This window comes from Desulfopila sp. IMCC35006, from assembly GCF_005116645.1.
Classification (GTDB): domain Bacteria; phylum Desulfobacterota; class Desulfobulbia; order Desulfobulbales; family Desulfocapsaceae; genus Desulforhopalus_A.
Genome location: NZ_SWCM01000003.1, coordinates 57,672 through 173,014, shown reverse-complemented (window position 1 = coordinate 173,014; position 115,343 = coordinate 57,672). Strand labels below are relative to the sequence as shown.

98 protein-coding genes and 1 tRNA gene (1 of these 99 only partly in view) are annotated in these 115,343 nt (G+C 51.1%); 52 read left to right on the top strand and 47 right to left on the bottom strand.

The features are described 5' to 3' along the window. Together FCL47_RS06990 and FCL47_RS06985 are read left to right on the top strand one after the other, a co-directional pair. Positions 1-903, top strand: the 3' portion of a protein-coding gene (locus tag FCL47_RS06990) for an amino acid ABC transporter substrate-binding protein (RefSeq protein ID WP_136812770.1). The gene continues 111 nt to the left of window position 1, outside the view; the window shows 903 of its 1,014 coding nt (coding positions 112-1,014); the start codon falls outside the window, past its left edge; the stop codon is at positions 901-903. A 36-nt stretch (positions 904-939) separates the two neighbouring features. Then, positions 940-1,356 carry a hypothetical protein gene (locus tag FCL47_RS06985; protein ID WP_136812769.1) on the top strand — a complete coding sequence of 139 codons (417 nt, stop codon included), beginning with the start codon at positions 940-942 and terminating at the stop codon, positions 1,354-1,356. Positions 1,357-1,408: 52 nt separating this feature from the next. Here the strand turns inward: FCL47_RS06985 and FCL47_RS06980 are convergent, their stop codons facing one another. The 4 genes from FCL47_RS06980 to dtd all read right to left on the bottom strand — a co-directional run bounded on the left by FCL47_RS06980 (position 1,409) and on the right by dtd (position 6,932). Next, the gene (locus tag FCL47_RS06980) at positions 1,409-2,425 is read right to left on the bottom strand and encodes a GGGtGRT protein (protein ID WP_136812768.1); all 1,017 of its coding nucleotides are present in this window, start codon (positions 2,423-2,425) and stop codon (positions 1,409-1,411) included. Positions 2,426-2,435: 10 nt separating this feature from the next. After that, positions 2,436-3,128, bottom strand: coding sequence for an iron-sulfur cluster assembly scaffold protein (locus FCL47_RS06975; protein ID WP_136812767.1), 693 nt, complete (start codon positions 3,126-3,128; stop codon positions 2,436-2,438). A 225-nt stretch (positions 3,129-3,353) separates the two neighbouring features. After that, on the bottom strand, positions 3,354-6,272 hold the full coding sequence (locus FCL47_RS06970) for an insulinase family protein (RefSeq protein WP_136812766.1): 2,919 nt from the start codon (positions 6,270-6,272) through the stop codon (positions 3,354-3,356). Positions 6,273-6,482: 210 nt separating this feature from the next. Next, a complete protein-coding gene (gene dtd, locus FCL47_RS06965; RefSeq protein WP_136812765.1) occupies positions 6,483-6,932 on the bottom strand; it encodes a D-aminoacyl-tRNA deacylase in 450 nt (149 codons plus the stop codon). 483 nt (positions 6,933-7,415) lie between these two features. Here dtd and FCL47_RS06960 point away from each other — a divergent pair, with 483 nt between their 5' ends. Continuing rightward, the gene (locus tag FCL47_RS06960; protein ID WP_136812764.1) at positions 7,416-7,808 is read left to right on the top strand and encodes a hypothetical protein; all 393 of its coding nucleotides are present in this window, start codon (positions 7,416-7,418) and stop codon (positions 7,806-7,808) included. Positions 7,809-7,910: 102 nt separating this feature from the next. On the opposite strand, the gene FCL47_RS06955 is transcribed toward FCL47_RS06960, so the two are convergent. Then, positions 7,911-9,149 carry a response regulator gene (locus FCL47_RS06955; RefSeq protein ID WP_136812763.1) on the bottom strand — a complete coding sequence of 413 codons (1,239 nt, stop codon included), beginning with the start codon at positions 9,147-9,149 and terminating at the stop codon, positions 7,911-7,913. Positions 9,150-9,263: 114 nt separating this feature from the next. Next, positions 9,264-10,928, bottom strand: coding sequence for an ATP-binding protein (locus tag FCL47_RS06950; protein ID WP_136812762.1), 1,665 nt, complete (start codon positions 10,926-10,928; stop codon positions 9,264-9,266). A 47-nt stretch (positions 10,929-10,975) separates the two neighbouring features. Here FCL47_RS06950 and FCL47_RS24355 point away from each other — a divergent pair, with 47 nt between their 5' ends. The 5 genes from FCL47_RS24355 to FCL47_RS06930 all read left to right on the top strand — a co-directional run bounded on the left by FCL47_RS24355 (position 10,976) and on the right by FCL47_RS06930 (position 15,049). Then, on the top strand, positions 10,976-11,152 hold the full coding sequence (locus tag FCL47_RS24355) for a hypothetical protein (RefSeq protein WP_153306358.1): 177 nt from the start codon (positions 10,976-10,978) through the stop codon (positions 11,150-11,152). Between the two features lie 51 nt (positions 11,153-11,203). Then, positions 11,204-12,142 (top strand): helix-turn-helix transcriptional regulator, encoded by a 939-nt coding sequence (locus FCL47_RS06945; RefSeq protein WP_136812761.1) that lies wholly within the window; start codon positions 11,204-11,206, stop codon positions 12,140-12,142. A 3-nt stretch (positions 12,143-12,145) separates the two neighbouring features. Further along, positions 12,146-13,039: a substrate-binding domain-containing protein gene (locus FCL47_RS06940; RefSeq protein ID WP_136812760.1), complete on the top strand. Its 894-nt coding sequence runs from the start codon at positions 12,146-12,148 to the stop codon at positions 13,037-13,039. 278 nt (positions 13,040-13,317) lie between these two features. Further along, positions 13,318-14,022, top strand: a complete 705-nt coding sequence (locus FCL47_RS06935) for an ABC transporter permease (protein ID WP_136812759.1) — start codon at positions 13,318-13,320, stop codon at positions 14,020-14,022. Beyond that, the gene (locus FCL47_RS06930; RefSeq protein WP_136812758.1) at positions 14,012-15,049 is read left to right on the top strand and encodes an energy-coupling factor ABC transporter ATP-binding protein; all 1,038 of its coding nucleotides are present in this window, start codon (positions 14,012-14,014) and stop codon (positions 15,047-15,049) included. Before FCL47_RS06935 ends, FCL47_RS06930 begins: the two co-directional genes overlap by 11 nt. Positions 15,050-15,129: 80 nt before the next feature. On the opposite strand, the gene FCL47_RS06925 is transcribed toward FCL47_RS06930, so the two are convergent. Continuing rightward, complete coding sequence (locus tag FCL47_RS06925) at positions 15,130-15,498, bottom strand: hypothetical protein (protein WP_136812757.1); 369 nt, start codon at positions 15,496-15,498, stop codon at positions 15,130-15,132. 321 nt (positions 15,499-15,819) lie between these two features. On the opposite strand from FCL47_RS06925, the gene FCL47_RS06920 reads away from it, so the two are divergent. The 18 genes from FCL47_RS06920 to FCL47_RS06835 all read left to right on the top strand — a co-directional run bounded on the left by FCL47_RS06920 (position 15,820) and on the right by FCL47_RS06835 (position 40,052). After that, the gene (locus tag FCL47_RS06920) at positions 15,820-16,713 is read left to right on the top strand and encodes a methylenetetrahydrofolate reductase (RefSeq protein ID WP_136812756.1); all 894 of its coding nucleotides are present in this window, start codon (positions 15,820-15,822) and stop codon (positions 16,711-16,713) included. 6 nt (positions 16,714-16,719) lie between these two features. Continuing rightward, the gene (locus tag FCL47_RS06915) at positions 16,720-18,270 is read left to right on the top strand and encodes an ATP-binding protein (protein WP_136812755.1); all 1,551 of its coding nucleotides are present in this window, start codon (positions 16,720-16,722) and stop codon (positions 18,268-18,270) included. Next, on the top strand, positions 18,260-18,823 hold the full coding sequence (locus tag FCL47_RS06910; RefSeq protein ID WP_136812754.1) for a 4Fe-4S dicluster domain-containing protein: 564 nt from the start codon (positions 18,260-18,262) through the stop codon (positions 18,821-18,823). Before FCL47_RS06915 ends, FCL47_RS06910 begins: the two co-directional genes overlap by 11 nt. Next, complete coding sequence (locus FCL47_RS06905) at positions 18,820-19,701, top strand: CoB--CoM heterodisulfide reductase iron-sulfur subunit B family protein (RefSeq protein WP_136812753.1); 882 nt, start codon at positions 18,820-18,822, stop codon at positions 19,699-19,701. The genes FCL47_RS06910 and FCL47_RS06905 overlap by 4 nt, the downstream gene beginning before the upstream one ends. Beyond that, on the top strand, positions 19,698-23,330 hold the full coding sequence (locus FCL47_RS06900; protein ID WP_136812752.1) for an FAD-dependent oxidoreductase: 3,633 nt from the start codon (positions 19,698-19,700) through the stop codon (positions 23,328-23,330). Before FCL47_RS06905 ends, FCL47_RS06900 begins: the two co-directional genes overlap by 4 nt. Before the next feature lie 128 nt (positions 23,331-23,458). Beyond that, complete coding sequence (locus FCL47_RS06895) at positions 23,459-23,917, top strand: hydrogenase iron-sulfur subunit (protein WP_136812751.1); 459 nt, start codon at positions 23,459-23,461, stop codon at positions 23,915-23,917. After that, the gene (locus FCL47_RS06890; protein WP_136812750.1) at positions 23,914-24,579 is read left to right on the top strand and encodes a methylenetetrahydrofolate reductase C-terminal domain-containing protein; all 666 of its coding nucleotides are present in this window, start codon (positions 23,914-23,916) and stop codon (positions 24,577-24,579) included. Before FCL47_RS06895 ends, FCL47_RS06890 begins: the two co-directional genes overlap by 4 nt. Beyond that, positions 24,579-25,505 carry a methylenetetrahydrofolate reductase gene (locus tag FCL47_RS06885; RefSeq protein WP_136812749.1) on the top strand — a complete coding sequence of 309 codons (927 nt, stop codon included), beginning with the start codon at positions 24,579-24,581 and terminating at the stop codon, positions 25,503-25,505. The genes FCL47_RS06890 and FCL47_RS06885 overlap by 1 nt, the downstream gene beginning before the upstream one ends. 54 nt (positions 25,506-25,559) lie before the next feature. After that, positions 25,560-25,946 (top strand): PleD family two-component system response regulator, encoded by a 387-nt coding sequence (locus tag FCL47_RS06880; protein ID WP_136812748.1) that lies wholly within the window; start codon positions 25,560-25,562, stop codon positions 25,944-25,946. 85 nt (positions 25,947-26,031) lie between these two features. Beyond that, entirely contained in the window at positions 26,032-27,537 is a 1,506-nt protein-coding gene (locus FCL47_RS06875; protein WP_136812747.1) for a response regulator, read from the top strand. Between the two features lie 488 nt (positions 27,538-28,025). Continuing rightward, a complete protein-coding gene (locus tag FCL47_RS06870) occupies positions 28,026-28,910 on the top strand; it encodes an HDOD domain-containing protein (protein WP_167496405.1) in 885 nt (294 codons plus the stop codon). A gap of 34 nt (positions 28,911-28,944) precedes the next feature. Then, positions 28,945-31,251 carry a bifunctional diguanylate cyclase/phosphodiesterase gene (locus tag FCL47_RS06865; RefSeq protein WP_167496404.1) on the top strand — a complete coding sequence of 769 codons (2,307 nt, stop codon included), beginning with the start codon at positions 28,945-28,947 and terminating at the stop codon, positions 31,249-31,251. Between the two features lie 329 nt (positions 31,252-31,580). Continuing rightward, positions 31,581-32,243, top strand: a complete 663-nt coding sequence (locus tag FCL47_RS06860; RefSeq protein ID WP_136812744.1) for a YkgJ family cysteine cluster protein — start codon at positions 31,581-31,583, stop codon at positions 32,241-32,243. A gap of 181 nt (positions 32,244-32,424) precedes the next feature. Then, entirely contained in the window at positions 32,425-33,312 is an 888-nt protein-coding gene (locus FCL47_RS06855) for an HDOD domain-containing protein (protein ID WP_136812743.1), read from the top strand. An 80-nt stretch (positions 33,313-33,392) separates the two neighbouring features. Continuing rightward, positions 33,393-34,076 carry a monofunctional biosynthetic peptidoglycan transglycosylase gene (gene mtgA, locus FCL47_RS06850; protein WP_136812742.1) on the top strand — a complete coding sequence of 228 codons (684 nt, stop codon included), beginning with the start codon at positions 33,393-33,395 and terminating at the stop codon, positions 34,074-34,076. Between the two features lie 161 nt (positions 34,077-34,237). Then, complete coding sequence (locus FCL47_RS06845; protein WP_136812741.1) at positions 34,238-35,755, top strand: efflux transporter outer membrane subunit; 1,518 nt, start codon at positions 34,238-34,240, stop codon at positions 35,753-35,755. A gap of 5 nt (positions 35,756-35,760) precedes the next feature. Then, a complete protein-coding gene (locus FCL47_RS06840) occupies positions 35,761-36,975 on the top strand; it encodes an efflux RND transporter periplasmic adaptor subunit (protein ID WP_136812740.1) in 1,215 nt (404 codons plus the stop codon). Next, entirely contained in the window at positions 36,972-40,052 is a 3,081-nt protein-coding gene (locus FCL47_RS06835; protein WP_136812739.1) for an efflux RND transporter permease subunit, read from the top strand. The genes FCL47_RS06840 and FCL47_RS06835 overlap by 4 nt, the downstream gene beginning before the upstream one ends. A gap of 25 nt (positions 40,053-40,077) precedes the next feature. Here the strand turns inward: FCL47_RS06835 and FCL47_RS06830 are convergent, their stop codons facing one another. From FCL47_RS06830 to FCL47_RS06815, 4 genes are all read right to left on the bottom strand, one after another. Then, positions 40,078-40,521, bottom strand: a complete 444-nt coding sequence (locus tag FCL47_RS06830) for a universal stress protein (RefSeq protein ID WP_136812738.1) — start codon at positions 40,519-40,521, stop codon at positions 40,078-40,080. Positions 40,522-40,545: 24 nt separating this feature from the next. Further along, positions 40,546-40,968 (bottom strand): universal stress protein, encoded by a 423-nt coding sequence (locus tag FCL47_RS06825; RefSeq protein ID WP_136812737.1) that lies wholly within the window; start codon positions 40,966-40,968, stop codon positions 40,546-40,548. Positions 40,969-41,148: 180 nt separating this feature from the next. Then, on the bottom strand, positions 41,149-42,513 hold the full coding sequence (gene mgtE / locus FCL47_RS06820) for a magnesium transporter (RefSeq protein ID WP_136812736.1): 1,365 nt from the start codon (positions 42,511-42,513) through the stop codon (positions 41,149-41,151). Between the two features lie 272 nt (positions 42,514-42,785). Continuing rightward, positions 42,786-43,424 (bottom strand): cyclase family protein, encoded by a 639-nt coding sequence (locus FCL47_RS06815; RefSeq protein WP_136812735.1) that lies wholly within the window; start codon positions 43,422-43,424, stop codon positions 42,786-42,788. A 191-nt stretch (positions 43,425-43,615) separates the two neighbouring features. Here FCL47_RS06815 and FCL47_RS06810 point away from each other — a divergent pair, with 191 nt between their 5' ends. The 5 genes from FCL47_RS06810 (at position 43,616) to FCL47_RS06790 (ending at position 50,527) form a co-directional block, all read left to right on the top strand. Then, entirely contained in the window at positions 43,616-44,218 is a 603-nt protein-coding gene (locus tag FCL47_RS06810; protein WP_136812734.1) for a MarC family protein, read from the top strand. Between the two features lie 454 nt (positions 44,219-44,672). Then, the gene (locus FCL47_RS06805; protein ID WP_167496403.1) at positions 44,673-45,830 is read left to right on the top strand and encodes a hypothetical protein; all 1,158 of its coding nucleotides are present in this window, start codon (positions 44,673-44,675) and stop codon (positions 45,828-45,830) included. A gap of 11 nt (positions 45,831-45,841) precedes the next feature. Beyond that, positions 45,842-47,188 carry a glycosyltransferase gene (locus FCL47_RS06800; protein WP_240744169.1) on the top strand — a complete coding sequence of 449 codons (1,347 nt, stop codon included), beginning with the start codon at positions 45,842-45,844 and terminating at the stop codon, positions 47,186-47,188. A 119-nt stretch (positions 47,189-47,307) separates the two neighbouring features. Further along, entirely contained in the window at positions 47,308-49,413 is a 2,106-nt protein-coding gene (locus FCL47_RS06795; protein ID WP_136812732.1) for a TolC family protein, read from the top strand. Positions 49,414-49,429: 16 nt separating this feature from the next. After that, positions 49,430-50,527, top strand: a complete 1,098-nt coding sequence (locus FCL47_RS06790) for an HlyD family secretion protein (protein WP_136812731.1) — start codon at positions 49,430-49,432, stop codon at positions 50,525-50,527. 121 nt (positions 50,528-50,648) lie between these two features. Here the strand turns inward: FCL47_RS06790 and FCL47_RS06785 are convergent, their stop codons facing one another. Further along, positions 50,649-51,446 (bottom strand): AAA family ATPase, encoded by a 798-nt coding sequence (locus FCL47_RS06785; RefSeq protein ID WP_240744168.1) that lies wholly within the window; start codon positions 51,444-51,446, stop codon positions 50,649-50,651. A gap of 226 nt (positions 51,447-51,672) precedes the next feature. Between FCL47_RS06785 and FCL47_RS06780 the strand changes: the two genes are divergently transcribed. Continuing rightward, the gene (locus tag FCL47_RS06780) at positions 51,673-51,864 is read left to right on the top strand and encodes a hypothetical protein (RefSeq protein WP_136812730.1); all 192 of its coding nucleotides are present in this window, start codon (positions 51,673-51,675) and stop codon (positions 51,862-51,864) included. Positions 51,865-51,936: 72 nt separating this feature from the next. Here the strand turns inward: FCL47_RS06780 and FCL47_RS06775 are convergent, their stop codons facing one another. The 5 genes from FCL47_RS06775 to FCL47_RS06760 form a co-directional block, all read right to left on the bottom strand. Beyond that, positions 51,937-53,571 (bottom strand): ABC-F family ATP-binding cassette domain-containing protein, encoded by a 1,635-nt coding sequence (locus FCL47_RS06775; RefSeq protein ID WP_136812729.1) that lies wholly within the window; start codon positions 53,569-53,571, stop codon positions 51,937-51,939. A gap of 80 nt (positions 53,572-53,651) precedes the next feature. Beyond that, positions 53,652-53,795 carry a hypothetical protein gene (locus tag FCL47_RS24525; RefSeq protein WP_167496402.1) on the bottom strand — a complete coding sequence of 48 codons (144 nt, stop codon included), beginning with the start codon at positions 53,793-53,795 and terminating at the stop codon, positions 53,652-53,654. A gap of 95 nt (positions 53,796-53,890) precedes the next feature. Beyond that, entirely contained in the window at positions 53,891-54,091 is a 201-nt protein-coding gene (locus FCL47_RS06770) for a cold-shock protein (RefSeq protein WP_136812728.1), read from the bottom strand. A gap of 106 nt (positions 54,092-54,197) precedes the next feature. Beyond that, entirely contained in the window at positions 54,198-55,472 is a 1,275-nt protein-coding gene (locus tag FCL47_RS06765) for a DEAD/DEAH box helicase (RefSeq protein ID WP_136812727.1), read from the bottom strand. A 573-nt stretch (positions 55,473-56,045) separates the two neighbouring features. Then, a complete protein-coding gene (locus FCL47_RS06760) occupies positions 56,046-56,543 on the bottom strand; it encodes a DUF1456 family protein (RefSeq protein ID WP_136812726.1) in 498 nt (165 codons plus the stop codon). Positions 56,544-56,890: 347 nt separating this feature from the next. Between FCL47_RS06760 and FCL47_RS06755 the strand changes: the two genes are divergently transcribed. Further along, positions 56,891-57,103, top strand: a complete 213-nt coding sequence (locus FCL47_RS06755) for a dodecin family protein (RefSeq protein WP_136812725.1) — start codon at positions 56,891-56,893, stop codon at positions 57,101-57,103. 62 nt (positions 57,104-57,165) lie between these two features. On the opposite strand, the gene FCL47_RS06750 is transcribed toward FCL47_RS06755, so the two are convergent. From FCL47_RS06750 to FCL47_RS06725, 6 genes are all read right to left on the bottom strand, one after another. Then, positions 57,166-57,666, bottom strand: a complete 501-nt coding sequence (locus tag FCL47_RS06750) for a hypothetical protein (protein WP_136812724.1) — start codon at positions 57,664-57,666, stop codon at positions 57,166-57,168. Between the two features lie 61 nt (positions 57,667-57,727). After that, positions 57,728-60,043, bottom strand: a complete 2,316-nt coding sequence (mrcB, locus tag FCL47_RS06745) for a penicillin-binding protein 1B (protein ID WP_136812723.1) — start codon at positions 60,041-60,043, stop codon at positions 57,728-57,730. Between the two features lie 16 nt (positions 60,044-60,059). After that, positions 60,060-61,013, bottom strand: a complete 954-nt coding sequence (locus FCL47_RS06740; RefSeq protein ID WP_240744167.1) for a DMT family transporter — start codon at positions 61,011-61,013, stop codon at positions 60,060-60,062. After that, positions 60,991-61,668 carry a metal-dependent hydrolase gene (locus FCL47_RS06735; protein ID WP_136812722.1) on the bottom strand — a complete coding sequence of 226 codons (678 nt, stop codon included), beginning with the start codon at positions 61,666-61,668 and terminating at the stop codon, positions 60,991-60,993. The genes FCL47_RS06740 and FCL47_RS06735 overlap by 23 nt, the downstream gene beginning before the upstream one ends. Positions 61,669-61,812: 144 nt before the next feature. Next, complete coding sequence (locus FCL47_RS06730) at positions 61,813-63,033, bottom strand: diaminopimelate decarboxylase (RefSeq protein WP_136812721.1); 1,221 nt, start codon at positions 63,031-63,033, stop codon at positions 61,813-61,815. Between the two features lie 4 nt (positions 63,034-63,037). Further along, the gene (locus tag FCL47_RS06725; protein ID WP_205747242.1) at positions 63,038-63,529 is read right to left on the bottom strand and encodes an SET domain-containing protein-lysine N-methyltransferase; all 492 of its coding nucleotides are present in this window, start codon (positions 63,527-63,529) and stop codon (positions 63,038-63,040) included. 523 nt (positions 63,530-64,052) lie between these two features. Here FCL47_RS06725 and FCL47_RS06720 point away from each other — a divergent pair. Both FCL47_RS06720 and FCL47_RS06715 read left to right on the top strand, forming a co-directional pair. After that, positions 64,053-64,961, top strand: a complete 909-nt coding sequence (locus FCL47_RS06720; RefSeq protein WP_136812720.1) for a PfkB family carbohydrate kinase — start codon at positions 64,053-64,055, stop codon at positions 64,959-64,961. 25 nt (positions 64,962-64,986) lie between these two features. Next, positions 64,987-65,466, top strand: coding sequence for a PaaI family thioesterase (locus tag FCL47_RS06715; protein ID WP_136812719.1), 480 nt, complete (start codon positions 64,987-64,989; stop codon positions 65,464-65,466). A 35-nt stretch (positions 65,467-65,501) separates the two neighbouring features. Here FCL47_RS06715 and FCL47_RS06710 read toward each other — a convergent pair whose 3' ends face one another. From FCL47_RS06710 to FCL47_RS06635, 16 genes are all read right to left on the bottom strand, one after another. Further along, complete coding sequence (locus FCL47_RS06710) at positions 65,502-66,011, bottom strand: ferritin family protein (RefSeq protein ID WP_136812718.1); 510 nt, start codon at positions 66,009-66,011, stop codon at positions 65,502-65,504. Positions 66,012-66,135: 124 nt separating this feature from the next. Beyond that, positions 66,136-67,122 (bottom strand): serine/threonine protein kinase, encoded by a 987-nt coding sequence (locus tag FCL47_RS06705; RefSeq protein WP_136812717.1) that lies wholly within the window; start codon positions 67,120-67,122, stop codon positions 66,136-66,138. 3 nt (positions 67,123-67,125) lie between these two features. Further along, positions 67,126-67,581, bottom strand: a complete 456-nt coding sequence (locus FCL47_RS06700) for a universal stress protein (protein ID WP_136812716.1) — start codon at positions 67,579-67,581, stop codon at positions 67,126-67,128. Between the two features lie 51 nt (positions 67,582-67,632). Next, entirely contained in the window at positions 67,633-68,583 is a 951-nt protein-coding gene (locus FCL47_RS06695; RefSeq protein ID WP_136812715.1) for a ketopantoate reductase family protein, read from the bottom strand. Positions 68,584-68,727: 144 nt separating this feature from the next. Beyond that, a complete protein-coding gene (gene lpdA / locus FCL47_RS06690) occupies positions 68,728-70,152 on the bottom strand; it encodes a dihydrolipoyl dehydrogenase (RefSeq protein WP_136812714.1) in 1,425 nt (474 codons plus the stop codon). A gap of 13 nt (positions 70,153-70,165) precedes the next feature. Continuing rightward, entirely contained in the window at positions 70,166-71,479 is a 1,314-nt protein-coding gene (locus FCL47_RS06685) for a dihydrolipoamide acetyltransferase family protein (RefSeq protein ID WP_136812713.1), read from the bottom strand. A gap of 19 nt (positions 71,480-71,498) precedes the next feature. Then, positions 71,499-72,485 (bottom strand): alpha-ketoacid dehydrogenase subunit beta, encoded by a 987-nt coding sequence (locus tag FCL47_RS06680; RefSeq protein ID WP_136812712.1) that lies wholly within the window; start codon positions 72,483-72,485, stop codon positions 71,499-71,501. Further along, a complete protein-coding gene (gene pdhA, locus FCL47_RS06675) occupies positions 72,478-73,584 on the bottom strand; it encodes a pyruvate dehydrogenase (acetyl-transferring) E1 component subunit alpha (protein WP_136812711.1) in 1,107 nt (368 codons plus the stop codon). Before pdhA ends, FCL47_RS06680 begins: the two co-directional genes overlap by 8 nt. A gap of 350 nt (positions 73,585-73,934) precedes the next feature. Continuing rightward, the gene (locus FCL47_RS06670) at positions 73,935-74,585 is read right to left on the bottom strand and encodes a YceH family protein (protein WP_136812710.1); all 651 of its coding nucleotides are present in this window, start codon (positions 74,583-74,585) and stop codon (positions 73,935-73,937) included. A gap of 67 nt (positions 74,586-74,652) precedes the next feature. After that, the gene (locus FCL47_RS06665; protein WP_136812709.1) at positions 74,653-74,877 is read right to left on the bottom strand and encodes a hypothetical protein; all 225 of its coding nucleotides are present in this window, start codon (positions 74,875-74,877) and stop codon (positions 74,653-74,655) included. A gap of 121 nt (positions 74,878-74,998) precedes the next feature. Next, on the bottom strand, positions 74,999-77,080 hold the full coding sequence (locus FCL47_RS06660) for a Cache 3/Cache 2 fusion domain-containing protein (protein WP_240744166.1): 2,082 nt from the start codon (positions 77,078-77,080) through the stop codon (positions 74,999-75,001). A gap of 1,189 nt (positions 77,081-78,269) precedes the next feature. Beyond that, the gene (locus FCL47_RS06655) at positions 78,270-78,455 is read right to left on the bottom strand and encodes a hypothetical protein (protein ID WP_136812708.1); all 186 of its coding nucleotides are present in this window, start codon (positions 78,453-78,455) and stop codon (positions 78,270-78,272) included. 237 nt (positions 78,456-78,692) lie between these two features. Next, positions 78,693-80,336, bottom strand: coding sequence for a sensor domain-containing diguanylate cyclase (locus FCL47_RS06650; RefSeq protein ID WP_167496400.1), 1,644 nt, complete (start codon positions 80,334-80,336; stop codon positions 78,693-78,695). 492 nt (positions 80,337-80,828) lie between these two features. Beyond that, positions 80,829-80,905: transfer RNA gene (locus tag FCL47_RS06645), tRNA-Met, on the bottom strand. Between the two features lie 43 nt (positions 80,906-80,948). Next, the gene (locus FCL47_RS06640; protein WP_205747241.1) at positions 80,949-81,404 is read right to left on the bottom strand and encodes a thioesterase family protein; all 456 of its coding nucleotides are present in this window, start codon (positions 81,402-81,404) and stop codon (positions 80,949-80,951) included. Between the two features lie 8 nt (positions 81,405-81,412). Further along, entirely contained in the window at positions 81,413-82,717 is a 1,305-nt protein-coding gene (locus FCL47_RS06635) for a homoserine dehydrogenase (RefSeq protein ID WP_136812706.1), read from the bottom strand. A 405-nt stretch (positions 82,718-83,122) separates the two neighbouring features. On the opposite strand from FCL47_RS06635, the gene FCL47_RS06630 reads away from it, so the two are divergent. The 3 genes from FCL47_RS06630 to FCL47_RS06620 all read left to right on the top strand — a co-directional run bounded on the left by FCL47_RS06630 (position 83,123) and on the right by FCL47_RS06620 (position 85,952). After that, complete coding sequence (locus tag FCL47_RS06630) at positions 83,123-83,803, top strand: adenylate kinase (protein ID WP_136812705.1); 681 nt, start codon at positions 83,123-83,125, stop codon at positions 83,801-83,803. A 207-nt stretch (positions 83,804-84,010) separates the two neighbouring features. Further along, positions 84,011-85,555: a uroporphyrinogen-III C-methyltransferase gene (gene cobA, locus FCL47_RS06625; protein WP_167496399.1), complete on the top strand. Its 1,545-nt coding sequence runs from the start codon at positions 84,011-84,013 to the stop codon at positions 85,553-85,555. Beyond that, a complete protein-coding gene (locus FCL47_RS06620; protein ID WP_136812703.1) occupies positions 85,539-85,952 on the top strand; it encodes a cereblon family protein in 414 nt (137 codons plus the stop codon). Before cobA ends, FCL47_RS06620 begins: the two co-directional genes overlap by 17 nt. 8 nt (positions 85,953-85,960) lie before the next feature. On the opposite strand, the gene FCL47_RS06615 is transcribed toward FCL47_RS06620, so the two are convergent. Both FCL47_RS06615 and FCL47_RS06610 read right to left on the bottom strand, forming a co-directional pair. Further along, positions 85,961-90,130, bottom strand: coding sequence for a DEAD/DEAH box helicase (locus tag FCL47_RS06615; protein WP_136812702.1), 4,170 nt, complete (start codon positions 90,128-90,130; stop codon positions 85,961-85,963). Between the two features lie 341 nt (positions 90,131-90,471). Next, positions 90,472-92,364: a peptidylprolyl isomerase gene (locus FCL47_RS06610; RefSeq protein WP_136812701.1), complete on the bottom strand. Its 1,893-nt coding sequence runs from the start codon at positions 92,362-92,364 to the stop codon at positions 90,472-90,474. A 563-nt stretch (positions 92,365-92,927) separates the two neighbouring features. Here FCL47_RS06610 and FCL47_RS06605 point away from each other — a divergent pair. After that, positions 92,928-93,245, top strand: a complete 318-nt coding sequence (locus FCL47_RS06605) for a TusE/DsrC/DsvC family sulfur relay protein (protein ID WP_136812700.1) — start codon at positions 92,928-92,930, stop codon at positions 93,243-93,245. Between the two features lie 145 nt (positions 93,246-93,390). Here the strand turns inward: FCL47_RS06605 and FCL47_RS06600 are convergent, their stop codons facing one another. Genes FCL47_RS06600 through FCL47_RS06585 form a run of 4 tightly spaced genes read right to left on the bottom strand, consistent with a single transcriptional unit; the run spans position 93,391 to position 95,849 of the window. Further along, positions 93,391-94,167 carry a RimK family alpha-L-glutamate ligase gene (locus FCL47_RS06600; RefSeq protein WP_136812699.1) on the bottom strand — a complete coding sequence of 259 codons (777 nt, stop codon included), beginning with the start codon at positions 94,165-94,167 and terminating at the stop codon, positions 93,391-93,393. After that, positions 94,164-94,439, bottom strand: a complete 276-nt coding sequence (locus FCL47_RS06595) for a hypothetical protein (RefSeq protein WP_240744165.1) — start codon at positions 94,437-94,439, stop codon at positions 94,164-94,166. The genes FCL47_RS06600 and FCL47_RS06595 overlap by 4 nt, the downstream gene beginning before the upstream one ends. Positions 94,440-94,449: 10 nt before the next feature. Further along, entirely contained in the window at positions 94,450-94,887 is a 438-nt protein-coding gene (locus FCL47_RS06590; protein ID WP_240744164.1) for a polymer-forming cytoskeletal protein, read from the bottom strand. A 2-nt stretch (positions 94,888-94,889) separates the two neighbouring features. Next, entirely contained in the window at positions 94,890-95,849 is a 960-nt protein-coding gene (locus FCL47_RS06585; RefSeq protein ID WP_136812698.1) for a M23 family metallopeptidase, read from the bottom strand. Positions 95,850-96,113: 264 nt separating this feature from the next. Between FCL47_RS06585 and FCL47_RS06580 the strand changes: the two genes are divergently transcribed. The 3 genes from FCL47_RS06580 to FCL47_RS06570 are packed head-to-tail and all read left to right on the top strand — an operon-like array spanning position 96,114 to position 100,033. Next, on the top strand, positions 96,114-97,949 hold the full coding sequence (locus FCL47_RS06580) for an ABC-F family ATP-binding cassette domain-containing protein (RefSeq protein ID WP_136812697.1): 1,836 nt from the start codon (positions 96,114-96,116) through the stop codon (positions 97,947-97,949). A gap of 8 nt (positions 97,950-97,957) precedes the next feature. Beyond that, positions 97,958-98,683: a metallophosphoesterase gene (locus FCL47_RS06575; protein WP_167496398.1), complete on the top strand. Its 726-nt coding sequence runs from the start codon at positions 97,958-97,960 to the stop codon at positions 98,681-98,683. Positions 98,684-98,686: 3 nt separating this feature from the next. After that, positions 98,687-100,033: a protein kinase gene (locus FCL47_RS06570; RefSeq protein WP_136812695.1), complete on the top strand. Its 1,347-nt coding sequence runs from the start codon at positions 98,687-98,689 to the stop codon at positions 100,031-100,033. A gap of 11 nt (positions 100,034-100,044) precedes the next feature. Here the strand turns inward: FCL47_RS06570 and ltaE are convergent, their stop codons facing one another. Continuing rightward, positions 100,045-101,073 carry a low-specificity L-threonine aldolase gene (gene ltaE, locus FCL47_RS06565; protein WP_136812694.1) on the bottom strand — a complete coding sequence of 343 codons (1,029 nt, stop codon included), beginning with the start codon at positions 101,071-101,073 and terminating at the stop codon, positions 100,045-100,047. A gap of 518 nt (positions 101,074-101,591) precedes the next feature. Here ltaE and FCL47_RS06560 point away from each other — a divergent pair. After that, the gene (locus FCL47_RS06560; RefSeq protein ID WP_136812693.1) at positions 101,592-103,556 is read left to right on the top strand and encodes a BRCT domain-containing protein; all 1,965 of its coding nucleotides are present in this window, start codon (positions 101,592-101,594) and stop codon (positions 103,554-103,556) included. Here the strand turns inward: FCL47_RS06560 and FCL47_RS24350 are convergent. Continuing rightward, complete coding sequence (locus FCL47_RS24350; protein WP_153306357.1) at positions 103,549-103,695, bottom strand: hypothetical protein; 147 nt, start codon at positions 103,693-103,695, stop codon at positions 103,549-103,551. The two genes, FCL47_RS06560 and FCL47_RS24350, sit on opposite strands and share 8 nt — an antisense overlap. A 124-nt stretch (positions 103,696-103,819) precedes the next feature. On the opposite strand from FCL47_RS24350, the gene galE reads away from it, so the two are divergent. The 9 genes from galE (at position 103,820) to hypD (ending at position 114,880) form a co-directional block, all read left to right on the top strand. Then, the gene (gene galE, locus FCL47_RS06555; RefSeq protein WP_136812692.1) at positions 103,820-104,833 is read left to right on the top strand and encodes a UDP-glucose 4-epimerase GalE; all 1,014 of its coding nucleotides are present in this window, start codon (positions 103,820-103,822) and stop codon (positions 104,831-104,833) included. A gap of 291 nt (positions 104,834-105,124) precedes the next feature. Then, complete coding sequence (locus FCL47_RS06550) at positions 105,125-105,634, top strand: hydrogenase maturation protease (protein WP_136812691.1); 510 nt, start codon at positions 105,125-105,127, stop codon at positions 105,632-105,634. Further along, positions 105,634-107,085, top strand: a complete 1,452-nt coding sequence (locus tag FCL47_RS25295) for a 4Fe-4S dicluster domain-containing protein (RefSeq protein WP_304992070.1) — start codon at positions 105,634-105,636, stop codon at positions 107,083-107,085. The genes FCL47_RS06550 and FCL47_RS25295 overlap by 1 nt, the downstream gene beginning before the upstream one ends. 178 nt (positions 107,086-107,263) lie before the next feature. Next, positions 107,264-110,326, top strand: a complete 3,063-nt coding sequence (locus FCL47_RS06535; RefSeq protein ID WP_153306356.1) for an FAD-dependent oxidoreductase — start codon at positions 107,264-107,266, stop codon at positions 110,324-110,326. A 27-nt stretch (positions 110,327-110,353) separates the two neighbouring features. After that, on the top strand, positions 110,354-110,773 hold the full coding sequence (locus tag FCL47_RS06530) for a hydrogenase iron-sulfur subunit (protein ID WP_153306355.1): 420 nt from the start codon (positions 110,354-110,356) through the stop codon (positions 110,771-110,773). A gap of 12 nt (positions 110,774-110,785) precedes the next feature. Then, positions 110,786-111,727, top strand: a complete 942-nt coding sequence (locus FCL47_RS06525; protein WP_136812688.1) for a methyl viologen-reducing hydrogenase — start codon at positions 110,786-110,788, stop codon at positions 111,725-111,727. Between the two features lies 1 nt (position 111,728). After that, complete coding sequence (locus tag FCL47_RS06520; RefSeq protein WP_136812687.1) at positions 111,729-113,177, top strand: Ni/Fe hydrogenase subunit alpha; 1,449 nt, start codon at positions 111,729-111,731, stop codon at positions 113,175-113,177. A 249-nt stretch (positions 113,178-113,426) separates the two neighbouring features. Then, complete coding sequence (locus FCL47_RS06515; protein ID WP_136812686.1) at positions 113,427-113,669, top strand: hypothetical protein; 243 nt, start codon at positions 113,427-113,429, stop codon at positions 113,667-113,669. 98 nt (positions 113,670-113,767) lie between these two features. Then, complete coding sequence (gene hypD / locus FCL47_RS06510; RefSeq protein ID WP_167496396.1) at positions 113,768-114,880, top strand: hydrogenase formation protein HypD; 1,113 nt, start codon at positions 113,768-113,770, stop codon at positions 114,878-114,880. Positions 114,881-115,343 lie beyond the last annotated feature (463 nt).

Here is a 115,343-nt window from a genome sequence, read left to right as displayed (position 1 = left end):
GTTTCCACCGGATCGCCCGGTTTTTCGAGTGTCGATGCCCTTGGTAAATGGACCGGTCTTGATGTGGACATCTGCCGGGCGGTGGCGGCAGCGACCTTGGGTGATGCGAAAAAAGTTGAATGTATACCGCTTGCGGAAAACGAGTCTTTTACCGCGCTATTAACCGGGAAGATCGACATCCTTTCACGGCATTCAACCTGGACCTTTACCCGGGATTCGGCCCTTCCCATTCATTTCGCCGGTATCAGTTACTATGACGGCCAGGGCGTGTTGATTTCTAAAAAACTTAATATCCAGCATTTGGCTGATCTGCGCCAGGTGAAGCTCTGCAGCCCTGTCGACACCGATTTTGAACCTCATATAATCGATTATCTTACCAGAAATAACATTGAATACAGCATTGTTCCCTATGACACCGTCGACCTTGCCGTGAAAGGATTTGACCGGGAAGACTGCGATATGCTCACGATGCAGCAGTCGCAGCTGTACGGTATCCGGCTGGGTCTTGCCAACCCGGACGGTGCGCAGGTGCTCCCCGAAGTTATCGCTAAAGACCCTCTCGGCCCGGTTGTCCGGCAGGGCGACGATACCTGGCTGAATATTGTCAGGTGGTCACTGTATGCCATGGTGAACAGTGAAGAGCTGGGAATTACTTCCGGAAACCTCGACGAGATGAAATTGAGTGATATTCTCGCTGTAAAAAGATTGTTAGGGAGAGAGGGGGCTGGTGGAAGGGGGATTGGCCTGAAAAATGACTGGGCTCTGCAGATTATTCGCCAGGTCGGGAACTACGGAGAGGTCTTTGAGCGAAATGTCGGGTCGATGTCTGTCTTGAAGATAGAGCGGGGAATGAATAATCTCTGGACGCGAGGCGGGCTGCAATATGCACCCCCGCTCCAGTAACACACATGCAGCGCTAAAAAATTAGATGGAGATCTTATGGAGAGTCGCACACATATTCGTTTTAAAGTAATCGTTGTCCTTGCCTGTCTGCTCCTTGTTTCTGTTAAGGTCTGGAGCGGGGAGGAACCTGGAAAATGGGATGCCGCCGGCAAGGAGATCAGCGAGGCGGCCAAGGCAGTGGGGAATGCCTCGGAAGAAAGTTGGCAAAAGACCAAGGAAAAAACCGCTGAGGCTGTAGGCGGTGCCAAAGAAAAAGGGACGGAAGTCTGGGACAAGACCAAGCAAAAAAGCACTGCAGTGGCTGAGAAAACTGTAGAGGTTTCCAAGGATGTGGCAACAGAGACCGCGGTAAAGAGCAAGGGCTTCTGGCAGAAAACCAAAGAGACCTCAAAAAGATGGTACGAAAACGCTAAGGCCAGGATTCATCAAATGACTGCACCGGATCGCAAATAATCTGCTCGGCAGGGAGACCGCCGCTTTTCGGCTGGCGGTCTCCTTTGCCTTGTTACCTGCCCGCCTTGACTGCCTTGGCTGCCTGCTCAAGGGCCACAGCTACGGATACAGACGCCCCGACCATCGGATTGTTGCCCATGCCGATAAGTCCCATCATTTCTACATGGGCCGGAACGGAAGACGATCCGGCGAACTGGGCGTCCGAGTGCATCCGCCCCATGGTGTCGGTCATGCCGTAGGAGGCTGGACCTGCCGCCATATTGTCCGGGTGGAGAGTCCGGCCGGTGCCGCCGCCCGAGGCTACCGAGAAGTATTTTTTGCCTTGCTGAAGGCACTCTTTTTTATAGGTGCCGGCCACCGGATGCTGGAATCGGGTGGGATTGGTGGAATTGCCGGTGATGGAGACATCAACGCCTTCCATATGATTGATGGCGACGCCTTCCCGGACATCATCGGCACCAAAGCAGCGGACCTTGCTGCGTTCTCCCTCTGAATATTTTGTTTCCGATACGACGCTCAGTGTGCCGGTTGCATAGTCAAAGCTGGTCTGTACATAGGTAAAGCCATTGATCCGGGAGATGATTTTCGCGGCATCTTTGCCGAGCCCGTTCAGGATGACGCGCAGCGGCGTCTGGCGCACCCGGTTGGCTGAGCGGGCGATGCCGATGGCGCCTTCTGCCGCGGCAAAGGACTCATGGCCGGCCAGAAAGGCAAAGCATTTCGTCTCTTCGGTGAGGAGCATGGCGGCCAGATTGCCGTGGCCGATGCCGACCTTGCGGTCGTCGGCGACAGAACCCGGGATACAGAAAGCCTGCAATCCTTCACCAAGTGTTGCCGCGATCTCCGCGGCTTTGGTCTGGCCTTTTTTGATCGCGATGGCCGCGCCCAGGGTGTAGGCCCATACTGCATTTTCAAAACAGATCGGCTGAATACCTTTGACGATCTTTGCCACGTCCACATCATATGCCCGGCAGACTTCCCCTGCTTGCTCGAGGGTTTTCATGCCATATTTTTCCAGGACAGGAATAATCTGATTGATCCGCCTGTCATAACTCTCAAACAGTGCCATGTTCTTCTCCTTATTCCTTGCGTGGATCAATAGTTTTAACACCATCGGCAAATCTGCCGTAGGTCCCGGAGGCTTCCTGCAATGCCTGCTCGGCGTCCACGCCTTTTTTGATGGCGTCCATCATTTTGCCGAGGCTGACGAAGGCATAGCCGATAATTTCATCGTTTGCATCAAGCGCGATGCTGGTCACATAACCTTCCGCCATTTCCAAGTATCTCGGGCCTTTGGCGCTGGTGCCGTACATTGTGCCGCAAACCGAACGTAATCCTTTGCCGAGATCTTCCAGGCCGGCGCCGACGGGTAAACCACCCTCGGAAAAAGCAGACTGGCTGCGACCATAGACAATCTGTAAAAAGAGTTCCCGCATGGCGACGTTGATGGCGTCGCAAACCAGGTCGGTATTCAGGGCTTCCAGGATGGTCTTGCCCGGCAGGATCTCCGAGGCCATGGCGGCCGAATGGGTCATTCCGGTGCAGCCGATGGTTTCGATCAGGGCTTCCTCGATGATGCCGCTTTTTACATTGAGGGTCAGTTTACAGGCGCCTTGCTGCGGGGCGCACCAGCCAATGCCGTGGGTCAGTCCGCTGATATCGCGGACCTCCCGGGCCTGAGTCCAGGCACCTTCCTGCGGAATAGGGGCGGGACCGTGATTCGTCCCCTGGGCCACCCGGCACATCTCCTTTATTTCAGAAGAGTATTGCATTCTTTTCTCCTAAGCGAAGTAATAGTTCTGTTGATGATCTTCGAAAACTAGGGAGACCCAGGCCGGGTGCGTTGCATTTTTCAGGCAGCGGCCTGGCACCTCCCTCTCTACGGCGGGACTATTATAGTAGGATTGTAACAAATTACAAGAGTCGCAAGGGGCGGGAAAGCTTCTCCTCACCCAGGCAGTTGACCAGGTAAGGAGGAGCGTGCGCAGGATTGGCAATTACAGTTCGGTGAGACTGTCAAAAAGTGATCGATCCGCTTCGATCTTGGCACGGTTACCAATAATGGCCCGGTGGCTTCTGGGGATCATGTCCGCAAAAGCCGGAGCGAAACTGCGCAGGTCGGCAAGAGTCGTGGCGGTAATCTCTTTCAGGCGCTGCTGTTTATATTCAACATCGATACCGTTCAGGTAGTCGTTTCTGGCGGTAGCGCCTTTGGCAGCGGCACTGCGCAGGGGATCGAAGCTGCCATAGGTTCCGATGATGAGCTGCTCCATCACTTTGTCCGGTAAATTCAGGCGGGCAACGATATCCGGCACACCATTGTAGGCATCATAGGTTTTTTTGACTTGCGGGTCACGATAGCTGACAAAGGCGAGATTGCCGCTGATCTGGCCAAACTGGATAAAACAGCCGTATGCTCCGCCCAGCTGACGCACGGTGTTCCATAAGTAATCCCGGGAGAGATAGGTTTTCAGAACCTCGAAATGACCGTTATATCCCTGGCCCTTTGGCAGCAGGTTCCCTCCTTGAACGGCAAAAACCACTTCAGCGGCGGTGATGAAGGCTTCGTGGTCGGCTATGTGCAGTTCAGGGAGCGGATATCTTGTAACCGGGGTGTCGGCCAGGGCATCGATCAGGCAACTGCCAGCTTTTGCCAGGTGACCCAGCTCCTGACTATCCGCAGTCACGCCAAGCAACAGGTTGTTTCTGTTAAAGAGCAGAGTAGAAATGTTTTTTAAGGCAGCCAGGAAATGTTCCTCTTTCTGGGTATAATTCAGGGCGAGGTCCTTTGTCGCCAGATATGAGGTAATTCCGTTAAACATCTCATTATATCTGCCCGCCATACTGAGATGGGCGAAAACACGGGTCGCCGGGAGGTTGTATCCTTCACTCTGAACCGAGTGCTCAGCCCAGGCAAATTCGCGACCGACTATTTCTCGAATCCTGGCACGGTCGGCGAATGAAACGGAGGAAAATATTTCCGCCAGCAGCTGCAGGGCTTGTTCGAGATACTCCGGCAGACATTTTATATGGAGCCAGAAAACCGGCAGGGTTGTCTCCTGGCTGTTTCTTTTGGTGTAGCTCGTCAGGGAATGGGAAAAAGAACCGGTGCACGTGGCAATTTCTTTGGCAAACTGCTGGTAATTGAGCCTCTTTGTGCCAATTTCAGTGACAATGGTACCAAACAGGTCGAGCCAGGGGAGAAGATCGGCAGGCAGGCTGGATATATCAAAACCAACATCGATATAGGAAATATGGTTGGTGGTCAGTTCACTGACGAGCACCTCGCTGCCAAACATTTCTGTCGGGACGACGGTGTGAAAGTCGATATTCGTCGACAGGTCGGTAAGGTTCAGCTGGGGCAGCAGGGCAAGTGTTTCAACGCTGTTTGGCTGCTGCTGTTCCTGCATGAGCTGTTTTGTTCGAGCTATCCTTTCTTCTTTCTGTTCCTCCGACACTGTCGCATCATATGCTGAGAGCCGCTGCTGTTCTTCAGCCTGGGTCTTTTGCTGTTTTTCCGGATCGGGTACCAGGGTCACGGTGACGGTGGAAGGATTGTCGAGCAGAAATTTTTTGATTAATTCTTCAAAGTAGCCTTCGTTCAGTGCTTTGTGACGCAGAGTCTGGACAAGTTTTTCATTCATTAAATGGGCAATGGGATCTGTGTCATATTTCAGTCCGGTCATCGCCTTGCCGATAAGATCAAGTCCCCGTTGGGGTTTGCTGGCTTCTTCGCGGAAATTGAACTCGAATTTGTTCAGCTCGGCCAGAACCAGATCCCGGTCAAGACCCTCTGTCACCATCTTTAACAGAGAACTCCGGTACAGCTTAAGGAAGCTGTCGCGATGTTCCGCCTCACTGCCAACCAGATAGGTGACCATCAGGGTCCTGAAAGAGGATGTCGCGACATAAAAGCCGCCGAAATCCTTGCAGAGACCGCTGGAAACGATCGCGTTTTTCAGCGGCGAGCCGTCTGAATTGAAAAGGATGTTGGCAATAATCTGGAAGGCGCTGTTTACCTCACGCTCAGTAACAGTAGAGATATTGGTGCCGACAGCCAGAAAGGTCTTGCCGGCGGTATCGGTGGAGTCGACTGCATACGTGTCGGTAATGAAGACCGGTTCGGTCGGGAGCTCTCCATTTTCTATAACTGCCTGGGCAACGGGACTGTCGAAGGTGGAAAAAAATCTCTGCTGCAAAAACTCCAGTTCGTCTTCAAGCGGGGCATCGCCATAAACGAAAAAGAATCCGTTTGACGGATGGTAATGGTTTTTGTGGAAATCGCAGAACTGCTCATAGCTGAGATCGGGAATGTTTTTCGGATCGCCGCCTGATTCATGGGCATAGGTCGAGCCGGGCATAAGCCCGCCAAAGATGTGATGAAAAAGAAAACGGATAGGATCGGAAAAAGCCCCCTTCATCTCATTGTACACTACCCCCTGAAACTTCAGGGGCTCATCCGGACCTTCCTGGTGATAATGCCATCCCTCCTGTTCGAAGGTCGAGCGGGCCAGCAGCGGGTTGAAAACCACGTCGCAGTAGACATCCATGATATTGAAATATTCTTTTAAATTGCGGGTGGCAAAAGGGTAATAGGTGATATCAGCCCCGGTCATGGCGTTGAGAAAGGTCGTCAGGCCGCCTTTGTTGATTTCGCCGAAGACATCTTTCACCGGATATTTTTTTGATCCCATCAGCACCGAATGTTCAAGAATGTGGGCGACTCCGGTAGAGTCGGTGGGCACGGTGTTAAAGGCGGCGGAGAAGGTTTTGTTGGGATCGTTGTTTTTGATCGCCAGAAGGGGGAATTTAAGCAATGCATGTTCAAATACATACACATCGGATGCAATTTCCTGGATATATTTATGGGTTTTGAGGATAAAACCTGAATAGGTAGAGCCTGGCGTATATGTCATTGAAAAATCCTTGGGCTAAATGAATGATCATGAAAATTGATAGTGTCGTAAAAAAACCAGTCCTTAGATGGCTAAGTAAAAAACTTCATAGGCGAGGCGTAAAATTTTTCTATCATTACGACGTACCCGAGTACGTCGTAATGATAGAAAAATTGCAGCAACGAAGCAGATGAAGATTGCTATACCCTTTGGGTAATTTTTACGACGCCATCAAAATTGTTTTTCGGAATCGAGCAATAAGGTGACCGGACCGTCATTGATCAAGTCGACCTCCATGGCCGCCTGGAAGATACCGGTGGCAACCCTGATCCCCATTTTTTGTACCTCTTCGATAAATTGACGGTACAGCGGTTCGGCTATTTCCGGAGGGGCTGCTGCGGAAAATCCGGGCCTTCTGCCTTTTCGGCAATCACCGTACAGCGTGAATTGTGAGACGATAAGCATTTCACCATCAATGTCTGCAAGCGATCTGTTCATTTTCCCCTGCTGGTCAGCAAATATCCGCAGATTGACTGCTTTTTCCGCCAGCCATTGCAGGTCCGTACCTGTGTCGCCGTGCCGAATGCCAAGCAGAACCACCATTCCCTGGGCAATTGTACCATGGACCACACCCTCTATTGTGACAGTTGCCCGACGAACTCTTTGTACCACAATCCTCATGTATTCTCCTTAGTGACTTAGAAATAAATATCTTGCGCTCTTTGCAAGATATTTATTTCGTGAAGGAACTTACCCCGCAACGCTTCTGGGCGGGGTTAATGACCAAATGTCCAATATCTTGCGCTCTTTGCAAGATATTTATTTCGTGAAGGAACTTACACCCGACAAGCGAGTACTAAAAAGAGCCCCGCAACGCTTTTGAGCGGGGTTAATGACCAAGTGTCCAATATCTTGCGCTCTTTGCAAGATATTTATTTCGTGAAGGAACTTATACCCGACAAGCGAGTACTAAAAAGAGCCCCGCAACGCTTTTGGGCGGGGTTGGCAATGGTCTGCCGTGAGAAATTATTTCATATTGATTCAGGCAGATGATATAATCGATCTTATGCCGGTCAACTGCAAAAAGTTGGCGAACGTTCGTTCACAATATAGGTCACTTGTAAAAAACACCATTGCCCATCTGGCAAGTATACAGGGAAAAACATGATTAAATTGCTGCAGAACCTCATCGACCAGATGTCGAGAGAACTCCCCGGAATCCTGGCTGTAGCCGTGGTGACCGTAGAAGACGGGATGGCCATTGCCGAAGTCAGCCGGAGAGACGATGTTGAACCCGCTGTTGCGGCTGCGTATCTGGCATCCATTGTAAAATCCAATGTCAAAGCCATAAGTCTGCTGGCCGATGATGAAATTGTCGAAGATATCCTGATCACCACCCGCAATTATAATTTTATCATCCGCCATGACGCCACACAGCCTTTTTTTATTTTCCTGATGACAACCAAAGAGGAATGGCTTGCCAAGGCGCGACTGCTGATGAAAAAATACGAGACCCAGTTTGCCGGATTTGCCACCTATTTCGCGAAAAACTATTAATATCTTACGGATGATTTTGTTGCTTTTTTACAAGAAAATCATCCGTAAGGTACGCATACCCCCGCACGGGGGTATTGAAGATCGTTGCTTATGAAAGGTGTCTTACAGCGACGCCGCTGCCTGTATTTTTTTGGAATTTTTCTTAATACTGATCCTGATCCACCCGAGGTTGGTGTCAAGGTCGGCGACGATCACCAGGATGGCGTCCTTGCCGACCGGAGCAAACAGGACCGGGCCGTTTTCAAACTCGAACAAGGTAATTCGCAGCTCACCCTGACCAAGTTGACTGCCCATCGATTCAGCAGAACCGAAGCCGGAGGAGGCGATGGCCGCGATCATTTCGGCGTCAATGCCGGGGCGGGCGAGACTGTCCAGTAAAAAACCGTCCCTGCCAATCAGGCACGCAGTGTGGACGCCTTCAATATTGGTAAATTCCGCGAGTATACTCTGAATCTCCGTCATCTCAAATTCCTCAGGTGAAGTGGTCGGTCTATCCTCCCTGCTGTCGGCATCATTTCGGGCTGGTGGTTTCGCGTCGCCAGCTGTATCCAGGTCAATGTTGGTGATCAGTTCTTCTAATGTTGCGGTAGCCGGTTGTTGGTCATCAGAACGGTGGGCGACTGCGTCGGATGAAGGGGCATCATCGGCAGAACCGTTTTCGGCAGCGGATTTTTCATCGTTGTTGACTGCAGCCTCAAAAAGCAGGCCTTCAATGCTCTTATGGATACTGACGATTGGGGGCTGCACCCCGCGGATATTCTGCAGGGAGCCTCCGTTAAAGCCGAGGATGGTAAAAAAAGCGCTTTCCCCGGTTTCCTGGCCGCACATGGCATGGAGAACGGCTCCATCCTTGAAGAAAATCATTCCTTCCCGGTCCCCCGTGGTGACTTTCAGGGCGGCGGTTGCCCTGGAGAGAGAGTTGAACTGGACAATATCGATCAAATCGACACCGTCGACGGTCCCCTGGAAACCTTCGTTGACCTTGAGAGCCTCTTTGACAATTGTCCGTACATCGTTGATGTCAAATGGTTTTTCGATAAAACGCAGGCTGCCGCTCATCATTGCCTTGTTCTCATAGGCATTTGACGGGTAGGCTGTCATGATAATAACGCCAGTTGCCGGAAACCTGTTATTTATTTCAATAAGGAGATCAAGCCCGTTCATTCCCGGCATATTTATGTCGGTGATAACGAGGTTCGCCGGGCGGTCGCTTAGAATCGCCAGGGCTTCTTCGGCGGACTTGGCGGCGAGAATTTCGACATCCTCCATGCCCTTGTTGAGATTTCTCTGCAGCATCCAGAGCATATCTTCTTCGTCATCAACCACCAGTACTCTTTTCATATTGTCACCATTTATTCTCCCAGGCCCGACCGGGTTTTGTGCGGTTGGGCTGAGAATTGCATTGAGATCCGGTATCCAGACAGGAAAAACCGGGAGTCGGAGTCTATCATTTATTTACCTGTCCGCCCTTAAAAATATGGTAAAGGTTGTCCCTTTGCCCTCTATGCTTTCAAGTACAATAGCGGCGTCATTTTCCTTGAGGGTTCGATATACGATCGAGAGACCGAGACCGGCTCCGGAAGTTTTTGTCGTAAAAAAAGGTTCGAAGACCTGTTCGGCTGTTGCCGGCGTCATCCCTGTCCCGTTGTCGGTGAAGTGAACGACCACATAGGGCATGTTCTGCAGCAGGGCCGGGTATCTTTTTCTATATTGATACAGTTGTTTGCTGTCAGGCAGACTGGCCCTGATGTCAATACGGCCCTGTTGCTTGATCGCGTCTATGCCATTTAAGAAAAGATTCAGAAAAACCTGCTGGAGCTGATGCGGGTCGGCAATGATATTAGGCAGTTCGTGGCTGATATCCACATGCAGTTCGATGTGGTTTTTGGTGAGTCGGCTGTTGATCAGTGGTTTTGTCTCGACAATGACGGCTTCCAGGGAGGTCGGGCGTTTATTTGGTTCTGCCGGGCGGGCATACGAAAAGAAATCACTGAGCAGGATGTTCAGACGATCCACCTGTCTGGCAATTCTCTGGGCGCATTCAAGTTGCACGCTATTGTCTTTTGCCTCTTCTTCAATCGACTGGGCCATAATTTTTATGCCAGCGAGAGGATTGCGAACTTCATGGGCCACCGCCGAGGCAATTTCGGCAATTGTTGCAAGTCGATTCATCTTTTCCATTTCCCGGCGGACATATTTTACTTCCGAAATATCCGCCAGGGAGATGATCACCCCGATCTTTTTGCCTGCAGCATCTTCCTGATAGACATTAGAGAAGCCGAGAATCTTTTTTTCCTCCTTGGCAGGGGTGAAGAGCAACTCCCGATCAAACTGGTCAGAGTCCGTCGGAAGAACTGTCAGGAGCAGGTCTGCCGCCGCCGCACCGACAATATCTCTCAGCAGCTGTCCGTCGATATGAGCTGTAATTGGCTTGAAAATAGACTGGGCTATTGCATTGCTCTTTCTCACTCTACCATCAAGGCCAGCCACGAGAAGGCCATGGTGCAGCCCTTGAATAATGGACTCGGAAAATTTTTTTTCCTCGCGCAGGCTGACGATCGAGCTGCGGAGATCATTGACCAGGTGAATAAGTTGCTGCTCCATTTGCTGGTTTTCAATCATTATCGCCAGAATATGCGCCACCGCTTCCAGGAGCTGGTCTATCTCCGGTGAAGGTTGGTGGAGTCTGTCCACATAGAGAGTCAGTATCCCGTATGATTGTCCATCTTTGATGAGAGGGATGCAATAGTTGCCAGGCCATTTATCGAGCAACGCTGGTGAGAGAGTGATTCCCTCCAGCAGGGGGGGGGGACTGTTGAAAAAGGTAAGCTTGCCATGTTCTGCAGTCCGCCCGCAATGACAGTCACCGATTCGAATTGTGCTGCAGGTGTCGGCTTCCAGTTGAGAAAATCCTTTGGCAACTTTGAGCGCGAGGGTTGCCGAATCCTGCTCTACGATAAACAGAGCACTTTTTGCGCCAAATCGCAGGTGCGGCAGGCACAGCAGTGACCCAAGTATGAGCGCAGCTTTTTTGTCGAATGGATTCGGTTGAAGTGCAGCTTGCAGTATTTCGATAAGGATCGATTGATGCCTGCTCTCCTCGGCAAGAGTTACGAACAATGGTATTTTTCTCCAGTGGTGTATTGTCGTGGAACATATGTGTAGTATTGTACATTGAACTTTGTATTAAAAACAAGAAAATTGCACTACTCTTTGAAATTATGGATTTTTTTGTTGAAATCGCGATACTTGGCGTATGCGGTGCAGCAGGTGTCAGTATTGGTTGGTTTTGGTTATTGTGGGGGGCTGTGGCGGCTAAGGCTGGAAAAAAACTGTCGGTTTGAGTAATTGAGTGCAGCGGAAGAACTGTGTATTCAAGGAGAAGAAAAGGCACGATGACTGATATTCAGAACGCAAAATTTCTCACCACCAAAGAAGTGGCAAAGCTGCTGCATGTCAATGACAAGATGGTCTATTCTCTCGTCAATGATAAGGGGCTGCCGGCAACGAAAATTACCGGCAAGTGGCTCTTCCCCCGAAGACTTGTTGAAGACTGGCTGGAAACGCATATTCTTAACTACCGAAAGCCTGGGTTTGGCAGCTCTTCGGATGAGGGTATTCTGCTCCTGGCAGGGAGCGATGATCTGCTTTTTCAAAAAACGCTGTCGCTTTTCCATGCTAAAGATCCCGGTACCGTCGGGTTTTTTGCCAATCTTGGCAGTATGGGTGGCTTGAAAAGTCTGCGGCGGGGGATTTGTCATATCGGAGTATGCCACCTGCTCCAGGACGACAATGAAGAATATAATTTTGATTTTGCCAATCAGGAACTTGATAAGGCGCCGGTCTTTGTTAATTTCAGCCGACGACAGCAGGGACTGCTGGTTCAGAAAGGCAATCCGAAGGGAATCACCGGGGTGGCCGATTTATCCCGGAAAGATGTGACTATTGTCAATCGTCCGCTCGGCACGGGAACCCGGCTGTTGCTCGATTACGAAATTGCTAAATCGGAAATCTCCTCCGGGCAGATATCCGGATATGGCAAGGAGGTTTCGCGTCATCTGGATGCCGGGCTGGAAATCTTTTCCGGTCATGCGGACGCCGCCCCTGCCATTCGGGCTGTAGCCGGTCTGCTGGGGCTTGACTTTGTCCCGCTTCGCTGGGAAAGATTTGATCTGCTTATTCTGCGGGAACGCTTTTTTGAGCGGACAATTCAGAGTTTTATCGGCCTGCTCCATGAGGAATCTTTCCGGCAGCTGGCCGGTACATTTGAAGGGTACGATGTTTCGTTATGTGGGAAAATGCTCTTTCCCGATAATTTTAAAAATGAGGAGTAAAATATGAAGAAAAAGATGGCAATCTGGTTGGGAGTGTTCTTTCTGCTGGGCGGGTTTACAGGAAATGTCTATTCCGCCGAGAAGGTATTAAAGATGTCGACGACGACGAGTACCCAGTCTTCAGGTCTGCTTGATGTGCTTTTGCCCGAGTTTGCCAAAGATACCGGCATACAGGTAAAGGTCATCGCTAAAGGAACGGGTGCGGCCATACGGGACGGAGAAGACGGTAATGTCGATGTTATTTTTGTCCACGCCAAGAGCCGGGAAGATAAATTCGTCGCCGATGGTTTTGGTACCAAGAGATATCCGGTAATGCACAATGATTTTGTCATTATCGGTCCCGCCGCCGACCCGGCAGCGATAAAGGGTATATCCGATGGAGCGCAGGCTTTCAAGAAGATTGCCGCTGCCGAGGTACCCTTTATCTCCCGTGGCGACGATAGTGGTACGCACACCAAAGAACAGTCTCTCTGGGAAAAATCCGGCATCGCTCTTACCACCCATACGCAAAAAATAGTCGATAAGGGTAAAGAGAAAGAAATCAGTTACAAGATGCCCGCCAATTCCAAGGCCTGGTATATGTCGATTGGTCAGGGTATGGGCAAAACCATTACCTTTGCCGAAGAAAAACAAGCGTATACCATGACTGATCGGGGTACCTATATCAAATATAAATACGGCAAGACCCCCGCGGTTGACCTCGAAATTCTCTCCGAAGGTGGTGATGCCCTGGCCAACCCCTATGGTATCATCCCCGTCAATCCGGCAAAATATCCGCAGATCCAGAATGATCTGGCCATGCAGTTTGTCAACTGGATCATCTCTGAGAGGGGACAGAAGCTGATCGGTGGCTACCGTCTTGAAGGCAAGCAGCTTTTCTTCCCGGATGCCATGTAGTTTCGCAGGATCTGAATCCCGGCGGACTGGGATACAGCCGGGATGACTTGTAATACTCTCCGGTCGGATGTGCTGGGCATTACTTCCTTGAAGGATGTTTTGGGCAATGTTCTACGCGCCGGGAATATGCCTTGCAGAGTATTTTCCAGGAAAAAAGGCAAATACTCTGCAAGGTATTTATGTTATAAAGACACGTCGTAGGAGGCTATGTTCGCATAGACCTCCTTTGTTGTTCATAGCCCGGTTATTTTTAAATAGTTACGGAGTATACGCAGCCGATGGATCTACTTTTTGACAGTGTGCGGTCAGCTCTGCTGTTGTTTATGTCTTTTGATGCGGAGCTGGTTGATATCGTCATGGTATCGCTCAAAGTGAGTTTTTCCGCTACGTTAATCGCTTCTGTTCTTGGTATTCCCGGAGGCTTTCTTGTTGCTTATGCGGTTTTTCCCGGGAAGCGGATGGTGCTGACAGTTCTCAACACTCTGCTGGCCCTGCCGACAGTGGTTATAGGTCTTCTGGTCTACTCTTTTATTTCCCGGCGTGGTATTTTAGGGTCATTTGATCTGCTCTATACCCAGAAGGCGATGGTCATCGGTCAGGTGATTCTGATAGTTCCGGTGATTATGACCCTGACTATTGCCGCGATCAGCCGCATTGACAAGCGTTATCGGTTGACAGCCCTTACCCTCGGCGCCACCCGGTACCAGATGGCCCTGGTGATTCTTAAAGAGGCCCGATACGGTATTTTTGCCGCGGTTATCGCTGCCTTTGGCCGAGTAATAGCCGAGGTGGGTATCAGCATGATGCTGGGCGGGAACGCCAAGGGATTCACCCGGACTATGACGACAGCCATGGCACTGGAATATGATAAGGGGGAATTTGTCCTGTCCGTCGCCCTTGGCATAACTCTTATGACTATTGCCTTTGTCATTAATATGCTGTTTCATCTTTTGCAGGGTCGGACCGGAAACGATGCTCTATAGCCTGGAAAATCTCACAAGAAAACATGGCGACCGTACGGTGCTGCATATCGACAAGCTCGACATAGAGCCGGAGCAGATCTACACCCTGATTGGTCCAAATGGTGCCGGCAAGACGAGTCTGCTGCAGATTCTCGCCTTTCTGGATCAGCCGAGCAGCGGCCGGATGCACTTTCTCGACAAGGAGGTGAGTTTTGATCAAAAACAGCTGTATGCTCTGCGCAGGCAGGTGGTCCTTCTTGATCAGACCCCCATCATGTTTACCGGCTCAGTCCGGCAGAATGTCGAATTTGGACTGCAGGTGCGCAAGGTGGCCAGAACGGAACGCAGGCAGCGGATTGAAGAGGCACTGGAACTGGTTGGTATGGAGCGTTTTGCCGACTATGACGCCCAAGGGCTTTCCGGCGGAGAGACAAAGCGAGTCGCTCTGGCAAGAGCCTTGGTTTTACAGCCCGAGGTGCTGCTTTGCGATGAGCCGACGGCTAATGTGGACAATGAGAATCAGGAGATTATTCTCAAGATTATCGACAAAATTAATCAGGAACATAAAGCTTCCGTCATCTTCTCAACCCATTACCTCGCCCAGGGGCAGCGGCTTGCCCACCAGACGCTGCTTTTGCAAAACGGGGAACTCGCTGATGTCGCCAGCGAGAATATTTACCGGGTGACGGTTGTCGAGCGTCGCGAAGATACCCTCGTCTGCCAACTAACCGGCCAGCTGTTTCTTACCCTGCCGCACCATATCCTGCCTGATGCGGTGCAGACTGCCAAGCTCCAGATCGATCCGAACGGAGTTATTCTTAATCCCAAAACAACCAATCCCGCCGAAGGAAACCTGTTGAGCGGACATATCACCGATCTTGCTCAGGACAGCGGTCGGATTCGCGTCGTTATTAATGTGGGGGTTCGTCTGGTTCTGGTGCTTCCCATGACGCAGTATCGTCAGGAAAAACCGGGTATCGGCGAGAAAATGCAGATTTTCATTCCGCACAGCAGTATGTATTGCCGCCGGATCAATCTGACCAGGTAATTTCGGGCCTTACTCCTGAGAGCCTGTCTTTTTTTACATTAATAACGACAAGATACAGCCAAGGCCCTGCTCTTGTGGAGTCAGTTCACCCGGTGTGAGCGGTCCTTGATGATCTGCGACACCTCACGGACAAAGGCAAACATGCAATGTGCCGGGCAGCGATCAAGGTCTTGTTGGTTGAGACACTTCTTCGTGCATTCTTCCGAAAGTTGTTTGTTTTCCCGGTATTTCCTGCCCTGAAAGAGGGGGAGAAATGTCTCTGCCTTCAGAGCCATTGTCGATCCGCACACCGAAATCTCATGGGTGAAGTAAAATATACCATGCTCAATGGCGCTAAAATCCGGTTGGTATCCATTGAAATTCAATTCCGGATCATCCAGAAAGCTCTCCCGACATCGCCAATCTTTTCCACACATAGGACAGGTTTTAAATACCTGTTCTTTTTCCATACTCATCTCTTCTCTCAGTAAACAAGACTCATTTTTTGCATCAAACTACCCGAATCCTTTCAAAATGCCATTTTTTTTTCTCAGCGACAATTGGTTTGCCCTGGAGCGTTTCAGGCTAAGTAATTGAATTGTTATTCATCTTCAGGCAAGGCAAGATTGATTTTTTATCTTGAAATTGCACTGAATAGTTTGTTAAATGAAATTGATACTAGGGCCTTTGTGGCTTGTCGTCTTCTTTGACTTGACCTGGCCGCTGGTATCGATACATGCAATCTCCACTCTCCCTAAGACACTACTCATTCTCATCTTACAGGAGGTTCAATGGACGCCGCACAAAAAACCAGTACTCCCGCCGCTAAAAATTCTCCACACAAGTATACACTCATTGCCGAGATTGATCCACCTAAGGGGGTGAGGCTGAATAGTTTTCTCGATACCGCGTTGCAGCTGAGAGGGCGGGTGGACGGTGCACGGGTGACCGACAGTGAACATGCGATCATGCGCATGGCGCCCATAGCTCCCTGCCTGGCGCTCAAGGAAAAAGGTTTTGAGCCGGAAATGATCATCACCGGCAGGGATAGAAACCGGATTTCCTTTCAGGCCGATCTTCTTTCGGCTGCCGCCCTCGGCATCAACAAGATCGTCATCAAGGAAGGGCATGACCCGGCGGAAGGTGATCAGCCGGTTGTCAGGTCGAGCGGCGATCTTGATCTGGTTTCCATGCTGCAATGCGTCTCTGCCCTCAATAACGGCCACGATCTGGCCGGTGAGTCTCTGGATGGGGCCACAGCCTTTGATATCGGCGTGGCGATCGATCTCTCCGATGATGTCAATTTTAACCGGGAACGGGCTGAGTTCTTTAAACAACTGGGGCAGTACGGCGTGCAATCGGTCACCCTGGGGCCGACCTATGACTTGAATATTGTGGAGCAGTTTATTCCTTTTGCCGAGCAGACCGGCATCAGACTGTTTACCTCGGTGATGTTCCTGAAATCCGTCACCATGGTCCGCTATCTCAATAACTTGCGGGGAGTCCCGTCAATTCCTCAGGAATTTCTGAAAAAAATGATGGAGGCTCCGGTTAAAAAAGACGCCGGAATGCAGGCGGCAGCCGATCTTATCCGCGAACTGGCGCCGCTCGGCGAAGGTGTTGTGTTAAATGCGATGGGATGGAGGGACAGATTACCGGAATTTCTGGATTCTATTGGTCGCTAGAACGCCATGAACAGCTTAGCGCTTCTGTCAACAGCCAACAGGGATGCCGGTTCCCTGGTCAGGGATCTGGGACCTTATCATTATCTGCATACCATCCTTGAAGAGACGCCGAATGGCGTCATTGTGGTTGGCCACGATCATCTGGTCATCCATGCCAATCCGGCGGCGAGCAGATTCCTCGGGGTTTCGTATGGTAAGATTGACGGCGAGGGCTTACGCACCCTGCTGGGAGAAGATAATGGCGATTTCTTCCTCCTCATCAGGGACCATTTTGAACAGCGCGGCAAGGCAAACGGTGAGAAGCTCCGTCATGAAATAGAATTCATCAGAAACGGGGAACGCACCATTCTCAGCGGGGTGGTGGTTTTTCCACCAGCCGACACCTCGTATTATCTCGTTTATCTCATAGATATCACCCAGCAAAAAAATCTTGAAGGGGAGCTCAGGCGGCGTAACGCCTTTTTCCACAACCTGATAGACAGTTCTGTCGATTCGATAATTGCCTCCGATATGAAAGGGCGTATCATGCTCTTTAATCAGGAGGCCCAGTCCCTGCTCGGCTATAACAACGAAGATATCAAATCCCTGCACGTCACTCAGCTGTACAATGAAGGGGTTGCCTACGAGCTGATCAAAAGAATGCGCAGCAGCCATTTCGGCGGCAACGGCAAGTTATTGCGGCACAAACTGAATGTCAAACACAAGGATGGGCACGATATTCCGGTCAGTTTTTCCGGGGGCATTATTTACGACCGCGGCCAGGAGATTGCCACTTTTGGCCTGTTCACCGATCTCCGGGCCATGCAGCAGATCGAAGAAGACCTTGAGCAGAGTCACCGGATGCTGCTGCAGTCGGAAAAAATGGCGGGTTTGGGGCGTCTTGCCGCCGGAGTCGCTCATGAAATCAACAATCCGATGTCCGGAATCATGCTCTATGCCAATCTGGTGCAAGAGGAGCTGGGCGCCGATCATCCGCTGGCAAGCGATCTGCAGACTATTATCCATGAAGCGGAGCGTTGCAAGGTCATCGTCGCCGACCTCCTGGAATTCTCCCACCAGACGACGTATGAGATGGAACCGGTCAATCTCAACGAGGTCATTGTCAAAACACTGACCATCCTGCAGCACCAGCCACTTTTTCAAAATGTGCAGATTATTCGGGAGCTGAGCCCGGATCTTCCCCCCATCTACGGCAACGCCATCAGGCTCAATCAGGTGGTGATGAACATCGTGGTCAACGCGGCCCAGGCCATGGACGGCAAGGGCCGGTTGCACATTACCAGCAGAACCAGGGCCAATCAGGATATCAACGAGATAACCATCCAGGACTCGGGGCCGGGGATCGACAGCGGCCTACTGGAAAAAATCTTCGATCCATTTTTTACCACCAAGGCAGCGGGCGAAGGAACCGGGCTTGGGCTGTCAGTTTCCTATGCGATAGTCAAGGAACATAAAGGTTCCATCAGGGTCACATCTTCGCCTGAAACGGGAACTACCTTCACCCTTAGGTTTCCGGTGGTCATGGAAACTTTGACTGGAGAGAACCATGGAGAATAACAGTATTTCCCCGGATCAACGGAGTGAAAAATTCCTCGGTAAACTGCGTACGCGAAATATTGACGTACAGGCCTGCTATCAGTGCGGACGCTGCTCTGCCGGCTGTCCCATCGGCGACTTTTTCGATCTGAATGTCATGGAAGTTGTCCGGCTCGCCGCCTACGGCCAGGAAGACCGGTTGCTGCACAGCCATGCCATCTGGCTGTGCGCGGCGTGCGAAACCTGTGCCACCAGATGCCCGAACGAAATTGAGATCGCGCACCTGATGGATGTCTTAAGAGAGCTGGCCTTAAGAAAAAACATAGCGCCGGCCGAGCCGCGGATCCCCCTCTTTCATCGGTCGTTTCTCGGCTCAGTGGGCAGGTGGGGCAAGGCGTATGAGATCGGCATGATCGCCAATTACAAGATCAAATCCAAAGATCTGATGGGTGATATGAAACTTGGCCTGAATATGTTTTTGAAAGGCAAACTCAAGCTGGTCCCTCATTCGATTGATAATAAAGCCGAAATTAAAGCAATATTTTCCGGCAAGGGCAAGGAGTATGACCGATGAAACTCTCTTACTACCCGGGCTGTTCCCTGGAAGGAACAGCGCTTGATTACGATCATTCGGTACGTGAAATCTGCGCTAAACTTGCGGTCGAGCTGGTTGATATTCCCGACTGGAACTGCTGCGGGGCATCGTCCGCCCATATGACCGACCATGAGATAGGGCTGCGTCTGCCCATGCGCAACCTGCTGCTCGCCGCCGAGGCAGGACACGACATCCTTGTCCCCTGTGCCGCCTGTTTTCAGAGGTTGAAGGCGGCGGACAAGGCCCTGCGGGAAAATCCGGTGTATTGGGATGTGGATGCCACGAAATATTCACCAGCGTTTGAGATCATTCATATCAGCACCTTGCTGGCGGAAGCGGAGATACTTGCCGCGATAAAAGAGCAGGTTGTCTGTCACCTCGATGAGCTGGCCATCGCCTGTTATTACGGCTGTCTGTCGTTGCGTAATCCGCGGGTAACCGACGCCGTCGACTGGGAGATGCCGCAAACCCTGGAGCGGATCGTTGCCGCTGTTGGGGCCAGACCTGTAAACTGGTCGCACCGGACCGAATGCTGCTCCGGCAGTCTGACCATGGCCAGGCCCGACATCGCTGAAAAGCTGGTGGGTGATATCGTCACGGCGGCCAAAAGGGCCGGTGCCGGTGCAATGGTGACCGACTGTCCGATGTGTCAGGCCAATGTCGAAAGTCGCCAGACACTTGAGGGAGGGCCGGATGCGGGAATGCCGGTATTTTACGCCACCGAGCTGATCGCCGCCGCGCTCAGCGGCAGCTATCCCGTCAGGCAGCAGAAGGTTCATCTGGTCTCCCCGACAGTCCTGTCGCGTGCCGTGACAGGAGTCGGGGAAGCGTCAAGCAGCAAGGAGGATTCGCGATGACAGGAAACCTCAGCACTTTTTCAGGCAGCATGCAAAGTCCAACCGGTGCGGTCATGGTTATCGGCGGCGGTATCAGCGGTATGCAGTCGGCCCTTGATCTGGCCAATGCCGGAATCAAGGTCTACCTGGTGGAGAGTTCCCCGGCAATCGGCGGCAAGATGGCCCAGCTGGATAAGACCTTTCCCACCAATGACTGCTCCATGTGCATCGTCTCCCCCAAACTGGTCGAGGTAGGGCGCCATAAAAATATCGAGCTCTTTACCCATAGTGAGGTAAAAGAGCTCACGGGTAATGCCGGGAGTTTTACCGCAACCATCGTCCGCCATGCCCGCTATGTCGATGTTGGTGCCTGTACCGGCTGCGGACTCTGTGAATTTGTCTGCCCGGTTACCCAGCTGTCTTATTTTCCGGAAGTGCCGGCGGAGGGAGAAAAAAAGAGCCGGGCCAAGGCGAAGGTAAAAAGAGTTATTAAGGGGCCGGGACTGCCGCAGCCGACCTCCGCACACAAATGGACATTTACCGTCGATGACGAGGCCTGTGCCATGTGCGGCATGTGTCACCGGGCCTGCCTGCATGGGGCGATCAGCTGGGAGAAAAAGCAGAAGGCGGTCATCGACCAGGCCAAATGCACCGGCTGCGGCGCCTGCCTGGTGGCCTGTCCGGAAAAATTCCTGGCGATCAAGGTTGCTGATGCACCTGATCTGGAAAAAAGTATCGGCGCCGCCGTATATGCCAGATCAGTAAGTCTGAAGAAAGAGTTTGCCGGACCTGAAGCTCAAGATTGCATCCGCTGCGGTCTGTGCGCAATTGCTTGCGAAAAAGTGATGAACATTGGCGCGCTGAAGATGGTCGAGGAAGGTATCGAGGCCGGGGTCGATATCTGTCAGGTCTGCGGGGCCTGTGTGTCGCTTTGTCCGGTAAACTATCTCTCCATCGACCAGGTGACCAGCCGAACGCCGCGACCACTGCTCAATCGATTCAACGAAGGGCTGAACGGACGAAAACCGGTCAACATTCACTACCCCCAGGCAGTGCCGCGGGTTCCGGTGATTGATGAGAAGAGCTGTGTGCAGCTCAATAGCGGTGCCTGCGGGACCTGCGCGACAATTTGCGGCGTCGGGGCCATCCACTATGATCACCGTGAGGTCGAAACAACAGTAGATATCGGCTCGGTCATCTTCTCCCCGGGGATCGAGGTGTTTGATGCCCGGGTGCGCGGGGAGTTCGGTTATGGTCTGTATAAAAATGTACTGACCAGCATCGAGTTCGAACGGCTCCTGTCCGCCTCGGGCCCAACCTCCGGAACGGTTGCCCGGCCGGGTGACGGAAAGCACCCACAGAAAATTGCCTGGATCCAGTGCGTCGGTTCCCGCGACCATTCCTGCGACCGGGATTACTGCTCATCGGTCTGCTGCATGTACGCGACCAAAGAGGCCTTTATTGCCCGGGAACACGATTCCGCCATCGAGCCGACCATTTTCTATATAGATATGCGTTCCTTCGGGAAAAACTTTGACCAGTATGTGAACCGCGCCAAAGAACATAAGGTTCGCTATGTCAGGGCCATGGTCAGCAGGGTCTTTGAGGATCCGCTTACCGGGGACCTCGAGCTGCGCTATGTCGACGAATCCGGCAAAAGACAAAGAGAAGTCTTTGATATGGTGGTGCTCTCGGTTGGCATCCAGGTGTCGCAATCCACCAAAAAACTGGCGCGTAAACTGGATATTGCGCTTGATCGTTATGGTTTTGCCGTCACCGACTGCTATCAGCCCCTGGCGACCTCCCGGCCGGGGATCTTTGTCAGTGGGGCCGCGGGGGGACCAAAGGATATCCCGGAGACGGTCTGCGAGGCCTCGGCCGCCGCCGAAGCAGCGTCTGCCAGTCTCGCCGAGGCCCGTGGCAGCCTGATCACCATTGATGCGCTCCCTCCCGAGCGGACACCGGGGCCGGACGACGAACTGCGCATAGGGGTCTTCATCTGCCACTGCGGTACCAATATTGCATCGGTGGTCGACGTCGATGCGGTGACCGCATACGCCAGAACCCTGCCCGGGGTGGTGTACGCCGAACATCCCCTCTATACCTGCTCGCAGGATTCCCAGGAACGAATGCGGGAGATCATCGGGGAGCACCGCTTGAACAGGGTGGTCACCTCCGCCTGCTCGCCGACGACCCACGAACCGCTTTTCCAGTCGACCCTGCAGCAGGCCGGATTGAATAAATACTTTTTTGATATGGCCAACATCCGCGACCAGTGCAGCTGGGTCCATCCCAACGACCCGGACCTGGCTACGGAAAAAGCGAAAAGACTGACCAGGATGGCGGTCGCCAATGCCACCGCCGGAGTACCCCTGGACGAGCTGGAGTTTGCCGTCGATGCCCGCCTGCTTATCGTCGGCGGAGGGGTTGCCGGGATGACTGCGGCGGTGGAGGCGGCCCGCCAGGGTTTTGGGGTCTATCTGGTTGAACGGGAAGCGCAGCTGGGCGGCCAGCTGTTGAACCTTCAGCGGAGCGTTGATGGCCGTAAATTTTCTGACTTCCTGCAGACATTAACCGAAAAAATTGCTGCCGATGAGCGAATAAGGGTCTTCACCAGCAGCGAGGTGGTGGAGCAGTCCGGCTTTGTCGGCTCTTTTCAGACAGATATTGTTATGCCTTCCGGAGCTACCAGGACGCTGAAGCATGGCGCGATCCTCGTTGCCACGGGGGCAGAGGAATACCGGCCGGAAATCCACGGCCTGGGCACGCTTGGCCACGTCATGACCCAGACCGATTTCGGCGCTGTGCTGGAAAACGGCAGCCTCGATACCCGGCATCACCCCAGCGTGGTCATGCTGCAGTGCGCGGGCTCCCGCGATGAGGAGCATCTGGCCTACTGTTCGCGGGTCTGCTGCAATCATGCGGTAAAAAATGGCCTGCGTTTTAAGGAGATGTTTCCCAAAGCCCGGGTCGACGTGCTGTACCGCGATATGCGCTGTTACGGCCTGGGGGAATTAGACTACCGGGCGGCACGGCAGGCGGGCATAAATTTCATTCGTTTTGATCCGGAGACGAATCCGGTCACGATCAACGCTGGCGAGGCCGGGATCGACATTACCGTAACCGATCCGTCCATTCGCTTGCCGGTTCGGTTGCAGCCCGATCTGCTCGTGCTGTCAACCGGCATGAAGTCGAGGGATACCGAGGAACTTGCCTCCATGCTGCGGGTGCCGAGAAACAAAGCCGGTTTCTTTATCGAGGCCCATGCCAAGCTGCGGCCGGTCGATCTGCCCAGTGAAGGGCTGTTCATGGCCGGTACGGCCCATGGCCCCAAAAGCAGCACCGAGACAATCGCTCAGGCCCAGGCCGCGGTGGCACGAGTGGCAACGCTTTTGTCGAAAAAAAGCCTGAAGATGTCGGGGATTGTCTCCAGGGTCGATCCGACCAACTGCGCGGTCTGTCTGACCTGTGTGCGGGCCTGCCCCTATGGGGTGCCGTTTATCAACGATCAGCATTCGGCGGAGATCAATCCGGCCCTCTGTCAGGGCTGCGGCATCTGTGTGGCCGAATGTCCGGCCAAGACCATTACCATGGGCCGGTATGACGACAGGAATATACGGGCGAAGATTGAGTCGTACAGTGCGTCCTGATTTTTTTGATGTTGCGAGAAGTTCCACCCCGCCCAAAAGCGTTGCGGGGTAAGTTCCTTCACGAAAGTCTTTTTCAAAAAGCCGAAAAAGACTTTCTAAGTCACTAAACCCCTAAAGGAATAAAAACCATGCATGACTTTTCACCCAGTGTCATTGTTTTTGCCTGCCGCCACTGAGCGTACTCTGCCGCGGACCTGGCAGGTTCGGAGAGAAGATCGTATCCCCCGGCAATCAGTATAGTCATGCTGCCCTGTACCGGACGCATTGACGAGTCACTGCTGCTGAAGGCCTTTGAAAACGGGGCGGATGGCGTGATGGTAATCGGTTGTCTGGAGGGGGATTGTCATTATATCTCGGGAAATATACGGGCCCGCGCTCGTGTTGAGCGGGTGTATGCAATTCTCGAGCGGATAAAAATCGGACCCAACCGTATCAGAATGTACAACCTCAGTGCCGGAGAAGGTTCAAAATTCGCCGCTTTTGCCAATGAGTTTGTCAATCAGATCCGGGAGGTCGGGCCAAGCCCCATCAATCTGGTGCGTGGTGCAACAAAGACTGAAGCGGTAACAGCGAAGGAGACAACATGATTACCGGAACACCGAAACCCATTGAAGAGATCATGGAGATGCTTGAGCCATATGACAATATCGTCCTGGCCGGTTGTCATGGTTGTGTAACTGTCTGCCGTGTTGGCGGGGAAAAGGAGGTCCAGGTACTGGCCTCGACTTTAAGGCTGGCAAGAGAGGCGGCGGGCCGGACCATCAACATCCGGGAGGTCAGCCTCGAACGCCAGTGTGACCCCGAGTATGTCGAGCAGATGCGGCCGTATGTCACCGATTATCAAGCGGTTTTGTCTATCGCCTGCGGGGCGGGGATCCAGTTTCTGGCCGAAAAATTTACCACCACGCCGCTTTTGCCGGGGATTAATACCGGCTTTCTCGGAGTTACCGAACGGCAGGGGGAGTGGTCGGAGAGATGTCAGGGATGCGGCGACTGCGTCCTGCATCTTACCGGGGGCATCTGTCCGGTTACCCGCTGTGCCAAATCACTTTTCCATGGCCCCTGTGGCGGTTCGGTACAGGGAATCTGTGAAGTGGATAAAGAGACTAAATGCGGCTGGCAGCTGATTATCGATCGGCTGGTGGCCCTGAATCAGATGGAAAATTATGGCAAACTGAAACCTTACAAGGGATGGAATTCCTCAAGAGATGGCGGTCCACGCCGAATTATCAGGGAGGATATGATCTAATGAAATCGGGAAGCAACCTGGAAAAGGTACTGGCGGCAGGACACTTTTCGGTCACAGCGGAATGCGGTCCTCCCCGCGGAGCCGACCCGGATATCGTCCGGAAGAAGGCGGCTTTTGTCAAAGGTAACGTCGATGCCTGTAATGTTACCGATAATCAGACGTCAGTGGTGCGCATGAGCTCGCTGGCCGGCTGTCTGCTCATTAAAGAGGAGGGGATAGAACCACTCATTCAGATGGTGGTCCGCGATCGCAACCGGATCGCCCTGCAGTCGGATCTGCTCGGGGCCTCGGCCATGGGGGTGCGCAACCTCCTCTGCCTCTCCGGCGATCACCAGAAATTCGGCGATGACCCGCAGGCGAAAAATGTCTTTGACATCGACTCGATGCAGCTCATTCACCTGGCCAAAACCATGCGTGATGACGGGGTGTTCCCGTCCGGAGATAAACTCCAGGGGGCGCCGATGTTTTATATCGGCTGTGCGGTGAACCCCTTTGCCGACCCCTTTGAGATCCGGGTGCCGCGCCTTAAATTGAAGATGGAGGCCGGAGCTGATTTTGTTCAGACCCAATGCATCTATAATATGGAGAAATTCAAGAAATATATGGAGCTGGCCAAAAGAGAGGGGTTGCCGGAAAAGATAAAGATTCTTGCCGGAGTCACCCCGTTGAAATCGGCCGGCATGGCAAAATTCATGCGCAAGATGGTTGCCGGTATGGATATTCCCGATGCAGTGGTCAACCGTATCGCTGCCGAGCCCAAAGAAAAACAGGCGGATAAAGGCATCGAAATGTGTATTGAACAGATCCAGGAACTCAAAGAGATGGAGGGAATTGCCGGTGTCCATGTAATGGCCATCGAATGGGAGGAAAAACTGGCCGAAATCGTTGGCGGTGCCGGACTGCTGCCCCGACCTGTTGTGGAGTAAAGAAAGAGGAAGAGAGCGAAAAAAATCATTGAGCACTCATAACGGAGGAAAGAAATGGCTGAGAAAAAAAAGATCCTGCTGGTTGACGACGATCCTGATTTTGTTGAAGCGGTCAAAGTAATAGTCGAAAGTGGCGGTTATGACGTGAGGGTGGCTTATGACGGCAAAGAAGGGCTTGAAGCGGTTGCGGAAGAAAAACCGGATCTCATTGTGCTGGATGTGATGATGCCGGTCATGAACGGCCACGAAACCTGTGTCAAACTGAAAAGCAATAAGGAAACGGCCAAGATCCCGATTATTCTCCTGACCGCTGTCGCCGACCGGGTGACAACCAGCACCTACACCCATCGGGACATGCTGGAAAGTGAAGCGGAGGATTATATGCCAAAACCGGTCGAACCGGCCGAATTGCTGGAACTGATTAAAAGCTGGTTAAAATAAGCAGATCTCCTGCCACTCCTTGCGTGCCCAGCGCGAGGAGCGGCAAAAAAATGAAGTTTCTCCCCTCAGCAACCGGGAAAATGCTATGGATAAAGTGCGCATACTGATCATCGATGACGAAAAGGTTATTCGGGAAGGTGTCGAACGAGCCCTGGCCAAAAGAGGCTACCATATAGTCAAGGCTGAAGACGGAGACCGCGGTCTGGCATTGTTACAGGAGCAGGAGTTCGATATCGTGCTGACTGATCTCATGATGCCGGGTCTCGACGGCTTTGGGGTTCTTGACTGGATACGGGAAAATCAACCCCATGTGCAGGTTATCGTTATAACCGGTTTTGCCACGGTCAGTAAAGCCGTAACCGCCATGAAGCAGGGCGCCTTTGATTTTGTCGGCAAGCCGTTCACCCCGGATTATATCCGGGTGGTGGTTGATCGGGCCATTGATAAGCTGTCCATGCGCGCCGAAACCGAACAGCTGCGGGAGGAGAAAAACCGTGGGCTTGAGGCCATCGATAAGTCCCAGAGCCGTCTGAAATCGGTATTCAGCTGTATGGCTGAGGCGGTCCTCATAACCGATGCGGACGGTGTCGTCGTATTGCATAATCCTGCGGCGATCAAGATTCTCGAGATACAGACTGATCCGGTAATCGGCAAGCCCCTCAGTGCTTCGATCCGGGATCAGGCTGCGGCGGCCATGGTGAAAGAAGCGGTGAGTAAGTCGGTGGTCGTCACCAGGGAATTCGCCCCCGGGTCTATTTCCCGCAAGTACCTGCGCGCCTACTGTTCTCCGGTGACCACCGAGCAGGGAGTAGTCATCGGTTCAGTGACGACTTTTGAGGATGTCAGTGCCCATAAGGAAATAGACCGGATGAAGTCCGATTTCGTTGCCATGGTGGCCCATGAATTGAAATCGCCTCTGGCCTCTGTCGAACAGATGATCTACGCCCTGCAGGTAGGCTGTGTGCATGAGGCGGCCAGTTCCTGCAATGCACTGCATAAGCGGATGACTACCCGGACCAAGGATCTGCTCCGTCTCATTGACAACCTGCTCAATCTGTCAAAACTGGAGAGCGGTACCGTTGTTTTCAACCTTGAACCGGTGAAGGGCGAGGATATGATCCGCGAAGTCATCGATATTACCAGACCGCAGGCGGATGCAAAGAACATACACCTCAGTTATGAGCCGTGCGGCGAGGAGTGGTGGTTTAATGTGGATTACGACCATATGCGCACTGCGATGATGAATATCGTCTCCAACAGCGTGAAATATACCCCGGATGGAGGGCGGGTGGTCCTCTCCACCTCCGTCTCGGGAGGTTTTGCCAATTTTTCGGTACAAGATTCAGGGATCGGGATCAGCAAGGAAGATATCCCGCATATCTTTGATCGCTTTTTCCGGGTAAAGGGCAAGGCCACCCGGCATATTACCGGTTCCGGACTTGGCCTGGCTCTCGTAAAAGAGGTCGTTGAAGCCCACCAGGGCTACATCGATGTCCAGTCAACTCCGGATGTGGGGACAACCTTTATCTTGAGTTTTCCTCTTGTGCAGATGAACGGCACCCCGGAATCGGCGCTTCAGCTGGCTGATTAAGCAGAAAGCACAAAAAAAATCCATGACAGATACAGGCGGTGTGCGTTGGTTTCCGCCGCCTGTCTGTTTTCCCGTTGTAACGAGTAGAGCTGTCGACTTCCCTTCTCCGGTTATTGCCGCTGATCCTGCTTTTTTCCCGTCACTTGCCAGCAAGCTTAAATCCTGATTGTAAATAAAGAATCTGATTACCCCTCAAGTTCAGCTACTGAAACAGGGTGTGGGCTGTTCGTTTCCCGGGACGCCGTAAACCCATCCCTGGGGGCTTCGCTGCAGCCATCCTTGGCTGCAGAGACCCGTAAAACAAACAGCCCACACCCTTCCATTTCGACAAGCTGAGCTTGAGGGGTAATCAGAATAAAGAATGAATCAACAAAATTTTCCGTCGCCAATTAGGTAAAGGCGACCACCTTGTGATATATTGAGATTTGAGGCGGAGGATGATTTCTGCGGAGAACTGTTTTTCAAGAAGAATTATACAAAGAATCAAGATGGACACACGTAGGCATGAACTGATCAAACAGCATATCGACTCCTTTCCGGTTCTACCTGTAACGGTGATGCGGCTGATGACAGTTACCAGTAACCCGGCCAGTTCGGCGCAAGAGGTCATTGATGTTATTCTTACCGACCAATCTCTGTGCCTGACGGTTCTGAAAATTTCAAATTCTGTTCTGTTCGGTCGTCCCCACAGGGTTGATTCAATCAAAACGGCTGTGTCGATCCTTGGGTTTGATGAAGTGCAGCGAATTGCCCTGGCCAAGGCTCTTATCAACTCGTTCAGTAAAGTAGCCAGGCAGCACAAAGCCTCAATCGATAAGTTCTGGGAGCATTCTTTTGTTTGTGGCATGGTGGCCAGGATCATGGCGAAAGATCTGAATATCTCTCCTGATATCGCTTTTATGGGCGGACTTATTCACGATATAGGAAAACTGATCATGCTGGAAACTTTTGCCTATGATTATGCCCTGGACTGGATGCTTGGCTTAAGCACTGAACAGTTTCACCGTGACGAGCTGCACACTTTTTCTTTCACCCATGACAGAGTCGGAGGACATCTGCTGCGGAAATGGCTCTTCCCGGCAAATCTCATTGCTGCTGTTGAAGCGCATCATTTCCCTGATAAGGCAACCGCGGAGAAAGACGTTGCCTCGGTTATTCAATTGGCCGATTTCCTGTCGTTTTATTGCTGCAACCAGACATCAATCGGAAAAGACGATTTCCTGCTTGCAATGCACAACTCTCTGCCCGATATACAATCTACATGGCAAAGCTGTGGATTGGACTGGGATGTCGATGCAGTATATAGATGGTTTGATTGGCTGGTAAATAATTACGACCAGGGTTGTACCCTGAAAGAGGCTTTTTCCAGTTGAATGTTGATCTTATTTTTTGCCCGGCTCTATGATAATGTTGAAACACACAGCAACTAAAGTATTCAGAGAACAGGTACAGCTGCTGTTTGCCAACTCTATGGTACCGGTAATCTTTTCTGTTGTATGTGCAGCGCTTTTATGCTGTGCGTTGTGGGCCGTCGTTGACCATTCTGTCCTTGTTGGCTGGATGGCGGTATTTTTCTCTGTTTCCACACTCAGAATTCGTCTTTTGTTACACTTTGCCAGACAAGGGGCAAAAGTCGTCAATGAAGATTACTGGTACCGGCGTTTTCTGATTGGAACCTATGCCATCGCGACGGTATGGGGGGCAGCCTCGTTTTTTCTGTTTCCCACCGACAGCCTCTCACATCAGGTAATGCTTATCGTCATTCTGATCGGAATGGCGGGCGGGGGCGTTTTTTCACTCTGCCCGGTTTTGCCGGTTATTACTGGATATGTGAGTCTGCTGCTCCTGCCTCTGACCATAAAAATGCTGACCCTGGGCACTGGCGAAGGCATGTTCAAGGGGCTCCTGGTTTTTCTCTTCTGGGCGGTCACTCTGATCGGTGCAATGAAGATCAGTAAAAACCTGCAGGAAAATATTCAGTTACGACTGCAAAGTATCGATCGGGAGAAAATTCTTAAAGTCAGCGAACAGCGGTATCGGCATATTTTTATCAATGCTCCTTTAGGAATTTTTCACTATGATGCGGACAGTGTAATTGTTGACTGCAATGAGGAATTGCTCCGAATCCTTGGTTCCACGCGGGAGCTGCTTATCGGGGTAAAAATGATTGACGTGCTCCAGGAACAAAAAATGCTCCGGGCCATCAGGGATTCTCTGACAATCGGTGAAGGGTACTATGAAGGCAGTTACACTTCCGTTACCGGTGACGCAACGAGGCCAATCCGGGCTTTTTTAAAAGCAATAAGTTTGTTGGATCAGACCATAGCCGGCGGGGTCGGTATTGTTGAAGATTTTACCGAAAAAAAACTGACAGAGGAGCAGATTCAGTATTATGCCTCGTATGACTCGCTGACCGGGCTGCCCAATCGCCGGCTGCTGCTCGAATACCTGAACAACGAAATAGCTCGATCCAGGCGGCATGGTCACTATGGCGCATTGCTGTTCCTAGACCTGGATAATTTTAAAACGATTAACGATTCCCTGGGCCATTCGGTAGGCGATGAATTGCTCAAAGTTGTGGCAGACAGGATTTCCGAATGTATCCGACGAGAAGATACCGCCGCCCGGATGGGCGGAGATGAATTTATTATTATTCTCACCGAGCTGGATACTTCCATCGGATTGGCAGCGCATAAGGTGCGGGGCATCGCCGAAGAACTTTGCCTTTGTGTTTCTGCCCCCTGCAAGATTGAGGGGCGGGATCTGCAGATAACCCCCAGCGTCGGCGTCACCCTTTTTCCCAAAGATGATATGGGCGTCGATGATATCCTCAAACAGGCAGATACCGCAATGTATCGGGCCAAGGCTGCCGGTCGTAATGCAGTGCACTTTTTTCTGCCAACCATGCAGGAGGCGGCCGATGAACGGTTGCGCCTTAATACCGAGATTAGAAAAGCCCTGGAGGAAAAACAATTTGTCCTGTTCTATCAGCCGCAGGTTGATAGCTCCGGCAAAGTTCTCGGTGCGGAAGCTTTGCTCCGCTGGCGTCATCCGGAAAGAGGTATTGTCCCTCCTGGCGATTTTCTCGAGATAGCAGAAGAAACAGGGCTTATGCTGGAGATCGGTCAATGGGTATTGCGAGAGGCCTGCCGGAACATCAAAAAATGGATGGATGCCGGCCTGCTTGGTGAGGCACAGACAATTTCCGTCAATATCAGCGGGAAAGAGTTTGATGTCCCTGATTTCGTTGCCACGGTCAGTGCCGTCCTCAGCGAGACCGGAGCTGATCCGCACCATCTGGGGATCGAACTGACTGAAGGAAGTCTTGTTTCTACCGGGAGTGATATTGTCCAGAAAATAAGGCTGCTCCAGCAAATGGGCATTAAATTTTCTGTAGATGATTTCGGTACCGGTTACTCCTCACTGAGCTACCTGCAGAGCCTGCCGCTGAATACGCTCAAGATCGATCGTTCTTTTGTCAACGATATCAAAGATGCCAGTCATGATATCGTGCTGGTCGATACTATCATCATGATGGCCCACAATCTGGGGCTGGAGGTTATTGCCGAGGGTGTAGAGACCGAACTGGAACTTGGTTATCTCAACAGAAAAGGGTGCAAAGTGTATCAGGGGTACTATTTCAGCAAACCGCTTCCTGTTGAAAGCTTTACTGAAATGATTGAATCAACCATGGTTTGCGATATCCACATTTAACCGCTATGCGTCATTTGTGTCCTGTGGCTCCTGGCAGGCATTTGCAGCTGTAAGGGGCGATATGGCTTTTTGTTTGCCCCTGGGCGATATCTGAAAATTTATTGGATGATCGAGATCGATATTGCATTATTTTTTGCAATCATTTAAGTATCTGAGCCTTCACTGATAGAGCGTTTCATTTATTCTTTCCCGAACCCCGGTAAGCTATGATAGAGCCGGCGTAAGTATCCTGGCTGGATTGTTTTCTTGCAACAAGTGAGGAAATATTCTGCCACGAACTTGGATCTTCGGGGTTTTTTCAAAAATTCACAGGCGATCGCGCTGTTCTTATGCTGCAGCAGTTGGAGTTCGAGGTTCTCGAGGTGTATCGGGTGTTGGATATGGCTGTGGCCCAATTTGCTTCCCGGACCGGACTTTCCTGTCCGGACGGCTGCGGCCATTGCTGTCTGTCGGAAAAGGTGGAGGCAACGGTGCTGGAGTGTATTCCTCTGGCATTCGAGTTGTTTCGCACCCTGCAGGCGGAATTTATTCTGAAACGGCTTGAGAAAAATGGCCATGACAAGCGGTGTATCCTGTATCGTCCCGATATGACGGACGCCGGTTTCTGGGGATGTACCCAATATAAATACAGGGCCGTGGTTTGCCGACTCTTCGGATTTGCCGGAAACCGTGACAGGCAGGGGATTGCCCGGCTGGCAATGTGTCGGGTAATGAAGGAAAAAAACAGTGCCGGCAGCCGCGAAATCGAACTTGCCGATCCACACGCACCGCTGCCTCTTTTTGTTGATTCGGGTTTGCGTATAACTGCTTTGCATCCCGGTCTCGGGACAGTGCGCATGCCGATAAACATGGCATTGCGGGACGCCCTGCTCAAGGTTGGCATAATGCTTGAATTATCCGGTGCTGATTTATCCGGCAGGCCGAGTGATCATGAACTTCCACCGACAAAACCTGTGCTTCCCCACTCCCCGCCAAGCCGACGGGCAGCCTGAGAGTTTACAGGCCACAGATTGCCTCGGAGTATTCTTTTTCCTGGCGGCGCGGAAAAAGGGAGATAATTCTCCTAGTCTATATACTGAAGGTGGTGTAAAATTCTGTAGTTGACAAGGTGATCCCTATGGTACCTGCAGGGCGTATCCGGGTAAGAGGAACCTTCTTTTAACCAGCCGGCACATGAAAACTTCCAAATCTGCGCTGATCAAACAGTATATCGACTCATTTCCGGTTCTGCCGATGACGGTGATCAGATTGATGAAAGTCACCAATGACCCTGGTTGTTCGGTAAAAGAGGTTGTCGACACCATTCATTCAGACCAGTCTCTGTGCCTGACGGTTCTTAAGATCGCCAATTCCGTTCTGTTCGGGCGTCCCCAGAAGGTCGATTCCCTCAAGATGGCTGTCGTGATTCTGGGCTTCAACGAAGTACAGCGAATTGCCCTGACCAAAGCGTTGATTAATTCGTTCAGCAAATTGGCCAGACAGCATAAACCCTTTGTCGATCGATTCTGGACGCATTCCTTCGCGTGCGCAATGGCCGCCAGGATTATCGCCCAGGATCTGCATATTGTCCCTGAAATAGCCTTTATGGGCGGTCTTATTCATGATATCGGCAAACTGATCATGCTGCAGACTTTCGCCGAAGACTATGGCCCCGAACGCTGGATGGCCGGATTGAGCAATGAGCAGACGCTGTACGATGAGCTGCAGATGTTTTCTTTTACCCACGATATGTTAGGTGGGCAGTTGCTGAAAAAATGGTATTTCCCGGAAAATTTAATTACCGCGGTTGCCTATCACCACCGGCCTGAAGAAGCGGTAAAGGAAAAAATCCTTGCGCATGTTATCCAGCTGGCCGATCTGTTCTCATTTTATTGCTGCAACCGGGAATTGATGGAAGACGATGATATCCTCGCGGTAGTACATACCTCTTTGCCTGATGTGCAATCGCAGTGGTCTGATTTTGGTCGATCTTTGGAAGATGCAGCAATAACCGGATGGTTTCACTGGTTGGTAAACAACCATGAACAGGGCAGTGCGCTGAACGAAGCGTTTTTCCATTGAGGAAGGAAAGGCGAGGGCGATTCCGTGTTGTCAGGTCTGCCGGACATAAAGAGAGTCTGCGAAACAAGACAGGAAAGCAGGTGAGCAATAAAATATCTCGATTTTTGTGGAAAGCCGCCATCTGTTTTTTTGGCTCGACCTTCTTTTTTGTTGTCTTGTTCCGGTTCATGCCTGTTCCTGTTACGCCACTCATGCTGATCCGTTCCGTCGAACAGGTGCTGGCAGGTCAAGAGCTGCGATTGAAACATTCCTGGGTTTCTATGGATGCCATTTCGAAAAACCTGGCCCTGGCGGTGATCTGCAGCGAGGACCAGAATTTTATGAATCATTTCGGTGTGGATATCAAAGCGATTGAACGTTCGGTGGAAGCCTCGAAAAAGAGAGGAAGACGCCTGCGCGGAGCCAGTACCATCTCACAGCAAACGGCAAAAAATGTATTTCTCTGGCCGGGCAGGAGCTGGATTCGCAAGGGGCTTGAGGTGTATTTTACCATCCTCATTGAGATTGTCTGGAGTAAACAGCGTATTCTTGAGGTGTATCTGAACAGCATAGAGATGGGCAACGGAATATATGGCGCGCAAGCGGCTTCCCGACATTATTTTCAAAAAGATGCCCGAAATCTCTCAAAAACACAGGCTGCAGCGATTGCTGCGGTCCTGCCTAATCCTCGCGAGTACAGCGCTAATCCGCCAAGTCCTTATATTAAAGGCCGGATCCACTGGATTTTAGGACAAATGGGCCAGCTGGGGGAACTGAACTTATAGCCCGCAAAAGGGGGAGTACAAAGAGCACCACAAGAGGCATTTAAAAAAAGTGGGCCTGCTGAAATTGATTATCTGTACTGGAATCGAGCAACTGAGTATACTACTATTACAAACCAAATACTGGCATCTCCCTATATAAGCAGTTCAAAAAGCTGGATCCTTTGAAGAATCAGATTTCTCCTTCACAAAGACACGGGGCACGCAGTCCATGGCGCTATGGCAGATTGGCCATGGTTTTCTTCTGCCTTGTTGTTCTCGCCGCCTGTGCACCGGTTGGGCCTGACTATGAGCCTCCGGCAACGCATATGCCGGGGCAATGGCAGGTACGTGGTGCCGATTTTACTCAACCGGCCGGCGGACAGGCAGCTCAGTGGTGGACGCTGTTTGGCGACCCGCTGCTCAACACACTGGTGGTAAGGGCTGTCGCCTCCAATAATACTCTGAGAATTGCCGAGGCGAACATCCGGGAAGCCCGGGCCCAGCGCAGCATAGCCGGTGCAACCGGATCGATCACCGGTGGTGCGGCAGCAAGCCACAGTCGGAGCAGTGACAACAGCTCTGCATCGGGTAAAAGTCAGGACCTGTTTCAGCTTGGTTTTGATGCCGGCTGGGAGCTGGATATTTTCGGTGGGGTTCGTCGTTCCACTGAAGCGGCAGACGCCAGCCTTGCCGCAAGCCAGGAGGATTTGCGTGATGTCCAGGTCTCTCTGCAGGCCGAGGTGGTGAGGAATTATATCGAGCTGCGCGGTCAACAGATGCGACTTGCGACCACCCGGCGCAACATCGCCAGCCAGCAGAAGACGGTCGAGCTGGTCAGGGGGCGTTTTGAGATAGGACTCGGCAACGAACTTGACCTGGTCCAGGCCGAGACCCAGTTGTCACTGATCAGAGCGCAGGTGCCTGCCCTGGAAACCTCGGTCCGGCAGTTCATGCATCAGTTGGCTCTGCTTCTTGGACAAACGCCGGAGAATTTAGTCACTGAGCTGACCCCGTCGGCGGATATTCCTCCCATCCCCCCGCTGCTCCAGATTGATCTTCCGTCCGAGCTGCTCAGGCTGCGCCCCGACATCCGCTCAGCCGAGCGCCGGATCGCCGCCGCCACCGCTGCGATCGGTGTGTCCACTGCTGAACTTTTTCCCAAATTTTCGCTCACCGGGATGCTGGGGCTAGAGAGCCGCAACCTGTCTGAGCTTGTCGCCTCGGGGAGTCGCTACTGGTCGCTTGGTCCGGCTCTCAATCTGAACATTTTTGACCAGGGGAAAGCCCGTGCCGGGATCGAAATAAACAAGGCCCGCCGCGATGCAGCCCTGGCCGTCTATGAACAGGCAGTACTCACTGCGCTCACTGAGGTAGAAAATGGTCTCGTTGCTTTTGCCAAAGAAAAGAGCACCACGAATATTCTCCGTGCAGCCGTCGCTTCCGGGCAAAGGGCGGTACGGATCTCCAATGGCCTCTACGAAACCGGCCTTGCCGACTTTCTCAATGTCCTGACAAGCGAGCGAGCCCTCTATCAGTCTGAGGACCAGCTGGTGCAAAGCAATCAGCGCCTGGCTCTTGCCATGGTGGCCATTTTCAAAGCCATGGGTGGCGGCTGGCAGGACCGTGGTCCTGATAAAACAGTTTCTGGAACCGATATGGGTTCTGCCTCTATGGTGAGACAACCTTTCCCCGTCCGATAAACGATATGAACCATCTGATACGCTCCTTCCTTGCCCGATCCGGAACTGCCGGTGGCCGATGTATACCCCTTGCCCTGATTGTTGTTTGTCTGCTGTTTCTTCTTGCTGGATGCCTGGAACATAAAGGAAAACACCGCGAAAAGGCCGATCGCCCCAAAAAAGCCATGCCGGTGACTATCGGTCTCAGTGCAGTGAAGAATGTCCCCGTGGCGCTCAGCGCCATCGGCACTGTCGAACCTTTTGCAACGGTGGCGATAAAATCGCAGATTACCGGTATCCTGAAAAAGGTCCACTTTCAAGAGGGTGACGACGTTAAAAAAGGCGACCTCCTTTTCACCCTGGACGAGCGGCCTTTTATTGCCCAGCTCAATCAGGCCCGGGGTACCCTGGCGAGGGACCGGGCGGAACTGGAAAATGCCCGAAAGGAGCAGAAACGCTATAGTCTGGCTGCCGGCAAAGGATATGTCTCCAGCGAGCAGGAGGATACGGCGGCAACCAGAGTCGCCACCCTGGGCGCGACGGTACAGGCGGATGAAGCTGCGGTGGAAAACAGTCGTCTGCAGCTTGAATTCTGTTCCATTGTCGCGCCTATTGACGGCCGAACCGGGGAGCTTCTGGTCACTGCCGGCAACCTGATCAAGGCCAACGGCGATACCGCCATGGTGACTCTCAACCAGATCACTCCCATCAAGGTTTCTTTTACCGTTCCGGCCAAAAATCTTCCGGAGATAAAAAAATATCAGGCGGCAGAAAGCCTGCAGGTGCAGCTTCCCGGTGTAAAAGGAGACCCTCTCACGGGGGCCTTTTCTTTTTTCGATAACCGGATTGATTCCAGTACCGGAACCGTGCTGTTGAAAGCGACTTTTGCCAATATCGGTCAGGATCTCTGGCCCGGCCAGTTTGTCGACGTCCAACTGGTTCTCACCACGCGTCCCGGAGCAGTTGTCGTTCCCAGCCAGGCCATCCAGGTCCGGCAGGACGGTGCCCATATCTATGTCGTGCACGATGACATGACGGTGGAAGACCGGCCGGTCACCACGGCGATGATCGTGGATAAAGAGACGGTCGTCGAGAAAGGTCTGGTTGGCGGCGAAAAGGTTGTTACCGAAGGCCAGCTGCAGCTCACCGACGGAACAAAAGTGCAGGACCGGAAGCGTCAGGTGTCAGAGAATTCCAAGGAGCATACATCCGGCAAAAGAGAGGGACAGGGAAAATCATGATTTCCATGTCGGCTATTTTTATCCGTCGGCCGGTAATGACCGTGCTGACCATGCTGAGCATCATGCTCTTTGGCCTCATCGGCTATAAACAGCTGCCGGTCAGTGATCTGCCCGATGTCGATTTCCCGACGATTAACGTCACTGCCTCTTTGCCGGGGGCCAGTCCGGCCACCATGGCCTCTACGGTTGCCACCGTCCTGGAGAAAGAGTTCTCAAGCATCGCCGGAATCGACTCGATGAGTTCGGTGAGTACCACCGGCAACACGCGAATAACCCTCCAGTTTTCTCTGGAGCGCGATATCGATTCCGCCGCCCAGGATGTTCAGGCAGCCCTGGCCAATGCTGCCCGCAGGCTGCCCGACGGTATGCCGTCACCGCCATCTTTTCGCAAGGCAAACCCTGCGGCCATTCCGATTCTCTATATTTCTCTCAGCAGCCCGACTCTGCCACTGTCCATTCTCGACCAATATGGTCAGACGATGAGTCAGCGTCTCTCCACCGTCCTCGGGGTAGCGCAGGTCCAGCTGCGGGGAACCCAGAAATATGCCGTCCGGGTGCAGCTTGATCCAAAGGTGATGAAGTCGCTTGACCTGGATGAGGCTGAAGTGGCGGCTGCCATTAATGCGCAGAACTCCAACAGCCCGATGGGCCAGCTCACCGGTTCCCGCAGAACGGTCACGCTGCAGGCCAACGGCCAGCTTACCGAGGCTGCGCAATACAAAAATATTATCGTTGCCGTACGTAATGGCCGCCCGGTAAGGCTCTCGGACATTGCCACGGTTCTCGACAGTGTGGAAGACGATCAGGATGCCGCCTGGTTTTTCACCCGCACCACCAAGGCACAGTCGATTTTTCTCGCGGTCTACAAACAGACGGGGATGAACACCCTGGAGGTGGCCAACGGGGTGAAAAAAATCCTGCCCGTACTGGAGGAAAGCCTGCCGGCTTCGACCAAACTGACCATCCTGCGTGACGGCAGTATTCCCATTAAAGACTCCGTTGACGATATCCAGTTTACCATGCTCCTCACCCTTGCCCTGGTGATCATGGTGATTTTTTTGTTCATCCGCAATATCTCGGCCACCGCAATTCCCAGCATGTCCCTGCCGATGTCGATCGTCGGCACCTTTAGCATTATGTATCTGCTCGGCTACAGCCTCGATAACATGTCGTTGATGGCCCTGACCCTGTCGGTTGGTTTCGTGGTGGACGATTCCATCGTCATGCTGGAAAATATCGTTCGTCATATGGAAATGGGCAAGAGCCGGATGCAGGCGGCGCTGGACGGGGCACAAGAGGTTGGCTTCACCATCATTTCCATGACCTTATCGCTGGTGGCTATATTTATACCGCTCTTTTTTCTTGGCGGCATCATGGGCCGTCTTTTTCGCGAATTTTCGGTAACCATCGGGGTCGCCGTACTGGTCAGCGGATTTATCAGCCTGAGCCTCACCCCGATGCTCTGCAGCCGGTTTTTGCGTGAACCGCATCTGCTCCATCATGGCCGAATCTACCAGGCAAGTGAGCGCATGTATCAGAAACTGGTCGGCCTCTACGAGCGCAGCCTGCTCTTTGTGCTCCGTTATCGTCTGGTCACACTGCTTTTATCTTTTATGGTGCTGGGCGCCACCGTCTACCTGTTCAATATCGTTCCCAAGGGTTTTATCCCCGCCGAGGACCGGGATATGATTCTGGTTTCCACTGAAACGTCCCAGGACATTTCCTGGCCGGCACTGGTGGAACACGGTATGGCTCTTGCCGAAATAACCCGGCAGGATCCTTATGTTGACCGCTTGATGCTGGATGTTTCCGATACGGTATTTATGCTGATTGTATTAAAACCGCGGGCAGAGCGCGAGTTGAATGTGGAAGAGGTGATCGCCGAACTTCGTCCCAAACTCAATTCGGTGCCCGGCATCAGGGCCATGCCGATCAACCGCCCGCCGATCAATGTCGGTGGCCGCCGCAGTCGCAGCCTGTATCAGATAACCTTGCAGGGGCTGGATATTGACCAGCTCTACAGTGCCTCGACGGTACTGGAAAAAGCCATGCAGGCGCAACCCGGCCTGCTCGATGTCTCCAGCGACCTGCAGCTGGAAAATCCCGAACTCAATATCGATATTGATCGGGACCGGGCTCTGCTTCTCGGCATATCCCCGCGGCAGATTGAGGAAACCCTCTACAGTGCCTTCGGCCACCGGACCGTGTCGACCATCGATGGGACCAACGACCAGTACAGCGTGATCCTCGAATTCCTGCCGCGTTATCGAGCGGATGCATCGGTGCTCAGTATGCTCAACATCCGGTCCAGCCAGGGAAAACTGGTGCCGCTCTCCTCTGTTGCCAGGATGCACGAGGGGGTCGGACCCCTGTCTATCAACCACACCGGCCAGCTGCCATCGGTGACCCTGTCTTTTAATACCACCCCGGATATTGCTCTCGGCGATATCGTCAAGAACCTGGAGAAACTGACCGCGAGTGTTCTGCCCGATGGCGTTCGTGCCTCTTTTCAGGGCAATGCCCAGCAATTCCAGGATTCCCAGGCCAGCATGGGCTGGCTGCTGGGACTGGCGATTATTGTCATCTATATTGTGCTCGGCATCCTCTACGAGAGCTTCATCCACCCGCTGACGATTCTGACCGCCCTGCCGTTTGCCGGTTTCGGCGCGCTGTTGACGCTGCTGCTCTTTGAGACGGATTTATCCATCTATGCCTTTGTCGGCATCATTATGCTGGTCGGTCTGGTGAAGAAAAACGGCATAATGATGGTCGATTTCGCGGTGGTCGCCCAGCAGCATGGCAAAAGTCCGGATGACGCAATCCGGGAGGCCTGCGTCATCCGTTTTCGTCCGATCATGATGACCACCATGGCCGCGCTGATGGCCGGCCTGCCGATCGCTCTCGGATTCGGGGCCGGGGGCGAATCGCGCCGTCCGCTGGGGCTTGCGGTTGTCGGCGGGCTGCTGTTTTCGCAGACGCTCACTTTATACGTCACCCCGGTTTTTTATCTGTATATGGAGAAACTGCAGCAGTGGCTGAAGCGTCGGAAGGAAACCATTACACAGCCGGAAGAGTGAGCTGCCGCTGTTTGCGGTGAGGAGACTATTTTCTAAACGGATTTGTTATAAGCACAGGACAATGGGCCCGTTTCAGAACCCGTTTGGTGACACTGCCGAGCAGAATTTTTTCCAGTCCCTTCGCCCCGTGGGAGCTGATGACGATCAGGTCTCCATTTTTTTCCCTGGCGTAATCGACAATTTTTTCAACCGGGTCGCCAAGGAGTATTTCTCCGGTGCAGCCGGGGAATTTAACGATATTGTCGGCAATGAGTCTGGTCATTTTTTCTTCCGCAGCCGTCTGGAGTCTCTTCCGGCATTCTTCAACATACGGAACTTCCAGTATCCCGTCACCGGTATACATATCAACAACGTAGACGAAATGGGGGACTGCTTGCAGTTTCTCCGCCATGTAGGCTGCATATTCCACCAGGTTGTCGGTTGTTTGTAGAAAATCTACCGGAACGATGATGTGGGTAATTTTGCTCATTTTACGCTCTCTTGAAATATTCGATTATTTGACCACGAGAACCGAGCAGGGCGCCGTATGCAAAACTCTGGTTGTCACACTGCCAAGAACCAGCCCTTCAAGATTGGTCAAGCCACGGGAACCCATAATTATCAATACACATTGTTCAATCCTGGCGATATCGGGAATCACCGCTTTGGCTGGTTGTTCCATTAATCGTTCCTCGAAGTCTACCTCTGCTTCGGTCAGGCGTTTCTTGTAGGGGGCGATGAGATGTTCTGCGTTATGCAGGATGTGGTAAATGGCGTCATTTCTCATCGGTTCCCCGAGCAATGCCGGAAATTTTTTATGGCAGTGGACCAGTATCACCTTTGCCTGTAAAAGTTTTGCGTAGTCTATTCCGGTTTCAAGTACTTTGTCGGAATATTCGGAACCATCAACTGCGACCAGTATTTTTTTTTGCGTCATTGCGTAGCTCCCATGTAATCAACAGGTTAATCCCTCGAGCCTATACTCTTTATGAAGGTGCTGGGACAATATCCAAAATTAAAACGAACCGATACATAGAGTCTCTCTATATTGTATTGCATCTGATTTTCTGGACAAGGATCAGGGAATAGATTTATCCCTTGCGGTCAACGTTGTCTGTTACATTCCTCCTAAGTTAGGCAAAACTGCAGCGGCAAAACTTAATACAAAAAAGAAGCCGCACATATCGGTGACGGTTGTCAGGAGTGGGCTGGAGACCAGGGCCGGATCGAGTTTTAACTTCTTGAGCACCAGGGGGAGCATCCCACCGAGGAGGACGGAAACCAGTGTGTTGGCTGCCAGTGCGCCGCCGACGACAATTCCAAGCCATGGATTTCCCTTCCAGAAAAAAGCGACTCCCCCCAGCAGCAGGCCAAGCACCAGACCGTTGATGATGCCGATCTTGGCCTCTTTGGCCAGCACCCATAACAATTCACCCGGTCGGACCAGGCCGAGGGAGAGTTCGCGCATGGAAACCGCCACAGCCTGATTGCCGGAACAGCCACTCATGTCGCTGACCATTGGCAGAAAAACTGCCAGGGTGATGACTGCGGCCAGGGTATCCTGATAGAGGGCGATGACACTTGCCGCGATGATATTGAGGACGATATTCATACTCAACCAGGACAGACGGCGGCCGGATCGAGTAAGCAGGGGCATAGTCCGGAATTCCTCGCCGCCGATAATACCGCTCAAGCGAAGAAACGTTTTCGTTTTTCGTTTGTTGATCGCTTCTTCAATGGCATTGGGCAAAACCACGCCAACCAACCGTCCAACATCGTCGACAACCGGTGCGCCGAGCAGGTTATGCTCTTCGAAAAAATCTTCAAGCTCTCTGAGCGAGGCTTTATCGGATACGCTGAGCGGGGACGAAAGCATGATCTGGTCGAGCTGAGTCCCCCGGGTAGGAAACAGCATGTCATGCATCCGCAGGACACCGACTAATTTCTCGCTCTGATCAACGACATAAAAATATTGCACATGGTAATCAACGTATTCACTCCGGTTGAGCTGGAGATCATTGAGGACGTCCTTGATAGTCTGATCGGTTCTATAGACCAGAAATTCGGAAATCATCAACCCGCCGGCACAGTTCGGGTCGTATTCCAACAGCATCCTGGCTTCTTCGGCGTCTTCCTTGTCCATTACCGCAAGAATTGCGTCACTGGTTTCCTCATCCATTTCCCCGAGCACATCAACCAGGTGATCGCTGGACAGTTCCTCCAGAATGGCGGCTGCCTGGGCCGATGGCATATCCTCCACCAGGTCGGCAGCCTGGGTGTCGGGGATATCCTCGATCATGTCCGCGGCATCTTCAGGGCTAAGAAGGCTGAAGAGCATCTGCTGCTCGTCTTCATCCAGACGGGAGATAGCCCGTGCGGTCTCAGACGGGCTGAGTGTTTCAAGAAATTCTGTCAACTGGGCGCTGTTTTGCGTAGCGATCAGATCACTGAGCATATCCCAGGTGGGAATTATTTTACTCATAGAGAGCCTCTTATAAAATACCAGGGCAGCATGTTGAGCGGATCTGGATGGTGGCTTTGAAAAAATAAATGAATCTGTCGGCAGAGCTTATTCACGGGAATGGTCGTCGTCAATTGATAGTTTGGATGAAACAAAAAATCTTTTGTCTTGGGATGATGCTGGCATTCTTTGGTCCACTGATTGTTCTGCTTTACCGCAGGACAGTACACTGCTCAGTGGTTGAGGCTGGATTTCGCGATGATGTTGGGACTGATTGCCGTTATGAACTGTGGTTATTGGATAAAGGCAACTGCTCGCACTGGTGAGCCCTCAGCATCTGCCATGCTTAATGGGAAACAGGAAAAATCAAAACGGTTGCAGGGAAGATCTTGCAGATTGGCCAAATTTTCAATGATAATAATATTATTCTGCAGTAGAGCTTTGTGGACGGGATAGTCTTGACTGTCTACCGGGTCAGCGGATATCGTGTCTAGCCCGAATCCTTTTAGACCAAAGCGGCCTAACCAATGTGCCGCTTCCAGAGATAAAACAGGATACTCGGCAAAATATTGTTTGAAACCCCAATATTGGCTCCACCCCGTATGGAGCAATAAGAAATCGACAGCCTGAATTTTATCCTGATACGGCTGTAAGAGATTGACGCCGATAGATTTCACCGTGGAATCATCGTGGCGTAACAGGAAGGCTGAGCCGTAGAAGTGGTCTATTTTCAGCATATCCAGGGTGTTGTGTTTTTTCAGCAGATGGGCGGGAGCATCAACATGTGTTCCGGTATGTGAGTACATGGTGATCTTCTTTTCAAGAAAACCTACCTCGTCAATAGAACATTCAGTTGTGATTGTTGGTGGCTCTGTACCAGGATACACCGGCATGTTCTGGGCTATTGGATGGGTTAAGTCGAATACAGTCATGTGATGCGGCTCGTGGGTAATTTTCTTTTAGACATCGGCAGATTTCTCCCTATAATACTTGATTCTCTGGTATGGCACGTTACTTTACTCAACTTGAGGATTTTTGGGCAGCAATTTTAGCTTGACCGTCAAGGTGTTGTTGACTATAAGACGCAGCTCCCTGATAACACGATAATTTAAGGTAATACGGTTTGGAACTGCAGACATTCGTTAACTATTATTTAAAGATTTTCTTTATTCTTACCCCGTTCTTCGTCCTTTCGGCATTTCTTTCCCTCACCCGCGACTTCCAGGACTTTGAAAAGAAGCGGATTGCGCTGAAGGTGACAATTGCGGTGATGATCAGTTCGTTTGTGATCTATCTCTTTGGCAAATATATTTTTGAATTGTTTGGTATTACTCTGGACGCCTTCCGGATAGGTGCTGGCACTATTCTGTTCCTCTCTGCCCTCTCCATGCTTTCGGGTAACGACGACACTGCCGGCCAGGCAAGCAACCATGATATCGCTGTTGTTCCCCTGGCGATGCCCATGACTGTCGGCCCTGGTGTCATCGGTGTGCTCCTGGTCATGGGGGCGGAAGCCAGTTCCGTCATGGACAAACTCATCATCGGCGCTGCTCTCTTTCTTGCCGTCGTGAGCCTGGGAATAATCCTCTACCTGTCAACCATTATGAAACGCCTGATCGGCGAGCAGGGATTGGTTATCCTGCCAAAGATTACCGGTCTCTTTGTTTCCGCCATTGCGGCCCAGATCATTTTCACCGGGATCCAGAATTTTTTAAACCTTCACTGAGTCTTTTGGCAACAGGATATTGCCAGCTACGTCAAGCACCATTACCATGATGTGGTCAGGTTGGTACCTGGTCGACTGGAAATTGTATTTTCTGATTGCCCCTCAAACTCACCCTGGTTCAGCAGCTGAACATTCGGGGGAGTTAGATGGTATTTTCATTTTCTATGCGACCATCAAATATAAATAGTGTGAGTATATGTCAGACGCAAGGCAAGTAACTTTACTGGTTCTAACAGACAGGTCTCATCGCTGGGATTCAAGTATATCTTTGTTGCCGGCTCCAGAGGTGGTGGGGTGTGAATTTAACCCATCAATTTTTGAATATTCTGGTGTTGTGCTTGATATTAAATCTAAAGATCTCAAAAAGGATTTGCTTTTTCGTCTGAGAAGTCATTTGCAATTCTGTCTGCAGCCAATTTTCCTTACGGAATCAATCAGCATCCCGGCAGATGCTGTGGCTGATGGGATTGTAGCGGATATAAATGAGGCGTATGCCTTGGCTCAACCCATTTGTCTGCGCATCAATAGTCTTGGCTATGATCCATTAAGTGTTCTCCCGAGTCCGTTATTTAAGGTCCTTCTGTATCTCTATGTCCGTGGTACAGATATTTCCCCGGTAAAAGATTGGAATTCTCCTGCTATTTACAGTTATCCCTTTGTTGCCCTGCTTATCGGTTTTTCCGAGCAGGTGGAAGACTGGCTGGAGGCGCAAAATCAAAGGTTGCTGCTGGAAAAGGGTGTGTTGGTCGACAGGTTGCGGAGGTGTCCGCACTGCGGTCTTGCAAACCCCAATTATGTTGATGTCTGCACCAATTGTCGTTCAATTCATATCCATCAGGATCTTTTTCTACACTGTTTTACTTGTGGTGCTGTACAGCCGGAGAAAGTCTTCCGGACCCAAACTGGCCAGCTGGTATGTCCGCAATGCAATGCGCGGCTTCGACACATTGGCACTGATTATGATAGACCTATAGAAAACTATACATGCAGTGACTGTCATAGCTCATTCTCGGAGCCTCTCATTGTTGCCGCGTGTCCTCGATGTGAAAGAGTGACGGAAACAGAAGATCTGGAAGTTAAGAACTATACAACCTACCACCTGACTGAAAAAGCAGTGATTGCTGCGAAAACCGGTCGTATTGAAGAACCGTCAGCCCTGCTGGATAGTTTGCAGAATGTGAATTTCACATATTTTACTTACATATTCAACTGGCTTTTTTCGATGGCAAAACGCTACAAGGATGGGGAATTTACGGTTTTTGCGATCAGAGCCACTAATTTCGAGGAAATTGAGGGTGCGGTTGGAATTGCTCGTCTGCTTGAACTCATTGAGGAATATGTCAAGCGGGTTAAGTCACAGTTGAGAACGACTGATTTGACGTCCCTGGGCGAAAAAGACGATATCTGGTTTCTGCTGCCCAGAACGAATGTGCAGGAGCGGCAAATAGTCATTGATCGTATATTAGCCTCGACAACTGATACATCGCAAAAAGAGGACCGAAACATTTTGGATTTGCGTGTTGTGGCGGTAACAATACCTGGTGAATCAGATCAGCATGATACTCCGGAAAAAATTATTGCAATGATCCGTCAGGAACTCAATCGCAATTAAAGAGGCGCATCGTGTTTGCTCAGCTGGAAAATTTTATTATTAATGTCTGGTTCATTTTCCAGGGTTTTTTCGATGCGCCCTTGGCTCATTTTGACGAGTTTATTTTAAAGTTTGTTCCTTTTGCGCTGTTTCTTGAGTTCCCCTTATACGTACTCATCATCGTCGGAGTATTTTTTTATGTGTTGCGACGAAGGTATGGTTTATCGCAAAATGTCAGCTATATACCATCTGTTTCCTGCATTGCACTCTGCTATGCAGAAGAAGATGCTGTGCAACGAACCATTCGCAGTCTGACCGAACAGATCTATGCCGGACCGATTGAAATTCTCGCGATTATGGATGGTGCTGCCCAGAATATTTCAACCTATAATGCCGCAAAATCTATGGAGAAATACGTAAGTAATTTTCCCAACAGAACATTGCGGGTTGTTCCCAAATGGCAGAGAGGCGGGCGGGTTTCTTCAATGAACCTTGGCCTTACCCTGGCAAAAGGTGAGATTGTCATGGCTTTAGACGGGGATACCTCTTTTGATAACGACATGGTTTTTGAAGCAACAAGGCCTTTTGTTGATGAAAACGTGGTCTCCGTGGCTGGAAATCTGCGTGTAAGGAATGTTGCCGCATCCATTATGACGAAATTACAGTCAATTGAGTATTTGATCTCAATTTATCTGGGTAAAACCGGGTTGAGTGAATTTAATATTGTCAACAATATTTCCGGTGCATTTGGTGTCCATCGGAAGAAGTTCCTGGAAAAATTAGGCGGTTGGGACGCAGGAACGGCTGAGGATCTCGATTTGACCATCAGGATAAAAGGATATCTTGGAAGGTATCCACATCTTCGTATTGTTTTTGCCCCCCGGGCCATTGGCCATACGGATGTTCCTGTGACGCTCCGCCAATTTTTCAATCAACGTCTCCGCTGGGATGGGGATTTGTTTTATTTGTATCTCAAAAAACACAGATCCCGAATTCGGCCGGGACTTCTGGGATGGCGTAATTCTCTTATGATGTTGTGGACAGGGTTGTTTTTTCAACTTGTCATGCCTTTTCTTATAGTTATTTATACTGCGTATATCCTCATAGTTTTCCCTCCTGAACTGTTTGCGGCTATAATGTTGTTTGTTTATCTGGCCTATCTTATTGTGAGTGTCGGAATGTATGCAATATTTTTCGTTTTTTTGTCAGAAAGAAAACAGCAGGATGCCGGCTTGATAATTTTGCTGCCGCTTTTTCCACTTTTTTCTTTTGTTGTAAGAGTCTGGTCGGCGATTGCGTCACTTAAAGAGTTGGTTCAGAATGCTCATTTAGATTCTTCAATGGCACCATGGTGGGTGCTGAAAAAAACAAAATTTTAACTATGATATCGACAATATCTCGATCTGTGCATAAAAATAGTGTCTATTCGGTTTACTGGTCAATTGTGCTGGTTTGTTTTTTTACTGCGGGCGTTGGTCCGGCGAATGGGACGCAAGTGATGCCTAGAGGTGGCGTTTCCTCCAATGCTCCCCTGGCAGAGCTTGAACAAGCTGTTATAACCGCCAGTTCTGTCGAGTCAGAAAGGGCATTGCTTGAGGAACTGCAGGCTGATTTAGAGCATGAACGGGAAATTGCCGGTTGGAAGATTATCGGTTCTGCCCGCAGCGGGTATACCAACGAGCAGCTTACCACCGATACGAGAAAGGAATATTACCCCACACAGATATCTGCAGGCCTGACCCACCCACTTTTTGGCAAATTCAAGGATGAACAATCTCAGCTGTTGGAACTGGAGGCGGGGGCAGAAAATGGACGGTTGAAGGTCGCCATAAGGCGTCTTGATGCTCTGGAGCAGTTGCGTCTGAGCTATATCGTACTCTGGGGAGTGGAGCAAAAGATTCTTCTTGCCGATGCTTTTCTCAGCACCCGACAGGAAGACCTCGGTGTATTGGAAAAGCGTAAGGACGCAGGTCATTTGCTGGCCTCAGATTACTTCGAGTTCATTACTGCGCAGGACCGTGTCGAAAGGGAGCGAAGGGTTAACCATAATGCGGCTGAACGGGCTCGTGATATCATTCAGATGCTGACCCATATCAGAGTCGCAAGTCCGTTAATCTATGTACCTGATCTGCCGGTGAGCTGTGAAGATTCAGAAGGGGTGCTTGCAGCGCTTGATCAAACTCCGGAAATTCTCTTGTACCAGAACCTGGTTGACCTGGAACTCAAAAAACAGCGCTATTCCAGAAACGATATCAAAGGTGATGTAACTGTCAGAGGATTTGCTGCTACTTCTGAAGAAATTAATACCGAATTTGGTTACGGCGCGACAGTGAGTGTGGACGTGGCAATGCCGCTTAATCCATTTGCTGCTGATTCGGGCAGTCGTGTTGTCGCGCAGAAACGTCTGCAGCGATATCAACAGGAATTAATGACCAAAACTGAAGAGCTGAAACTTTCCATGATGGAACGTGTACGGGATCTTGATTCAGAACGTTCAAGAAAAAAAGACAATCTTTCACAGCTACAGGCGGCGACGGAACTTCTGCGAGAAAAAACACTGCGGATTAACAGAATTGATGGAGATGTCCTGGAACAGTATCAGCGGGCACGCTATCTCTATTATCGGGCGGCAACGGATTTCGTCGATGGTGAAGTTCGATTACTGCAGAGTGCCGCCCAGGTTTTACGTTTCTGCCCTGAAGGTGGAGCGAGGCAGTCTCTGGTCGCTGAGAACACTTCGGTTATTCGTCCTTTGGCCGACGCCTCGCCGGGTAAAACTTCTGGCGGCAGTAAACAAAAGTCCCTCGCCTTGCCACCTCAAGACACCACGGCCCGTTCCGTAGTGTATTGGTGGAACACCACGTCCCTTTTTGATTACCCCTTTCCTTTTGCGGATTTTAAGCAGCAGTCAATTGATCATGTTCTCGTTTCTTTGAATGCGGGGCAATTGGCATATATCGCCACACCGGAAGGTCAGGCGAAAATGAGGCGGCTTTTGGCTGACGGTCAGCAGCAGGGACTCACTGTGAGTTTGCTGCTTGGCGAGCCAACGTGGATTTTACCCGAGTTCCGGCATCGCCTGATGAACATTCTGCAACTTGCCAACAATTTTGATTTTGCAGGTGTGCATCTCGATATGGAACCATCCCAGCTTGATGCCGGAAAATATGGTCTGGAATATCTTGCCGCTCAATTGCTCAGAACTGTCCAGGTGGCCACAGAAGTCAGTGAACATCCAATTGAAATAAGTATCCACCCCAGGATGCTGGACACAACACAAACCAATATTTGTTTTGGATGTGGTTTAAGCAATCTCCCCCTGAACAGAGTTGTGGTGATGATATATCGAACAGAGATGCAGGCGGCAGCTGACCAGATGGCTCGTTTTTCTAAAGAGTTTCCAGGAATTAAATTTGCAATCGCCCAGAGTGTCGAAACGTCCCTCGGGCCTGAAAACAGCTATGCGCATCAGGGATTAAAATCGTTTACACAGGTGCGGCAGCGTTTTATGGGGAAAGATTATAAGTCAGGCTGGCATGGGGATGTGTATATTCAAGACTGGCAATCCTACCGGCAACTTCTGAATTCTTCTGCTACTCACTAAGGCTGGAAAATATACCATGAATATCAGTTACGATCGTAAGCGCCGCGACCCGACGCGGGAAGGACAGATGAAGGTGCCGTATGCCCCGGCTAAACGTGCTTTAAGTAATTTTAAGTGGCGTCTCACGTTGCTTGTCGTGCTCAGCCCGTTTCTGTATTTTGGGGGGAAGATGGTGTACAGCATGTTTGTCGCCCCGTCATCTGGATTTGTGATGCTGGATATTCAAAAATATCAGAGCCCTGCAGAGAGTTTGGTGCAAAAGATTAATGTCGAGATAGGACAGCAGATAGAGGCAGGAGATCTGCTGATAACCTTAGAAGATCGACAAATAGAATCAGAACTCGTCCGCTTACAGGCAGCACGCGAGGATCTGCTGGCTGCCTCCGATACGGATCAGGGATCAGGAGAGTATTTGCTGAAGCAGAAAAAGCTGGCACTGGAAGCTGTGGCGTATCAGCGAAGCGGCTTCGAAAACATTTCTTTTCTTTTTCAGCGGGGTGCTGCAACCATTGCCGAGAAAAAAACAGCGTTCTCGCAACTCAATGGCGCTCGGCTCCAGCTCAATAGTGCTGAGCATGCGCTGAGCCAATGGGCAGAGCGGCAGCAAAGCAGCCCGGAAAGAATAAGGAAGATGCCGGAGTATCGTCAACTGCAAGAAAAAATAGCGCAGTTGGAGCAGGAGAAAATGCGTCTCTCAGTATATTCGACCTCCCCAGGCCAGGTAACAGAAATAAATGTGGCACAGGGGCAGGTTTTGCCAAAGGGGGAGGAGTTGATAGCTGTTGCCCGTCAGGATAAACAGATTATAGCATCATTTATTTCGCCAAACCATCTTGCACGTGTTCAGCTTGGTGAAATAGCGGATGTCGTTTTTCCATCGGGGAAAGTAATCAAGGGACGTGTGCAGTATAATCCCCGTATAACAGGACGATTGCCGGCTTACCTTGCAACTCCGATGCTGGGACGTCAACGAATGGTCATTGTGCACCTCACCCCGCTGGAGCCAATTCCACCGGAAGAAAGTATTGATGGTTTGCCGGTGGATGTCAATTTCATCTCTTTTGCCCGGCAGTTTATTGAGCGGGTCAAAAATATTTTCGTTCCATTCAGTTAGATACGCGGGGTGGGGATGAGACGGTGGCGACTGCCGGTTTTTTCACACTCTATCAGGGGGGATAAGTTCATTCACGAAATACGTTACTTGTAAAAAGCACAAGTAACGTATTTCTCATTCACTAAAAATAAGTGTCGAATCGAATGGTCAACTCGTTCATGCCGTCAACGTTTGTCAGCATCTCTTGAATACGCTCGCGAATAACCGATTGCTGGTCTTCGGGTACCTTCAGGGAAATGACTACCGCCCCGCTTTGTGCAACCACAACTGCATTGGGGAAATCAAAGAGTTTATCACTGACCAGGGCATGCAGCGCGGAATTGGCCAGAGCTTCTTTTGATTCCTTCGTTTCCTGAAAGGATGGCAGACTTACCGCGTTGGCGATAAGATCCACCGCCTCGTCTTCGGACAAATGACCGATGCGCAGGGTCATATTGTACATCGCGGGGTCCATCAGGTCGATGCCATACAGGAACATGCCCCACTTGCGTCGTTCATCGTCATCTTTTTTCAGCGTGTATCGGGCTTTTTCTTCGGAAATGTTTTCCCGTGCCATCTCGTCGGCGACTCTTTTATCCGTATCGGCGATGATTCTTACCTTCAGGACATGCGATATATTGTTGACAAAATGATGCCCCAACAGACCGTGGTAGATGACGTTGCGATGGAGAAAATGCTGCAGAATTGCGGAGCGAATGGCCGTCTTGAAACGTTTTTTGCCATGAGGGAAACGATCCAGCACGGAAAAAGCGTCGTTAAGACCTCGGACCAGCTTAATTTCCGGGAGATGAAATTTGTCCAGGTTTTCCAGGATCTGATCCCGGGAAAAACAGGTGTATCCTAATCTCTTAGCCAGTTTTTCGGCTATTGACTTACCGTGATAATAACTCCCGCGGGAAATAGTGATAATCGGCATCATAACCTCCTGGTGGTGTAAGGTTAGCGAAGAAAAGTGTGAGGAGATTGTCTCCCCGCGCAGATGAACGCAAACAGAAGACTGCACCCTGGTATATTTACCACAGAGTATAAAGTTATACGATGCTATCTTTCTTGACAATACGCACTTTGATGATGACAGGTCCTAATGAACCACGCAGGCCAGTCTGGCAGGATGGCTAACTTATCTCACAACAAGGAGAAGCAGGATGGCTGATAAGAAAGAAAAGGAAGAAAAGAAAGAAAAAAAAGACAAGAAGGATAAGAAAAAGAAAGATGCCAAAAAAGAATGCTGCGGGGAATCGAGTTGTCAAACAGTAGAGGATAAAAAAGGTAAAAAAGAGAAGAAAGAGAAGAAAGCTAAAAAAGCTAAGAAAGACAAGAAAGACAAAAAGAAGTGAGCCTGGTCTTTTCTGCACCCGGTCCGGCGGCATGTGCTGTCTGCCGGACCGGGTGACGCAAAGGTCATTTCATTAAGCAGCTACCTGGTCAAGAGACGCGTTGTTTTCCGATAAGCTTGCTTCCTTCATCTCCAGGTACTCGTCGAAGTTCATCATCTTGTCAATTATTCCATCCGGGGTGATCTCGACAATTCTGTTGGCTACGGTGGAGACAAACTGATGGTCGTGGGAGGCAAAGAGCACCACCTCCGGAAAAGCCATCAGCCCATTATTCAGTGAGGTGATCGACTCAAGATCAAGATGGTTGGTCGGCTCGTCGAGAATCAGGACATTGGCGTCGGCGAGCATCATTTTCGAGAGCATGCAGCGTACCCGCTCTCCACCGGAAAGAACGGAGGTTTTTTTTGTTGCCTCTTCTCCGGAAAAAAGCATTTTGCCCAGGAAACCCCGGATAAAGCTCTCGTCGGTTTTCGGTGGCGAAAACTGCCGCAGCCAGCCGACCAGATCCAGCTGGTCATTGTCAAAATAGGAATTGTTCTCTTTGGGAAAGTAGGCGTTTTTTATGGTTACCCCCCAGCGGAAGCTGCCTGCATCCGGTTCAAGTTCTCCGGCAAGAACCTGAAAGAGCGTAGTCTTGGCAAGACTGTTCGGGCCGATAAAGGCAATTTTGTCACCTTTATTAACGGTAAGCGTCAGGTCTTTAAACATGGACACGCCTTCGACCTCTTTACTCAGTCCGTCAATCTCCAGAATGATGTCGCCGCAGGGCCGTTCCGGCTTGAAGACGATATAAGGATATTTTCGTGACGAGTTGGGCATATTGTCGATGGTTAATTTTTCCAGCAGTTTTTTCCGCGATGTTGCCTGTTTTGCCTTCGATGCATTGGAGCTGAAGCGTCTGATGAACTCTTTCAGCTCTTCGGCTTTGGCCTTGACCTTCTTGCTTTCGGTCTCTTTTTGCCGGAAATGGAGCTGGCTGGCTTCATACCAGAAATCATAGTTGCCGACGTACACCTCAATCTTGCCGAAATCAATATCCGCCATATGGGTGCAGACCTGATTGAGGAAATGGCGATCATGGGAGACTATGATCACGGTATTGTTGAAACGGGAAAGAAAATCTTCAAGCCAGTTGATGGTCTTCAGATCCAGTTGGTTGGTCGGTTCGTCCAGGAGCAGGATGCCGGGGTTGCCGAACAGGGCCTGGGCGAGCAGTACCCGTACCTTGTCGCTGCCGTCGAGCTCCTTCATTTTTTTCTGCCGCAGTTCTTCCGGGATACCGAGTCCTTTGAGCAGCACTGATGCTTCTGCTTCGGCCTCATAGCCATTCATTTCACCAAACTTGACTTCCAGCTCGCCGGACAGAATACCATCTTCTTCAGTGAAATCGGTCTTGGCATAAATGGCCTCACGAGCGGCCATGATCTTGTACAGCTTCTTGTGGCCCATGATCACGGTGTTGAAAACAGTGTATTCGTCAAAGGCGAACTGGTCCTGATTCAGCATGGCGATGCGCTGACCCGGTCCTTTGCTTATTTCCCCGCGGTCGGGATCAAGCTGTCCTGCCAGGATTTTGAGAAAAGTGGACTTGCCGGCACCGTTGGCGCCGATCAGCCCGTAGCAGTTGCCGGGGGTGAACTTAATATTGACGTCTTGGAAGATGATTCTCTTGCCATAGGAGAGTGCGATATTGGATGCAGTAATCATGATGGTGTCCTCGTTAAAAAGCCAACAGGATACTTCCCATGGCGTGGAGTGTACTGGAAAAAATTGCAGGCGTTAAAGGGTTATTCTTCTTCGGGTAAAGGAGTTTCTTTGGTCTCGTCAGGCTCAACCTGTTTCTCCTGCTTGCGTGCTTTTTTATCTTCTTTTTTCTTTTTTTTGGCGATTTCTTTTTGTCGTTTCTCGTATGAATAGTTCGTTCTGGCCAAGACTCTCTCCTTTATAGTGGTTAGTGTTCGTCTTGAATTGAAATAAAAAAAGCCCCCGCAGAAGTGCGGAGGCTTTTTGTGGTCAAACTCGGTTGTTACTGCTGGACAACGTTCGCAGCAGCAGGGCCTTTGGGGCCGTCAACAACCTCGAAGGTCACTCGAGCACCTTCTTCGAGAGATTTGAAGCCCTGAGCTTGAATTGCCGAATGATGCACGAAGACATCATTGCCGCCATCCTGCTCAATAAAACCAAAACCTTTCGAATCATTAAACCACTTCACTGTTCCTTCAGCCATCTTGTACTACTCCTCTTTGCTGGGTTCCTTGGGAACCCTTTTTTATGTAGCCGAACTATCACTGTGATACCTCGACTGGACGTCTGGATTATCCAGACAAATTAGATTATCTTACTACTGGTTTGCTCGTTCCGAAATCAAATGAGCACGCCTTGCTGCGCCGGCTTTTGCCATGGTTGGCCGTTGCCGGTTTTTTGCCTGTCGGCCGCGGTCGGGAATAATTGTCCCTTCTGTTTTCAACCGCCACTTCTTCGACGGTCGGCGCTGCAAAATGATCAGGAGTTGTCTCTCGGATCATTTTTTTGCCGAGAGTGCGCTCGATGAGAGAAACCATTTTATCATCTTCGCGATCGGCAAAGGTCAAAGCCTGGCCGCTTCGGGTGGCCCGACCGGTGCGGCCGGTGCGGTGCGTGTATGTTTCGGCGGTGTCCGGCACATCATAGTTGATTACATGGGAAATGCCAAGTACATCGATGCCGCGGGCGGCGATATCGGTTGCCACCATTATTTTATAGGTGCCGTCGCGAAAGCCGTCCATCGCCTGCTGCCGTTTCTGCTGGGAGAGATTTCCCTGCAGCGAGGTGGCGTTGAATCCGGCCTTTTCCAGCACCAGGGCCAGACTCTTGGCTTTGTATTTGGTGCGGGTGAAGATCAGCGTACAGGCCATGTCCCGTTCCTCAATGATGTTTTTCAGCAGAGAAGTCTTCTTTGCTTTGGCCACCTGATAGAGCACATGGGAAATGGTCGGGGCGGGCAGGGTATGGTTGATCTGCACAGTCACCGGCTTATACAGAATTTCTTCTGCCAGGTGACGAATTTCCTGGGGCATGGTTGCGGAAAAAACCAGCGATTGCCGTTTCGTCGGCAGTTGTTTGATTATCCGTCTAATATCCGGCAGAAAACCCTTGTCGAACATGTGATCGGCTTCATCTAAAACCAGTACTTCAACCGCTCTCAGGTTGAAAGCCTTATCATTGAGCAGATCGAGCAGGCGACCGGGGCAGGCGACGACAATTTCTGCACCGGAGTGAATTTTGCTGATTTGCGGCTGTTTGCCAACACCGCCGTAAACAACGACGCTGCGCAGACCGGTCTGTTTGCCCATCTGGCAGATGTTGGTATGAATCTGCTCTGCCAGTTCTCTGGTGGGAGCGACAATTAATGCCCGTACTATCTTACGCGGTCCTTCCTGCAGGCGCTGCAGGATTGGGAGAACAAAGGCTGCGGTCTTGCCGGTGCCGGTTTGCGCCAGGCCAAGCATGTCATGGCCGGCAAGGATCGATGGGATAGCTTCTTTCTGAATGGGGGTGGGGGCGGTATAGCCGCAGGCAGCAATGCCGGCGTTTATCTTGGGGTGAAACTGAAATTCGTTAAAACTCATAATACTCCATTGTATTTCGTGGTGAGATGCCGGGGCGTATCCCTGGTTTCTCGATCGGCGAATCCTTTTAGATCCGTCGGTAAATAATTTATTTTTCAGTATTTTGTTGCGCGGACGAGGAATTTTCTCCTGGTCGCCGCACGCACATCTCGACGCTTTGAATTTGTCTGCTCAGTGATCTTGGGTGAGTTCTGTTCTCTTAAATGAGAACCCTGTAAATAGAAATTATGCCTGCACTCAAGATAAAATAAGCCATACTGTTTTAAGTAATCAGCATGTGCTTCGACGGCAACGAACGACGCTTGGGGTAACAACGAGGTTAACGAGGACTACCTGAAGGGAATTGCTCCTACTTAATGTGTTTCAATGAGCGACACTATACACTCTTTATGCGATTAAGCAAGCAAATAAAAAAGAGTGGCGACATAAAAAACCAAAATTGCCCCGCTGAATGGCTCGCAAGAAACGTGCAGAGTTCCAAGAAGCGTAAACTTCGAGGCGCTTTTTTACACCCAAAGGAACTGCTCCACGACCAAAGTGCAGGAAAACATGCCTTTTTGCGGGCATCAGATATTACTTCCAGGTGAACTGCGGCTCCTCCGGATGCGGCTCCTCTGGACGATATGTGTGCTGCAATCCCTGCAGGAAATTGCGCAGGATCTGATCTTTGCAGCTGCGATAATTTTTATGCTCCGGTTTTCGAAAAAAAGCACTGAGCTCATGCTTGCTCATGGGAAGTTCGGCACCAGCCAGAATGTTGAGGATATCATCGTCTTTGAGGTTGAAGGCAATTTTTAATTTCCGGAGAATAATATTGTTATTTATCCTTTTTTCCGGCCTGGGTTGCGGCCCTTCTTTTTTGCCCCGCCTATCGTTGATGAGGCCGTTGAGGAAAGCGGCCAGCTGCATGTCGCCGCAGTTTTTAAAGGCCGGGTCATCCTCTTTTTTCAACCAATCGCTGAGCTGCGCCCGGGTGACTGGATAGTCGGCCAGGCCAAAAAGTGCGATCATCTTCGAATCGGTAAAATTGAAGGTATAGCGAATTCGGCGTAAGATATCGTTGTTGCGCATAAAAATAGTTTCCTGGAGCAAGGCTTGTGAGCGTGTAATGTGTTTGTGTGTCTTTTTCGACGAGTGCTGTTTTTTACTATTCAAGACAACAATGAAAATTTGGTCTTCAAATTTATGCAACTAAGTATTACAGTAACACAAAGGTCTGTTGTATAAACCCATTTTCCATGTCCCGACGCTCAAGCCGGTATGTTCTTTCGGCAACAGATCGTATCCCCGGCAGAATGTAGTACGTTCATTAGCAATGGTATAGAGTTACTTGAGAGTACGCGATGTTGGTTCAGGCAGTACGGGCATGCATCGCCAATCAGTAGTCTTCTGCAAAACCTTAACCAAGGAGCAAAGCCATGTCTAAGAGTGTGTACAAAATCATTGAAATGGTCGGATCAAGCCCAACATCATGGGAAGACGCTACCCAAAACGCAGTCAAATCGGCCGGCATGAGCCTGCGTGACCTGCGCATCGCCGAAGTTGTCACCCTGGATATGAAAGTTGAAGACGACAAGCCGGCTTTTTTTCGGGCACGGGTGAAGCTTTCCTTTAAACTTCTTGCGGATTAGACATTCGCCCCATCCTCCAGAAAAAAACTGGAGGATGGAACGACTCAATTGTGTCCGGGCGGTTATTGTCTGGCCGCTCTTCTCAGTGCCTCTGTTATTATCCAGTGATTTTTATCTATTATCGTTGTATTCGAACCAGCCAGGGAGTTGGATTTGGCGGCGAGTGAGCGGGCCTGCAGATATTGCTGTTGCTGCAGTTTAATTTCTGCCAGCTGTGACCAGAGCACGGCCTCTTTCGGGGCTATGCGCAGCCCCCTTTCCAGAGTTGCTGCGGCAAGATCGGATCTGCCCTGACGGATCTGTTCATTTGCCTGGCGGCTGAAATTAGCGGCAATGGGGCTGATCTGTTGCGAGGTTTCTCTGCTTGGTGCCGCTTCCGGGACCGGCACTGGTTCGGGGACGGGGATTGGTTGCGGGACTGGTTGTTTCGTCTCTTTTTGCGGCGGAGGCGGAGGATAGTAGACCGGCTGCTTTGGGGTGTAGACTGCGCAACCCTGAAAGAGCAGGGCGCTTAACAGCCCTGCGTAGAAAAGTTTGCACGTTGTTTTGATGGTGTTGTTCATCGCAGTTCACCGGTAAAATGAGTGTCGAGTGGTGCTGAAAGGGAGACTATTCCGCTTATTTTTACTGGAAAATGTTAAAGATGTTATTTAACCCTTTTTCGACAGTTTTTTCCAGACTGTTTTTGGGGCGCGGCCGGTTGCAGTTCACCACCTCGGGCAGAACTCCGTCGCGGATAAACGGCAAAATTTTCTGGCCGCTCACGGCACATTGTTGATTGTAGATTGTGCCGGCATCAATATCTGCATAATACCAGCGGATATTCTCAGGTGACTGCAGCTGCAGCGGGCTGGTATTCATGCCGGCCATGACCTTGGCCCATACTCCGAGAGCGCCGGTTGCCCCGGTCAGACCGGTTGGCGTATTATCGTCGCGTCCCACCCAGGCCACGGCAACGTGCATGCCGCTGAAACCGGCAAACCAGGAATCGCGTAGATTATCAGTGGTGCCGGTTTTGCCGGCTACGGTAAGTCCTGGCGGCAACAGGCGTTGCAGCGAGCTGGCGGTGCCTGAGGTGGTGACAGCCTGCAGGGCGTTGGTCAGACAGAATACAGCACCGGGATCTACGGTTTGCTGGACGGTCAGCGGATAGCGCTGCAGGGTGGCATTGTGCTGATCGGTCACTGCCAGAATAGCCCGCAAAGGCGTCTGGTACCCGCCGGCGGCAATTGTCTGGTACATCTGCAGTACCTCGATAGGCGGCAGTTCAACCGCTCCCAGCAGCAGCGAGGGGTAGGCATTGATTTCTTCCTGTATGCCGAGGTTTTTCAGAGTGCCGACCACCGCATCAAGGCCCAGGGCCATACCCAGCTGCACTGTGGCAAGATTGTACGAATGGATCAGTGCCTGCATCAGCGGCAGTGGACCATGGGACAGGTGATCGTAGTTTTCCGGCTGCCAGTCCTTTCCGCCGGCAATCGGTACTGTAATTGGCGTATCGGAGACGGTTGTCAGCAGGTTATACGATTGGGGCCGGGCCAGGGCTGTCAGGTAAACTGCCGGTTTGACTATGGAGCCAATCGGTCTTTTCATATCGAGTGCCCGGTTAAAACCTGCCTGCCGCGGGGCGCGATCCCCGACTACAGCGACAACCTCACCCTGGTCTACCGAAGCGATGACCAGAGCTCCCTGCAGGCTGCTCTTCTTTTTGATGCCTCGTCGTTTCTCGATAGCGGCGAGTTCACTGGCAAGGTCGTCTTCAGCCCGGTGCTGGATAACGGGATCGAGGGTTGTGAAAATCGATAATCCTTCACTCCGCAGATCCTCATCTTTATAGTCACGTGCCAGTTGTCGGCGCACCAGTTCCAGAAACGCCGGATAGGGAGTAACGCCTGAGGGAGATTCCGGCGTTACCGCCAGGGGTTTTTTTTTCATCTGCGCATCTTGTTCGGGGCTGATGAGCTGTGCCGAGGCGAGGGTGTCGAGGATTTGATTGCGTCGCGACAGTGCTCTTTTGGCTTGATGTCTGGGGTTGTAGTAGGATGCTCCCCTGACCATGCCGACCAGCAGCGCCAGCTGATCCGGGTTCAACTGGCCAAGATCGCGGCCAAAATAGAACCGGCTGGCCAAGCCAAACCCATGTATGGCCCTGTTTCCGTCCTGGCCGAGGTAGACTTCGTTCAGGTACGTTTCAAGAATTTCGTCCTTGCTGTAGTGGTATTCAAGCAGCAGGGCCATGATGGCTTCGTTTGCCTTGCGAAGCAGGGTCTGTTCGCTGCTGAGAAATATGTTTTTTACCAGCTGCTGGGTCAGGGTGCTGCCGCCCTGCACGGTCCTTCCGGCCCGCAGGTTGGCCAGGGCCGCACGGAGGATAGCGGTAGGCCTGATTCCCAGGTGCGAATAGAAATTTCTATCTTCTATCAGCAGCAGCATTTTTATCAGTAACTCCGGGGCATCCGTCAACTTTATCAACAGCCGGTCTTCATTCTGGGTCGGGTAGATGGAGGCGAACTGAACCGGCTCCAGACGGAACATGCTCACCATTTCTTTGCTGTTGGGGCTGGCGAGGGTGGCGATGGTGTTGTCATGGATCGTCAGTTTGACCAGGGTCGCCGGCTGGAGAGCATCGGGAAAGGGAAAGGTGCGGCTGTAAATGGCAATCTGATTGCCCTTAATGCTGTATTCCCCGGGTTTTTCAGGGGTGTTTTCCTTGCTGTAGTGCAACTGGTTCAGTTCCTCTTTCAGGGCTCCAACCGTTATTGTCTTGCCGGCATACAATTCCAACGGCCGGGCATAGATCCGGGCGGGAAGTTCCCAGCGTTTTCCTTCAAACCAGCTGGTGACCTGTCCGTCGAGTCTGAGTACATACGGTACTGCGAGGAGCACAACGGCGGCTGCCACGAGAGCAAAGAACGCAAGCAAAAGAGATAATTTTTTCATAATTTTTTACGTGTATTTAGCGAGGCAGTCGGTTTCGACTCACCCTGTTGACCACAATGAGTCCGGTTACCACAAGGACAATGGCACATATGAGATTGGCAGTAACGGGTTCCCCCAGGAGGGTGACACCCAGGAAAACGCCTGACACAGGCATGATAAACACAAAAGAATGCAGTGCCGTAGCGCCAAATTTTTGAATCATGGTATTCCACGCCACAAAGCCGAAGGCTGCGGTGACCAGGGTTTGGTACAGCATTGCCTTGATAATCGAAGCATCGATAAATCGGACCATTTCGCCATCCCAGAGAAATCCGCTCAGTAAAAACAGCGGTGCCGCCAGGGATACCGGGTAGAGAGTGACCTGGATCGGGTGAAATCCTTCAATAACTTTTTTCATATATACAACATGACAACCCCAGACCAGGACTGCAAGAAGAATAAACAGATCACCCCGTAAGGCATCCCCGGTGAGAACCGTATGGTCAAAAAACAGCACCAGCACGCCGGCAAAGCCGAGCACAAGTCCGGATACCTTCCTCAGGTTGATTGTGTCTCCCGGAATACAATAATGCGCCAGGATCATTACCACAAAAGGGAGAACATTGGTGATCAAGGTTCCGTGGGAGGCGGTGGTTTTGTTCTGTCCGAAATAAAAGAGCGACAGCTGGACAAAAAAGAACATTGCCAGAATGACCAGCTGATGGACCTGGTTCCTCTTTACGGCCAGCGGTTTGCCGGTGTATCGCGCCCATAAATAAATGACCAATGCGGCGATGCCAAAACGCATTCCCGCATTGGTAAAGACGCCCAGCCCGGTCAGGCTGATCTTGATCGCCACCGCATTGGCGCCAAACAATATACACAGAAATGTGGTAAAGAGCGAGGCGCGAAGAGGCAGAGCATGGTGGCCTAAGGCTTCCGGGATCAGGGGGCTGATCCCCAGGGTACTACAACTCGATTTCCTGACCAAATTCCATCACAATGGCTTTTTTGCCGATTGTCTCCACCTGTTTTTTAAATTCGTTCGGATCTGCTCCAATGACCGGAAAAGTATTGTAGTGCATGGGAATTGCTATCCCCGGGTTGGCCAGTTCCACGGCCTTCACCGCATCTGTTATGCCCATGGTGAAATTGTCGCCAATCGGCAGCAGCATATAATCGAGCGGGGTCATTTCGCCGATCAGTTTCATATCGTAGAAAAGACCGGTATCACCGGTGTGATACAGTACTTTGTTGTCGATGCTTAAAACTACCCCCGCAGGTTCCCCGCCATACGTGTTGTCGGGGGTCATCGAACCATGGTGGGCAATAGTGAATTTTAGTCTGCCGAAATCGAACAGATGCGAGCCGCCAATATGCATGTTATGCGCCCGGAATCCTTTGCCGATACAGTAGTTGGCAAGTTCGTTGACACAGATAAAGAGTGGATCGGTCCGCTTGGCGATTTTAAATGCATCGCCGACATGATCTCCATGCGCATGGGTCAGGATTATGAAATCAGCGGTAAGCTCAGCCGACTGCACCGGCGACGTCGGGTTGTCGTCGAGAAAAGGATCAATGAGGAGAACCTGACCGTCGTCGGTGGTAATCTGAAATGAAGAATGAGAAAAATATCTGAGTTTCATATCTGCCTCCAGGTGTGGTTGAAAAAACGGAAGGTACCCTGTCCTCGATAAAAGTCAATCTCATTGTTTGCACGGAACGTAGCAGCAATGGACACCGTTTTCAATTTGTTTATCCCGGGTCAGGCAGGAGTGCAGCAGCGGAATTTATGGCAACAGCAGAAATTCCCTGAGGTGACCACGCATGCAGTGATTCGACGCCATGGAGGCAGAATAAGCGCCGGCATTGATCAGAGCAATATATTTCTGGTCTGCCATATCGGGAAGCAGAATATTTTCATACCAGACATCGAGAGCTTCATTGATGTTTCCGGCGACATGAAATGGACTCTGCTTATCCGATGCACCTTCTACAAGTGATACCGGCTGAAACGGCAGTTTATAGTAGGCCGGTTCAGGTGCAATGTTGAAACCACCATCCACGCCGATAAAATGCGTCTGCTGTTTCTGCTCAAGAAAGGTGATGCCCAGCAACAGAATTCCGGCATCTTTTGCCAGGTAATCGCCAGGTTCTATATCAACCGCCAGGTGGCGATCGGTAAAATTTTCCTTGATGATCTCTGCCCATTTTTTAAGATCGAGCGGCTGATCCGAGGCGACGTGCGGAACGCCGAGTCCGCCGCCGATATTGACCCGTTGCACGGTCGGCACCTGCTCGACGAACCACAGGCATTTCTGCAGAACAGCCTGCCACTGGGGCAACTGCTCGGTCAGATAGCCGCATCCGGTATGGAAATGAATCCTGCTAATCGTCAGTCCATGTGATGCTGCGACAGCCATGGCCTCCGGAAACTGTTCCTGATAAACGCCGAATTTGGTGGTAAGCGGACCGGCATACTGCAGCAACTCGTTACTTGCCCGACTCACCCCTGCCGCTGGGTTGATACGAATGCCTATCTCCGATCCCGGTTTTCGCCTGCCCCATTCACGAATTGAATGCAGGGAGTCGGCGTTGAACAAAAGGCCATCATAGCGTGCCAATGCGTCGAAATCCTGCGGCGAAAGGCTTGTTGCGGTAAAGGATATATCCTTTGCGGAAAAACCGCAGCCCAGAGCGTGTTCCACTTCAGATGGCGAACAGGCATCTATGCCGCAAAGTCCGGACTGTTTGAGATACGTCAGAAGGGGGGCAAACCGGTTGGCTTTCATGGCGTAGAACAATCGGTGCTGCTGCTGGCCACCGATTGTCAGTAAGGCATTTTTAACCCGCAGAATGTTGTCTCTGACCCGTTGTGCCGAGTAAACAAAGGCGGGAGTGCCGAACTGTCTGGCCAGATCGGCAACCGGACGTCCAGCAAACTGAAGATGTTGCTGCTGGTAGCAAAGATCAGCTCTTTGCCACCAGACAGAAGTTTGTTGCTCTTTCATCAGCCTACAGCGAACATCCTGCGTGTTTTGGCAGGGCGATGTCCGTTTTGCTGTCCGATGCTGGTTTTTGATAGGGTAATTCCAGTCGGCCGGTGATCCAGCCGCGGCAGTTTTCCGCCCCGCAGGAGCAGGGGAACTGTTTGAAAAGATAGTCTTCTGTTTCGGCATAATCCATATAGAGATAGCTGTCCGCCTCAATATCCTGCAGTGCCGTTACGGTCATTTTTATCATGTCGACAGAGACGTTCGGTGCGCAGGAATGCAGAAAATATCCGGAAAAATAAGGGTCGAAATTATGACTTGTTTTCGTTAACTGCAGGGTGTGTTGTCTGAGATCGGGCACTGATTGTCTGGCAATCCTGGCCATAAGCTCACCCTTTTTAAAGGAGCGGTAGGTGATTACTCCCATACCGGTTTCTTTGTCCTTAAAAACAATGGAAAAATCCTCAGCACGAGGAAACAATGGATCATCGCCTAGTTCAGGGGGATATAACATTTCCGAGACTCCAGATACATAGAGATTGAGAAGTGCCCCGGCAATCCAGGAAACGGGATTGGGGGAGTTGAAAATCGACTATATAAACTAAAAATTCAGGAATACAATTATTTTTTTAACATGCAACGAAAGTAATTGCAAATTCATGGGCAGGTGGGGCGCCGGCTCAGGGATTCAGTGAGAGAGAATGTCCTGCAACATCTTGATTTATAGTTTAATTACGTTTTTCCTGTCTGGCAATGCCGCGTATTTCTCTCGACCGGTTCTATTTTTTGTTGATACATGTCAAAGCGGTAATAATCGCGGGGGACATGTGTGTCGCTGTCGTCCGGATCAGGCGCACCCGTTCCGTTGGAAGCAGCGCGCTGCCTCGTTTCAACCGTAAGGTGCGAGAGGGCAAGTTTTGTTGAAAATATTATGTTTTTGCCCAGGGAGTGTTATTGTATTACCAAGTTGGTATTTACAATATGGCCTGAAACAGTGAAGAGTCTCGTAAAAAACATTGGGATAGCCAAGTGAAAAAATGAAAAACTTTACCATAGCGGGTATCGGCGAACTTCTCTGGGACGTGTTGCCGGACGCCGAAGTAATAGGTGGTGCGCCGGTCAATTTCGCCTATCACGTTACCGCCCTTGGGGCAAAGGGTATTCCCATTACGACCGTCGGCCGTGACACCCGCGGGGAAAAGGCCCTTGCCGAATTGCAAAAGCGTGGCGTCAATACCGCGGCGATTGCCGTCTCGGACGAATATGCTACCGGGTATGTTTCCGTTGCACTCGATACAGAAGGGAAGGCCAGTTATCTTTTTCCCGCCGATCTGGCCTGGGACCATCTGTTGATTAATGCCTACGCTGCAGCTTTGCGACAAACCCTTGATGCGGTATGTTTCGGCTCGCTGGCCCAACGGTCCGAATATTCACGCCAGGTGATCTACGATTTTCTCGATAGCCTCAGGCCGGGAACGGTGCGGGTTTTTGATGTCAATCTTCGCCAGGATTTTTATTCCAGGCTGGTGCTGGAAAATTCACTTGTGCGGACCGATATCCTGAAATTAAACGAAGAGGAACTGCCTGTTCTCGCTGGTTTGCTGAAGCTGCAGGGGCCGAGTGATAACTGGCTGCAGGTGCTTCTTGCGCGATACGATCTCGCCATGGCGATATTTTCCAGAGGCGATAAGGGCAGCCTGCTCCTCACTTCACATAATTATTCGGAACATCCGGGTATCGTCACCCAGGTAAAAGATACGATTGGCGCCGGCGATTCGTTCACGGCCGCAGCAGTGATCGGTTATCTGCAGGGATTACCGTTGGACGAGATCAATGAACAGGCCAACAGGGTTGCCGCCTACGTCTGTTCACAACAGGGGGCGATGCCGTATCTGCCTGATTTTTTTAATAGATCTTTCCCGCGCGGGGCAATATATCAAGAATAGCACCTTCAATTTTTCAGGAGAAACCATGACTGCAAAATCTTTTCAGGACTATTATCCGGAGTCTCTCAGCCACTGTTACGGTTGCGGCCCGAAGAACCCCCATGGCCTGCATATCAGCAGCTTTTGGGATGGGGATGAGGCAATTGCCACCTTTCATCCCCAGGAGTTTCACCTGGCCTTTCCCGGCTATGTCTATGGTGGCTTGATTGCCTCGCTGATTGACTGCCATTGCGTTGGTACCGCTGCGGCTGCTGCATACAGGGAAGAAGGGCGCGAACTCGGGACGCTGCCACCATTCAGGTATGTTACCGGATCATTGCAGGTTGACTATCTGAAGCCGACCCCGCTCGGGCCGCCCATCGAGATTCGCGCAACAGTGAGCGAGATCAAAGGGAGAAAAACCATTGTCCTTGCCAGGGTGTTGGTCGACAACGCTGTTACCGCCAAAGGACGGGTGGTTGCGGTGCGGATGCCGGATCATCTCAGGGAGGAGACGCTCAAGTAAGTCTGTGGAAAACGGCTTTTTTGCCCGGCACAAAGTCAATAGGCTTCGAGATCCACCTCGAGGAAATTGAACCACACCCCGTTGTGCTGGGCATGATCCAGTTCGATCTGCACGACATCAACGTGGCGGTCTTCGATATCCAGTAATTTTTCAAAGACACGTTTAATATCGCCTTCGGTTTTGCTGCAGGCATCCCGATAAAAAGCCGACGTTTCTTTTTCAAGTTTCAAGGCGCTGGCCAGTGCCGATTTTATATCTCCCAGCATATGATGGGGGATATCTGATTTCAGCCGCTCAATACCCGATTCAAGCTGTTTTAAGGTGGGGATCGAGGACACCAGCTGTTTGGTGTCAATGGTCCCCTTCGCTTTTAACTGCTCGAGACTGTAGACTATAAAATCGACATGGGATTGTTCGTCGTTGCCCAGGGTGCGAAATATCCCCTTGCCCCGTGTGTCGTCGATTGTTTCTTCGGCTGAACGGTAAAAGTCTCTGATTTTTTCTTCGTATTGCAAGGCCGTTGCCAAGATCTCATGTGAATTCATGTAACCCCCCTCTCTGCTGAAACCTGCGGATCAGTGAAAAGCTGTTCGTCTGTTAAACACCTAGTCCACTGACAACTATAGCTCTGTAATACTGATTTGTCGACAGGCTATCTGTCTGCTGCGCTCAACCGTAGACCTGCTCGATACTTGCCGCCAGATCATCGTAAAACTCGGTGACCGTATCATACATGACGCTTGTGCCGGCGCTGTAGTGGAGGAGAATGTCGTTGAAACATTTCGGCAGCCGGGGATAAATTTTTTGCAGATTGAAAACCCTGTCTCTTGACATCAGTGAGAGATCGTCGGTATTCAGGGTTGCTAAAACTTTTTCGCCCATTTCTGGATTGTTCAGGACGTCGGTCGGCCGAAAGTTTCTCCGACCGAGGATATACAGCAGAATATTGCCAAGACCGATCAGGTCGAGGGCGAAGGGGCGCTCGGGAAGATAAAAATCATAATCGAAATCTATCCAACGAAAATGTCCGTCATGCTGGTCGATGAGGATGTGGTCTCTTCTTATATCGCCGTGTTTGAACCCATGGCTGTGGAGCAGGATAATCGCCTCCACCGACCTGAGGAAGCGGCGTAGGAAATCCTCTGCACAGCTTGCCATATACGTATCATGATCACAGTCTATCCGGCTAATTGCCGTGTCCAGCCGGGTTCCCTGGATAATATCCAGTATCCGGACCAGATTGCCGGCCTCGTCAAGAACCGAGTAGCCCTGCATAAACATTAAATTACCATGCACCAGATCGAGCACTCGACCTTCTTTTTCCGGTCGGCGATAGCAGGTTACCTTAAAGGGGCCAAGGGTCAGGGTAAAATTTTCGTGGAAGACCAGCTTGAGAATTTTCCTCTCCCCTGATTCCAGATCGTAAACCTTTGGTACCCATTGCTTCGGTTGCTCTTCAATGCCGAATCGACCCTCTTTGGTATAGCCCACCACCAGGAAATACCTGTTGTCTACGTGGATGATATCGCCATAATCTATCCGGGTAAAGTCGCTCGTATCGCCAAATATCGTCGGCTGGCGACGCTGGTGTTTCATGACATTATGGTTCTTGAGCAGGGGCAGGATACGGGGAGGGAATTTATTCCAGTCGACCATGGCTCACCCCACTATCCAGGTGGTGAAATCATTGCATCGTCTGGCAAGAGCATTGGAGATTGAGCCGAACAGGAACTCTTCGGCTTTGGAAACGCCCCGTTTGCCGGTGACTACCGTGCCGAATTGTCCTTTACGCTGTGCTTCGAGGACGGTGTCGCTGATGGTTTTGCCTTCTGCCATATGGGTCGTACAATAGACTGCCTCCCTGGTAATGTCGGCAGCAATCAGAATTTCCAGGCATCTGGCAAAGATACGTTCGGCCCTGACTATACGCTGGGCCTGGTATTCTTCCAGTATACCGCCCTTTGTGTGATAATCCGGCGGCGGTTCGGGATAGACGTGCAGGAGACAAATTGTCGCTGCTTTCACGTCTCTGGCAATCTGTGCGACATACCTGACTGCGCGGAGTGACGAATCCATCTCGTCCACCGCGATGAGAATATTGTGCCAATCGGCCATAGCATCCCCTCCCCATTTTGAAGTTACCAGGCGTTGCTTTTCAGCGTGCTGTCATTGTTGCTCGACTCCCGGTTTCCAGCATTCGAGCAGTTTAATCAGCTCCACCATGGTCTGGTGGGTGGGCACCTTCACTCCGTTTTCTTCAGCATACCGGCAGATCGCCCCGTTCTGGGCGTCGATCTCGGTGGGCACTTCATTCAGGATATCCTGCAGCATGGAAGAAAGATTGTTGGCGCTTTTTTCGCATGCATCAAAGAGCAGTTCGTACAGGTCGGGATAGACAAGTTCGATAGAGCAGCTCTTGGCTACCTCCCGGCCTTCATCGAGGAGCCGTTTCATCAAGGTGATTGATTCCATCTTCGAGGTGAGTGAACCGTTTGGCACCTGAAGAATGGCCGAGACCGGGTTGATGGCGGAATAGGTGATAACCTTGCACCAGAGTCGGCCGATTATCCGCTTGACCATTTGCGTCTCGATGCCACAGCGGTTTAAAACATGGTTGATATTTTCCAGCCGTTTGGTGAAGGCGCCATTTAATTCACCGATATAGGTCCTGGCCAGGCCACCGCCTTGTCTTACCCGTGCGTCACTCAGCGCGGTACCGGACATAAAGGTGATGCCCATGATGATATTTTCTTTGGGCACGATTTTGGCGGCAACTTCCAGATTGCCAAGCCCGGTCTGCATACAGAGCAGAGGACAGGACTCGCCGATAAGATGGGCGACATCCTGGACTGCGCTCAGGGTGTCCTGGGATTTCACCAAAAGGAGAACGAGATCCGCCTCAGTGAGCGAGTCAGCCGAGGAAAGGGCCTTTACCGGAAAAGATTGTGCCTCATCGGGATGTTTGTTGTCATCGGCGATAAGGCCAATGCCTTTCTCCTGCAAGGCCCCCAGGGTATTCTGGTCAATATCGATGAGGGTGATTTCATTGTTGCCTTTGAGGAGGAAATAGCCAAACAATCTGCCTATTGCACCACCTCCGACAATCACAATTTTCATAGACAACCTCCGTATGTAACGATGCTGGAAAAGGGGGTGCTTGCCGCTTCTCCTCGGGATCAGCTGCGTCGTAAATAAAAAGCCTATTCTTTATTATATTCCACGGGACAATCGATGGCAATTCCAGTTCTTCCGGCAGCGCCATTATTTCCTTGATGGCAGCATATGGGTCGGGCTGCCTTGAAATATTTCTGCGGCCTCCGCTTCGGTCTCCGACAAAGTCGGGTGCGGATGGATGGTGAGTGCGAGATCTTCAGCCAGTGCGCCCATCTCAATGGCCAGGGCTGCTTCACTGATCAGGCTTTCGGCATTGCGGCCGGCAATGCCGGCACCGAGGATACGGCCGGTTTGCGGATCGGTCAATAGCTTGGTGAAGCCGTCGGTTATGCCCATGGTCTGGGCCCTGCTGGAGTATTTCCATGGAAATTTGCGGACGGCATAAGGCGTGTTCTCAGCAGTTGCCTGCTGTTCGGTGAGGCCACACCAGCTGATCTGTGGGTCGGTATAAACCACCGCCGGCAGAGCGCGGGCGTCAAATCCGGATTTTTGGCCAGCGATCACCTCGGCTGCTATTCTGCCTTCTCGGGTTGCTTTATGGGCGAGCATTACGCCTCCGACCACATCCCCGACGGCGAAGATGCGGGCATCGGTGGTCTGCTGCTGCGCATCGATTTGGATAAAGCCGCGGCTGTCGATCTGGACCTCTGTCTGCTCCAGGCCGAGCTCGCCGCTGTTGGGAATTCGACCGATGGCCAGGAGGGCCCGGTCAAATTGGTGCTGCTCGATTTTTCCGTCCCGGGGCAAGCTGACAGTCACCCCATGACTTTGTTCTTCCAGCGCGTCCACCTGCACCCCAAAGCGGATATCGGCAAACAGGCTGGACAATCTCTCTTGCACGGGCTGCACCAGGTCGGCGTCGACCTGGGCGAGTAATCGGTTTTCGCGTTCCAGCAAGGTGACCTGGCAGCCGAGTGCGGCATAGATGGAACCAAGTTCCAGGCCGACATATCCGCCGCCCACCACCAGCAGATTTTTCGGAATATCAGGGAGGGTGAGGGCGGCAGCGGAATCCATGATCCGGCCCCCGGCAATGCGTGGTGTTCCCGACAGCTCAAGCGGCCTGGAGCCGGTAGCAATAATGCAATGCTTGAATCGGACGCCGCTTATATCCGCCCCCGAAATCCGTACGCTGGTTGAGCTTTCGAACCGGGCCGTACCCTGGACAAGCAGGACTCCACGCTGCTTGGCAAGGGTAATCAGACTATTTGCTATCGAATCAATTACCTGTTCTTTCCAGGCCCGCATGGCGGCGAGATCGATTTTCGGTCGGCCAAAACCGATGCCCATTTTCTCCGCCCGGGCGGCATCGATAATCAGCTCGGTCACATGCAGGAAAGTCTTTGAGGGGATACAGCCTTTATGCAGGCAAAGCCCGCCCGGACGAGGAAGGGGATCGACCATGATCACATCGAGGCCGAGGTCGGCCGCGCGAAATGCGGCCCCATAGCCGCCGGGTCCCCCACCGATGACCAGCAGGTCGGTACTCATCTGCATATCGCCCATTACCATAGCCGCACCTGGTTTATATCATGGTCATGAGCAGTTCGTCGGGATCTTCCAGCGCATCGATCACCAGCCGCAGAAAACGTACTGCGTCGGCACCATCGACGACCCGATGGTCGAAACAAAGGACGATCGGCATAATCAGCCGGGGGACGATCTCGTGCCTGCCGCGCTCATCGGTGACGACTGCCGGCTGCATTCGCCCCTGCCCCAGTCCGAGGATGGCCACCTCCGGATGATTGATAATAGCAGAGAAATGACTGCCGCCGAGGGCGCCGGCATTGGTGATGGTGAAGGTGCCGCCCTGCATCTCTTCCCGACTATGGGTGCCTGTCCGCACTCTTTCAATAGCGCCGTGCACCTCAACGGCCAGCTCCTTGATGCTTTTGCGATCAACATCTTTGATGACCGGAACCATCAACCCTTTTTCGGTGTCCACGGCGATCCCGATATTGAAAAAGCGTTTGATAATGATTTCCTGTGACTGCAGGTCAAGACTGGCATTGAAATAAGGGTAATTTTTCAGGGCGGTGGCAACCGCTTTGATGGCAAAGAGGGTCATGGTCAGCCTGCCACCGGCGGCCTCGATTTCGCTCTTGTGTTTTTGCCGGAAGGCTTCCAGCTTGGTGATATCGACATCGTCCTGGCAGTGAACATGGGGAATCTGGGTCCAGGAACTGGTCATCTGGGCCGCCGTGGCCCGTCTGATCGATCGAAATGGCCGCCGTTCTATTTTTCCCCATCTGCTGAAGTCCGGCAGGGTCGTCCGCCCGGCTGGCAAAGGGGGCGCGGCTTCAGCAGGTGTTGGTTCTGCCGGTGCCGGAGGCTCGGGTACTGTGCCGGTTGCATCAAGAGCCGGTTTCTTTTTGGCGTAGGCTTCAACATCTTCTTTGGTGACAATACCACCGGTGCCGGTAGGTGTCACCGCATACAGATCGACATCCAGTTCTCGTGCCAGTCTTCTGGTGGAAGGTGAGGCCGGGACCGGGCTTCGTTTTCGTTCCTGGGCCGCTGGCTGCTGGTCGGCGGGTTTTGCTTCTTTCTTCTTTTGATGTGGCGATCCGTCACCTGGTGGCGGCGCCGTATCCTGGACCGTATCGGTGGCAAAGGTTATCAGCACATCGCCGACTACGGCCATATCACCGACCTTTACCATGATTTCCTGCACCGTTCCGGTATAGGGAGAGGGGATCTCCACCGCGGCCTTGTCGGTCTCGATCTCCATAATAACGTCACCTTCCGCGACAGCCTGGCCGATGGTCACAGGCAGAGCGAGTATTTCTGCTTCATGCACCCCTTCCCCGAGATCCGGTAACCGAAAAGACGTGGTCATAGTTGCTCCGTATTACGTTCTATATTGATGTATTGAAAGTCTTGCGCGCAGCTGCCTTGATTCTCTTTACGCTGGGCAGATAACTTTTTTCTCTGCTGAAGTAGGGGATGATGATATCAAAGCCGGTGACTCTTTCTATTGGAGCTTCCAGATAGTAGAAAGCGCTTTCCATGAGCCTTGTGACGATTTCCGCGCCCGGGCCGAAACTGCGGGGCGCCTCATGGACGACCACCGCCCGGCCGGTTTTTTTCACCGATTCGACCATCACGCTTTCGTCCAACGGAGAAAGGGTGAGAAGGTCAATGACTTCCGCCGCAATCCCTTCCGTTTGCTGGAGTTCCTCGGCAGCTTCAAGAACCGGACGGAGCATGGCGCCATAGGCGATAATGGTCAGATCGTCGCCCGCACGGGCTATATGTGCCTTGCCGATGGGCAGAGTTTCTTCCTCCTCCGGGACTTCTTCGCGAAAGGCGCGGTATAGGGCCTTTGCTTCATAAAAGATAACCGGATCGGGATCGCGGATGGCACTGACCAGCAGGGCTCTCGCGCTGCGCGGCCCGGAAGGGATGACCATTTTCAAGCCGGGGGTGTGCGCCCAGTACGCTTCACGGCTTTCCGAATGGTGTTCCAGTGCCCGGACACCGCCGCCGTACGGGGCGCGCATGACCATCGGCACGGAGAGTCTGCCTTGCGTTCGCCAGCGCATGCGGGCGGCGTGGTTTTCCAGTTGATGAAAGTTCTGGTAGGAAAAACCGGAAAATTGAATTTCGCAGACCGGTTTCAGGCCGTAGACCGCCATGCCCACCGACATGCCGACAATGGCCGCTTCGGCCAGCGGCGTATCGATGACCCGCTCACTGCCGAACTCGTCTAGCAGGTGGTCGGTCACTCTGAAGACGCCGCCGTCACGACCGATATCCTGCCCGAGCAGGAGTATCGAATCATCTTTGGCCATTTCCTGCCGCAGGGCCAGATTAAGAGCCTCAACCATTGTCATCTTAGCCATGGTCAACCTCCCTGTCGATGTCGTCCAGTTCGTGGGCCAGTTCCGCTCTCTGTTTTGCAAGAGACGCCGGCAATTCTGCGTAGAGATGGTCGAACATTGCCAGCGGTTCGCCAAGCTTCTGCATCTGCTCTTCCGCCCGGTCGATGGCGGTCTGGATCTGTTGTTTGATTTCTGCCTCAAGAGCGTCAAGATCGTTCTGGGCGACGATATCTTTTGTCAGCAGGTACTGTTGATAGCGAAGCAGAGGGTCTTTTTTCTTCCAGGCTTCGACTTCCTCTTCCGATCGATACTTCCTGGGATCGTCGGCGGTGGTATGCATCATGACCCGATAGGTGACACATTCGATAAACGTCGGACCGCCGCCGGACCTGGCCCGGTCAACCGCTTCTGCGGTCGCCGCATGAACCGCCAGGATATCGTTGCCGTCAATCTGGATGCCCGGCATCCCGTAGGCAAGGGCCTTTTGGGCAAGTGTTTCGGAATGGGTCTGTCTGGCCAGGGGGACAGAAATCGCCCACTGGTTATTCTGGCAGACAAAGATTACCGGGGCCTGATAGACCGCAGCGCAGTTCAGCCCCTCGTGGAAATCACCCTCGGAGGTGGCGCCGTCGCCAAAAAAGGTCATCACAACCTCTTCGGTCTTCCGGTATTGCGCCGCGAGACCAAGGCCGACCGCATGGAGGATCTGGGAGGCCACCGGCACCGACATCGGCATATCCCGCTGCTTTTCGGCAATTATGGTACCTTCGTTGTAACCGTTGTAGTAGAGCAGGACGCTTTCCATCGATCTGCCGCGCATGATTTCCGCGGCGGTTTCCCGAAAGGCAGGCACCAGCCAGTCGCTGTCGCGAAGCAGTGCCACGGTTCCTATCTGGGCCGCTTCCTGGCCTTTGATAGGGGGGAAGGTGCCGATTCGACCCTGGCGCTGCAGATCGAGCATCCGCTCGTCGAATCTTCGTCCAAGCAGCATGGCATGGAGCATTTTCAGGTGTGCTTCGTTGGTTATCTCAGGCTCCAGCTCGAGATCGAGTATGCCGTTTTCATCAAGGATGGAGAGGTGATCAATATTGTTGGTGAGAGCTAGATGTTTTCGACCCATAAAAGATTCCCTTAGAGACTAAGAAAAAAGCATGATAGAGAGACATCATCTCATTTGGAACACGGATAGATCTTCCACCTGACAATATACCCATAATGTCGGGAATTTCAATTGAGCAACTGTGATTAAATAGCGAGAATGGTTTTAACTTTCTCGTCAGTCAACGAGAGTCTGCCCGTAAATGACTATTCTTCCCTAACTATTCGTTGCTATGAAAGTATCGGGAAATAAGCCGGGATTCTTTTTAATACTCGCTTGACGGGTACTCAGTTCAGTGCCTCCTTGAGAGGATGCGTTCCTTCACGAAATGATTTTCGGGTAAAACTGACAAGAATAGTATTTCTCAGTCGCTAAAACTGTGATTTGAACGTCGTAAACTCTTCATGGAGGCTCTGCATTTCCCGGCGCAGCTCGTCTATCTGCTGTTGCAGCTCTTCGATGCGGTCAATCGACTCGCGCGCATGTGGTGTGTCGTCATTTTTCGGTCGGAGAATAGTTGTAACGGTCTTTTCCTGTGGCTTGCCGCTTAACAGATGCGTATACCGCGCTTCCTTACGGCCCGGTTGCCGGGGCAAAGCAGTGACCAGCTGCATGTCTTCGAGGTTGGTTATGGTTTTCTGGACCTCGTCAAGATCAGAAAAAGCATACAGCCGTTCGGTTCGGCTGCGGATTTCGCCGACGGTCTGCGGGCCGCGAACCAGCAGAATGCAGATGATTGCCTGCTCCCGGGGAACCAGCTTGAGTTCCTCGGCGAAGATCTGCTCGTATTTCGCCACCCGGCTCAGGTTGCTCTGGCGAATCAGTTTACGCTCTTTCAGGCCGTTTAACGCATACATTACCGTGTCGTCATCATAGGAGACGACTGGCTCCCGATTGGATTTCTGGTTGCAGGCATTGGTCAAGGCATTCAGGGTAAGCGGGTAATAATCAGGCGTTGCCATTTCTTTTTCCATGAGACAGCCAAGCACTCGGATTTCGTCGTCAGTGAGAAGTATGTCCATAAGTTTACCTGTATTGAATGTGAAGCATAAATAAAATATTCTTCAGCTGAGACTTGGGCCGGTAGGGTCAGGAGGAAAAATATCGACCAATGCGGTCGATAACTCTGGAGGGCATTTCAAAGATATCGGAGATTTTTCCCTGTCGTTCACTTTCGCCAACCTTTCCCAGCTTGAAATCCGAGTAAAATTTCTTGCCGCAGGATGGGCAGGCCATAAGCATCCCGCCGATATCATTTGGAAATCGTAATTTCTGTCCGCATTTCGGGCATTTTTTTTCGGTATGACTCGTCATAAATGAATGTGTACCTCCCTCTGGGCTCGGCTCCTTGTTTTCCTGGAGATGATAACCGAAAATTGGCTTTTTCACGAGGTTCTTCCCGTCAGCCGATGCTCTTTACAGTCTCTAAGGTCTCTTAAATTTTGAACTTGGCAACAAGTCGTGTCAGTTTTTCAGATAATGCCGACAGGTCGGTTGCCGAACTGTTCACCTTTGTACTGTTGTCTTTTACTTCCATTGATCTTGCCTTGACCTGCCCCACTCCCTCTGCCATCGAATTGGTTAACCGGCTGCTGGTGGCGACATTTTCATTGATTTCGTTGATTCCCATGGACGCCTGGTTCACATTCGTGGCAATCTCACTGGTCGTGGCTGCCTGTTCTTCAACTGCAGTCACAATAGATGCGACAATAGTATTTACTTCACTGATAATTTTTGAAATACCTTCTATGTCGACAATTGTTTCCCTGGTTTGTGACTGGATGCCGGTGATGGCCGATTTTATCTGACTGGTTGCCGCAGCAGTTTGTTTGGCCAGCTCTTTTATCTCATTTGCCACCACGGCAAAGCCCTTGCCCGCCTCACCCGCTCGGGCAGCCTCAATAGTTGCGTTGAGGGCCAAAAGATTTGTTTGCTCGGAAATTTCTGTGATCGTCTCGGTAACTATCCCTATGGATCTGGCAGATTCTCCCAGGCCTTTAATGCCTGCGTGAGATTTTTGGGCACTGGCTACAGCATTTTCCGTAGTAAGACGGGCTTTAGAGCTGTTTTCGGCAATCTCTTTGATAGTGTTCCCCATTTCTTCTGATGCACAGGCTATAACTTCAAGATTTGTTGCCGATTCTTCCATAGCTGCTGAAATGGAGACGATGTTTCCCGAGGCGTTTGCTGCATTGTCCGATGTCTCATCGGCGATTGTTGCTGTCGAGTCTGCGCTGGCAACCATCTGTGCAGAAATGTCCAGTAATTGTCGTGATGCCTGCCCCAACGTTGATGAGGACGTGACTATGTCCTGTATCATCTCCTTAGATTTATCGACCATCATGCCAAGTGAGTTCGTCAGCTGACCGATGGCGTCTTTGTTGTCAGAACGGAAGTTGATCGTGTAATCTCCCTCACCGACCCTGATACTCTTTGCCGCGAGCTCCCGCAGGGGACGATTGATGGAGCGTACCAGGATAATCGTTAAAAGCAGTCCGGCAACAACAACAATAAAACCGGCGATAATGTTGGTGCGCAGCATTTTACGATCAAGCCCACCGTTGATGTCGTTTTCATCGACATCTGTCGCAAGATACATATCCCATTGTTTTATCAGTGCGGTATGGGAAAAACGCTGGGTTCCCCCGACAGTATAGCTGCGCGTTCCGTCTTGCTGGTCGTTCAGCTGCGGGGTAATATCAAAGAGGTTCTGGCCGGCGTCAAGGGTGGGGTGGAGGAGTATTTTCCCGTCCTGCTGATAGATGTAAAAGTACCCTTTGCCGATTTTCACATTGGCGATAAAATCTTTGATCTCCGCATTCAGCAGTGGTCGACCAACATAAATTGCCCCTGCCAGTTTATCGTCCCAGTCATAGAGCGGGGCATAGGCCGTAAGGTACCAGTCGTTGCCCACAATAGCTTTATCGCGAAATATTTTTCCATCAATTATAGCTCTGTATAAGGGGCTGTCAGACGGCATATAGGTACCCACCGCGCGATTGCCATCCGGTTTCTTGTCCGTATTCGATATGCACAGCAGCTTGTCGTCAACCAGTTGCAAAATAGCCGCTGAAGCCCCGGTGGTGGCGGCAATACTGTCCACGAAGTCGTTGCTGCCGTTGATGTAGGTTCCTCCGATAACCAATCGAGGGATTTCTTTGGTGGTGGCGGCCTGAGTAAGCTGGTTGACCATGGTCTGCTTGAGCATGCTGGCCGATACGAGTTCGACATCCCCTTTGGTGGCAATTTCCTTATTAAAAAACCGGAGATCGCCTTCTAAATTCCATCGCACACTTTTGTCATACATGTTGATAGTATCGAAGACAGCCTGGTAGGTATTGGCAATAGCAGTTTTGCCCAGCTGATTAATTCCTTCGTGCGACATTTTTATGGCAATTCCGGCAATGGTGGCCACTGAAGCGATAGAAATAAAAACAATTGCAATAAACAGTTTTGTGGTGAATTGGGTGTTTTTCAGCTTGCTGGACATATTTTTAATTGCGTTGTCACGGGCCATTACCGCCTCTTTGGGGATCGTATGATTAATAATTGTAATTTCGTTTGCCCTACCGCTGGCAGAAAACCTTTTTGGTACCTCGTTTTTCTGACTGCGAAGAGTCAGATGTTCAATAAAATTGATTGTATCAGCATGAAAGAGTCAATGTCAAAGTTGTGTGGCATTATTTCATGCGACATAGTCGGACCTGGCCGATTGGGTTTCCGGGGGAGCTGTGCAAAGAGCCAGGGTATGCAGTGCTGAGGAAAAGAGTCGTAAGGTTCGGGGAAACCTGTCGTGGCAGTGGGCAGGGGGAGAAGTCGGAGCGAGGGGCTCAAGAAGATGCGCGTATCAATATGCTACAAACAGGAGGATGAAAAGACTCGGGCTGGGGGCGATACGTTCTTGCAGCTTGGGCTAAAATATAAAAAAGCCTGCTTTCTCATTGCAGACATTTTTGCTGTTTGATACTTGCAGGCCAATCGGGTAGCTGGTTTTTGAATTTTGTGCCTTACTTCAGTGTATTTCTCACTCTTTTCAGTACCCCCATGAGGGGACTGAAAACCGGATATCTGGAGATTTCCTGGCAATTAGAAGCTTAAAGTCGCTTTCAAGGCACTTCTTCAGGTTTGTTATCCGTTTCCCGTGGTTATCGTATTACGGTTGAATGGTTATCCTTGCCACAGTTCGGACACTTAATGCTTACCTCTGTCTTTGACCATGTGTAAACATTTCTGCCGCATTTCTGACATACACAGGCGTTTTCCGCGTCTTCAGGTCTGGCTGGTAATAACTCATTTCCACACTCGGGGCATCTCAGTTCAGGCATACTATTCACCTCCCCCGTATGCTAAGATTTTGCGGTTCACAGCTGGCAACCGGTCAACGGTAACCTCTGCGTGTCGAGGATACCGGTCCATTTTTAAATCGGAGGAACAATAACCCAGGCTTTTGCAGTATCCACAGCAAAGCTCAATTATTTTTCCTCTCCCAGTTAAAAGAGTAAGGGCGCCCGAAAACTCTGTCAATGTTAACTCTTCTGCAGCATTGACCCGTCGTGACTCAGGTGCGCGACGGACTGGCAGCGGTTCAATCTCCCTGCGGGGGCGTCAACACAAAAAATCCCTGCTGAAATACATCAACAGGGATTTTTACACAGGTCAGGATACCTCCGATCATAACCGGCAGATCGGTTGCACCCCGCTTAAGGCTACCAGCTGTCACCAAGAACAAGGCTGATATCTGTACAGTGTTTTCGTTCATTTTCCGTAAGGTCTTGACCTGCATTGAAATTCTTCAGGTCGTCCGCATAGCACGCATATTCTTTACCGTTCTTATCGTGTACAAAGACCATGCTGTTGTATTCTTTCGATATTATTTCACCTCTCATACTCATATCGTCACCTCTTATTTCAGTTGAATAATTTTTTAATCTTGGTCAACAATTCAAACGTGTTTTATGCAGTCGCCATCCATGATTTCATTTCTCGTTGACCTGCTAATAAAATATGACCTTGAGCGAGAATCGCAATGGGGGTTAAACAGTAAGTGATTGAGAGCTTTTTCTATCAAAATAGCTGGGTGATACCTCAGCAGATGCGCTTGAAAAATCGCACGACACAGTGCCGTGCTGTCACCCAGCCGGCACCTCGGAACCCGCCAGAGTATATCTATTTTTTCCGTGTTGTTTGGAGACATACATAGCTTTGTCAGCAAGATTGACCAGTTTCACCACGTCGTCGCTGTCATCTGGAAAAAAAGCAATGCCGATACTGGCGCCGATGGTTGCTCTCCCGGCAGTCAGTTCTACAGGAAGCGTGAATGAATTGATAATCCGTTTCGCTAAAGAATCGAGAGCCTGCAAGGAGTCAAGTCCTGCATAGATGACGGCGAACTCGTCACCGGCCAGGCGGGCCACTGTATCGGATTTTCTGCTGGCCTTCAGCAACTGGTGGCTGACAATCGTAAGCAGTTCATCGCCAGCCTCGTGTCCGAGACTGTCATTGACCTGTTTGAAGCCATCCAGGTCAATATATAACAGGGCAAACTTGGAGGCATAGCGACGACTGTGCTCAGCTGCCATGCGGAGCCGGTCAAAAAACAGGATCCTGTTCGGCAGATTTGTCAAGGGATCAAAGAGAGCCATTACCTGCAATTGTGACCGATATATCTTTTGCTTGGTAATGGCAAAAGCAATGACCAGTGTGCCCAGGGCATTGACCATAAGCAGTCCCGCGCCAATTATAAGGAATTTCAACCAAACACTTTTACCAAGAGCGGCGATTTTTTCTGTTGAGAGAAAGGAAACCAGGTGCCAGTGGTAGATATTTTGGCGAGATCTGTCAGTCCTGTCCCCGAGGCCCTTCGCTGCTTGAATGCTGGATCGAGATCCCATTGTTTTAAGGGGGTACACTGTTTTGAACGTGTATATTCCTTTGGGGGTCTCGATTTCCCCTTGATCCGTGTTCCCGATTGCCAGCCAGGCTGTTGGATCAGTAACGGCAAGAGTCCGTTGCTTGTCGTGGAACATGAATCCCCATTCAAGCTCAGGTTTTGGATTGAGCAGCCAGTAACCTTCTCCGTTAAGCAGCATGGTTTGGCCTTCGGAAACCGGCTCAGAGTGCATGATCGTGTCGAGTAGTTTTTGCCCGTAATAGTTGGCCAGGACGATGCCTCGTTTTTTGCCGGTTTGATCGAAGACCGGAGTTCCCAACCGTATCATCGGCTTGTGGGGAATATCGATCCGGCCATGTTCGATATTGAGATCGAAGGGCGAGATATAGATTTCCTCCTTGCCCATCTTGAGGCAATCCTTGAAGTAATAGCGATCCTGTTTTAATTGGAGTTCCTTGAACGGGACTTTGGCGGGGTTGCCACTGTTTTCGTTTACCCGGACGATTTCCATGCCGCTGCTGTCGAGAAAGCGGATCTGGTCATATATATGCTTTTGTGTTGCAATGGAAATATATTCTGAGGCTAATTCGTCCAGCCATCTTGTATCCCCGGTCAGCAGGTATTTATGCAACTCATTTTGCTGGCTCAAAAAGAGAATATCTCCTTCGATGGAGGAAAGTGTGTCGTTGAGAGCCTGAAATTGCAGGTCAACTTCGAATTGTTCCTTTTCTTTGAGGTTGTTCAGGGTTGTTTTGGTAACAGAGTAGTAAAAAGCGAGCGTCAGACCGCTGAAAACCGTTCCCGTGAAGAGAAATATGATCAGAAAGAGTCCGAGGCTTTTGCGAATGATAGCAGCTGGAGTTGTTTGTATCTCAATGTCCATGGTCATTTCTTGCATTGAACGTGAAAAAAAGAATGAAATGCTCTTAAAAGGAAATATTGATAGACCTTTTTGGGGTCAATCAGTTCCACGTGTGAAAAAGACGGCATCCTCCATGGTGAAGATCTCGTCAAGAGAGGACCTACATGCTGCTCAGATTCTCTCGCCTTTGCAGAGAGGATGAAAATCAGAAGATGGCCAAAGTAAAAAACAGCCGAGAGAATATACTAACAGGTACGCGCTGTCTTTTTCAGTAAAAAATGATAGCTTCGGTCGTAATCTTTTGACCGTGCGGTGGATGAAAGATAGGGATTGAAATCGAGGTACTGCTTTTGCATTGGTTCACGGGATGGAGAGTGCCCATGATGGGCAATGACCCGCAGTCCTTGATAGGAACATTTAAGGTATAGTGAAAACCGGGAATCAGGGAGATATTTGCGGCATTACATCAAAAAAGGCACTTAACTCGAAAGAGTTAAGTGCCTTGAATATACTTGGTAGCGGGGACAGGATTTGAACCTGTGACCTTCGGGTTATGAGCCCGACGAGCTACCAGACTGCTCCACCCCGCGTTGAGATTGATCAATATACACCCGCTGAAATTATTGTCAACGGTTATTTGTGACTATTGTCTATCATTCTGGTATCACATGAATATTGGGATATTTTCTGGAAAATATCCTCCGGCAGGCGGGTGAGCTTTCCTGCTCGGGTGACGGCGGCATGCACGGTGTAGCCCTTTACCAGCAACTTCGGTCGTTCAAGTCCTTGCTCTTGCTTTATGATCCGGTAATTGAATTTGCATTTCAGTCGGCTCAGTTCGGCGATTGTCGTCTCTATGGTCAACAGATCGTCGTAGACTGCCGGAGCCTTGAAACGGGACCAGCATTCGATAACGGGCAGAACAAAACCGAGTTTTTCGATGTCGCTGTAGGAACAGACCCATGCGCGCATCAGCTCGGTGCGGCCGATTTCAAAATAGCGCAGGTAATTGGCGTTGTAGACTACGCCACCGGCGTCGGTGTCCCCGTAGAGTACTCTCACCGTCGTTTGAAAGATATGTTCCGGCATGATAGCGGCTATTCCGGAATGAGAAGCCGGATTTTTACGGTCGGGACGGTGCAGACATCAAGTGCATCGATTTCGGTAATCGCTTTTTCTATTGCGCCTTCTGTTGCCCGGTGAGTCCGAAAGACGATAAAGACCGGCTCATTGGCGTCGCGCTCCTGCTGCATCATCGAGCGGATGGAAATGCCATGTTTGCCGAAAATTCCGGTAATGATCGAGAGAACGCCGGGTTTGTCGAGAGCGGTTATGCGGAAATAGTAGGGACAGACCAGCTGCTGCATCGGGGTGATCGTCGGTTTTTCGATATATTCCGGCAGATAGGACAGGGCGGGCACCCGGTTGATGCAGCCGTTGATGATGTTTCTCCCGATATCAACCACGTCGGCAGCCACGGCACTGCCGGTCGGCATCATGCCCGCGCCCTGGCCATAGAGAAGTACGTCGCCAACGGTATCTCCCTGAAACTGGATCCCGTTAAAGGCGCCATTGATGGTTGCCAGCATATGCTTTTCGGGAACCATCGTCGGATGTACCCGGGCCTCGACATGATCGCCGTGGTTGCGGCTGATTGCCAGCAGTTTGATCCGGTAGCCGAATCTTTTGGCAAACTCGATATCGATGGGTTCAATATTGGAGATCCCCTCGACGGTAATGTCATCCAGGTGCACGCTTTGCCCGTAGGCGATGGTCATCAGGATTGCCAGCTTATGCGCGGTGTCAATGCCTTCTACGTCATAGGTCGGGTCCGCCTCGGCAAAACCAAGTTCCTGTGCTTCTTTGAGAACGTCCTTAAAGGGGGTGCCATGGTCGGTCATCTGGGATAAAATATAGTTGGCCGTGCCGTTCATAATCCCTTTAATAGAGTTTATTCGATTGGCGACCAGACCTTCCTTCAGTGCTTTTATAACTGGAATGCCCCCGCCAACACTGGCTTCGAAGCCCACTTCGACATTGTTGTCGGCGGCAGCCTGGAAGATTTCGCGGCCATGAACGGAGAGCAGGGCCTTATTGGCGGTGACGACGTGTTTGCCGCTCCGGATGGCTTTCAGCAGAAAGGTTTTGGCAGGCTCCATACCGCCGATGAGTTCAACGACAATATCGATTTTCGGATCCTCAAATATATCGTTGGCATCCTTGGTAAGTGTTACGCCGCTCAGTTCTCCCGGCAGGCTCTGCAGGGCTATATCGGCAACTGTGGAGAGCACAAAAGTCGTCCCGGTCTTTTGTAAGAGCCTCTCTTTCTGGGCGAGCATGGTGTTTGCCAACCCTCTTCCTACCGTACCGAAACCGATTAAACCAACATGTATCTCTCGCATATGTACCAATGACTGTTTTTGTTAAGATTGCCGCGTGCGCGGAGGTGGATCAGGAATTGCCGGTGTTGTCAGGTTCTGGTTACCCCATTCTGCGGGGCAATGCAAAATTCCGGGTTTCTTCCTGTTTGCCGGGGTTAGAGTAATGAGGATATACCCTTATTGCTTAATGCCCTTGAAAATAACCGTTTTGCAAGTGAAAGTCAAAATCTATGCAGAGATATTTTTATGGCTCGATTAACTATTTTGGTCTATAGTATTCAGCTTGTTACGATTCGGAAGGCAAGTTTGCAGCTCCAGGCTTTGCACCATCTCATTCCGGGGCCGCCTCCGTTAAACTACTTAGTTATTTACGGTTTTTCCCAATAACGTTGTACTAATTGTAAAGTTTAAAAGGAGACTGAGATTATGGGTAAGAACATTCTTGTTTTTGGACCAAACGGCAGTGGTAAAGGGACTCAGGGTGCTATTGTACAGAAGAAATACAATATTCCGCACATTGAATCCGGAGCTATTTTCCGGGAGCACATTGTCGGTGGTACCGAACTGGGTAAAAAAGCCAAACAGTTTATCGATAAAGGTGATTTAGTACCAGACGATATCACCATCCCAATGATGGTTGCCCGTCTTTTGAAAGATGACTGTAAAGATGGCTGGATCCTTGACGGTTTCCCACGATCGAAGGACCAGGCAATTACCCTCGCCGAGACCCTGAAAAAAGAAGGGCTGGCCCTCGATTATGTGATCGAGATCCGGCTTGACCGACAAATCGCCAAAGATCGCATCATGGGGCGTCGTCTCTGTGTGAACGACAACAATCATCCGAACCACATAGCTTTTGATGCAATCAAGCCGGTGGAAAAAGACGGCAAGCTGGTTTGCCGCGTCTGTGGCGGTGACTTGAAGACCCGTGCCGACGATCAGGATGAAGAGGCTATCAGCAAGCGTCATAACATTTACTATGACGAAGAGACCGGTACCATGGCGGCAGTCAACTACTTTAAAAATACCGATGGTCCGAAAGTTATTTCCGTTGACGGGTCTGCTTCAATTGGTGATGTAACCAAAGCTATCATGAGTGAGCTGTAATTGTTGCCATGAGGTCACAACGTAGCTGATTCTCATTTTTTTATGGAAAAGGGCCTTCCCCTGGTGCGGGAAAGCCCTTTTTGTCTTTAACGATATTGTATTGACGATTGTTCTTCAGGTCTCCGCTTCTACCAGCAGCAGGGTGTTACGTTCAGTGCGGATAAGAGCAGATATCTGTCAGCTTTGATTATGGAAGAAAAAATTAAAATGAAAAAACCCGGAAAGGTGTATCTGGTTGGTGCCGGTCCAGGAGACCCAGGTCTCATTACCGTACGTGGGAAAAGTTTGCTTGAGCGGGCTGAGGTCGTGGTTTATGACTACCTTGCCAGTAAAAAATTGCTCAAACATGCATCGGCTCGCGCTGAGCTGCTCTATGTGGGTAAAAAGGGCGGGGTGAAACATGCATATACCCAGGAAGAAATCAGTCAGATGCTGGTAGATCACGCCCTGGAAGGGAAGATGGTGGTACGGCTGAAAGGCGGCGATCCGTTTATTTTTGGCCGGGGTGGCGAAGAGGTGGAAAAACTGCATGCTGCCGGAATCCCTTTTGAAGTGGTACCGGGGGTGACCTCAGCCACGGCGGCGGCAACCTATGCCGGTATACCCATTACCCACCGGGATTTTACTGCTTCCGTGGCCTTTGTTACCGGACATGAAGACCCGACGAAGGAGAAGTCCAACATCGATTGGGAAAAATTATCGACAGGTGCCGGCACCCTGGTCATCTATATGGGTATTAAAAATCTGCCGACTATAGTCGCCAACCTTATCAAATATGGTCGTGATCCCAAGACTCCCGTAGCTGTTGTGCGCTGGGCATCGACGCCTCTGCAGCATTCGGTGGTCGGTACCCTTGAGACCATAACCCAGGTTGTCTCCGATGCAGGTATTAAACCGCCTTCACTGGTCATTGTCGGTGAGGTTGTAAAACTGCGCGATACTATGAACTGGTACGAAAAACGGCCGCTGTTCGGTAAAAAAATAATCGTTACCCGGACCCGTGAACAGGCCAGTGAACTGGTGGCCGGACTCGAAGAGTTTGGCGCCAACTGCCTCGAATATTCGACAATTCATATCAAACCGGTTGATTCCTACGACGTGCTGGATGATGAATTGGAGCGACTGAAAGAATATCACTGGATCCTTTTTACTTCACTGAATGGGGTGAAATATTTCTTTGAGCGTCTCTACTCGAAGGGCATGGATGCGCGCGACCTGAAAGGGCCTGATCTTGCTGTCGTCGGCAAGAGTACCGCTGATTTTTTGCTGGGTTACGGGCTGAATGCCGATCTCATTCCCAGCACCTTCACGGGCGAAGGGCTGGCGGAAGCTCTTCTTGATCAAGGAATCGAAGGGCGCAACATTCTGATTCCGCGAGCTCTGCATGCCCGGGAGATACTGCCTGAGACGCTGCGCGGGGCAGGCGCCCAGGTGACTGTGGCTCCGGTCTATCAGAACAGCCCTGCCAAGGTCGATAAAGAGAGTCTCAGAGAAGAGCTCGCAAATGGCGGGGTGGGGATGATTACCTTTACCAGCTCCTCCACCGTGCGTAATTTTCTGGCAATGATCGATGCAGAAAATCAGAAAGAGCTGCAGGAGATCCTGGCGGGGATCAAGATAGCGGCGATCGGACCGATAACTGCTAAAACGGTGACCGATAACGGCTTACGGGTTGATGTACAGCCTGAAGAATATACCATCGAAGGATTGATCAAGGCTATTGTGGAATATTACAGTGGAGACAGCGACTAGCACCAGTTATTGGTTTCGGGCCGATGATGGACGGGGCCGTCGTCGGCCGGGTCAGCCTGTCGGGCAAGGGCAGAGGCAGGAGCAGACCGGCCCCATCGAAGCCATATACTGCAAAGTATGTGGGCGAGTGGTAACCAGCCGGGACCGGAAGATCGCGGTTCAGGGTTCGCATCTCCACGCCTTTTTTAACCCTGCAGGAATAGTTTTTGAGCTGGGCTGCTACAGCCTTGCGCCGGGCTGTCAACGCGCGGGGGTGGCTACTTCAGACTTCACCTGGTTTGCCGGTTACCTCTGGCGCTATGCCCTCTGCAGGCAGTGCCGGAGTCATCTGGGCTGGTTCTTTGCAAGGAGCGGCCACTCCTTTTTCGGCCTTATTCTGGCCAATTTGATCGAGTAGCGCTCCCCTCACTTATCTTTGATCAGATCGAGCAGATCCTCAGAAGTCATTTTGGCACTGATATCGCTCCCCTCAAGAAGGCTGCCGGCCAGGTCCCGCTTTTCCTGGTGCAGTTTGACTATTTTTTCTTCAATGGTGTTCTTGCAGACCAGCCGGTAGATGGTGACCGGTCGAGTCTGGCCAATTCTATGCGCCCGATCGGATGCCTGGTCTTCAATGGCGGGGTTCCACCAGGGGTCCATATGGATGACGTAATCAGCGGCGGTGAGGTTGAGACCCAGGCCACCGGCCTTCAGGCTGATGAGAAAGAGATCGCCCTGTCCGGCCTGGAAGGCATCGACCCTGATTTTCCTCTGTTTGCTGCTGGTGCCACCGTCCAGATACTGGTAGCTGATGCCCTGTTTGTCGAGATATTCACGGATGATATTCAGGTGACCGATAAACTGGCTGAAAACCAGGGCTTTGTGCCGACTGGAGAGCAGCTCTTCGATCACGGCAGCGAATACATTCAGCTTGGAACTTTCGACCGTGGTGTTTACATCGAGCAGCCGGGGATTACAACAGGCCTGGCGCAGTTTCATGATTTCGGTCAGGATCTGCAGGTGCCTGCCTTTCTTTTCCCTGGAACTCTCCAGCATATCAATGGCATTCTGGCGCAGGGCTTCGTAGAAGTGGGCTTCTTCAGAGCTTAATTCAACTTCCAGGGTGACTTCGGTCCGCGATGGCAGTTCTTCCAAAACCTGGGATTTGATCCGCCTGAGGATGAAAGGCCGGATAAGTTTTTTAAGTTTTAACTTTGCTTCTCTATCCTGGTAGCGCTCAATAGGAACGGCAAAACGTTCGTTGAAACTGTTCAGGCTCCCGAGCAGCCCAGGATTGATAAAATGAAACAGGTTCCACAGCTCGCCAAGGTGATTTTCTATCGGCGTGCCGGTAGTGATGAGCTTGAATTCGGCCTGCAGTGACATTGCCGCCCGTGAGCGCTTGGTGGCACTGTTTTTGATGGCCTGGGCTTCATCTAGAATGACAACCTGCCATGGTACGGTTGAGAGGAGCTCGCTCTCCTGCTGCAGGAGGGTATAGGTTGTTATCAGGAGATCGAACCTGCCGAGGTCACTGATACTTTTTTCCCGGTCCTTGCTGGACAGAAATTTAATATTGATGGTTGGGGTAAACCTGGTAACCTCGGATTGCCAGTTGGTCGAGACCGAGGTCGGGGCAACCACCAGGGATGGTCCATGGACCGCCATTTTAAGGATAATGGCCAGGGATTGGATGGTTTTGCCAAGCCCCATGTCGTCGGCGAGACAACCGCCGACTCCCCAGTGGGCCAGGCGGGCCAGCCACTCATAGCCTTCCCGCTGGTAGACTCTCAGTTCCGCCTGCAGCGTCGAGGGGAGTTCCGGTTTGAAATCCTGGGCATCGCGGATTTTCTGAATCTGCTGTTGCCATCCCGCGTCGGCACTGGTATGGGCAAGGTTGGCAACTTTTTCCAGTTGCAAGGCCGCCAGAGGGTGGACCAGCACCTCGTCGCTGCCGTTTTCGGCCAGTCCTTCGGAAAAGAGGTTGATGTCCTCCAGCCGTTTCTTGAACTCCTGGGTCAGGGCAATGAATTGTCCGTCGCCTATTTCCACAAAGCGGCCTGGCGATTTCTTGACCTTGGCCAGCAGTTCTTTCAATTCGACAACCTGGCCCTGATCGAGGGTGAGCTGGCCGCTCATGGCAAACCAGTTCTGGCGATTGGTCCGTATCTTCAGGTTGAGGTTTTCCAGCGACACTTTGTGGGTGATGGTCAGTTTTTCCCCTTCTGGCCACTCTATCACCACTTTGTCGCGAATAGCCTGGAGCTCCATCAGGGCCTGGAGACAATCGTCCGGGTCGTAGAGATGCCATTCCCGGTCGTTTTCCTGCTCCATGTCGATTGCCAGATCGAGTATCGGGCAGAGCTCTTCGATGTCTCTGGCCTTTTCTTCCTCAAGCGCGAGATTGCGCCGGGTCTGGAGTCGTTTGCCATTGACTTCGGCCATGATGTTTTCAACGCCCTGGCCGGGTTTGAGGTAGTGACCGCCTTCCAGAAAAGGTTTGACGAACATTTCCAGTCGAAATCCCGTACCATAGGGGATGAGATGCATATAAATGGTTGAATCGGCTTCGACAAAGGTAATGTTGCTGCTTTTTCGGCCGGTGCTGTCGACGGCGATGGCTGAGTGGACGGTCATGAAGGAAGAGATATTGCCGATGGCGGTCAACACCTGTTCACTGGCGGCCATGGGGACGGTTATCCCGTCCTTGCCGGTAATCTGTGCGATTCGTCGATGGTTGTCGTTGATGGGGATAATTTTCACCCGGGTGGGTGTTTCACTGAAATAGTTGATCGTGTCGGCAGTGATCGGATGGGCGAAACAGATATGCAGGTTGTCGCCCCGTTCCTCAACGAAAAGCTCCGGTTCCCCGGCAACAAATTCCACGGGAGTGAGCGGGGATTCCGCCAGGTAGAGATGCGGATGGCCGATCATTGCCGGCAGAGCTTTATCCATATCAAAGAAAAAGTTCACCCCGTGGGTATCAGGATTGTTCGACTTTTTGATAGCCGCGCAGATCCGGCGGTCCTGCGAGGTGAGATAGTTCAACCTGTTGGACTTATACAACCGGGACAGGGAGAGAGGCCGTCCCTTGCTCCACTCGCCATCCGGATTCAGCTTCTGTTCTTTTGGTGAGATGCTGATGATTTTGTCTTCAAACGACACCATCCAGATCATGCGGGTTGCCTGCTGCGGGATCTCCGCTTCCTGGCTGGTGGCATAAATAAGCGCCTGCAGGCTGCGTTTCCAGGGTTCTTCCGGTTCAAGAATGGGCAACAAGGGGATGATGGCCGTTTTTTCCCGGAGTGGGGCCGTCGTCAAAATGTAGTCATTGTCGTCCTGGTTGATGGTGGCGAGAATCTCACCCAGCACAATGGTGAAAAAATCATAACCCTGACGGCAGGCTCGTTCATAAAAGTGCAGAATTTCCGATTCCACCTCGGGCTCGACAGCGCTGTTGAGCCAGTACTGGCAGATAGCGGCAATGGCAACAGTCAGTACGTTCGGCCTGGTCCCTTCGGGGAGGTGAATTTCTTCACCATGAAGACCTTTGTTGATATGGGAGTTGGTGACCGCAGCCAGATAGGTATAGGCAACATTTTCCCGGGCACCCTGAAAGAGGGAAAGGGCGATGCTGATATTATCGGCAATCCGGTAATAATCCTCCGGGTCTCTTTCCTGCAATTGCACCAGGATATAAAAAATTCCGGCCGGCCCAAACAAAGCTACTTTTTCATCATTGCTGAATTTTTGTAAATAAAGCAGGTCTTCATCAAAGGCAGCCAGGGCATCGCTGCTGTTTCCCGTGAGAAACAACAGCGTTCCGCGGGCACCGGTACCGTGAAAGGAATCCTTGTGGTCAGCTATCAGTTTGTCCGCTTCCGACAGTCTGCCACGAAATACGAGCTCATTGAAAAGCAGGCGCTTAAAGGGCACTTGTTCATCTACGGAAAGTCCAGCGAATTCGGCATCATCAGCCAGGAAGTCGACTAATTCCGGATAGTCGGAGAGAGTCGCCTGTCCATATTGCAAGACATTGTTCAGCAGGTAGAACCGAAAGGAGGTGGGCAGCGTTCTGAACCATTCGGCATCAAACGGCATGGTCAGGATCCGCACTGTCGGCGGCGGTTCAGTGACAATTTCGCTGCATTGGGCTTCTATAAAGTCAGAGGCGTCGTCAATGAGATCGAACTGTTGTGTGTAGACACCTATTCTTAATTCACGAATACCCCGCCAGCATCGGATTGTCCATTTACCGTAATAATAGGAGACCGGAGCCTCTTCCTGGATAATATTGGCAAAGAGGGCAAATGTCTGCTCCTTCACGGCGATCTTGCTCAACACCTCAACTATCGAGTCGACACATTGTCGGTCTTTGGTCAGGAGGCCGAGTTGCTCGAATTTACTGAAATAATGGCTGAGATTGGCAGCTGTCGGCTTGTTGCCCCGAGGGTTTTTCAGGTCGAGCTTGCGCAGGCAATTGACAATGAGCGTTGAGTGAGCAGGTTCGTAGACAATTGAAAGTAATTGAAGAAGAGCCTGTTCAAAAGGGGTGAGCTTCTTGTACTGTTCAAGGAGAGTAACGTGATTTTGCATAGATGTTTTGCTGGTCTTGGCGGAAAGCATCTTCCAGAAAATGGCATCGGTGTTTTTCGCGCGGGGCGAAAAGAGAAGCAGTTACTATATCATTGTCTGTTGCCAATGAGAACCAAAAACTGCACCTTTTTTCTGACATACCGCCCTGTATCCGTCTAAGACAGCTTTATAGTGTCCGTTTCGCCCCCTGCTGCCATGTGGGGAGCAGAGAGAGGCGGCAGTAATTCAAGAAAAGGAGAGGCGTTGGAATGCGCTATATCAATGTAAGGATGAGTGGGCGGTTACCGATAGTGAGGAGCGGACAATGGTTGCGCATTGTCCGCTCCTTTTATATGTCAATGCTAGAGGCTTTGGTGTCTGGTTATTTTGGCATCGGTTTCCATATGGCGGAGCCAGGCGGAAAGAAGCTGCTGTTGTCGCAAACGTAACAGATTGTCGCGGTATTGAACCACTTCCTTGCTGTCTTTTGGCATGGGAGGGATTTCTCTGTCCAGAAAGGTATAGACAAAAAAATCGTCTCCGACCGTTCCCGGCTTCTCCGGTAAAGGAGATGAGGGTGAGAGAAGAAAGACATCTTCGACCAAAGAAGAAGGAAATGGCGTGTCGTTTTGCTCCCGCCTGCTGAGGAGTCCTGATACCAAAACCTTGTAGCCGTTCTCCTGTGCCAGGGCGTCGAATTTCTTATCACCGTGCAGGCCCTGCAACATGTCATTGGCTGCTTTTTCCGCCATTTCTCTGGACTGCACTTTTCGGTAATCTTTCGCGAGGATATCTTTCTTGGTCTCAAACGCCGGAACTTGAGGTTCTTGAACATCATCGGCATAGAGGATTGCATATCCGGTATTTCCTTTGATAAGTGAGCTCAGTTCACCTTTGTGCAGTTCAAAAGCCTTGTCGAGAAATTGTGCATCTGACTTCAGCACAGCTGGCGCATTGTTCTTGGCGAAGAAATCGGTCGTATTTATATGTGTCGTCGGATGATCTTTGGCATACTGCGCAAAACTTCCTGCGGCGATGATACCCTCGTACGCGTCATTGGCCATCTGGAAGGTCATGTTTTCAGCTTCCTGTTGTTGCAGGGTTTTGGTTATCTCCGCAGTCACCGACTCAAGTGACTTTGTTTCCGGTTGTTTAATTTCATCCAGCGAGATAATGTGGTAGCCGAACTGTGTTTTAACCACCTGACTGATGTCGCCAGGCTTCATGGCAAAAACAGCTTTGTCGAAGGCGGGAACCATCTGGCCGGCGGAAAAAAATCCGAGATCGCCGCCTGAATCCTTGGTCGGGCCTTCAGAATATTGACGGGCCAGAGCGCTGAAGTCTCCACCTTTTTTTGCAAGTGTTCTGACCTCTTCCGCTTTTTTCGCCTGTTCCTGCTGTCGCTCTGCAGTATCCTGGTCGGTTGCCTTGAACAGAATATGTCGCGCGTGCCGTTGTTCGGGAATTTTATATTTATCTATGTTGCTCTCGTAGTATTCCTTAATTTTAGCCGGATCGACAGCTATCTTACTGGCCACACTTTCATAGGTGAACACAAGATACTGCAGTTTGAGCTGCGGTTCGGATTTGTAGTTATCTTTGACAGTTTCAAACCATGCCTTCAGGGCTGTATCGTCTATTTTCACCTTGTCGGCAAAATTGTCGGCGGCGATTTTCACATATTTGACAGAAATTTTCTCATTCTGCTGGCTATACAGTTCCTGAATCTCGAAATCTGTGACAATGCCGGCAAATTTGCCGATTTCCTCGGCGGCAACTTCCGATAATCTGTCAAACTTCATGGATTCTTCGAATTTGGTCGGCGCCATTCTGTTGGCGGCCAGAACGGCCTTGTACCGTTCGATGCTGAACTCGCCGTTTTCCTGGAACGGGGCCATGTTTTTAATGATCTGCTGGATCTCCTGGCCACTGACATGGATGCCCATTTTTTCAGCGCCCTGACGTAACAGGGAGGTCTGGATCAACTGGTTGATGACTTGCTGTTTTACGCCAAAGGTCTCCGCAAGTCCTTTGGGAACATTGCCGCCAAATTGATCGCTCAGTCGTTGATAGGCACGGTCGTAGGCCTGCTGATATTGCTGGAAACTTATATTCTCACCGTTGACCACCAATGCCGATTGTCTATCTCCTGTGAGGTTGGTCCCGACTCCCCAGAATATAAACACCAGAGCAATAACGACGACAATGACCTGAATAAAAGTTGATTGGGCTTTTTTGCGGAGTATCTGCAGCATAAATAAAGTATAAGAAATTGTGGTTAATGATTGGACAAGCCGTTACGATTGATGCTTTCTCGAAAGGTGCCTGTGGGAAAACAACGTTTCGCCGGCATTTTAAGCCAGTGAGTTAACAATCTGTTCGATTTACTCTTTCTTTGTATCCTGTGCAAGTAAAAACCCAATTCTTTCTCCTCTCCGTCACGGAAGAGGATGGTTGAAAACAGGGTTGTCCGCCTGTTATGATGGAAAAAGATATCGACATATGCAATAAATAGGGTACTCTCAGTGTCGCTTTGAGGTCTGCCAGTCGTGTTGCCTCTGCGCAATGATAGTCTTTGGTTGTTATCCATGTCAGCCACAAGGATATAAGGGCGCTCGCATTGATACATGCGGGATTTGTTGTTCTATCTATCCAGGAAGATTGCGTTTTATGATAAAAGAAACGGCTTTGTCTCCTGGTGCTATAAATGATTCGTCATTCACTTGACAAATTGTTTCTGCTATAGTAAAAAGCCGTAGTTAGTCTTAAATTATAAAACGGCGAAAGCTATAAAAATAATATTCTAAGGAGGTTTGTAATGCCAACTCTCGAACACAACGGAAGTAGTTTTGAAGTAGATGAAGACGGATTCCTGCTCAAGGGCGATGATTTCAACGCAGATTGGGTAGATTATGTAAAAGGTGTTGAAGGCATCAGCGAAATGACCGACGAGCATCAGAAAGTTATTGATGCCCTCCAAGAGTACTACAAGAAGAATGGTATCGCTCCTATGGTTCGTATCCTTTCTAAAACCACTGGTTTCCCGCTGAAGAGAATCTATGAGCTGTTCCCATCAGGACCTGGTAAGGGAGCCTGTAAAATGGCTGGCCTTCCTAAACCAACAGGTTGTGTATAGTCCGGTACTACACGCTTAAGTTGGAAGAGTTACAAAAACGGGAGAATGTCTTCGGACATTCTCCCGTTTTTCGTTTTTGGTCCGCGATATCCTTTGACCCGCACAACTGTCTCGCCTGATGAGCGATGTTCCCGCCCAGGGGGATTTACGACGAGATACCCCGCTGTTGAAGAAGGCTCTCATGAATCCTGTCGAGTTTTTCCAGGTACTCCTTTCCTGATATTTTGGCCCCTCTCAGCCCGCCGCGAAGATTGATTTCCGTCAGGTAGCAGTTGCCTTCTTCTGTCAGCATGAGATCGAGGTGGGCATAGGGAAACGCACCGCGATGCATGATTTTTCTGCAAAATTCTAGCTGCTGCGGCGAAAGAGTATAGGGTGTGGAAGAGCCACCGCAATGCAGATTGTTCCTGAAATTATGTGCGTTAATGCGTTCGTACGCTTCTGTATAGTCGTCGAGAATTATTACCCGGATATCCCTGGTGTTGCGCTGGAAAGGTTGGACGACAAAAGGGAAAAGGCATATGCCTAAGGTCGCAGAATTGTAAAGATCCTCGATATCGTTAAAAACATGAATGCCGAGACCACCGTTTTTTCGGTCTCGTTTGAGAACAACTCTGGTGTATTTTTTCTGGCGGTAGGATGAAGCTGTCAAGAGCAGTTCGTGCTGGTCATATATCGGCTGAGAGTCGGGCACCATGAAATCGATGAATATTTTCGCCTGGAAGGCTTTTGATCTGCTGGCGAGCTGCGATGTTGCCGAGGGGATGAGGTGGATTCCCCGTTCGAGCAGGTCTGTCAGCACATGCTCCTCCCCTGGTTTCAGGCGGATTCTGCCGCAGACAATATCATGTTTTTTGAGCGTATGGTAGCAGGTTGTGAGAGTCTGGTTGTTACTGATGACAGTGGGGAGGGGATCTCTCAAAAGATCATCTCCGAGAACCGTTGATGGAAAGAGGTGAGGTCTTCTTCACAGTTGCCGCAAAAAAGTTTTACGTCACCAAGAGACTGGGAATTTTTATTTTCAATAGTAAAACTGCCGTCTTTATTTTGAATATAGTGGGTGGTGGTAATGACGTCATCGGATATTTCGAAAAATTCCGATTCGTTGCCACAGTAGGGGCATTTGAGCAGATTGCCGACTTTTGGCTGGTCAAGTCGCATACATGATGCCCGCTTTTGCATCTTTTTCTGCATGTACTTTCGGTTATTCAGAAGAGGTGATCAGAGTAGCAGCGATAGCATCGTCTGCTTCGCCCGGGTTGAAAACCTGTGTTGGTGTTGCCGCCAGGATTTCACCTTGAATACAGGCACCAGGTTCAACAGTCAGGTTTCCTGCTTCGAGTTTTCCCTGAATGGAACAGCTTTTCCGGGCGATGAGCATATTCGTTTTGATATTGCCTTCAAGCGATCCATAACAGTTGAAAGAAGAGACAGTTATATCGCCGATAACTTTTCCTGTTTCGCTGAGGATAAGGTGTTCGCCGTTGATGTCGCCGGTGATTGTGCCATCAATTCGCGCTTTTCCCTGGAATAAGACTTCTCCGGTGAGCGTCATATTTTTGTCTATAATCGATGCAATTGCCTCACCATCGACTTTCTTCATCTCCTGCGCGACATTCATGGTTTTGCCAAAAATACCCATCGTTATCTTTTCACCGATACGTCAGAGGAAGCGGATTTTTTTGCGAATTTTGCAGCTTTAAGGAATTTGTAGGGATTGATAGGAACCCCGTTGAGTGCGATTTCGTAGTGGAGGTGGGACCCGGTCGATCTGCCAGTGTTACCGATCAAGCCGATGAGCTGACCTCTTTTTATCCGGTCACCCTTGTGGACCAGATATTTCTTCATATGGGCATAGGCAGATGTGTAGCCGTTGCCATGATCGATAAGGACATAGTTGCCATAGCCGCCGTTACGAAAAGCGTTGGCAACCACGCCGTCGGCTGTGGCATATATCTTATCCCCTTTGTCACCGCGAAAATCGATACCAGTATGAAAGGCTGATCTGTTATTCAGGGGATCTGACCGTTTCCCGAAGCCGGAAGAAATAGGGCCCTCAACCGGTCTGCCGAGCGGCAGATAGCGAATTGCTTTTAAATATTTATCCGCCTTAAACAGGAGTTCATCCCGGGCCATCTCCGGCGGCTGAATAAAAGGACCACCGCTGTGTTTGGCGTTGTTGTTTTTGTCTTTTGGCAATTTAATCCCGATGTTGCCAAAAATTTTCTCAATGAGTTGACTCTTTTTATTGAGTTCATCGACGGCGGCAGTGAGAAGTGACTCTTTCTCATCCTGTACGGCAGTTTCCAGCCTGGCGCTTTTTTGTTCAAGAAGGGCCACTTTCTGCCGTTCTTTCTCGGTCATTTTATTGTGTTTGGCAAGCAGCTCAGCACTGGTCTGCAGTTTCTCCTGCAACCCGGCAATCTGATTTGATATCTTGCGGTTTTTGGTATACAGAGAAAAAGAGCAGATGCTGGTGACGGTGAGGACGAGAAGAGCAACTATCGATGTTGTTATGACGATACAGAGTTTCTTTTTTGAGCACGGTAACTTGAAAACTTTTCCTCTGTCACCGGCTATAATAATATGAAGCTGTTCATCCATTAGACAAATCCAAAAGAGTTGTTAATCCATCAAACAAAAAGTATGATGTCCCCAGTTTATATGAAAAAATGTGGTAAAAGCAAGAATTGAAATTTCTTTTTTTATACAAGGATCCCCGAAATTAAGCAACAATAAAAGCTTTCCCTGGCTTGGTGCTTCTTGGTTAAGTTATTGTAATTGCTCTGTTTGTATGTCTTCGGTGTGGGGCTTTGGCCTTTGCCGAAGTGCCGGTATTGTGCCTTATTCTCCCTTTTCTGGTCAATTATGTCTCCTCTTATCAGTTGTAAATCTGTAACAAAATCGTTTGGCGCCCAGACTCTTTTTCAAAATATCAATCTCATGATCGACAGTGGCGATAAGATCGGAGTGATTGGGCCGAATGGTTCCGGGAAATCAACTTTATTGAAAATTATCTGCGGGTTGGAAGAGGCGGATAGTGGGCAGGTTGTGCGTCAGAAATTCGTGCGTCTCAGTTATCTGGCCCAGGACGATGTCTTTGATGAGACAAAAAGTATCAGCGATAATCTGCTGGCAGGGCTGGCCGGAGAGGATATGGTCGATACGGAAAAATACTACCGGGTCGATACCCTGCTCAGCCGTGCTGAATTTGCTGACGGCAACGCGCCGGTGAAGAACCTGTCTGGCGGGTGGAGGAAAAGGTTGTCTATCTGCCGGGCAATGGTGTTGGCTCCTGACGTGCTTATCATGGATGAGCCCACGAACCATCTTGATATCGAGGGCATTCTCTGGCTGGAAAAAATGCTGCGCGGGGCCGCCGGTCCGTCCGCGTTTCTCCTGGTCAGCCATGACCGGCATTTCCTGGAGAACTGCAGTAACAGGGTTGTCGAGTTGTCGGCGGTATATCCTGAAGGAACGCTGCAGGTGCAGGGCACGTATTCCCAGTTTCTGGAGAAACGCGACGAATTTCTTGTGGGGCAGCTGGCAGAGGAAGAACGCATGGCCAATAAAGCGCGCCGGGAGGTGGAGTGGCTGCGTCGAGGTCCGAAGGCGCGGGCGACGAAAGCCAAATATCGTATAGACGAAGCCTATAAGCTGACTGATGAACTGGCTGAATTGAAAGCGCGCAACCGCTCTCTGGTAAATGTTCAGATTGATTTTGAGGCAACCGGCAGAAAAACGAAAAAACTGCTTGAAGTCATCGGCATTGCCAAATCATATGGCGATCGAACCCTGTTCAGCAATCTGGATATAGTGCTTTCTCCCGGCAGCCGACTTGGCCTGCTTGGTCGAAATGGCTGTGGCAAATCGACTCTGATGAAGATTCTTGCCGGGGCTGTTGATAAGTCCGGCATGGTTCCCGATGCGGGTGTGGTTAAAGCCGCCGATAATATCAAAGTGATTTCCTTTGATCAGAACAGGGAAACTATCGATCCGACGATCATCCTGCGCCGGGCGCTTGCGCCGGATGGCGATTCTGTAATGTATAACGGCAGATCCCTGCATGTGGTGTCCTGGGCGAAAAAATTCCTTTTCCGGCCCGACCAGCTGGAAACCCCGGTCGGTCAACTGTCCGGTGGAGAGCAGGCGCGAATTCTCATCGCGAGGCTTATGCGGCAGCCGGCGGATATCCTGCTGCTGGACGAGCCGACCAACGACCTCGATATTGCCTCCCTTGATGTGCTGGAAGCCAGTTTGCTTGATTTTCCGGGAGCCCTTGTGCTGGTCACTCATGACCGCTATCTGCTCGACCGAGTCTGTCACCGGCTTCTCGGTTTTGGCGGCAGGCACGGGGTGAGTTACTATGCTGATTACGAACAGTGGCTCAATGACCTGCCGGAGGCTGGCAAGCCCGACGAGAGCAAGAAGAAGATCGAAGCTCAGGCAGAGAAAGCTCCGGCGCAAAAAAAGAGCAGCGGCCGACTCTCCTATATGGACCAGCGGGAGTATGATCAGATTGAAGAGGCTATCGCGACTGAGGAAAGTCGGGTTGAGCTGTTGCAGGACAGAATGGCCCTGCCGGAAATAGTCTCTAACCCGGATGAGCTCGCCGAGTGCTGGCAGGAGCTGCAGGAAGCCCAGGCGGAAGTTGAGCGGTTATACGACCGCTGGGATGAACTGGAAGAAAAAAAGAATGGATGAGAGGGGGCATGAAGGTAGCAGTTCTTGCTGATATTCATGGAAATCTTGAGGCGTTTGAAGCGGTAACTGCCGATCTTCGGCGGCAGGGTGCCGATCGGGTCATCTGCCTGGGCGACAATATCGGTTATGGCCCTAACCCGCAGGAGGTGGTTGGTCGTCTGAGGCAGCTGGGGTATACCTCGGTGCTGGGCAACCATGAATTCGCCCTGGCGGATGCACGGGCGAGACGATGGTTCAATTTTCAGGCGGCGGAAAACAACATCGCAACGGAAAAATTGTTATCTCAGGAGAACAGGCAGTACTGCTGCCGTCTGCCCACATTTTTGACGTACGAAAAAGCGCATTTTGTTCATGCCTTTCCGCTTGACTCTGTTTTCCGCTATCTCAACAGGCAGTCCGATGAAAAGATTGCCGCTCTTTTTGCGTCAACGACGCCTTGTCTGTTCTTTGTCGGCCATACCCACCGGCTTATGCTGGTCACCGGAAATAAAGGAATGATCAGCAGAAAAACAATGGGGCAGGAAACCGTACAGCTCGAGCCGGATAATAAATATATTGTCAACTGCGGCAGTGTCGGCCAGCCAAGGGACGAAGACCGGCGGGCGAAGTATCTGTTGTGGGATTATGCCGCCCGGCAGCTGGTTGTCCGCTTTGTCGAGTATGACAACCGGAAGACCATGCAAAAGATCAGAGACCGCGGATTTCCGGAAATCTATGCAATGAGGCTGGCGTAAACCATGAAAACAATCGGCAGATATGAGGTGACGGGTCGTTTGGGGCGTGGCAGTATGAGCACCGTCTATAAAGCCAAAGCCCCGGTTACCGGCCGTCTGGTCGCTTTGAAAATCCTGCAGCCGAGAAATGAAATCTTTGTCGATATCGTCGGCGAGGCACGGCTGCGCGAGATGTTTGTGGAAGAGGCACGGATCATGGGTACTCTGTCCCATGACCATGTGGCAAAAATTATCGACTGCGACGAACATGCAGGGCAGCCGTTTATTGTTCTCGAATATTTCGCCCATTCCATTGGCGCATTTATCGGCGAATCCTATCGGGTCGAGGCTCCCTCGCGCATCATCTCTGCCGCTAAGACCAAATCCTATCTGGTACAGGCACTCAAAGGGCTCGAACGACTGCATTTTGCAGGAATCATCCACCGGGATATAAAACCCTTCAATCTGATGATAACCAGTGATGATCGAATAAAGATCATCGACTTCGGCCTGTCCCGGGTCCGGGGGGAAGAAAGAATGGCCATTCCCGGCATGCAGGTCGGTTCGCCCTACTATGCCGCACCGGAACAGGAACAAAATCCAAAGCAGGTTGATGGGCGGGCCGACCTGTTCAGTCTGGGGATAATGGGGTACAGGATGCTGACTGGCCTTCTTGTTGATCAGAGGCAGGGGGAAATCTTGGCCCCCAGCACATTGAATGCGGAGCTTGGCCCGGAATGGGATGCCTGCATTCTGAAAAGCATCGCCAGAGATCCTGCAGACCGCTATCCCGATGCGCAGCAGATGCGGCTGGCTGTTGAGGCGCTGCCTCTTGTCGTCCCTCAGCAGTGCAATGGTGCAGAGACGCTTCATGCCCGCAGTGTACGCCCGATGCGTGGCGGCAGAAGAAAAGAACCCGCCAGGATGATGTACAAAAATATCCGCCTGGAGCTGGGCCTGGACGATTTATTGCGACCGCGGGAGTATGCTGTTCAGGATTTTGCGGTGGTCGGGCCGCTGGTGGCTCTTGAGAAGAACAGCGGACTCTACTGGCAGCGGCGCGGATCGGGGTTCACCCTTGACTGGCAGCAGGCGAAAGACTACGTGCAATTTCTGAACAGCACCTGCTGGCAGGGTCGGAACAGCTGGCGACTGCCGACCCTTGAAGAAGTGTTGACTATTCTCAAGCCCCCGCTGCACGGCGTCTGCTGCTCAAACTGGCCGCTTCTGGACGCTGCCATTCACTGGCTGTGGACCTGTGATCACTGCACCAAAAAGCAGGCCTGGATGGTTGATGTGGTCGAGAGCTTCTTTGACCGCCTGGATAGAGACGGCGTTGCCTCGGTCTGTGCTGTCAGTTCTGCGGAGTAACTTTTGACCGGTTAGACTTTGCAGGATGTGAAAAATTCTTCTATTTTTTCCAGGGTATAGATGATATCTGCACGGCTGATGTCAAGATGGGTGACCAGCCTGGTGGTTTTGCCCGGAGTGATGAGGATGTTGTGGTCGTTGAGAAATTCGGCCATCTGTTGCGCTTTTCCCGCCTCCATGGTGAAAAAGACCATATTGGTCTGTGCCGGATCCTCCACCACTTGCAGCTGGTCAAACCGGCGCAGTCCTTCGGCGAGGATTGCTGCATGTTCATGATCGACTGCCAGGCGTTCGATGTTGTTTTTCAGGGCGTACATACCCGCTGCGGCAAGTATTCCCGCCTGTCGCATCCCGCCGCCAACCATCTTTCGCCATTTCCTCGCCTGCTCTATAAAGCTTCGTGCTCCGCAGAGCAGTGAGCCAACCGGCGCGCCCAGTCCTTTAGACAGACAGACAGAGGTGGAGTCGAAATGGCGGGTGATCTCCCGGGCGGATACATTCTGCTTGACTGCGGCATTGAACAGTCTGGCTCCGTCGAGATGCAGGCTGAGTTTCTTGTCGGCGGCAAATGTGGCCACCTGCTGCAGGTAGTCAAGGGGAAGTACCCTGCCGTTCTGGGTGTTCTCAAGACAGAGCAGGCGGGTTCTTGCAAAGTGAATGTCGTCCGGTTTAATTTTTTCTTCGATTTTGGTGAGAGAAAGGGTTGCGTCCGGTTCAAACTCAATCGGCTGCGGCTGGATGGAGCCCAGAACCGCGGCACCTCCGGCTTCATATCTATAGGTATGCGCCAGCTGGCCGACGATATATTCATCACCGCGGCCACAATGGGACATGATGCCGATGAGGTTTGCCTGGGTACCGCTTGCGGTGAAAATCGCCGCCTCAAAGCCAAGCAGTTGGGCGGCATAGCTTTCCAGCTCATTCACCGTCGGGTCGTCGCGATAGACGTCGTCGCCCACTTCTGCTTCTGCCATAGCCTGGCGCATTGGTCTGGAAGGTTGAGTAACGGTGTCGCTGCGCAAGTCGATTCTGTTTGTCATTGTTTTCCCCGGTTGTTTCCTTGTTTAAAAAAGATTAGTGACTTAGAAATAATTTGCTTGGTCTTTTTCAAGCAAATTATTTCGTGAAGGAACTTATCCCGCAAATCTTTTGGGCGGGATTAGTGCTATGCAATTAATCATCTTGGTCTTTTTCAAGCAAATTATTTCGTGAAGGAACTTATCCCCGCACAGCACGGGGACTGAACAGAGCACCCGTCAAGGGGGTACTGAACAGAGCACCCGTCAAGGGGGTACTGAACAGAGTACCCGACAAGGGAGTACTAAACAGAGCACCCGTCAAGCGAGTACTAAACAGAGTACCCTCAAGGGGCATTGAAAATAGTCCCGCAAATCTTTTGGGCGGGATTAGTGTTGTGCAAATAATCATTTCTTGTTTTAGAAAGCATTTAGAGAAATGTGTATCTCCCTTTTCGAGATGAAAATCTCTACAACATTATACAGGTTGAGGCTGTTGCTGAGGCTGACAGCAAAAGTACAGGAGACTATTTAAAAAAGCGATGATAAAAAATAAGGCACTGAGTACCGCCCAGAAAGAGATTCTGGCGGAGACCGAATTCACTTTTAACCACCTTGCCGAGGAAGATTTGGCTGCAGTCATCGACCCGGCATATGATGTAGCAGAAATGGACGATGATAAGCTGCTCGAGTTTCTGGAACTGGCCAATATATTATACCGGGCAGGCGAGCAGCTGATCTCCGACCAGCAGTATGACTTCGTCTTTCTCGAAGAATTACGCAACAGGCTTCCCGACCATCCCTTTTTGCAAACGGTGGAACCGGAACCACTGACGGAAGCCAAAACCGTCGATCTGCCGTTTCGCATGCTTTCCACCGAAAAAGCCTACGAATTTGCCGCCATCGAACGGTGGGTGAACCGGATCGACAAGGCGGCAGGGGAATGCGGGGTCGGTTTTGCAACGCTGGTTTTTCGGGCAACACCAAAGCTTGATGGCTTTGCTGCCTATGATGATGGGGTGAAGCTGTATACCCGTGGCGACGGGCGGCGTGGTACCGATATCAGCCGGGTTTTTGAGCGGGGTTTGCAGGTGGCGGGGGATGGTGCACGTGGGCTTGGCCCTGGGGAGATTGTGGTCAGCCGCAGTTATTTTCTGGAAAATCTTGCTGACATGTTCGAAAATTCGAGGAATTTCCAGGCGAGCCTGATCAAGGAAAAGGCCCTTGAGCCTCCCGCGGCCGAAGCCATCAGGCTGAAGAAAGCAGTCTTTTATCCGTTCAGCCTGTTGCCGAGCTGGCAGGGGACATGGCGGGAGCTCGCTGCCGGCTTTGATGACATTATCGACCTGCTGTGGCAAAAAACCGATTACGATGTGGACGGCATTGTCATTGAAATTGTCGATGAAAAAATCAAGGAGTTCATGGGAGCCACCCGGCATCATCACCGGTGGCAGATCGCGTTTAAGCGAAACACGGAGACGGCTGAGGTGGAAGTGCTCCGGGTGGTAGCTCAGACATCCCGATCCGGTCGGGTGAATCCGGTGGCCGAGGTGGAGCCGACCAGACTGAGCGGCGCGCTTATAAAAAGAGTCACGGCCCACCATTATAATATGGTGCGGCAACAGGGCATCGGGCCGGGGGCGAGGATCAGGCTGTCACGCAGTGGCGAGGTGATCCCGAAAATTGAGAAGGTCCTCGTGCCGGCGATTCCAGAGCTTCCCGAGACCTGTCCAAGCTGCGGTTCGCCGCTTATCTGGGAAAATGATTATCTGCTCTGTATCAACAACCTGAACTGCCCGGCACAGATAACCAATTCCATTGAACATTTCTTCAAGGTTCTTGGCAATAATGACGGTTTTGGGCCATCTTCAATCCGCAAAATTTATACAGGGGGCGTAGCCACTATTCCGGGGATTTACCGTCTGCGGGAAGAAGATTTCGTCTTGCTTGGTTTTGGACCGAAGCAGGCGGAAAACATGGTCGGTCAGCTGCAGCGAAGTCGGGCTGAGCCAATTGAAGACTGGCGTTTTCTGGCAGCTTTCGGGATCTACCGGATGGGTATGGGGAACTGTGAAAAATTGTTGGGCTTTTTTCCGCTTGAAACTGTCTTTACACTTACCAGGGCGGATATTATCACCATCAAAGGTTTCAGCGAAAAAATTGCCGAGGCGATGGTTGCCGGTCTGTCCGCTGCGAAGGAGCTGTTCGATGAGTTGTACGCGATGGGCTTCAACCTGACGAGAACTCCACTGGACGGCGAGAAAAAAGACGCCGATGGCCCGCTCGCCGGCAAGCTCATTGTGTTCACCGGAGCTATGCAGCAGGGCAGTCGCGACGACATGAAAAAACAGGCGAAGCTTCTCGGGGCAAAGGTCGGGGATTCGATTACCGGAAAAACCGATATGCTGGTTTGCGGCGAGAGGGTCGGGCCGGCTAAGATAAACAGAGCCAAAGAACTGGGGATTCAGCTTTTATCGGAGGCGGAGTATCTGGCGCTGTTCAGGTGATGGCTGCAGGGCAGCTTTCCCTGCTGCCTGCTAATTGTGGCTTGTTATTTGGGGGTGCGACAAAAGCTCCAGCTTTGCCGATTATCTTTTTCTGTTCTTTTGTAAGGGCTCCTGCATCCCGAATGCTGACATCTGGCATGAACGCTCCTATATATATGTGTGAGTCTTGCAGTATGATGTAGCAAAAATCTGCAACAAGCAAGTCTGAAACAAACTCACTTATATGCCGGGAAAAAAGGAAAAAATTTACTAATGAGGTGCGTATGCATATTCTCGTAACCGGAGGCGCAGGCTATATCGGCAGTCATACCTGTCTGGAACTGTTGAATAACGGCCATGAGGTAACCGTGGTCGATGATCTCTCCAATTCCAGTTGGGAGTCGCTGAACCGCGTTGAGGAGTTGACCGGCAAGAAGGTTGCATTTTTTGAGGTCGACCTGCTCAATCAGGAGGCTTTGACGGAAGTTTTTGCAGGGTGCCGGCATAAAGTGGACGCAGTGATTCATTTTGCCGGCAAGAAAGCAGTTGGTGAATCGGTGGAAAAGCCACTTCTCTATTATCGTAATAATATTACCGGCACTCTGGTGCTTTGCGAAGTTATGGCGGCCTACGGGGTGAAAAACATAATCTTCAGTTCCTCGGCAACGGTCTACGGTGATCCGGCAACTGTACCGATTACTGAAGATTTTCCTCTTTCCTGTACCAACCCCTACGGGCGGACCAAGCTGATGATCGAGGAAATATTGCGTGATGTTCATACGGCGGATATGGGCTGGAACGTCTGTCTGCTCCGCTATTTCAACCCGGTCGGTGCTCATAAAAGCGGCCGGATAGGGGAAAATCCCAATGGAATCCCCAACAACCTGGTGCCGTATATAACCCAGGTGGCGGTTGGCAAACTGGCTGAATTGTCTGTCTTTGGCAGCGACTATCCGACCATCGATGGCACCGGAGTGAGAGATTATATTCATGTGGTCGATCTGGCTTTGGGTCATGTCAAAGCGCTTGATGCATTGCGGCAAAATCCTGGGGTTGTTGTTTATAACCTTGGTACCGGCAAAGGGTATAGTGTGCTCGAGATGATCGAGTGCTTTGCCGAAGTAAGCGGGAGGGATATTCCCTATCGTATTGTTGACCGCCGGCCGGGGGATATTGCTGCCTGTTATGCCGATCCGGCTAAAGCCTTTCGCGAACTCGGCTGGAAGTCCAGCTACGGCCTGCGCGAGATGTGCGAAGATTCATGGCGCTGGCAGGAAAACAATCCGGAAGGATACTGAGGCCGTCCCGTCTTTTTCTTGATCATGCGTCCGGGATCATAGCCTGCGGATGCATGATTCTCGCTTTGATCATCCCCCCTGTTGTCCTTTCTCCTTTTATATCAGTCACTACATCACTTCTTCTGCTTCGTTGGTCGCTCTTTAATCCGCCTTCCAGGAAGGTGTGCGAGTTATGCTGCTCGTTTAAAAAATATCGAATATATGTATTGACTGCTGGTAAAACAGTCTTGCAATACCGCCATGCCAGTGGTATTTTCCAACCAAATCTAAATATGAGGCACTGTTTGCACAATGCGACTAAATGAATATCCAATAATGATTTTTGGCTGCGGGAATGTCATCATGGGTGACGACGGCTATGGTCCCGCTGTGGTCGACAGGCTGAATAGTCGCTATGTTCTTCCGGATGGTCTTCAGGCAGTAGATGTAGGCACCTGCGTGCGCGAATATCTGTTTGATTACCTGTTAATGGAGGAAGGGCGGCCTCGAAAAATCATTATTCTTGATGCGGTCGATTTCCCGGATCGCTCTCCCGGTGAGGTTTTTCAGATTCTGCCGGCGCAGATTCCGGCCAAGAAAATTCATGACTTTTCTCTTCATCAGTTTCCAACCGTAAATTTATTGCAGGAGCTGGAGCAGAATACCGGCATAGAAGTGCTGATACTCGCGGCGCAAATTGAATATATCCCCGAAGAAATTTCGCCGGGGCTTTCTCCTGCCATGGCAAAAGCTGTTACAGTAGCATGTGAAAAAATATCACAAATTCTTTCTCTTAATGTCAAACGAGGTGACCTTTTATGATGTATGAATTTAAAGTCAGCGAGCTTGCAGAAGAATTTGGGGTTCATCGAAATACCATAAGGAACTGGATCAACGCCGGGACTCTTGCCGCCAAAGAAGGCCCCGGTCGCAAGTATCTTATGAAATTTCATGATTACCAGAAACTCTGCGAAAAATTTGGCCGTGAACCCCATGTCCATCCATCCAATCATGTCAGTGCAAAGGCCCTTGGCGCTCTTGAAGAGACAGACAAGGAGCCGCTGTTTCTCAATGGCATAAAGAGCGAGATTGCTGTTGATCCTTCCTGGGGCGATTCCTGCCTTACCTGCGGGACCTGCGCCAGCGCCTGTCCAATATCCGGAGTTGATGGTCTTGATCCGCGCAAGATTGTGCGGATGGCCGTCCTTGGGATGGATAAAGAGCTGGTTGCGTCGAGCTGGCCATGGAAGTGTACCATGTGCGGCAAGTGCGAAGAGGCCTGCCCGGCCAATATTCAGATAATTGCCCTCATGCGCAAAATAAGAGGGACCAGAAAACGATCGGAAGTTCCGGGTCCCATTCATAAAGGCGTTACCATGTGCCTTGAACGGGGCAACAACCTCGGCATTCCAAAAGACGATTTTATTTTTCTCTGCGAAGACCTCGGTGAAGAACTGGCGGCGGACTGTTGTCCCGGTTTTAAAACACCAATCGATGTTCATGGAGCTCGGGTCCTTGTAACGGTAAACTCGAAGGAGCCGTTTGCCGAGCCGGACGACATGAAATGGTGGTGGAAAATATTTTATGCCGCCGGCGAGTCCTGGACCATCTCTTCGGAGAACTGGGAAGGCGTCAACTGGGGGCTCTTTTCCGGAGACGATGAGGCGATGAAAACGGTTGTCGGGCGCATTGTCGACAACATGCGCCGACTGAACTGCCAGGTTCTGCTCCTCCCCGAGTGAGGCCACGCCTACTTTGCAACCCGGTCCGGGTTGAACAAATGGTATCCCGAAGCGCTCAAAGAGTTCAGAATCGTCACCGTCTTTGATCTCCTGCTCGAATATATTGAACAAGGAAAGATTCAGCTGGATAAGTCGGTACATAAGATGGCTGTTGCCTATCACGATCCATGCAATTATGGTCGCAAATCCCTGAAAGCCTTCGGCCAGGCGTATTTTGAAGAAGGTCGCGCGGTGACGAGGGCCTGTTGCGACGATCTGCGTGAACTCTACCCCAACCGGAACGGTGCCTATTGCTGTGGCGCTGGTGGCGGTGCCTGGGCAATGCCTTACGGCGACGAAAGGGTTTTTTATGGCCGGATCAAGGCCCGACAGATTTCAGAATCGGGCGCCGAGCTGGTTGTTGCCCCCTGTCATAACTGCCGGGATCAGATCATGAAATCGCTTAACAAGGAATATGATCTGGGCATTGAGGTCAAGTACATCTGGGAACTGGTTGCCGATGCATTGATTTTGCCGGGCAAAAACCAGTGACTTAACCGTTGTTTTCCTGGCTTTTACTAGAAAATCAATGCGTAAAGGAACTGTCCCGCTCTTTGCAGCGGGATGAAGGCCTGAGAATACACCAGAACGAACACAAATGAAATATCCTGACGTGTAGTGCATCGATTGGGATATGACAGATATGAAAAATCGAGAGGAGACAGCTGTGATGCTGGATACGAAAAAAGTTGGGTCGGTAATGATTGTCGGCGGTGGGGTCACCGGAATGCAGGCGGCCCTGGATCTCGCAGATTCCGGATATTACGTTTACCTGGTAGAGAAGTCCGGCGCCATCGGTGGTGCCATGGCCCAGTTGGACAAAACGTTCCCGACCAACGACTGCTCGATGTGAATCATCGCGCCAAAATTGGTTGAGTGCGGTCGGCACTTAAACATTAAATTGATGACCCTCAGCGAGGTTACCCAAATAGATGGTATCGCCGGGGATTTTAAAGTAACAGTCAAGGAAGCTCCGCGGTATGTCGATGTTGAAAAATGTATAGCCTGCGGCAAATGTACTGAGAAATGTCCGAAAAAAGTAGACAGCGAATATGATGCCGCCACCGGTAAGCGCAAGGCGATTTATGTCAAATATGCCCAGGCGGTGCCGCTGAAGTATCAGATTGACGCTGATGCCTGTATTCGGCTGCAAAAACCGGGGGCCTGCGGCTTTTGTGAGAAAGTCTGTGATGCCGGAGCGATTAATTTCAACGACACGGAGAAAATCCACCAGCTCAATGTCGGCGCAGTCGTGCTCGCTCCGGGCTTTGAGGCCTTTGACCCGACGGATGCCGGTGTCTGGGGCTTTGGTGTCTATCCCAATGTGATCACCTCCCTGCAGCTGGAAAGATACCTTTCCGCATCCGGTCCCACCGAGGGTCATCTGATTCGGCCATCGGACAAAAGACCGGTGAATAAGGTCGCCTTCCTGCAATGCGTCGGTTCAAGAGACGAGAATCTCTGCGGCAATGGCTATTGTTCCTCCGTCTGCTGCATGTATGCCATAAAAGAGGCGGTCATCGCCAAAGATCATGTGCCGGGCCTGCAGACGACGATTTTTTATATGGATATGCGGACCCATGGCAAGGAATTCGATCTGTATATGGAGCGGGCTAAAGAAGATTCCGGAGTGCGTTTTGTCCGCTGCCGGGTCAACGGCGTCGAGCCCGATGGTTCGGGTGGCGACCTCCGGCTCAGTTATGTCAATGAAGAAGGGCGTCAGCTGGAAGAATACTATGACATGGTGGTGCTCTCAGTCGGTCTGCAGACACCAAAACATGTACTGGAGCTGGCGCACACCGCGGGCATCAAACTGACCGCCGATAATTTTGCCGCCACCTCCGATTTTGCCCCGGTTCAGACTTCACGGGAAGGTATTTTCACCTGCGGGGCTATTGCCGGGCCAAAAGATATTCCACAATCGGTTGTGGAAGGATCGGCAGCCGCCGCGGCAGTGGCTGATCTGCTGGCACCCGCCAGGTTCGAGCTGACCACCGAAGCGACCTTCCCGCAGGAAAAAGATGTATCCAGAGAAGAGCCGCGCATCGGAGTCTTTGTCTGCCACTGCGGCTCAAATATTGCGGGGACCGTTGATGTCAAGGCAGTTGAGGAATATGCAGCGACGCTGCCGGATGTGGTTTATGTCGAGCGCAATCTTTTCTCCTGTTCCCAGGATACCCAGGAGATGATCACCAAGCGTATCCGCGAACAGAACCTGAACCGGATTGTCATCGCCGCCTGTACCCCGCGTACCCATGAACCATTGTTTCGCGAGACGCTGAAGGCTGCCGGTCTGAACGAATACCTGGTGGAGATGGCCAATATCCGCAATCACAACTCCTGGGTGCATACCAAGGATCCCAAGGCGGCAACGGCAAAGGCCAAAGATCTGGTGCGTATGGCTGCTGCCAAGGTGACCTTTGGCGATTCCCTCAAGCCTTTTGCCGTACCGATTACCCAGAAGGGCCTGGTTATCGGCGGTGGTGTCGCGGGCATGACCGCTGCGCTTAATCTTGCCGAACAGGGTTTTGCTGTCCATCTGGTAGAAAGGACCGAGGTCCTCGGCGGCAATGCACTCAATCTCAAACACACCTGGGCCGGGGAGCATGTCCCCTCACAGTTGGCTAAACTGATTGATAAAGTGACGGGAAATGACAAAATCACCATTCATAAAGGGGCATCAGTGACCAAAGTGGATGGCTTTGTCGGTAATTTCAGCTCGACCATCACCGATCGAAACGGAGCGACGCTGGTCATCGACCATGGTGCCGGGATTGTCGCAACCGGTGGAGATGCCTATATCCCCACCGAATACAACTTTGACTCGATAACCGGTGTTGTGACTTCGGTCCAGTTTGATAAGCTTTTTGAACTGAAGGAACAGCATGTAAAAAAAGCCCGGCGATTTGTCTTCATTCAGTGCGTAGGTTCCAGAGAAGAGGGCAATATGTATTGTTCCAAGGTCTGCTGTACCCATTCGGTACAGTCGGCAATCGCCCTGAAGAAAGAAAATCCGGAGCGCAACGTCTATATTCTTTATCGGGATATGCGCACCTATGGCCAGCGGGAGGCTCTGTATAAACAGGCAAGAAAGCTCGGCGTTATCTTTATCAACTACGAGCTGCACGGAAAACCGAAGGTGACCCAGAATGGTTCGGTCATCGATGTTGAGGTCTGGGATCATGTGCTGCACCGCCCGCTGAAGATTGAAGCGGACATGGTCATTCTGGCCACCGCAATTCGCCCGCAAGGCGATGCTGCGGAGCTCGGCAAATTATACAAGGTTCCCGTCGATAAGCAGGGATTTTTCCAGGAGGCCCATGCCAAGCTCCGGCCGGTAGATTTTTCGACCGACGGTATGTTTGTGGCCGGACTGGCCCACTATCCCAAACCGGTTGAGGAGTCCATTGCCCAGGCCCTGGCTGCGTCGGCAAGAGCCGCTACGCTTTTGTCCAAGAGTCATATCTCGCTTGATGCAGTGAAGGCGACGGTAGATGAGGACTATTGCGACGGCTGCGCCCTCTGTGTCGATGTCTGCCCGTATAACGCCATTACCCTGATTGAAAAACCGGCTAAAGCAGGCGGAGCTGGCGGCAAAACGATCGTTGTCAACAAGGCGCAGTGCAAAGGCTGCGGGTTGTGTCAGGGTACCTGTCCCAAGCGAGGCGTGTATGTCGCCGGATTTACCATGAAACAGATCAGCGCTCAGATTCAAGCGGCGCTCGCGGTATAAATTTTAAAGTGAGAAGGAGTTGTGAACATGAGTTTTGAGCCTAAAATTGTTGCCTTCTGCTGCAACTGGTGCTCCTATGCCGCAGCTGATCTGGCGGGAACGGCCAGGATGCAGTATCCGCATAACGTGCGGATAATTCGCGTAATGTGCTCTGGGATGGTCCATCCGGAATTTGTTATGGATGCCTTATCCCAGGGCGCAGACGGGGTGATGGTCCTCGGCTGACACCTCGGCGAATGTCATTACCTGGATGGTAATTATAAAGCAATGACCCGGTCCAACATGATTGTTGAACTGTTGGAAGATTTTGGCTACGAGGCCGATCGGTTCAATTTGACCTGGGTTTCGTCGGCGGAGCCTGACAAGTTTGTTGCGGCGGTGACCCAGATGACCGCGCGTATCAAAAAATTAGGCCCGGTAAACGGTCAGGACGCCTCAGTGGCATAAAGGGAGAAAGATATGGGTGTAACGACTGCAATGGAGTGGTTGGGATCCTGCTCGGGGTGCGAAATTGCCATCCTGAACATCGGCGAAGATCTTATTCCGATAATAACTGAGGCGCTGGATATTGTTCATGCCCCGGTTCTGATGGATCATAAATATTTCGGTCAGTGCGGCGAAGGGATTATTCTGAATATTCCGGATGCCGTGGTTGGTATCGTCACCGGAGGGGTGAGCAATCACGAACACCTTGAAGTGCTTGAAGAAATGCGCAAGAAGTGCAAGGTGCTGATTGCTCTTGGCACCTGTGCGACCCACGGCGGCATTCCCGCACTGATGAACGGCCAGGATCGTGAGCAGAGCTGGGAGGAAATTTATCGCACGGAGAGTACTGATCCGGGTGCTGAAGTGCCGAATGTTGAGGTGCCGGCACCGCTTGATCGGGTATATGCCTGTGACGAGAAGGTAAAAATCGATATGCAGCTGCCTGGTTGTCCGCCTAATCCGGCGCTGATTGCCGAAGTTATCCTGTCGCTTGTCGAAGGTCGCGATCCAGTGCTTCCCGGCAAGAGTGTCTGTGATACCTGTCCAACCAGGCGAGAAGGAAAAGGGGCGGTGGACAAGGTGAAACGATTTATCACCAATGCCGATTTCGTTCCCGGGGCCCCGATTGATGAGATGCGTTGTCTGCTGGAACAGGGCTATTTGTGTCTTGGGCCGGTTACCGCAGCCGGCTGCGCCAAACGTGGCGCCCCGGCCTGCATCAGCGCCAGGGTGCCCTGTCGGGGGTGTTTCGGGCCGGTACGCAAAGACGGCAACCAACTGCTTGATATGATGAATGCTCTGGCAAGTAACGGTATTGACTATAAATCGGTTGTCGACCGCCGGTCTATACTACGATTTTCAGGAGCCCACGGAAAACTGCGACCGGTCAAAAAACCGGTGGTGGAGGAGGAATAAGATGGGAAAAGTAATAAATATTGCACCGGTAACCCGCATTGAGGGACACGCCAAGATTGCGATTCATCTAGGTGATGACGGCAATGTCCAGGACGCCTTTTTGCACATTCAGTCTCTGCGCGGGTTTGAAAAATTTATTGAGGGTCGGCCGGCTGAAGAAGTGCCCCGCATTGTCAACCGAATCTGCGGTATCTGTCCATGGATGCATCATCTGGCCTCGAATAAAGCGGTCGACGGTGCCTTTGGGGTGACACCCACTTTAACTGGTCATAAGCTGCGGGAAATGTGCCAGATACTCGCGCATATTAACGATAAAATTCTGCATTTCTTCTTTCTGGCAGCACCGGATTTTGTGCTGGGGCCGGATGCGGACTACTCGGTGCGCAATGTTATCGGCGTGGTCAAAGCGGCACCGGAGCTGGCGACTAAAGTCGTCAAGATGCGTCAGCTTGGCCAGATGATGCTGGACAAGTTTGCCGGAAAGGCCATTCATCCAATTGCCGGGGTCGCCGGCGGTTTTGCCAAACCGATGGTCGAGGAGGAGCGACAGGAACTGCTCGAAGGGACCCGGACGCTGCTTGATTTCTCCCTGTACGCCCTTGATTATGCAATCAATAATGTGTTCAGTAAATATATGGACGTCATTGGCGAGCTTGGCGTGATCAAAACCGGTTTTCTCGGGACGGTTGATGAGAAAGACGGCGCATTGCGACTCTATGACGGCAAACTGCGACTGATGAAGGCCGATGGCAGCTTTGTCGATTTTGCCGGCGAGGATTATATCAACTATCTGGGCGAGCATGTCGAACCCTGGGGGTATTCGAAGATGCCCTATGCCAAATCCTGGGACGAAGGCTTTAATATGGATCTGGCCGCACCGAAGGGGATCTATCGTTCCAACACGCTGGCAAGAATCAACGTCTGTGACAAAATCTCAACACCAAGGGCGCAGGCGGCCCTCGAGGCGTTCAGGAGTTCTTTTGGTCGTCCGGCCCAGCAGACCCTGCTGTACCATTATGCAAGGCTTATTGAGATGGTCTATGCCTGCGAGCGAACCATAGAGTTGCTCGAATGGGAAGGCATTACCGATACCAATGTACGGGCCAAGGTTGAGCCGAAAGCCGGACGTGGGGTCGGAGTGGTTGAAGCGCCGCGAGGGACATTAATTCACGATTACACAACCGACGATAACGGCTGTATCACCAAGGCAAATCTCATTGTCGGGACGACCCATAACATCGCGCCGATGAATATGAGTGTCAAGCAGGCGGCGACCACGCTCATCAAAAACGGGGTCTATAACGAGGGATTGCTCAATCAGGTGGAAATGGCGGTGCGCGCCTACGACCCCTGAATGTCCTGTGCTACCCACCGCCTGGATGGCGGCATACCAATATCTGTAAGCATTGTCGATAAAGACGGAAAAGAGGTCGACCAGATAGTCAGCTAAGCTCGGTAAACGGCAGGAAGGAGAGGGCAGCTACCCTGTAATACGTTGTTTCCCCGGGAAAAAAGGAAATAACTGGTAAGATGCTAACCTCCTTCAGGTGTCACCTGCGGGACCGACGAAGGTTGTTGACTGGAGGTGACATCAGTTTCTGAGAGATTGTTTTTGTTTTTTTTGGTCTATAATGTAGTATATACAGGTTACTTATCTTCTCCTTTAAAAAGAATGAAGATCAAAGTGCAGGAGGCAACCATGCCAAACACACGAAGAGTGCAGGTACGAGCGGAAAATCCCAGTGGCGCATGCGGCAAACTGGATCATATGACTATCGACGAATTGAAAGCACGGGCCGTCGGAGATGAATTTGACGGTACTTGTCCGGCGTGTGGCAAGTTTCATTTGACTCGAGCTGAAATCGAGAAAATAGAAAGCGAAAAAGTTATTGATTCCGAGAGCTATAAGATAATGAAGAACGAGGCAGAAGCTTCGGAATAATGTTTGACCTTCTTTCTGGGAATGATGCCTGTTTGCCAGAAAGTTACTTGGGGCAGGTGCAAGAACGTTTATCCACCTGGGGTGAGGGGTATACCAAAATGGAATCCGAGAATGTGACAAAGGATCTTGACATCCAGAAAGCACTGCTTGAGAAAATACACAAACTCGTCGACCGTCCCATGCGCCTTATGGTTGCTTGCGGCACGCAGAACAGGGCCATTCTTAAATATGGTCTGCGTGAGCTTTTGCCTGATAAAATTGATCTTGTCGCCGGCCCAGGCTGCAGTGTCTGTGTCATGCCGGCCGGTCATATTGATGCCTTTGTCAAAGTGGCCATGCAGCCTAAAGTCATAACTGCTGCCTGTGAAGATCTGATTCGTGTCCCGGGCAGCAAAGAATCCCTTGGCTCAATTTGGAAAAAAGGGGCGCGGATTGAAATCATATCATCGCCCATGGATGCCTTGGATATTGCCCGGCGCGAGCCGGACTATACCGTTGTCTATCCGGCGGTGGGCTTTGAAGCGACGGCCCCAAGTGTTGCCGAAACAATTCTTGAGGCAGCGCGCTTAGGGATAGAGAATTTTTGTGTTATTCCCTCCATCAGGCTCCTGCCGCCGACGATCGATCTGCTGATGCTGGACCCCGATCTCAATATCCGGGGCCTGCTCTGCTCTGATCATATCAACACTATTTCCGATACGGAAGCGTATACCGAGCTGGCCAGAAAACACAATCTTTCCTGTTATATAGCGGGATTTGAAGCCGTCGAGATTCTGGAAGGTATTCTCAGCCTGGTCAAGCAGATACGAAACGGCGAGTCGGTTTTTGACGATACGTCAGCTTTTATCTACTCTTCTGAGGATAATAAAAGGGCCAGAAAAATGGTGTCGGAGGTGTTTTTTGCCGTTGATACCGACTGGCGGGGGCTAGGTACCATCGAGCAGAGCGGTTTTGTCATACGCGACGAACTCGCCCTCTTCGATGCCACCAAAAGATTCAATGTCCGCTTTAAAGAAGGTCAGGAGTCTTGCATGTGCCAGTGTAATGCCATCATTTCCGGCCGTGGTCTTCCTCCGGACTGTCCGGCATTCGGCATGGTCTGCACCCCGCAGACGCCGATCGGCCCCTGTATGATATCCGATGAGGGAATCTGCTCTTCCTATTTCAAATATAATGTGCAGGGGAGTCGGAATATCGCCAGCCGTGTTTAGTGACTTAGAAGTAATTCTCTTGCGCTCTTTGCAAGAGAATTATTTCGTTAAGGAACTTATCCCGCAATGCTTTTAGGCGGGATTAGTGGCCATTCGATAGTCATCTTGCGCTCTTTGCAAGAGAATTATTTCGTTAAGGAACTTATACCCCTCAAGGGGGTACTGAAAAGAGCACCCGCCAAGCGAGTACTGAACAGAGTCCCCGACGAACAAGCTCGCAAAAATCAGCACGTTTTGCTCTCTACCACGCCTGAACAAACCTCCCGGCAGAACTGCCTTCCGACGCTGTATTTCATATATATATTCACCACCCGGCTTAAACAGGCGCGAAAATGAAATTCTCACCCGCAGCAGTATAATTGACCCGACCGGTACTTGTTGGTAAGCTGTCTCAGTGGGTTTGCCACAGGCGAAAATCGCCTGCAGCAATGGAAATTTCCGGCCGGACCTTTGCTTTGCCGCC

Bases quoted from the DNA above. Each gene is read 5' to 3' on its own strand.
- lpdA (WP_136812714.1), bottom strand. From the start codon at position 70,152: ATGGTAATGGGCGATATGCAGATGAGTACCGACCTGCTGGTCATCGGT.
- FCL47_RS06975 (WP_136812767.1), bottom strand. From the start codon at position 3,128: ATGCAATACTCTTCTGAAATAAAGGAGATGTGCCGGGTGGCCCAGGGG.
- dtd (WP_136812765.1), bottom strand. From the start codon at position 6,932: ATGAGGATTGTGGTACAAAGAGTTCGTCGGGCAACTGTCACAATAGAG.
- FCL47_RS06670 (WP_136812710.1), bottom strand. From the start codon at position 74,585: ATGGACATACTTCTCACTGACGACGAAATCCGAGTGCTTGGCTGTCTC.
- FCL47_RS06695 (WP_136812715.1), bottom strand. From the start codon at position 68,583: ATGAAAATTGTGATTGTCGGAGGTGGTGCAATAGGCAGATTGTTTGGC.
- FCL47_RS06880 (WP_136812748.1), top strand. From the start codon at position 25,560: ATGGCTGAGAAAAAAAAGATCCTGCTGGTTGACGACGATCCTGATTTT.
- FCL47_RS06515 (WP_136812686.1), top strand. From the start codon at position 113,427: ATGCCAAACACACGAAGAGTGCAGGTACGAGCGGAAAATCCCAGTGGC.
- FCL47_RS06890 (WP_136812750.1), top strand. From the start codon at position 23,914: ATGATTACCGGAACACCGAAACCCATTGAAGAGATCATGGAGATGCTT.
- FCL47_RS06835 (WP_136812739.1), top strand. From the start codon at position 36,972: ATGATTTCCATGTCGGCTATTTTTATCCGTCGGCCGGTAATGACCGTG.
- FCL47_RS06770 (WP_136812728.1), bottom strand. From the start codon at position 54,091: ATGGCTGAAGGAACAGTGAAGTGGTTTAATGATTCGAAAGGTTTTGGT.
- FCL47_RS06830 (WP_136812738.1), bottom strand. From the start codon at position 40,521: ATGAGCAAAATTACCCACATCATCGTTCCGGTAGATTTTCTACAAACA.
- galE (WP_136812692.1), top strand. From the start codon at position 103,820: ATGCATATTCTCGTAACCGGAGGCGCAGGCTATATCGGCAGTCATACC.
- FCL47_RS06980 (WP_136812768.1), bottom strand. From the start codon at position 2,425: ATGGCACTGTTTGAGAGTTATGACAGGCGGATCAATCAGATTATTCCT.
- FCL47_RS06715 (WP_136812719.1), top strand. From the start codon at position 64,987: ATGACTGCAAAATCTTTTCAGGACTATTATCCGGAGTCTCTCAGCCAC.
- FCL47_RS06955 (WP_136812763.1), bottom strand. From the start codon at position 9,149: ATGAAAAGAGTACTGGTGGTTGATGACGAAGAAGATATGCTCTGGATG.
- FCL47_RS06755 (WP_136812725.1), top strand. From the start codon at position 56,891: ATGTCTAAGAGTGTGTACAAAATCATTGAAATGGTCGGATCAAGCCCA.
- FCL47_RS06970 (WP_136812766.1), bottom strand. From the start codon at position 6,272: ATGACATATACGCCAGGCTCTACCTATTCAGGTTTTATCCTCAAAACC.
- FCL47_RS06660 (WP_240744166.1), bottom strand. From the start codon at position 77,080: ATGGCCCGTGACAACGCAATTAAAAATATGTCCAGCAAGCTGAAAAAC.
- FCL47_RS06610 (WP_136812701.1), bottom strand. From the start codon at position 92,364: ATGCTGCAGATACTCCGCAAAAAAGCCCAATCAACTTTTATTCAGGTC.
- FCL47_RS06590 (WP_240744164.1), bottom strand. From the start codon at position 94,887: ATGGGTATTTTTGGCAAAACCATGAATGTCGCGCAGGAGATGAAGAAA.
- hypD (WP_167496396.1), top strand. From the start codon at position 113,768: ATGGAATCCGAGAATGTGACAAAGGATCTTGACATCCAGAAAGCACTG.
- FCL47_RS06865 (WP_167496404.1), top strand. From the start codon at position 28,945: ATGTTGAAACACACAGCAACTAAAGTATTCAGAGAACAGGTACAGCTG.
- FCL47_RS06825 (WP_136812737.1), bottom strand. From the start codon at position 40,968: ATGACGCAAAAAAAAATACTGGTCGCAGTTGATGGTTCCGAATATTCC.
- FCL47_RS06550 (WP_136812691.1), top strand. From the start codon at position 105,125: ATGCGACTAAATGAATATCCAATAATGATTTTTGGCTGCGGGAATGTC.
- FCL47_RS06935 (WP_136812759.1), top strand. From the start codon at position 13,318: ATGGATCTACTTTTTGACAGTGTGCGGTCAGCTCTGCTGTTGTTTATG.
- FCL47_RS06700 (WP_136812716.1), bottom strand. From the start codon at position 67,581: ATGGCCGATTGGCACAATATTCTCATCGCGGTGGACGAGATGGATTCG.
- FCL47_RS06985 (WP_136812769.1), top strand. From the start codon at position 940: ATGGAGAGTCGCACACATATTCGTTTTAAAGTAATCGTTGTCCTTGCC.
- FCL47_RS06925 (WP_136812757.1), bottom strand. From the start codon at position 15,498: ATGGAAAAAGAACAGGTATTTAAAACCTGTCCTATGTGTGGAAAAGAT.
- FCL47_RS06630 (WP_136812705.1), top strand. From the start codon at position 83,123: ATGGGTAAGAACATTCTTGTTTTTGGACCAAACGGCAGTGGTAAAGGG.
- FCL47_RS06605 (WP_136812700.1), top strand. From the start codon at position 92,928: ATGCCAACTCTCGAACACAACGGAAGTAGTTTTGAAGTAGATGAAGAC.
- FCL47_RS06615 (WP_136812702.1), bottom strand. From the start codon at position 90,130: ATGCAAAATCACGTTACTCTCCTTGAACAGTACAAGAAGCTCACCCCT.
- FCL47_RS06765 (WP_136812727.1), bottom strand. From the start codon at position 55,472: ATGAGTTTTAACGAATTTCAGTTTCACCCCAAGATAAACGCCGGCATT.
- FCL47_RS06725 (WP_205747242.1), bottom strand. From the start codon at position 63,529: ATGTTATATCCCCCTGAACTAGGCGATGATCCATTGTTTCCTCGTGCT.
- FCL47_RS06775 (WP_136812729.1), bottom strand. From the start codon at position 53,571: ATGATTACTGCATCCAATATCGCACTCTCCTATGGCAAGAGAATCATC.
- FCL47_RS06915 (WP_136812755.1), top strand. From the start codon at position 16,720: ATGAACAGCTTAGCGCTTCTGTCAACAGCCAACAGGGATGCCGGTTCC.
- FCL47_RS06960 (WP_136812764.1), top strand. From the start codon at position 7,416: ATGATTAAATTGCTGCAGAACCTCATCGACCAGATGTCGAGAGAACTC.
- FCL47_RS06815 (WP_136812735.1), bottom strand. From the start codon at position 43,424: ATGACTGTATTCGACTTAACCCATCCAATAGCCCAGAACATGCCGGTG.
- FCL47_RS06855 (WP_136812743.1), top strand. From the start codon at position 32,425: ATGAAAACTTCCAAATCTGCGCTGATCAAACAGTATATCGACTCATTT.
- FCL47_RS24350 (WP_153306357.1), bottom strand. From the start codon at position 103,695: ATGCCAGATGTCAGCATTCGGGATGCAGGAGCCCTTACAAAAGAACAG.
- FCL47_RS06560 (WP_136812693.1), top strand. From the start codon at position 101,592: ATGATAAAAAATAAGGCACTGAGTACCGCCCAGAAAGAGATTCTGGCG.
- FCL47_RS06785 (WP_240744168.1), bottom strand. From the start codon at position 51,446: ATGATGCCGATTATCACTATTTCCCGCGGGAGTTATTATCACGGTAAG.
- FCL47_RS06885 (WP_136812749.1), top strand. From the start codon at position 24,579: ATGAAATCGGGAAGCAACCTGGAAAAGGTACTGGCGGCAGGACACTTT.
- FCL47_RS06635 (WP_136812706.1), bottom strand. From the start codon at position 82,717: ATGCGAGAGATACATGTTGGTTTAATCGGTTTCGGTACGGTAGGAAGA.
- cobA (WP_167496399.1), top strand. From the start codon at position 84,011: ATGAAAAAACCCGGAAAGGTGTATCTGGTTGGTGCCGGTCCAGGAGAC.
- FCL47_RS06685 (WP_136812713.1), bottom strand. From the start codon at position 71,479: ATGACCACGTCTTTTCGGTTACCGGATCTCGGGGAAGGGGTGCATGAA.
- FCL47_RS06665 (WP_136812709.1), bottom strand. From the start codon at position 74,877: ATGACGAGTCATACCGAAAAAAAATGCCCGAAATGCGGACAGAAATTA.
- FCL47_RS06710 (WP_136812718.1), bottom strand. From the start codon at position 66,011: ATGAATTCACATGAGATCTTGGCAACGGCCTTGCAATACGAAGAAAAA.
- FCL47_RS06795 (WP_136812732.1), top strand. From the start codon at position 47,308: ATGCCTAGAGGTGGCGTTTCCTCCAATGCTCCCCTGGCAGAGCTTGAA.
- FCL47_RS06900 (WP_136812752.1), top strand. From the start codon at position 19,698: ATGACAGGAAACCTCAGCACTTTTTCAGGCAGCATGCAAAGTCCAACC.
- FCL47_RS06525 (WP_136812688.1), top strand. From the start codon at position 110,786: ATGGGTGTAACGACTGCAATGGAGTGGTTGGGATCCTGCTCGGGGTGC.
- FCL47_RS06910 (WP_136812754.1), top strand. From the start codon at position 18,260: ATGGAGAATAACAGTATTTCCCCGGATCAACGGAGTGAAAAATTCCTC.
- pdhA (WP_136812711.1), bottom strand. From the start codon at position 73,584: ATGGGTCGAAAACATCTAGCTCTCACCAACAATATTGATCACCTCTCC.
- FCL47_RS06875 (WP_136812747.1), top strand. From the start codon at position 26,032: ATGGATAAAGTGCGCATACTGATCATCGATGACGAAAAGGTTATTCGG.
- FCL47_RS06905 (WP_136812753.1), top strand. From the start codon at position 18,820: ATGAAACTCTCTTACTACCCGGGCTGTTCCCTGGAAGGAACAGCGCTT.
- FCL47_RS06650 (WP_167496400.1), bottom strand. From the start codon at position 80,336: ATGGACATTGAGATACAAACAACTCCAGCTGCTATCATTCGCAAAAGC.
- mgtE (WP_136812736.1), bottom strand. From the start codon at position 42,513: ATGAGTAAAATAATTCCCACCTGGGATATGCTCAGTGATCTGATCGCT.
- FCL47_RS06730 (WP_136812721.1), bottom strand. From the start codon at position 63,033: ATGAAAGAGCAACAAACTTCTGTCTGGTGGCAAAGAGCTGATCTTTGC.
- FCL47_RS06760 (WP_136812726.1), bottom strand. From the start codon at position 56,543: ATGCGCAACAACGATATCTTACGCCGAATTCGCTATACCTTCAATTTT.
- FCL47_RS06575 (WP_167496398.1), top strand. From the start codon at position 97,958: ATGAAGGTAGCAGTTCTTGCTGATATTCATGGAAATCTTGAGGCGTTT.
- FCL47_RS06585 (WP_136812698.1), bottom strand. From the start codon at position 95,849: ATGGATGAACAGCTTCATATTATTATAGCCGGTGACAGAGGAAAAGTT.
- FCL47_RS06780 (WP_136812730.1), top strand. From the start codon at position 51,673: ATGGCTGATAAGAAAGAAAAGGAAGAAAAGAAAGAAAAAAAAGACAAG.
- FCL47_RS06570 (WP_136812695.1), top strand. From the start codon at position 98,687: ATGAAAACAATCGGCAGATATGAGGTGACGGGTCGTTTGGGGCGTGGC.
- FCL47_RS06640 (WP_205747241.1), bottom strand. From the start codon at position 81,404: ATGCCGGAACATATCTTTCAAACGACGGTGAGAGTACTCTACGGGGAC.
- FCL47_RS06705 (WP_136812717.1), bottom strand. From the start codon at position 67,122: ATGGTCGACTGGAATAAATTCCCTCCCCGTATCCTGCCCCTGCTCAAG.
- ltaE (WP_136812694.1), bottom strand. From the start codon at position 101,073: ATGACAAACAGAATCGACTTGCGCAGCGACACCGTTACTCAACCTTCC.
- FCL47_RS06655 (WP_136812708.1), bottom strand. From the start codon at position 78,455: ATGAGTATGAGAGGTGAAATAATATCGAAAGAATACAACAGCATGGTC.
- FCL47_RS06945 (WP_136812761.1), top strand. From the start codon at position 11,204: ATGACTGATATTCAGAACGCAAAATTTCTCACCACCAAAGAAGTGGCA.
- FCL47_RS06860 (WP_136812744.1), top strand. From the start codon at position 31,581: ATGCTGCAGCAGTTGGAGTTCGAGGTTCTCGAGGTGTATCGGGTGTTG.
- FCL47_RS06680 (WP_136812712.1), bottom strand. From the start codon at position 72,485: ATGGCTAAGATGACAATGGTTGAGGCTCTTAATCTGGCCCTGCGGCAG.
- FCL47_RS06750 (WP_136812724.1), bottom strand. From the start codon at position 57,666: ATGAACAACACCATCAAAACAACGTGCAAACTTTTCTACGCAGGGCTG.
- FCL47_RS06735 (WP_136812722.1), bottom strand. From the start codon at position 61,668: ATGAAACTCAGATATTTTTCTCATTCTTCATTTCAGATTACCACCGAC.
- FCL47_RS06840 (WP_136812740.1), top strand. From the start codon at position 35,761: ATGAACCATCTGATACGCTCCTTCCTTGCCCGATCCGGAACTGCCGGT.
- FCL47_RS06920 (WP_136812756.1), top strand. From the start codon at position 15,820: ATGGACGCCGCACAAAAAACCAGTACTCCCGCCGCTAAAAATTCTCCA.
- FCL47_RS06720 (WP_136812720.1), top strand. From the start codon at position 64,053: ATGAAAAACTTTACCATAGCGGGTATCGGCGAACTTCTCTGGGACGTG.
- FCL47_RS06580 (WP_136812697.1), top strand. From the start codon at position 96,114: ATGTCTCCTCTTATCAGTTGTAAATCTGTAACAAAATCGTTTGGCGCC.
- FCL47_RS06930 (WP_136812758.1), top strand. From the start codon at position 14,012: ATGCTCTATAGCCTGGAAAATCTCACAAGAAAACATGGCGACCGTACG.
- FCL47_RS06940 (WP_136812760.1), top strand. From the start codon at position 12,146: ATGAAGAAAAAGATGGCAATCTGGTTGGGAGTGTTCTTTCTGCTGGGC.
- FCL47_RS06870 (WP_167496405.1), top strand. From the start codon at position 28,026: ATGGACACACGTAGGCATGAACTGATCAAACAGCATATCGACTCCTTT.
- mrcB (WP_136812723.1), bottom strand. From the start codon at position 60,043: ATGAAAAAATTATCTCTTTTGCTTGCGTTCTTTGCTCTCGTGGCAGCC.
- FCL47_RS06790 (WP_136812731.1), top strand. From the start codon at position 49,430: ATGAATATCAGTTACGATCGTAAGCGCCGCGACCCGACGCGGGAAGGA.
- FCL47_RS06595 (WP_240744165.1), bottom strand. From the start codon at position 94,439: ATGCAGAAAAAGATGCAAAAGCGGGCATCATGTATGCGACTTGACCAG.